Here is a 112,181-nt window from a genome sequence, read left to right on the forward strand (position 1 = left end):
ACGTAGCGCGTGACGAGATCGCCATTGGCGATGACCATTTGCGTGAGCAGGCTGGCTGCTTTTGCGCCGACCACGATCGGGTCGAAGCGAATCAGCGGCGTGCCCGCAGCGACGGTGTCGCCTTCCTGGACCAACGGCATGAAGCCCTCGCCGCGCAGCAACACGGTGTCGAGCCCGATATGCAGCAGCACCTGCAGACCGTTGTCGCCGGTGATCGTTGTCGCGTGGCACGAGCTATGGAGTTGCGTGACCTTGCCGGCAAGCGGCGATAGCAGTTCATCCGAGGTCGGATCGATCGATATGCCATCGCCGACCATTTTCTGCGCGAAGACCGGATCGGGCACGCTGTCGAGAGGAACCAGTACGCCCGACAGTGGCGCCATCAACTCGATGCGCTGGGGACGCTGAGGAGCTTTCATCGCCAAGACTCCTTGTACATTGACGCTCGCCTGCGGTGGTTCGACTCGAGCCGCGTGAGCGCGACATTGATACGTGCGGTCGGCACCATTGCCGGTTACGCCGCTTACCCACTTGAGCGGCGCACGTTGCAAAAGCTCGGTGACAGAAGCTCGAAAAATCCAACAAGGTCGCGCACGTCGCCCGTATGCGCAAACTGCTGCTTACCCCTCGATGCGATTGTTCTCACCGGAAAGCCTCGGCAGTCTGATTTCGTTTGTGCGTGACCTGTCGGCTTTCAGGATGGTTGCCGCGCTGTTTGCGTATGTCGGCCGCCTCGCGCCAGTGGGCGACCGCACGCACCGTGGTTCCGGAAAAAGGACCCGGAAAGCGCTCTGAAAGAGAGCATATGTTACTGAGCGCAGATTGCAAGACGAGACGATTTCCGAAATGGATCTCCTAAGTTTTCCGAATTTGCGGCGGGACACGGGCGCTGCAATTTATTGATTGGCGTGTGGCGCAGTTTTACTTCGGTGTTTTATACGCTTAGCGAAGCGGCGGCGTCTGCTTCGTCTGCAACCACATTCACCGTGTCGAACTCGATAAGCAATTCCGCGCCCAATGAGGCGCTGACGGATGCAATCGGCATATTGGAACGGTTTTCTTTCCCGAAATACGATTTTTCGAGCGCATCGAGCGCGCGTTGATAATCCGGGGACTGGAAATCCGTCAGTGTCTTTACTTCATAAATGATGTTCTGAATGAGGAAATCGTTTGCAAGGCAGCGCGTTGCGCCGTTGAATCGAACGCGAACGCGGTCTTTCCTGTTGTCGAACATCAGGGCAAGCTCAACGATGCCTGCCTCACGGTCCGTTGAGATGCCCATCAAATACCGATACCGCGTTGGCAGCCCGATGCAAGCGCTGCGGCGCGACTTACGAGATCTTGTAACTTCGTGGAAGACTGTCAACGAAACGCGTCACGCCGCTGATGACGAACGCTTTCCTGCTGGCGCATATGAAAGAGGCTACGCGGTCGTTTCGGCCGTTAGCGGATATCGCCGCCCGCGCATTGTTCAGCCACACCTTCTAGTCTTTTCATCGGACGACTCTTTTTCCAACGTGAGACCACGCCTAAAGTGTCAGGCTTCAATCTGGCATCAGGGTCATCATGCAAATCGATACACCTACGACTTCTGCGTCCCTGCAAGGGAATTCAACGTCCGCAGGTCAATGGCTATCCGTCATCGCCGTTGCGGTAAGCGCGTTCGCGTTCGTCACGGCCGAGTTTTTGCCCGTCGGTCTGTTGCCACAGATCGCACACGACCTCGGCGTGTCGACTGGTGTCGCTGGTCTGATGGTCACCACGCCCGGCGTAATGGCCGCAATACTGGCGCCGACGCTGATCGTCAGCGCGGGCCGCATGGACCGCCGGTACGTTTTCCTGCTCCTCACCGCGGTACTGTTGATCGCGAACGTCGTGTGCGCGATCGCACCGAACCTCGCGATCATGCTGGTAGGACGAGCTCTGCTCGGCGGCGCGCTGGGTGGCTTCTGGACTCTGGCGACGGCGGCGGCTCCTCGACTCGTGCAAGCAAAGGATGCCGCCAAAGCAACCGCGACCATTCTGACCGGCGTGACCTGCGCAACCGTGATCGGCGTGCCGCTCGGGACGTTCATCGCGTCGTTTGCATCGTGGCGGATGGCGTTCGCCGCGACCGCGGGGCTCGTGTCGCTCGCGTTGCTGGCGCAGGCGTTCCTCGTGCCTTCGTTGCCGTCGGCATCGGCGTTGCGGATCGCCGATTTCAAAACGCTGCTTCGCCGGCCGCATACGAGGTTGAGCATGGTGATGGTCGCGCTCGTCTTCGGCGCGCATTTCTCGACCTACACGTACATCGCTCCGCTGCTCGAACACGACTTCTCGTTGAGCGCCATCACGCTGTTGCTGTTCGGATTCGGTCTGATCGGTTTCTTCTCGAATGCGTTGGCGTCGATGGTGATTTCGGACCATCTGAAGAAATCCGTCGCCGCAATGGTTCTGCTGCTATTGGGCGCGATGTCGTCGATGTTGCTGCTCGAGCATTCGCCGATCGGCGAGACTGCGGGGATGCTGCTGTGGGGAATCGCGTTCGGAGCGCTGCCGCTTTGCTTTAGCGTATGGATTCAGCGCAGCACGACGGACCTGCCCGAAGCGGGGTCGGCTATGTTCGTGAGCATCATCCAGGTGGCGATTGCGGCGGGCTCGGCAGTGGGAGGCACTATTGTCGACCGGGCGGGAATTCACGCCGACTTCACGTTGGGACTTGGACTCGCGCTACTCGGTCTCGTCACACTGCAACGGCTTGCCGTGCTGGAGCGACCGGCCGCTGCGTCTTCTCTTGAGTGCGCGTGCGATGCGTCGGTTGACTGACGCAGCGGAACAGATACGGCGCGAGGCTCGCCAGGCGAGCGACGAATCCGTCACCCAGCCGTCTTCACGATTCTGGGTTGAAACGGCGCGTTGAGTTGCACGTCGCCAGCGGCCTCGTTGCGGGCAGCGCTCGTCGACAGATAGCGCAAACAGCACACGCGCAGAAACGACGCGAAATTCAACGGCTCTTCGCCGCGCAATGCGATCAGTTCGTCGTGAAGCTTCACGACGAACTGGGTCGTCGTCACGTCCTCGCGGCTGGCGATTTCCTGGAGCACGTCCCAGAAGAGATTTTCGAGCCTCACGGTGGTCACGACGCCGTGAATGCGTAGCGCGCGCGTACGCGACTCGTAGTGGATCGGATCAGCGTTGACATAGACGTTGCACATACGGTCAGCCTTTCTCGCAAGTGATGACGTCGCAGGACGCGAAGCGCGCGGCGCGGTCGCTCATGCCGTCGTGATCGAGCGTAACACGGCTGCTCGCCCGCGATGCCGCGCTTCGGTCCTGCGCTCCTTCAATGCGCGATGCGCGTGCCGAGCAGCGCAAGGAATTGCGCGATCCAGTTCACGTGCGAAGTCCATGCGGGCGCGGTGACGAAGTTCTCGTCGGTGATCGCGTCGGGCCAGTCGAGCGCCACGTACTCCGCGCCCGCCAGCTTCACCTCGGGCGCGCAGGCCGGATACGCGGAGATGCGCCGGCCTTCGATCACGCCCGCCGCAGCCAGCAGTTGCGCGCCGTGGCAGACCGCGGCGATCGGTTTCTTCGCTTCGGCGAATTGGCGCACCCAGCCGATCACCTTGTCGTTGAGCCGCAGATACTCGGGGGCGCGGCCGCCGGGCACGAGCAGCGCGTCATATTGCGCGGGGTCGACCGATGCGAAATCGGTGTTCAGCGTGAAGTTATGTCCGCGCTTTTCGGTGTAGGTCTGATCGCCTTCGAAGTCGTGGATCGCGGTGCGAATCGCGTCGCCTGCGCGCTTGTCGGGTGCAACGACGTCCACCTTATGACCGACTGCCCCCAGTGCCTGAAACGGCACCATCAGCTCATAGTCTTCGACGAAATCACCGGCGATGATAAGAATGCGCTTCGACATGCTTCGTGTCCTCTCGAATCGGGTTGGGAAAGGCGAGGCGGACGCGCTATCGCGGTATGCGCAAAGCGGCCGTTGACAAGCAATATAGCGATCGACGCAGTGGGCGGGGTAATAAGCGGCTAAATGCCGACCAGGGATTTCACCGAGCTGAACGCACTTCAGCCCTCAGGCGAAAGAAAAAGAGTCGCGCTCGATTCGAGCGCGACTCTTTCGTCATTGGAAAGGTCTGCTCAACCACGCAGATTCGACACACATCGCTGCAGCACCTTGCGCAGCGTATCGACCGGGATTTCCGTGACTCCGTCCAGCATCGACGCTTCGAGCGTGTCGATCGCCGCATCGCATTCCTTCAGTACCCGGCGACCTTCGTCGGTCAGAAACAGATGAATCAGCCGGCCGTGCGTAGGATGTCCAGCGCGTCCGACCCAACCGTTGGCCTCCATGGTCTTGACAACTTCGTTGGCCGACTGCGGCGTGATGAACGAGCGTTCGGCGAGTTTTGCGTTGGTCATCGCGCCGCTGGCGCTGATCACGGAGAGCGCGGTGAATTGAGGCAAGGTCAGCCCGAATTCACCCAGCACATCGATCAAACTGCGTTTGAGCAGGCGGTCCAGTTGGCCGACCACGTAGGAAACGCGGGCTGGTGGGGCACCGGTTTTCGTTGAACCGGCCTGTTTGGCAAGGGGCGTTCGCCGCTTCTCCATTGTCTTGATCATTATCACGTTGCCTTAGGTGTTTCTACCAGGCATATCATATTCTACTTTCAATATCAGGCATCCTGAGACTAGACTCATCGTCAATTCCGGGGGTGCTATGGAAGGGGTTCTGATAAGTGACGCAAAGATCATTGTCGGAAATCTTCTCCTTCCCATGGCCGCTTCGTCGAACGGCGAAGCGTAGCTTGCCACCGGTAATTCAATCAAAGGTCAAGGAGACTTCATGTCAAGTGTTGCTAATCGGTCCAGTGCCGTGGGCTCCAGTACTGCACTAACGTTGGCATTGTGCTTTCTCGTGGCGGTGCTGGAGGGTATCGACCTGCAGTCCACCGGCGTTGCGGCGCCTCGGATGGCGCACGAGTTCGGCTTGTCGGTCGGCCAGTTGGGGCTCGCTTTCAGCGCCGGGATGTTGGGGCTTTTGCCGGGCGCGATGATCGGCGGCAGACTCGCCGACAGAATCGGCCGCAAGCGCGTTCTAATGATCTCGATGGCGGTATTCGGCATCTTCTCGATCGCGACCGCGCAGGTCTGGAGCTTCGAAAGTCTGCTGATTGCTCGCCTGCTGACGGGTATCGGGCTTGGCGGCGCGATGCCGAACCTGATCGCGTTGTCTTCCGAGGCGGTCGATCCGCGTCACCGCAACACGGCGGTCAGCGTCATGTATTGCGGCATGCCGGTCGGCGGCGCGCTTGCGGCATTGATCGCCGTGCTGAGCGCGGGTGCTACTGCGTGGCGCCATATCTTCTACGTGGGCGGAGTCGGACCGCTGATCATCATTCCGCTGCTGATCGCGTTGCTGCCTGAGTCGCGCGAATTCGCCGCCGAGTCGCGGGAATCGACCAAAGCGGACAAACCGCTGCTTTCGACGCGCGCAGTCCTGTTCGGCGAGGGGCGCGCCGCGGCGACGATCGGTATCTGGATCAGCTTCTTCTGCACGCTGATCGTTCTTTACTTCCTGCTGAACTGGTTGCCTTCGTTGACCGTCGGGCGCGGCATGAGTCGTTCGCAGGCTGGGATCGCGCAGATCTTTTTCAACGTCGGCAGCGTGATCGGCGTGCTCGGCATCGGTGTGCTGATGGACCGGTTCAGACAAGGCCTGTCAGTCACGGCAGTCTATGCGTGCATCGTCGGTGCATTGATCGCGCTTTCGCAGGTCGCCAGCATCGAGACGTTATCCGTTGCCGTGCTGTTTGCCGGCATGGGCGTCGTCGGCGCGCAGTCGATGCTGTATGCGCTGTCCGCCGCGAGCTATCCGACCAGTGTGCGAGGTACGGGCGTCGGCGCCGCGGTGGCGGTGGGACGCGTCGGTTCGATCGTCGGCCCCGCTGCCGCAGGGCAATTGCTGTCGATGGGAAAGAGTTCGGCCCTCGTTATCGGCGCGAGCGTGCCGGTGACCATCATCGCGGCGATTACGGCATTGCTCGTCATTCGCTCCAACACCGCGAAACGCTAAGTATTCGTTGATGGACCGAGATGGCCCGGCGCTTTCGCGCCGGGCCATTTTTCATGCGTCATTCGCGATTCGTCATGCGTCGGCCCGCAAGCCGAGCAAGCTGACCGCATTCTCTTTCAGAACGAGCGGCTTCACTTCGGGCTTGATGTCGAGCGTGTCGAAGTCCGCCAGCCAGCGGTCGGGGCGGATCAGCGGGAAGTCGGACGCGAACAGCACCTTGTTGCGCAACAGCGTATTCGCATACTTGACCAGCTCGGGCGAAAAGTACTTCGGCGACCAGCCCGACAGATCGATATACACGTTCGGCTTATGCAGCGCGATCGACAGCGCCTGCTCCTGCCACGGCCAGGACGGATGCGCGATCACGATCTTCATGTCGGGAAAATCGGCGGCGACATCGTCGAGGTAGATCGGCTCCGAATACTTGAGACGCAAGCCGCCGCCGCCGCGCATGCCCGAGCCCATGCCCGAATGTCCGCTGTGAAAAACCGCCGGCAGCCCGTACTCGGCGATCACTTCGTATAGCGGGTACGCCATGCGGTCGTTGGCGAAGAAGCCCTGCATCGTAGGGTGAAACTTGAAACCGCGCACGCCGTGCTCGTCGATGAGCCGCCGTGCTTCTCGCGCGCCGAACTTGCCTTTATGCGGATCGATGCTGGCGAACGCGATCATGATGTCGGAGTTGTTCTGTGCGAACTCCGCGACCTCTTCGTTCGAAATGCGACGGCGCCCGATGTTCGATTCGCAGTCGACGGTAAACATCACGAAGCCGATCTTGCGCTCCCGATAGTGCTCGATCGTTTCGGGAATGGTCGGGCGGCGCCCTTGTTTGAGCACGGTGCCGAAGTACTTGTCGGCGGCTTCGTCGAATTCTTTTGCAAACAGGTCTGGCGGTTGGCAGCACGACACCTCGGCATGCACGTGAGTGTCGATGGCCTTCAGTTGATCGATGTTCAATGGCGTCTCCTATGTGTAATCAAGGCTGATGCGTCAGGCTGCGCGAAGATTGCGCACGCACGTCAACAGCAGGTCTTTCAGCATCTGTGAACCGTGTTCATCGATTTCGCCTAGCATCGATTGCTCGATTCTGTCGGCGGCACCGTCGCACTGAGCCAGCAATGTTTCGCCGGCCCGCGTCAGCGACAGCAGCCCGACGCGACGGTTGAACGGATCGGCGACACGCGTGACCAATCCGTTCGCTTCCATCGATTTGACGACCGCGCTGGCCGCTTGCGGCGTGATCAACGAGCGCTGCGCGAGCTGCGCGTTCGATGAACGCGCGCGCGCCCGCAGCACCGACAGCGCCGTGTATTGCGGCAACGTCAGACCATGCGACGCAAGCGCTTCGGAAAGCTGCCGCGTGAGGATCTTGTCGAGCTGCCCGGCCAGGTAGGTCAGACGCACCGGAGCGGCAGCATGTCTTCGATCGCGCACGCTGCGCCGCGCCGTGGCGCCTGGCGTGATTTCGGACCCTGACGGCTTTCTCTTGATCGTCGGCATAGGCGGTTAGGGGTTTTTACCAAGACCTCTACATTGTACTTTACTTATCAGGTCGCCTGATATTAAATTGCACTCAGGCCGCGAGGGCGGCATTGATACGGAGATGCAGATGAGTTACGAAGGACGCTGGAAAACGGTCAAGGTCGCGGTGGAAGGCGGAATCGCCTGGGTCACGTTCAATCGTCCGGAAAAGCGCAATGCGATGAGCCCGACGCTGAACAAGGAAATGATCGACGTTCTCGAAACGCTCGAACTCGACGCCGAAGCCCAGGTTCTCGTGCTGACGGGCGAAGGCAGCGCGTGGACGGCCGGCATGGACCTGAAGGAATATTTCCGCGAAGTGGACGCGGGTCCGGACGTGCTGCAGGAGCGGATTCGCCGCGACGCGAGCCGCTGGCAATGGCAATTGCTGCGCATGTACTCGAAGCCGACCATCGCGATGGTCAACGGCTGGTGCTTCGGCGGCGGTTTCTCGCCGCTGGTCGCCTGCGATCTGGCGATCGCCGCGGACGAAGCCGTGTTCGGCCTGTCCGAAATCAACTGGGGCATTCCGCCGGGCAACCTCGTGAGCAAGGCGATGGCCGATACTGTCGGGCATCGTGAAGCGCTGTACTACATCATGACGGGCGACACCTTCACGGGTCCGCAAGCCGCGAAGATGGGTCTCGTCAACAAGAGCGTGCCGCTCGCGCAACTGCGTGACGAAACGATCGCGCTCGCGGCGAAACTGCTGAACAAGAACCCGGTCGTGCTGCGCAACGCCAAGCATGGCTTCAAGCGCTCGCGCGAACTCACGTGGGAGCAGAACGAAGACTACCTGTACGCGAAGCTCGACCAGGCGAATTATCGCGATCCGGAAGGCGGCCGCGAACAGGGCCTGAAGCAGTTCCTCGACGACAAGAGCATCAAGCCGGGCTTGCAGAGCTACAAGCGCTAAGCGGCGCACTTCAGCGCTACGACTGAGGAGACGAACATATGCATCAAACGAACCTGTTGATTGGCGGCGCGAAACGTGCCGCGTCGAACGGCAAGACTTTCGAGCGTATCAATCCCGCGACGGGCGCAGTGGCCACCCGCGCCGCGGCGGCCACCGTCGAGGACGCCGATGCGGCCGTCGCCGCCGCGGCGCGCGCGTTCCCGGCATGGGCGGCGCTCACGCCTACTGAGCGCCGCAAACGCCTGCTCGCCGCCGCCGACCGCATGGACGCGCGCACGCCCGAGTTCATCGCGATCGGCGCGGCCGAAACGGGTGCGATGGCCAACTGGTACGGCTTTAACGTGATGCTCGCGGCCAACATGCTGCGCGAAGCCGCGGCGATGACGACGCAGATCGACGGCGCGGTGATTCCTTCGGACGTGCCGGGCAGCCTCGCGATGGCCGTGCGTCAGCCGTGCGGCGTCGTGCTCGGCATGGCGCCGTGGAACGCGCCCGTGATTCTCGCGACGCGTGCACTCGCGATGCCGCTCGCGTGCGGCAATACGGTCGTGCTGAAGGCGTCGGAAGGCTGTCCCGGCGTGCATGCGCTGATCGGCGAAGTGCTGAACGACGCGGGTCTCGGCGAAGGCGTCGTCAACGTGCTCACGCATGCGCCGGAAGATGCGCCCGCGATCGTCGAGCGACTGGTCGCGAATCCCGCCGTGAAGCGCGTGAATTTCACCGGGTCGACGCGAGTCGGCCGCATCGTCGCGGAGCTGTCGGCGCGCCATCTGAAACCCGCGCTGCTCGAACTGGGCGGCAAGGCGCCGGTGCTCGTGCTAGACGACGCGGACCTCGACGCTGCCGTCGAAGGTATCGCGTTCGGCGCGTTCTTCAATCAAGGGCAGATCTGCATGTCGACGGAACGCGTGATCGTCGATCGCAAGGTTGCCGATGCGTTCGTCGAGAAGCTCGTCGCGAAAGCGCGCACGCTGAAGGCAGGCGATCCGACCCAACCGGGCTCGATTCTCGGCACGCTGGAGAGCGAAGCGGCCGCGCGGCGCATTCGGGCGCTCGTCGAAGATGCCCGCGAAAGGGGCGCGAAGCTGCCGCTCGGTTGCGAGGTGAACGGCGCGATCATGCAGCCGGTGATCGTCGAGAACGTTACTCGCGAGATGAAGCTCTATGCCGACGAATCGTTCGGCCCGGTGGTGACGGTGCAGCGCGTGGACGGCGACGAAGAGGCGCTGACGGTCGCCAACGACAGCGAGTATGGATTGTCGGCGGCCGTGTTCAGCCGCGATATCGGACGCGCGATGAACGTCGCGAAACGCATCGAATCGGGCATCTGCCACATCAATGGCCCGACCGTGCACGACGAGGCGCAGATGCCGTTCGGCGGCGTGAAGGCAAGCGGTTATGGGCGCTTCGGCAGCAAGGCGTCGATCCCGGAGTTCACCGAGTTGCGCTGGATCACGGTGCAGACGAGCCCGCGTCACTATCCGATCTAGGCGTCGGCTCACGGCCGCAATGCCCTGCGGATAGGAAAAGCGATACAACCAACATGGGACCAGAGTAAGCGCTAAAGCGCTAACTCTGGTCGACATAGGAGACAGGTTTTGGAATCGGAGCACAGCCACGCAAGCTCTCTGGCGACCGGCTACCGGAGCGTCGCCATCGGAGCGCCTTCCTCGCGGATCGAGAAACGCGGCGACTGCTGGTACCTCGAGTCACTTGAACCTCTGGGCCCGTTTCCGGAGCGTTTTACCGACCGCTTGCTGAGCGGCGCACGCGCGCATCCCGACCGGCTGCTCGTCGCACGACGCGATGCCAATGGCGCGTGGCAAGGCATCACCTATGCGCAAATGCTCGAGCGCGCGCGTGCGATCGGGCAGGCGCTGCTCGACCGCGATCTCAGCGCGGACCGCCCGTTGGTGATCCTGTCGGGCAACAGCGTCGAACATATGCAGCTCGCACTCGGCGCGATGTGGGCGGGTATCGCTTATGCACCGGTGTCGCCGGCCTATTCGCTGATGTCGGGCGATTACGGAAAGCTGCGCCATGTCCTGGAACTGCTCAAACCGGGTCTGGTCTACGCGGACGATATCGGCGCATATACGACGGCGCTCGATGCCGCGCTGGGCAGCGAAGTCGAACGTGTCAGCGCGGCGGCTGCGCCAAACGCGACGCGCTTCGACGCATTGCTCGACACGGTCCCGCGCGACGTCGACGCGGCCAATGCGCGCGTGAATGGCGACACGATTGCGAAGTTCCTGTTCACGTCCGGCTCGACGAACCTGCCGAAAGCCGTGCCGACCACGCATCGCATGCTGGGCGCAAACCAGCAGATGCTGCTTGAAACCTTTCCGCAGTTCGGCATCGAGCCGCCGGTCCTCGTCGACTGGCTGCCGTGGAATCACACGTTCGGCGGCAGCCACAACGTCGGCATCGTGCTGTACAACGGGGGCACCCTCTATATCGACGACGGCAAACCCGTGGCCGGCAAGTTTGACGAGACGCTGCGCAATCTGCGTGAGATCGCGCCGACCATCTACTTCAACGTGCCGAAGGGTTGGGAAGAACTGACCATCGCGCTGGAAAAGGATGCGGTGCTGCGCGAGCGGTTTTTCTCGCGCGTGAAGATGTATTTCTTCGCGGGCGCCGGTCTGTCGCAGGCGGCGTGGGAGCGTCTCGAGCGCGTGACGCTCGAACATTGCGGAGAACGCATCCGCATCATGGCCGGGCTCGGCATGACCGAGACCGCGCCGTCGTGTCTGTTCACGACGGGACCGATATCGTGCGCCGGCTATATCGGCTTGCCGCCGCCGGGGTGCCAGGCCAAGATCGCGCCCGTCGATGGCAAGTTCGAAGCGCGCTTTCGCGGCCCTCACGTGATGAGCGGTTACTGGCGCGCATCGCCGGCGTTGCAAAGCAGCGTGTTCGATGACGAAGGCTACTACCGCACCGGCGACGCCGTGCGTTTCGTCGACCCGCAACGCCCCGAACTGGGCCTGATGTTCGATGGCCGCATCGCGGAAGACTTCAAGCTGGCCTCGGGAACCTTCGTCAGCGTTGGGCCGATGCGCGCGCGCATCATCAGCGAAGGAGCGCCCTACGTTCAGGATGCCGTCATCACGGGGATGAATCGTGACGAAGTCGGCGTGATGATTTTTCCGCGCCTCGACGCGTGTCGCGCATTGGCGGGTTCGCCCGCGGATGCGAGCGCGGAGGAGGTGCTCAACACGGCCGCCGTGCGCAACTTCTTCAGCGAACTCGTCACGCGGCTGAATCGGAATGCGACGGGCAGTGCGTCGTTCATTGCCCGCATGCACCTGCTGAGCGTGCCGCCGTCGCTCGACCTCGGCGAGATCACCGACAAAGGCTCGATCAATCAGCGCGCCGTGCTCCAGCACCGCGCGGCGCTCGTCGAAGCCATGCACGAAGCCGACGCAGCCGACGCGACGGTGATCCATGCGCGCAAAGGCAGCTAGTCCGGGGACGGGAAGAAATGACGTTGACTTATCAGGCACCGCTGCGCGACATGCGCTTCGTAATGGACGAGTGGCTCGATGCCGGGTCGTGGTGGCGAGATGTGCCGGACTGGCAGGATCTCGACTCGCAGACGGCGCAGCAGGTGTTGGAAGAAGCGGCGCGCTTCGTCGAGGAGCGCATCGCACCGCTGAACGCGAGCGCGGATCTTGAAGGATGTCGTTTCGACGCAGGCACGGTCACGATGCCCGCGGGCTTTCGCGAGTCCTACGCGGAGTTCGTCGAAGCGGGTTGGCCGACGCTGTCGCTCGACACCGGGCACGGCGGACAGGGCCTGCCGCAGCTTCTCGACGTCGCACTTCAGGAGATGCTCGCGGGCGCCAATCATGCGTGGCTGATGTCGCCTGGGCTCACGCACGGCGCGACGGCATGCTTGCAGACGCATGGCAGCGAACGCGTGAAAGCGGAATTGCTGCCGAAAGTCGCGAGTGGCGAGTGGCTATCGACGATGTGTCTGACCGAGCCCCAGGCCGGCAGCGATGTCGGCCTGATCCGTTCGCGCGCGGCAGAAGCGCCGGGCACCGACGGATATTTCATCGACGGCAGCAAGATCTTCATCAGCGGCGGCGCGCACGATCTGACGGAGAACATCGTTCATCTGGTGCTCGCCCGTTTGCCCGATGCGCCATCCGGTACCAAAGGGTTGTCGCTGTTCGTCGTGCCGGAATGGCTTGACGACGCCGATGGTGGGCGCTCGCGCAATGGTGTCCATTGCGAAGGCATCGAAAAGAAAATGGGCCTGAAGGGCAGCCCGACTTGCACGATGCGCTTCGAGCGCGCATTCGGCTGGCTCGTCGGTGAGCCGCATCGCGGCCTCGCCTGCCTGTTCGTGATGATGAATGCGGCACGCCTGCAGGTTGCGATGCAAGGCCTCGGGCATGCGCATACCGCATGGCAACGCGCGCATGCTTACGCGCAGGAACGCGCGCAGATGCGCACGGTCAGCGTGCCGCCCGGCGCGAGCGTCGCGGCGGGGCAGGCTGCGCCGATTGCGTTTCATCCGGCCATGCGGCGGATTCTGCTGGAGCTGCGAGCGATCGTCGAAGGCGAGCGCGCGATCGGCTACTGGACCGCGCATTGGCTCGACATCGCCGCGCATCATGCCGATGCGACCGAGCGGGAACGCGCGGCACAGCTCGCATCGCTGCTCACGCCGGTTGCGAAGGCGTTCTTTACGGCCAATGGTTTCGACGCCGCATCGAAGGCGTTGCAGGTGTTCGGCGGCTACGGATACATCCACGAGTACGGCATCGAACAGACGTTGCGCGATAGCCGCGTGTCGATGTTGTACGAAGGCACCAACGAGATTCAGGCGATCGATCTGCTGGTTCGGAAGGTGCTGCCGGACGGGGCGGGGGCCCTCGATGTGCTGCTTCGTCACGTGCGCGCCGAAGCGCGGTTGTGCCAGGAGTCCGATCCGCTGGTTCGTTCCGCGGGCGCGAAGCTCGAAGAGCTCGCGGAGATAGTCGGGAACACGACGCAGGCGATCAAGGCACGCCATGCGCAAGACCCGGAGACGGCCTACCGTGTCGCGGACGACTATCTCGCGATGCTTGGCTGGATGCTGCTGGCGTTCGCGTGGGCGCGCACGCTGCGAATTGCGACGCCGCAATGCGAGGCCGAAGCGTTCTACGTGGAGAAGCGCGACACGGGCCGCTTCTTCTTCGACTACCCGCTCGCGTCCTTCGATTATCGCCGCAGCCTCGTTGAAGCCGGTTGCGAGGCAACGCTGCCCTACGTTTGAGAGTCAGCGGCAGCTCGAGAACTCTGACGATTCGATTCGCCGGCCGACCTCGCAAAGTTTGCCTAAGCTAATGACGTCCATTCAATCATGTACCTGGCGCCGTCACACATGTCGTGCCGCGGCTGCCACGAAAAGGAGAGTGCGATGACTGAAGCTGTCGGAAACGCGGCGAACGCGCGTGTCGCGTGGATTGCCGGAGTGGGCGCGAGCGCCGGGCTAGGGGCCGCGCTCGCGCGCCGTTTTGCTCGCGAGGGTCTGCGCGTCGCGGTGACGGGCCGCTCGCGCGATCGGCTCGATACGATCGTCGACGAAATCCGGCGTGCCGGAGGGCAAGCCGATGCGTTGCCCGGCGACGTGACGAGCGAAAGCGAACTCGCCGCCATTGCGCGTCAGCTCGCCGGCCACGGCACGCTGGAAGTCGCGATTTTCAACGCTGCCGGCGCAACGCGTGGACCGACGCTCGAACTGAGCGCCGAGCAGTTCGAGGCGGCATGGCGTGTAATCACCCTTGGTGGTTTTCTGTTCGCGCGGGCGTCGTTGCCGGCGTTACTCGCAGCGGGACAAGGCTCGCTGCTGTTCACGGGCGCGACCGCGTCGCTGCGCGGGCGGCCGCCGTTCGCCGCATTCGCCGCGGCCAAAGCCGGCTTGCGCTCGCTCACGCAGAGCCTCGCGCGCGAGTTCGGGCCGCGCAATATTCACGTGGCGCACGTGGTGGTGGATGGCGGCATCGACGGCGAACGTCTGCGCACGTCCGCGCCGCAATACGTGGCCGAACGCGGCCCGGACGGCCTGCTGAACCCCGACGACATCGCCGAAGCGTACTGGCACCTGCATCGGCAGGGACGCAGCGCGTGGTCGCAGGAAATCGACCTGCGCCCGTTCAACGAGTCGTTCTAGCGAGGTGAGGCGAGCAACACGCGCCTGATCAATACCGCTCGGCGACGTATTTAAACGGATAGTCTGGTTCCTTATAGCCGTCCGGCTTTTGCCGTTTCGGCAGCGTGACCTTCTTGCGGGCAGGCTGCTTATACGGAATCCTCTGCAGCATGTCGCTGATGATGTTCAGCCGCGCGCGCCGCTTGTCGTTCGAGTTCGCCAGGTACCACGAGGCGAAGTCGGTGTCCGACGCCGCGAGCATCTCATCGCGGGCGCGCGAATAGTCATACCAGCGGCTATAGGATTTCAGGTCCATGTCGGTCAGCTTCCAGAGCTTGCGGCCGTCGTTGATGCGTGCTTCGAGCCGGCGGGTCTGTTCCTCGGGGCTGACCTCCAGCCAGTATTTGAGCAGGATGATCCCGGAATGAACGATCGCCCGCTCGACGAGCGGCACCGCCTTGAAGAAGCCCTGTACGTCATCCTCGGAGCAAAAACCCATCACGCGCTCCACGCCCGCGCGGTTGTACCAGCTACGGTCGAAGATGACGACCTCGCCCGCGGCCGGCAAGTGCGGCACGTAGCGCTGCATGTACATCTGGCTTTTTTCGCGTTCACTCGGCGCCGGAAGCGCGACCACGCGGAACACGCGCGGACTGACGCGCTCGGTCATCGCTTTGATCGTGCCGCCTTTACCCGCGCCGTCACGACCCTCGAAGACGATGCAGATCTTCGCTCCCGTTTGCACGACCCATTCCTGTAGCTTGACGAGCTCGACATGCAGGTCGAACAACGCCTTGCGATACTCCTTGTACGACAGCGACCTGTCTTGCACAGGCTGCCCGTTTTCCGATTTCGTTTTGGCCATTCTTTTCTCCCCAGCGCGGACTGTTCCAGGGTACTGCGCAATGATCCATTCCCAAGGTAGAGCGCGGCGCGCAGCAGGGCCATACGACCTTGGTCCAATATCGTCGGCACAGAGTGCGCTGTATGCTCTGGGCGTTTGTTCGCGCGTGCCCGATCCGACTGTCCTCGCGGTACCTCGTCGATATGCCGGCAAAGCGCGCGGGATAGTTCGACGCCATCGCCACGGGAGGCCTCATGGATGCCGCCGGTCACACGGAACGGGAAAACGTCGGCGATAGAGAGCCGGTCCTCGATGTCGTCGATCGAGTGTGCGAGTTATGTTTCGGCCTCTTCATGGCGCTGACGTTCGTCGGCACCGTCTCGGCCGTCGGCGCGAGTGCGGACGCGGGGCACAAGATGTTCTACACCGCGCTCGGCTGCAATCTTGCGTGGGGTCTCGCGGACGCTGTGATGTACCTCGTGCGTACGCTGGTGTCTCGCGGCAGACGTATGACGGTTGCGCATTCCGTGCGAAGCGAGCCGGATGCGGCCGCAGGAGTTCGGGCGCTTCGCGACGCGATGTCGTCATGGCTCAAGCCGTTGATCGGCGACACGGAGCTGGAGTCGATCCGCAGGCGTGTTGCCGCGCGTCCGGATTTGCCGCAGCGCGCAGTATTCGTGCGCGACGATTTCATCGGCGCCGCGGCTATCTTCGTTCTCGTGGTTGCCGCGACGTTCCCGGTCGCGTTGCCCTTCGTGCTGTTCACGCACGTGCCGACGGCGCTGATCGTCTCCCGCGTATTGACCATCGTGATGTTATTCGGCAGCGGCGTGGCGCTCGGCCATTACGCCGGATTTCGCGGCTGGCACGCCGGCCTTGCGATGGCGGCGGTCGGCGTGCTGCTGACGATGGCGATCATCGCGCTCGGCGGATGATCGGTGAGCTCTGGCTTCGCGTTTCGCTCAGCATCCACATTGCGCTACCTGTAAGACCAAGGTCCGATTCCGCAGCGGTTTCAGCGTGACATCATGTATCTGCAAGCGTTGTAGTCGTCGCTCCGGTTACTTGAGAGCGACGCTTCCAATGCTCGCTACGTGCGGCCGGAAGATCGACGCGCGGCGGTGGCATTGATGGTTCCTTGGGCGGCTATGCCGCATCACGGCAGAGAAAAAAGATCGAGGCTTCCAGACATCACGACTGGCGACTCGGATCGTAACCAGAACGGAGTCGAAAGTGAACAGACGGAACTTTGTGCACACGCTCGCGCTGACATCCATGGCCGCGAGTCTGGCTTTGGCGGGTTGCACGACGACCGGAGGCAGTGGCGAAAGTGCCACTACCGACGCCGCCAAACGGCAGGAGATCGACGCGGCCGTGAACGGTGCGCTGTCGAAGTTGTTCGATACGGTGCAAGGCTCGCACGAGCTCGTATCGAAGGCGCAGGGCGTGCTGGTGTTTCCTTCGGTGAAGAAGGCGGCGTTCATCGTCGGTGGCGAGTACGGTGAAGGCGCATTGCGCGTCGGCGGAGCGACGGTCGGCTATTTCAGTACCGCCGCGGCTTCGTTCGGATTGCAGGCTGGCGCGCAGTCGACCGCCGTGTTCTTCCTGTTCATGACGCAGGCTTCGCTCGACAAATTCCGCAACTCGAAGGGCTGGTCTGCGGGCGCCGATGCGTCGGTTTCGCTGCTGAAAGTCGGGGCGAACGGCGCGATCGATACCTCGTCGGCGACCGCCGAGGTCGTGGCGATGGTCTTGACCAATACAGGTTTGATGGCCGACGTGTCGGTGGCTGGCACCAAGGTTACGCGGCTGAATTTGTAACCGGACGCGGCAAGCAGCGGCATTCAATCGATCGTGATGACGCTGCCACCCGGCGGCGCGTCGCATGCCTTGGCATGGCGACGCGCCGAGCATGGCTTTTGGCGGAGCCACCTCAGCTGGTCTCGCTATCATCCCTCCCGTTGTTCTCATCAAACGCTGCGAGCCAGAAGCGCTCTCGACTCGCGGCGACGCTGCGTCTGATCGGCACTGACGATCCTGTTTATTCAATACCGGTAGAAGAGACGAAATCGAAATCCGGCTTCTCGCCGCGCTGCGTTTAGTCATCTGCCTGGCATAGATTTATTTCGCGGTTGGTAAAAGAGAATGATTCGCAGCAGGAATAGCGGCGATAAAAGGTTGACCTGCGTCAAAAACATATCTCCGGGAAATTAATTAAATTGAAGATGGGCAAACTCGCTGGCTCGGTGATTCGCAATGCATGAAAACTTTACCGTCGAAGTTTCCATTTGAAAGCGCTATCGCGCAGAGCGAGCATTGCGGCTCCAACCAGGCGATGTTCCTGGATTGCTAACTTTTGCGCGCGTGCGAACACGCGACACTGGCAGTGCCTCGCCGAGCAATAATTAACTGCCTAACAAACTCAGTCGCTATTTGCCGGTTGCTGGCGGACAACGCAGAAAAGGATTGAGTAGTTTCCCGAGTAAGCGGCATAAATTACGGTCACCTATCGGTAACTGATTCTGGATGGCCTATACTGACATCCAGCCACCAGACGTGCGAAGTAACGATTGTGAAGTCAATTATGTGGTTCGCAGCCCAACGATAAAGACGTCGCAGTTGTACGGAATCCGTTCGCACTGGACCCGGAGGTGCCAATGATTAATCTGATCGTGCATGGCAGACACCTGGCGATCGGGGTAGCGGGAATCCTCACGGCGCTGTACGCGCAACCGCGCCACATGGGCCAAAGCAGCCCGTCGCAGATCGACAATGCGCGCAACGACGGTCCCCCACTATTCGGGCAAGACCGTTCCAGACAGTCTTCACCCAGGCATCACCGGTTTCAGCGCGCTCGCGGTATCACCGGCGTGTCGAGCCGGCAGAGTACCCGCGATACCCACGCGCCGCCGTACGGGTTGCCGGCATGGCGGCGCTATGTCGCCGCTTGCTCTTGGTGGTTGCGAGGCGCAGGCGATAGCGACACGCGGCGCATGCTCAACGCGAGAGTGCCGCTGTGCGAGACGCTCGAAATGTTGCCGATCCCGATCGTCACGATCGATCAGTGGGACCAGATCATCTTCGCGAATGCGCGGGCGGCGCAACTGTTCGGCTACACGACGGAAGAGCTGATCGGCGCGCCGAGCGCCAGGCTGTTTCCGATCGACGGGTTCAACGACGATCGGTCGGGTCCGGGCAATCGTGGCGCGAAGATGCAACTCGGCGCCACGACCACGCAGAGTCTGATCGCACGGCGGCGTGATGGCGGCGGCTTTCATGCGGAAGCGGAAACCACCCGATGCCGCGTGCACGATCAGGAATTGCGGATCACCGCGATATCGGATTGCAGTGCGTGCGGCGAAGTCGATGGAAATACGAGAGATCTCGCGCACCTCGCGCGCGTTTCTTCATTGGGCGAACTCGCCGGATCGCTCGCGCACGAGTTGAAGCAGCCGCTTACCGCGATCCTCTTCAACGCGCAGGCCGCACGCAAATTCCTGGATTCGGAGACGACCAACGTCGTGGAGCTGCGCGAAGCGCTCGAAGACATCGTGGCCGACAATTGCCGCGCGAACGACGTGCTGCAGAAGATCCGCGCGTTGGTGCGCAAAGGCGATGTCGAGTTGCAGTTGCTGGACGCCGGCAATGTCGTGCGCGACACCGCGATTCTCGTGCATAGCGATGCGTTGACACGCGGCGTGCAGACGAGCTTTGACATCCCGGAGAATCTGGCGCTGATTTGCGGCGACAAGGTTCAGCTTCAGCAGGTGATCCTGAACCTGCTGCTGAATGCGTTCGACGCGGTCAAGGCTTGCCCTGCCGCGGACCGCCTCGTCGAAACGACGGTGCGCGAGGAAGCGGGCGGGATGATACGGATAACGGTAAAAGATCGCGGCCAGGGCCTCGACGTCGACAGCATGGAAAGGATTTTCCGGCCATTTTTCACCACCAAACCGCAGGGGCTCGGGCTCGGTCTGTCGATCAGCCGCACGATCGTCACGGCGCACCGCGGCCGGCTGTGGGCGGAAAACAACGAGGGCAAAGGGGCATCGTTTCACGTCACGCTTCCCGTCGCGACCGATATCCGACAGAGACTCGTGCCCTGATCATCATGAACCAGACCAACACTCGCGTCTTCATCGTCGACGACGACGGCAGCGTGCGCAGCGCGCTCGCCCGCTTGCTGCGCGCCTCCGGCTACCAGGTCGAATGCTTCGACAGTCCCGAGGCCTTTCTCGAACGGGCCGATTTGACGAGCATGCCGGCCTGCCTCGTTCTCGATCTGCAGATGCCGGGCATGACGGGACTCGAAGTGCAGCGCAAGCTCGATCAGCTGCTGCCGATCGTCTTTCTGACCGGCCACGGCGACATCGGCTCGAGCGTCGACGCGATGAAAGGCGGAGCCGTCGACTTTCTGCCCAAACCGGTGCGCGACTCGCTGTTGCTCGCCGCGGTGGATCGCGCGCTCGCGCGCGCATGTGTGGAAAGCAGGCGGCGTCACGAACGCGAGGAAATAGAAGAGCGAATGCGGCATCTGACCCGGCGCGAGCGCGAAGTGATGGAGCTCGTCGTGACCGGCCGTCTGAACAAGCAGGTTGCGAGCGATCTGGGCGCGGCCGAAAAAACGATCAAGATTCATCGGGCCCGCGTGATGGAGAAGATGAAGGCCCGATCGATCGTCGAACTCGTTCATCTGGTGCGAAAGGGCGGCCTTTGTACGGCCGACGAAGAATAATCGCCCAGCTCCCGCGTTGCGCCGCCACTTTCGGCGGCGCTGGCCGACACCGCTAGTGGACCAAAGTCTTATATCTCATCGGGGTTTCAACCAGTACGCTAAGGCATCAGAGGTCCCCTTTCCGGAGCGGCCGCGCGTTCGCGCTGTCATATGGTCAACCCTAACCAATTCGTTGCGGTGGTCGACGATGACGAGTCGGTGTGCCGAGCTATCAAGCGTTTGCTGCATTCCGAAGGTATCAGGGCGGAGACGTTTTGCAGCGGTGACGAGTTCTTGAATGCGCTTGCGGCAATTCCGTCGTATCGGCCTGCCTGCGTGATTCTGGACGTCCAGATGCCGGGAACCAACGGTCTGGAAGTCCAGCGTCAGCTCGCGCAAATGGGCGTGCCGGTGATCATGATTACCGCCTATGAAGATCTCTCCGTCCGCCAGGCCGCGCTCGCGGCCGGCGCGGCCGCATATCTGCGCAAGCCTTTCACCAGCGCGATTCTGTTCAAGGCCGTCGAGGTGGCCATCGGCGGTCCGCCGCCGACACCCTGAACGCGCGCCTTCGCACCGGAAGATATGAGACCAAGGTCCGATTGCCGCCGTTTCTTCGGACCACCAAACTGAACTCAGTCCAAGCGTCGAACCGAACGCCGGCTGCGCCGCGCGTAACGCGGCTGCGTTCAACGATAAAAGCGGGAGCGCAAGTGATGAAATCAATTTCGGTTTGTCTCGCGATTCTTCTCGGTACCGCTGCGATGCAGGTGGGCGCGGCGGACTTCGACGGCAGCAAGCGGCTGATGTGCGCGACGATCGACGCGCACGCCTGCGATCCGGGGATCGCCTGCACGCGCGCGCTACCCGCGGATCTCGGTCTGCCGAAATTCCTGACGCTCGACTTCGACAAACGCGCGGTCGTCGGCCCCGCGCACACGACGCCGATGCTCTCGGTTACCAAAGAGGCGGATCAGATCGTGATGCTTGGCAATGAGATGGGCTTCGGCTGGACGCTGGCCGTCGATTCGACGGACGGCGAGATGACGCTGATGATCGCGAACAGAAACGATGCCTTCGTGCTGTTCGGCAACTGCACGCCTTTGTAATCAGGCGGAGTGCGCGATGAAAACCGTACCCGTGTGTTTGGCCTCGCCGCGGCCGGATTCTCGCGGCCCTCTCCCGTCGCTCGCCGTCGTCGCGGCACTGATGCTGCTCACGCTGCTCGCGTCGTGCAAGAAGGAAGCGCCACCGCCGGTCGCAGCCTTGCCGGAAGTGACGGTGATGACGGTCGTCCAGCAGGACACGCCGGTCGACTTCGAATTCACCGCGCAGACCCAGAGTTCGCGCGAAGTCGAGATCCGCTCGCGAGTGGACGGCTTCCTCGACAAGCGCATGTACACCGAAGGCACGTTGGTCAAGACGGGACAGACGCTGTTCCAGATGGACCGCAAGCCGTTCGAGGCCGCGCTGCAGACCGCGAAAGGGCAACTGGCCCAGCAGCAGGCGCGTCTCGAAGTCGCCAAGGCCAATCTCGCGCGCGTGCAACCATTGGCGGCGCAGAACGCGTTGAGCAAGAAGGATCTCGACGACGCTGTCGGCAACGAGAAGCAAAGCGCCGCGGCGGTGTTCGCCGCGCAGGGCGAAGTCGATACCGCGCAGCTGAACCTCGGCTACACGACGATCAAGTCTCCGCTGAACGGGCTGTCGAGCTTCGCGCGTCAGCAGGATGGCAGCTACGTGACGGCAACCGGCAACAGCAGCTTGCTGACCTATGTGTACCAGCTCGACCCGATGTGGGTGAACTTCAGCATCTCCGAGAACGAGATGCTGAAGTACCGCGACGAAATCGCGGCCGGACGGCTGCGATTTCCGCCGAACAACGATTTCTCCGTGCATCTGATTCTTGCCGATGGCACGCTCTATGCCGAGCAAGGCCAGATCGACTTCGCGAACCCGGCGTTCAACACCGAAACGGGAACCTTCCTCGTGCGCGCGACCTTCGCCAACCCGAAAAACAACTTGCGTCCGGGGCAGTTCGTGAAGGCCCGCGTCGGCGGTGCGATCCGGCCCAACGCGACGCTGGTGCCGCAGCGCGCGGTGTTGCAGGGCGCGAAGAGTCACTTCGTGTGGGTCGTGGGTAACGATGCGAAGGCGCATCAGCGGGTCGTCGAAGTCGGCGAGTGGCAGGGCGACAACTGGTTCGTGTCCGATGGACTGAAGGCGGGCGAGCGCATCGTCGTGGATGGCGCGCTGCGCGTCACCGCGGATTCGCAGCTGAAGATCGTCAAGGAGCTGCCAGCGGCCAAGGACTCGGCGGCGGTGGCGACGGCTGCATCGCAGAGCGGCGCGGCAGCGGCGCCCGCCGCCGAGTGACGGGGCGCCCACATGAATATCTCGCGCTACTGCATCGACCGGCCGATTTTCGCGTCGGTCATCTCGATCGTCATCACGCTCGGCGGCGCGATTGCGATGTTCGCGCTGCCGGTCGCGCAATACCCGGATGTCACGCCGCCGCAGATCACCGTGTCCGCGACTTACCCGGGCGCGAGCGCCGAGGTCGTCGCGAACAACGTCGCCGCGCCGATCGAGCAGCAGGTCAACGGCGCGGACAACATGATCTACATGAACTCGTCCAGTTCGTCGACCGGCAGTTTTACGCTCAACGTGTTCTTCAACATCGGCACGAATCCCGAACTGGCCCAGGTCGACGTGCAGAACCGCGTGAATCTCGCGCTGCCTCAACTGCCGAGCTCGGTGCAGTCGCAGGGCGTTCAGGTCCAGAAGAAGTCGTCGGCGTTCATGATGGTGATCGCGGTCTATTCGCCCACCGACCGCTACGACGCGACCTATATCGCGAACTTCACGAACATCTACGTACTCGACGCGATCAAGCGGATTCCCGGCGCGAACCAGTCGTCCATATTCGGTAATCCAGACTACGCGATGCGAATATGGTTGAAGCCAGACCGAATGGCGCAGCTGGGCGTGACGGCCGCCGACGTGCAGAAGGTCGTCTCGAACCAGAACCAGCAGTTCGCGGTCGGCAGCATCGGACAGTCGCCAACGGGCTCCGCGGTGCAGCAGTCGTTCGCGGTCACGACCACGGGGCGCCTCGCGGAGCCGTCGCAGTTCGACAACATCATCGTGCGCGCGGCGAGCGGCGGCGCGGCGATCGTGCGCCTGAAGGACATCGGCCGCGCCGAGCTGGGCCAGAAGGACTACTCGATTCGCAGCCGCTTCCAGGGCAAGCCGGCCACGGTGCTGGCCGTGTATCAGCAGCCGGGCGCCAATGCGCTCGAAGTGTCGAAGCAGGTGCGCAAGACGCTCGCGGAGCTGAAAAAGTCGTTTCCGGAAGGCATGACCTACGAGATCGCGATGGACACGACCGAGTTCACGCGGGCGTCGATCTCGGACGTGATCCACACGTTCTTCGAAGCGCTGGTGCTCGTCGTGATCGTCGTGTTCGTGTTCCTGCAAAGCCTGCGTGCGACGCTGATTCCGATCGTCGCGGTGCCGGTGTCGATCGTCGGCACCTGCATGTTCATGCTGCTGGTCGGCTTTTCGATCAACATGCTGACCCTGTTCGGCATGGTGCTCGCGATCGGTATCGTCGTCGACGATGCGATCGTGGTGATCGAGAACGTCGAGCGCAACATGACGGTGCACAAGCTGTCGCCGAAAGAAGCCTCGAAAATGGCCATGGACGAAGTCGCCGGGCCGGTGGTGGCGATCGTGCTGGTGCTGTGCGCGGTGTTCGTGCCCGTTGCGTTTCTCGGTGGCATCACCGGGCAGTTGTACAAGCAGTTCGCGATCACGATCGCGATTTCGGTGGTGCTGTCCGGCATCGTCGCGCTGACCTTGTCGCCGGCGCTCGCCGCATTGCTGCTGAAGAGCGCGCACCACGAGAAGAAGGGCTTTTTCCGCTGGTTCGACAATCAGTTCGCCCGCATGACGGCGGGCTATACGCGCGCGGTCAAAGTTGTCATCAAGCGCTGCATCATGGGGCTCGTGTTCTTCGTGGCGTTGATCGCGCTCTCGGTGCTGATGGTGCGCTCGATTCCGTCCGCGTTCCTGCCGCCCGAGGACCAGGGCTATCTGCTCGGCGCGGTCATCATGCCGGATGCCGCGAGCCTCGACCGCACCGGCCAGGTATCGCAACGCATCACCGACTACTTCAAGGAGCGGGAGGGGGTCGGCAGCATCACCACGATCGATGGGTTCAGCCTGCTCGACAGTCAGAACAAGAACAATGCCGGCACATTCTTCGTCGGTCTGAAGAGCTTCGACGAACGCTACACGCGGGACAACATCAGGACGCAGAATGCGCGCGCGCTTCTGCTCGACGCGTATAAGTACTTCTCGAACGTGCAGGAGGGGATCGTGCTGCCGGTCAATCCGCCGTCGATTCCTGGGCTCGGCACGACGGGCGGCACGGAGGTGTGGATCCAGAGCAAGGGTGACGGGAACATCTCACAGCTCGCGGGCGTGGTCGACCAGTTTTTGCAGAGAGCGCGGGCGCGCAAGGAACTGACTCGCGTGACCTCGACGTTCAATGCGTCGTCGCAACAACTGATGGTCAACGTCGATCGCGACAAGTCGGAGACGCTCGGCGTGCCGGTGGAAGACGTCTATAGCGCGATGCAGACGATGTTCGGCTCGCTGTACGTGTCGCAGTTCAACCGCTCGGCCCGGCTGTGGCAGGTGATCCTGCAGGCGGAGCCGTCGTATCGCCTGAAGCCGACCGATCTCGATCAGATCTTCGTGCGCAGCACCAACGGCACGATGGTGCCGATCAAGGCGTTGGCGACCTACCGCTATGTGACGGGCCCCGACCTCGTCACCCGCTTCAATAACTTCCCGGCCGTCAAGGTCACGGCGAATGCCGCGCCGGGCTATAGCTCCGGGCAGGTGATCTCCACGCTCGAAGAGCTCGCCGCGCAGATGCCGGACGGCTACGACGTCGCGTGGAGCGGCGAAGCGTTCGAAGAGCGGCAGTCGGGCGGCACCTCCGGGCTCGTGTTCGTGTTCGGTCTCGTGATGGTGTTCCTGATCCTCGCCGCGCAGTACGAGAAATGGACGCTGCCGTTCGGCGTGCTGATGGCGGTGCCGTTCGCGCTGTTCGGCGCGCTGCTCGCGATCATGCTGCGCGGGCTGTCCAACGACGTCTACTTCCAGATCGGCCTGACGATGCTGGTCGCGCTCGCCGCGAAAAACGCGATCCTGATCTTCGAATTCGCGGTGCTCAACCGCGAGGGCGGCGCATCGGTCCTCGACGCGACGATGACCGCGGCGGAAGAACGGCTGCGCCCGATCGTGATGACCTCGCTCGCGTTCATTCTCGGCTGCGTGCCGCTCGCGATCGCGACCGGCGCGTCGGCCAACAGCCGCCATTCGATCGGCACGGGTGTGATCGGCGGGATGCTGGGCGCGACGGCGATCGCGGTGTTCTTCATTCCGATGTTCTATTACCTGCTCGAATCGATGTCGTCGCGCTCGAAGGGAGGTAAAAAGTCGAAGCCGGACGCGCAGCACAGTGGCGGCGCGGGACGGGAGCCCTCGGCGGTGGCCGGGCCCGGTGCGTCTAGCGAGGCGCCGTCCGCGCCGCGGGAAGGTGAATGACATGCGCGGCACGGCACCGACGCGTCTGCTCGCATCCGTCATGCTGCTCGCGATGAGCGGATGCCTGCTAGGCCCCAATTACCAACGCCCGGCGGTCGACGTGCCGGCCACCTATCGGTTCGCCCAGGGCGAGGCCGCGGGCATCGCCAACGCCGTATGGTGGGAGCAGTTTCAGGACCCGGTGCTCAATCAGCTGATCGCCACCGCGCTGCAGGACAACCGCGACGTGAAGGTCGCGGCCGCTCGGGTCGACGAGTTTCGCGGGATGTTCGTGACCACGCGTTCCGGGCTGTTCCCGCAAGTCTCGGCAGGCGCCGACGCGTCGCGCCAACGCGTCTCGCAGGTCGAAGCCGTAACGGTGCCGAAGGGCGTGAGCCCCGTCTACAACCAGTTCGACGCGACCCTGGCGGTGTCGTGGGAGCTCGATCTGTTCGGCAAGGTGCGCCGCGAAACGGAGGCGGCGCGCGCGAATCTGCTCGCCAGCGAAGAGGGCCGCCGCGCGACGATTCTGACGCTGGTCAGCTCGGTCGCGTCGGCCTATATCAATCTGCGCAGTCTGGACCGGCAGCTCGAGATCGCGAAGGAGACCGTGCAAAGCCGGGCGGAATCGGTGCGCGTGTTCGAGGCGCGTTTCCGCTACGGCGAGGTCTCGCAGATGGAACTCGCGCAAAGCCAGTCGGAGTATCAAGCCGCGCAGGTCACGGTGCCGCAGCTCGAAGCGCAGATCGGCCAGCAGGAAGACGCGTTGTCGGTGTTGATAGGCAGGAATCCCGGCGCGATTCTGCGCGGCCGTGAGCTGTCGCAGATGGGCACGCCGCCGATTCCCGAGGGGCTGCCGTCCGAACTGCTCGAACGCCGTCCGGATCTGCTGGAGGCCGAGCAGACGCTGGTCGCGCAAAACGCGCTGATCGGCGCGGCGCGCGCGCTGTACTTCCCGTCGATTTCGCTGACCGGGCTGTTCGGTTCGGTCAGCGCGCAGTTCTCGAATCTGTTCACCGGACCGGCGCGCGTGTGGTCGTTTGCGGGCAGCGTCACGCAGCCGATCTTCACGGCGGGCAATATCACCGGCCAGGTGCATCAGGCCGAAGCGCGCCAGCAGGAAGCGCTGTACTCGTATGAAAAGGCGATTCAGGTGGCGTTCCAGGAGGTCGAGGACTCGCTGATCTCCGTGCAGAAGACTCATCAGGCACTCGATGCGCAAAACCTCCAGGTCGAAGCGCTGGTCACGTATGCGCGCCTCGCGCGGCAGCGTTACGAAGGCGGCTATACGAGCTATATCGAAGTGCTCGATGCGGAGCGCAGCCTGTTCAACGCGCAACTGAGCTATGCGCAGACTCAAGGCGCGGTGCTGACCTCGTACGTCACGCTCTACAAGGCGACGGGCGGCGGCTGGGTGGCCGAGGCGGAAAAACTGACTGCACCGCCGGTGGCACCGCAAGCGTCGCCGGCGATGGCGCCGGTCTCGCAGAACTCGACCGTGCCGGGTGGAACGTCGGGTGCAGTGGAGGCGAGATGACGGGCAACGAGCTGATCGCGTGCGAAGAGTGCGACCTGCTTCAGCTCGGCGCGCCGCCCGCCGCCGGCAATGCGTTGCGCTGCCAGCGTTGCCGCGCGGAGCTCAGGCGCGGACGCTCGAACGGGCCCGAGTATGCGCTCGCATTCTCGTGCGCGTCGGCGGTGCTGCTGGTGATCTCGAACGCGTTTCCGATCGTCGGTCTGTCGCTGAACGGCAATATCGTACAGACGACGCTCGCGGGGTCGGTGCGCATGCTGTACACCCATGGCGCGTGGCCGCTCGCGTTGCTGGTCGGCCTCACGACGATCGTCACGCCGGTGCTGCAAACCGCGGCGATGCTGTGGCTGCTGGTGCCGCTGCACTTCGGGCGCGCGCCGTGGCGCCCGGTCGAGTTCTTTCGCCTGTTTCAGCTCGCGCGGCCGTGGGGCATGACCGAGGTGCTGATCCTCGGTCTGCTGGTCGCGCTGGTCAAGCTCGCGCATATCGCCAAGGTGGTGCCGGGCACCGCGCTGTGGTCGTTCATCGCGCTGATGCTGCTGCTCGCGGCCGCGGCCGCGACGTTCGATCCTCGCGAGGTGTGGGCGCGCATCACGGCGGCGCGCGGCGCGCAAGCATGGCAATTGCCGCCGATCCGCGTGCGCCGCAACGCCATCACGGCGGCTGCCTACGGGCTCGTGCTGTGCGAAGAATGCGGCCTGCTGCTCAAGCAGCCCGGCGGTGCCGGCAAGCATGTCTGTCCGCGCTGCAAGGCGCCGTTGCACCTGCGCAAGCCCGCGAGCCTGTCACGCACGTGGGCGTATCTGCTGGCCGCGATGGTGCTCTACATTCCGGCCAACGTGCTGCCCGTGATGGACACGAGTTCGCTGTTCGGCTCGCAGAAAGACACGATCCTGAGCGGCGTGGTCTACCTGTGGGTATCGGGCTCGTGGCCGCTCGCGGTGCTCGTATTCATCGCGAGCATCGCCGTGCCGATGCTGAAGATTCTCGGCATCGGCTATCTCGCGTTGTCGACGCAGCTTCGTTGGCAATGGCTGCCCGGGCAGCGCACGCGGATCTATCGGCTGATCGAGCTGATCGGGCGCTGGTCGATGCTCGACATCTACGTGATCACGATGCTGGTCGCGCTGGTGCAGTTCCAGGCGCTGGCGACGATCAAGGCCGGGCCCGCGGCGATCGCGTTCGGCGCGGTCGTCGTGCTGACCCTGCTCGCCGCGATGGCGTTCGATCCGCGCCTGATGTGGGACGCCATGGAGACCGAACGTGTCCACTCCGACTGAAGAGCCCGAGCTGCCCGACGCTGAGCCGGTGCCGCGCTCGCGCTGGCGGATGCAGCTGGTCTGGCTCGTGCCGATCGTCGCGATCCTGATCGGCGGTTGGCTCGCGGTGAAGGCGGTGATGGAGCGCGGCGAGCAGATCAGCATCAGCTTCAAGACCGGCGACGGTCTCGAAGCAGGCAAGACGAAACTCAAGTTCAAGGACGTCGACATCGGCGTGGTCGAAGCGGTATCGCTGACGCCGGACCACAAGCGCGTGGTGGCCAAGGCCGAGGTGACGCGTGACGTGTCGGACCTGCTCGTCGACAACACGCGCTTCTGGGTCGTGCGTCCGCGCATTTCGGGCGGCACGGTGTCGGGGCTCGGCACGCTGCTGTCGGGCTCGTATATCGACGTCGACGTCGGCAATTCGCCGAAAGCGCGCCGCAGTTTCGTCGGCCTGGAGGAACCGCCCGCGATCGCGAGCGACGTGCCGGGGCGCGAGTACACGTTGCACGGAGTCGGGCTCGGCTCGCTCGACGTGGGCACGCCGGTGTTTTTCCGCAGAATCCAGGTGGGCCAGGTCTCGTCGTTCCACCTGGACCCGGACGGCCGTGGCGTCACGGTGAAGGTGTTCGTCAACGCGCCCTACGACCGGTTCGTGAGAACCGACACGCGTTTCTGGCACGCGAGCGGTGTCGACATGTCGTTCGACAGCAATGGCTTGCGCCTCGAAACGCAGTCGATCGTCTCGATCATCATCGGCGGGATCGCGTTCGAATCGCCGCCAGGATCGCAGGTAGAGACGAGCGCCGATAGCGGCACGCGGTTCGAGCTGTACCCCAGGCGCGCCGACGCGATGGAGAAGCACGATCGCATCGTCGATAAGTACGTGGTGAATTTCACAGATTCGGTACGCGGTCTGACGGTCGGCGCGCCAGTCGATTTCCGTGGCGTCGTGATCGGCGAAGTGACGGCGATCTACACGCGCTTTGATCCTAAGACGCGCCAGTTCAGCATTCCGGTCGAGATCAATCTCTATCCGGAGCGGTTCACGTCGCGCTATCAGAACGACGGCGACGGCGGACGGCTAGTCGAGAACCCGCGCGCGCTTGCGAACTTCCTCGTCGAGCGCGGCTTGCGCTTCCAGTTGAGAAGCGGCAATCCGCTGACGGGCCAGCTCTATCTCGCGGTGGATTTTTTCCCCGACGCGCCGAAGGCGTCGATCGACTGGAGCAAGACGCCGCCCGAAATGCCCGCGACTCCGCGCACGCTGCAATCGCTGCAGGACTCGGTCTCGCGACTGCTGACCAAGATCAACAACATACCGTTCGAGGATATCGGCAAAGACGCGCGCTCGACGCTGCGCACCACCAACGCGATGCTCGGGCAGCTCCACACCCAGGTCGTGCCGAAAGCGTTCGACACGCTGCTGTCGGCGCAATCCACGCTCGATTCGGCGAATGCCGCGCTGCAGCCGGACTCGTCGCTGCAGCAGTCGACGGAGGACGCAATGCGTGAACTGACCCGCACCGCGGCGTCGCTACGCACCTTGGCCGACTATCTGGCGCAGCATCCGGAATCGCTCGTGCGCGGCAAGTCGGAGGACAAGAAGCCATGACAGATGCGACCGTCCGCTCATTGCCCCGCTTTTCGGCCCGCCTCACGACCTGCGTGATGCTCGCGCTCGCCGCTGCTCTGCTCGGCGCCTGCAAGTCGCCGGCGACGAACTTCTACACGCTGAGCCCCGACGAATCGCTGAGCAGCACCGGCGCGAGCCGGCCGATCGCGGCCGTGGTCGGACCGGTCACGATTCCCGAGATCGTGGACCGGCCGCAGATCGTCACGCGGATCGGCAACAACGAGGTCGAGGTCAACGAATTCGACCGCTGGGCGCAGCCGCTCGGTGGCGACATCGGCCGGGTGATCGCGGCCGACCTCGGCGCACTGCTGAACTCGCAGCAGATTTCGGTGTTCGATGCGGTACGCGATCCGTCCGTCGTCTGGCGCGTGCGGATCGACGTGATGCGCTTCGAGTCCGTGCCGGGGCGCGACGTCACCGTCGACGTGCTGTGGGCCGTGCGCCCGCCCGGCAAGGTCCGCGCGGTCACCGGCCGCTCGGTCGCTCGCGAGAGCGTGTCCGGTCCCGGCTTCGAGCCGATCATCGCCGCTCATGATCGCGCGCTCGCCTCGGTGAGCCGCGATATCGCCGCCGCAGTGCAGGCGAACCCAGTTCAATGACGCGTCGCGCCGCGTCACATCGACGCGCACGGCGCCCGACCCCGGGTGCCGCGTCGGGTCGCGCGCATAATAAGACCTTGGTCCGATTGCCACCGGTCAGGGCCAACTCCACGATTCAATCGATGCACGGCGCGTGCGTCCGCAGCGATCGTGACGCGCACCTTTCAGGAGTCTTCCGATGGACGCTGAAACGCTGTTGTCACAAAGCCAGGACATTGCCTCGAAAATCACCCGCGTGCTGCAAAAGCGCACGCAAATCGCCCAGCAGCATCTGAACCAACGGGTCACCGAAACGCTGGGCCTCGATCACGATGGCGCGCCGACTGCAAGCGCGATGCCCGCGCCATTCGATCCGCTCAGCGCATGGCAATACACGGTGGATGCCGCGCAGCGTTCGCTGCTGTTCTGGGACACGCTGTACCGGCGCGGCAACGAATTCGTCGAACGCAGCGTCAGCGGTCCGACGCCGGTGCTGCATTTCGAGTACGACATGCTGCTCGACGGGCGCACGTTCGAGCGGCCGGTCAACTATGCGCTGCTGCAACTTCGTCCGCTCGAAGGCGTGGGCGTCGACGTGCGCAAGCGCCCGTATCTGATCATCGATCCGCGCGCGGGGCACGGCCCCGGCATCGGCGGCTTCAAGGACGATTCGCAGGCGGGCATCGCGCTGCGCGCGGGCTATCCCGTCTACTTCGTGGTGTTCTTTCGCGACCCCGAACCCGGTCAAACTCTGCTCGACGTGTGCAACGCCGAGCAGCGCTTCGTGCGCAAGGTGCGCGCGCTGCATCCCGACAGTCCGAAGCCCGCGATCATCGGCAATTGCCAGGGCGGCTGGGCGGCGATGATGCTCGCCAGCTCCGACCCCGAGGAGACCGGCCCCATCGTCATCAACGGTGCGCCGATGTCGTACTGGAGCGCGGCCTGGAGCGAAGGCGAGGGCGACAACCCGATGCGCTACTCGGGCGGCATGCTGGGCGGCGCGTGGCTCGCGTCGTACGCGGCGGATCTCGGCAACGGCAAGTTCGACGGCGCGTATCTGGTGCAGAACTTCGAGAACCTGAACCCGGCCAACACGTTCTGGGACAAGTACTACCACCTGTACTCGAACGTCGATACCGAACCGCCGCGCTTTCTGGAATTCGAGCGCTGGTGGGGCAGCTACTACCTGATGAATCGCGAGGAGATCGAATGGATCACGCGCAACCTGTTCGTCGGCAACAAGCTGTGGTCGGGCGGTGTGACGAACAGCAGCGGCCAGGCGTTCGATCTGCGTGAAATCCGCTCGCCGATCGTCCTGTTCGCGTCGATGGGCGACAACATCACGCCGCCTCAACAGGCGTTCAACTGGGTCGCGGACCTGTACGGCAGCACCGAGGAGATCAAGGCGCGCGGCCAGGTGATCGTCGGTCTGACGCACCAGAACATTGGGCATCTGGGCATTTTCGTGTCCGGCAAAGTCGCGAAGAAAGAGCACAAGCAGATCGTCTCCGTGCTAGAGACCATCGAAACGTTTCCGCCGGGACTCTACGGCATGACCATCAACGAGACCCGCAATGCGGCCGGAGAGATCGAGTACGAAGTGGAATTTCATGAGCGGCGGCTCGAAGAGATTGCCGCGCGCTACAACCGCTTCGGCCGCATCGACGAAAAGCCGTTCGAAGCGGTCGCCGCGGTGTCCGATGTGAATCAGCGCATGTACGAACTGTTCGCGCAGCCGTTCGTGCAGGCGATGTCGAACGAAACGAGCGCCCGCATGCTGCGCCAGTTCCATCCGCTGCGCTGGCAGCGCTGGGCCGTTTCCGCGATGAACCCGTGGCTCGGCTGGCTGCCGGCGGCGGCGCAGTCGGTGCGTGAGAATCGTCAGCGGACCGGCGCGGATAACCCATGGAGCAAGCTCGAACGCAACGGCTCGCAAATGATCAGCGCGTCGCTCGACTATTACCGCGCGATGCGCGACGCGGCGACCGAGGCCGGCTTCTTCAGCGTGTATGCGAATCTGTATGCGACGTACCTGAGCAAGCCGGCCGCCGATGGCGCGCCCGCGCAGGCCGGCGCGATCGATCCGCGCGAGCTGCCGTTCGTACGCACCGCGTTGGAGGCGATCGGCGACGGCGGCTACACGGAGGCGCTCGCGCGCGCGGCCTTCCTGTTGTCGCGAAGGGGCGAGTCGTTGCCGCTCGCGCGCTACGAGCTGCGCAAGGAGATCGCCGAAAGCTACGCGGAGTATCTGCCGGACATCAGCAGCGATCACTGGCGGCGCATCCGGGGCGAGCAGGAAATCATCGTCAGCCTCGAACCGGACAAGGCGATTGCGACGCTGCCGAAGCTGCTTTCCCATAGCGAGGACCGGGAGCGCTTTCTGCAACTGCTCGACAAGCTGGCGAGTGACGAGCGCGTGCTGAACGGCTCGCCCGACGCCGCGCAAAAGGACGCGTTCGAACGCATCCGCGCGGTGCTGGGTTCGCGGGTGAACCGCAAGCGCGACGCCCGTTTGCCTGACCCCACGCGCATGTGAGCGAGCGGCGCGATGCGCAGCCGGACGCAAGCGTGACGCAACGGTAAGCACGGTGCCCGTAAGCCGGGCGCATCGCGCGTCGCGAATCTAACGCGTTGTACACACGAGGAATAAGCCGATGGAAAAGCACGCGAAGTATCAGCGCCTGATCGAGTTCTGCCAGACGCTGCCGGCGATGCCGACAGCGGTCGCGCACCCGTGCGACCAGAGTTCGCTGCAGGGCGCGGTCGAAGCGGCGAGCATGGGCCTGATCGAGCCGGTTCTGGTCGGGCCGCGCGTCCGTATCGAAGCGATCGCCGCCGAGCACGGCATCGACATCTCGGACTTCACGATCGTCGATGCACCGCATAGCCATGCCGCTGCCGCCGCAGCCGTGCAACTGGTGCGCGAAGGCAAGGCCGAGGCCATGATGAAGGGCAGCCTGCACACGGACGAGCTGATGGCCGAGGTGATTCGCCGTGACACCGGCCTGCGCACCGAGCGGCGCATCAGCCATTGCTTCGTGATGGACGTGCCCGCGTACGAGAACGCGCTGATCATCACCGACGCCGCGATCAACATCGCGCCGACGCTCGAAGAGAAGGTCGATATCCTGCAGAACGCGATCGATCTCGGCCACGCGCTGAAATTTGAAGAAGTCCGCGTGGCGATCCTGTCCGCGACCGAGAGCGTCAATCCGAAGATTCCATCGACGGTGGAGGCGGCGGCGCTATGCAAGATGGTGGACCGCGGGCAGATCACCGGCGGTCTCGTCGACGGTCCGCTTGCACTCGACAACGCGATCAGCCTCGAAGCCATGCGCATCAAGAACATTGAATCGCGGGTGGCGGGACGCGCCAATGTACTGGTGGTGCCGGACCTCGAAGCGGGCAACATGCTGGCGAAAAGCCTGTCGTTTTTGGCCGGCGCTGACGCGGCGGGCATCGTGCTAGGCGCGCGCGTCCCGATCATTCTGACGAGCCGCGCGGATTCGCTGTCGACGCGTCTCGCGTCGTGCGCGGTCGCCGCACTGGTGGCGAAGGCAAGGCGCGAGGCCGCCAAGGTGGTCGGGTGATGCCATGTCGGATGTGATCCTCGTATTGAACGCAGGCTCGTCGAGCCTCAAGTTCCGGGCCTTCGACGCGCAACATGCGCAACTCGAGCTGATTCTGCGCGGCCAGATCGAAGCGCTTTACACGAACCCGCGTTTTCGCGCGACCGATCGCGACGGCAATGTCAGCTCGCACGATTGGGGCGACGGCCATCGCCTCGGCCATCAGGGCGCGATCGAATATCTGGGCGGCTTCTTGCGCGAGCACGGCAGCGGCAATCAACTGAAGGCGGTCGGGCATCGTGTCGTGCATGGCGGACAGCGCTTTGTCGGCCCCGTCCTCGTGACCCCCGAGGTCATCGACCAGCTGGACAGCCTTAGCCCGCTCGCGCCGCTGCATCAGCCGCATAACCTCGCGCCGATCCGCATCCTTGCGCAACTGCGTCCCGACCTTCCACAGGTCGCGTGCTTCGACACCACGTTTCATCGCACGCAGACCGAGACCGCGCAGGCCTATGCGCTGCCCCCGTCGATTACCGACCACGGCGTGCGGCGCTACGGCTTTCACGGGCTTTCGTACGAATACATCGCGAGCGTGCTGCCGGAGATCGCACCGGACGCGGCGGCGGGGCGCACCGTGGTCGCGCATCTGGGCAACGGCGCGAGCATGTGCGGGATGGTCGCGGGCAAGAGCGTGGCCAGCACGATGGGCTTCACGGCGGTGGAAGGCCTGCCGATGGGCACGCGGTGCGGCAGCCTCGACCCCGGCGTGATTCTCTATCTGCTCGACGAGCTGAAAATGGATTCGCAGGCGATCGCGGACCTGCTTTACAAGGGCTCGGGGCTGCTCGGCCTGTCGGGCATCGGGGGCGACATGCGCGTGCTGCTCGACAGCGACGACCCGCGCGCGCGCTTTGCGATCGACGTCTACACCTACCGCATCGCGCGCGAACTCGGCAGTCTCGCCGCGGCGATGCAAGGTATCGACGCGCTGGTGCTGACGGCCGGCATCGGCGAGCACGCGGTCGAGATTCGCGAGCGCATCGTGCGCGACGCCGCGTGGCTCGGCGCCGAACTCGACGACGCGGCGAATCGGGCGAACGGGTCGCTGATCACTACACCTTCGAGCAAGCTGGCGGTGTGGGTCGTGCCCACCAACGAGGAACTGATGATTGCCCGTCATACGCGCGCGATCGCCCCATAGAGGAGTTTCACCATGTCTGTCGAGCAACCGCGTTTGATTCTCGAAGGAGCGAAGGCCCTCGTGACCGGCGTCGCCAACGAGCATTCGATTGCCTATGGATGCGCGAAGGCGTTTCGCGACCTCGGCGCGAGCGTCGCGCTCACCTATGCGAACGACAAGGCGCGCCCTTATGTGGAACCGATCGCCAAAGCGCTCGATGCCGAGATCTTCATGCCGCTCGACGTAACGGGCGAGAACGAAATGGAGGCCGTATTCGAGCGGATCGAGAAAACATGGGGGGAGCTCGACATTCTCGTTCACGCCGTTGCATGGGCGCCCAAAGCGGATCTGCAGGGCGGCTTGCTGCAATCGTCGCGCGAGGGCTTCCTGAGTGCGATCGACATCTCCTGCCATTCGTTCGTGCGGATGGCGCGCCTCGCCGCGCCGCTGATGAAAGACGGCGGCACCATGCTGACGATGAGCTACTACGGCGCGAACAAGGTGGTGCCGAACTACAACCTGATGGGCCCGGTCAAAGCGGCGCTCGAAGCCTGCGCGCGCTATCTGGCGTTCGAGCTCGGACCGAGAGGTATCCGCGTGCACGCGATTTCTCCCGGACCGCTGCAGACTCGCGCTGCTTCGGGCCTGAAGGATTTCGAGCTGCTGCTCAACGAAGCGGTGCAGCGCGCGCCGCTCGGCGAACTGGTCGACATCATGGACGTCGGCTATACCTGTGCGTTTCTGGCCACGCCGTATGCGCGGCGCGTGTCCGGTTCCACCTTGTATATCGACGGCGGATTGAACATCGTTGCTTAGGGTCTGGAGGAGTAAGCATCATGGCTGAACTGTTTCTTGGAAACGTCGAGGAAAGCGTCTCCGACGAAGAGATCGGCGAGTTCCTGATTCGCTACGGATTCCCGCGCTTCAGCTCGATCCAGCGGGTGCCCGGCACGGGTTCGCGTCCGGGTGCGGTGGTCGTCTTCGACGACGTGCCCACGGACGGGCTGCGCATATTGCAAAGCCGCGTGCATAACCTGTTCTGGAAGAACCACACGATCGTCGCGCAGTTGCTGCCGGAGCGCGACGAGTCGTAACGGGCGACGGGAGCCGGAGATGGGTCTGTTGTCGTGGCTGACGAAGCGCAGCGCTGCCCAGGAGAGCGACGATCAGCAGGCGAACGAAATCGTCGAGCGGATCGTCGGGCTCTGTCCGTCGTTGCGGCTCGCGCGCAACTATGCGTCGCGCCTGCGTCCCGCCGCGCAACACACGCTCGCCTATCTGGACCGGCTCGCCGATGAGGTGCCGCCCGCGCGCGAAGCGAGCGCGGCGGCGTGGGCGACCGACCCGTACATCCACGCCTTTTTCGCCACACCCGACGACGTCTGCCCGGTCTTCAACCGCTCCCACGAGCTGAATCAGTTCTTCAACGACCATCCCGTTGCGGATCCGGTATTCGCGGTGCTCGGCATGGCCTTCGACGAGCGGCGCGTTTTCGGCGTCGGCCAGCAAGGCGAGACGACTCAGACCGACCTCGCGCAGACGACCCTCAACTTCAGCGATCACCAGGTGCGCGTATGCGGCGAGTCCGAAGCCGCGTTGCGGCGTGAAATCGTGTTGCGGATCGTCGATCAGCTCGTGCTCGAGGGCCTAGCCAAGATCGAGGCCGAGACCTCGCGGCAGGACGAATTGCAACGCGAAAAGGCGCTGCTGAAAACGCGTCTGACGATTCTCGAACGGCAAGGGGCGGGCGTGCGCTCGTTGCTGGGCAGCGACGCGTCGTCGAACTACGCGGAGGTGGCGAAGCTGCAGGCACAGATCGAAGAGAACGATCAGGCGCTGGCTGAGTTGGGCCTGAAGACCGAGGCGCTGGAGCGGCATCTCGACGTGATGTGCGGCGTACTGCGGGCGCCGGATGCGCATTTCTACGTGCGCAAGAGCAAATACCGGCTCGACCGGATGAACGTCGTCGTGGAAGACGGCGATACGCGGCCCGCGCACGAAATCGAGTTTCGCCTTGCGCATCTACCGGCAAGCCCCAATGCGATGCGGGTGTTCTCGACGGTGCGTTTCCGACGCGCTGATTTTTCGCCGCCCCTCAGCGACCTCGCGCAAGCGCACCGCCTGATCTGACGCGAGCGATGCCCGCTATTTGCCGGCGACCGGCTCCACGGCGATGGCCACGGCCTCGGTATAGACCGCCTGCATCTGGTCGCCTTTCTTGATCCGCTTCAGTTGTTCAGGGTCCTGCACGACCAGATCCACCATGTTTCCTTGCGGGCCTTTCAGCGTGACCACGCCGCTCTGGCGATCGACCGCGATCACGTTAGCCATGATCGTGACCTGGCGTGAGGCGGAGCCGCCGGGTTTCGCGCCCGCCGGTGCGCGATCGAGCGTCTGCGTTTCGTTCGCCGTCAGCGGGGCGTTGCCTTTTTTCAGCATGAGGGTCAGCGCCTGCGAATACTCGGCCTTGACCACGTCGCCGACCTTGATCTGATCGAAATTGCGCGCTTCCTCGCCGACCACGACCTGCACGACCTTGCCCTTCGGGTCCTTGAGCAGGACGGTGCGCGTTTCCGGCTCGATGCCGACGACCGTCGAAGTGGTTTTGACCGTGCCCGACACGGTGACTCTGCCGGGCTCGCTCTTGACCGTGACCGGTGTCTCCGTCTGAGCGAACCCCGTATTCGCGACGCACACGAGCGCCGCCGCGATGATCAATTTGCGGTTAATCATTCTGTTCCCCTTGTGTGGTCAATTGACGGTGTAACCCCGGCCCGACATGCATGCGGCGAAAGCGCGATTGAACGTGTCCATCGCGCCCTGCGTTTGCGCCTGCGAATTTGCCGCGGCCGCGCGCCGGTTCTGCCGCGCGCGCGATCCGCCGACCATCGTGCCGGTCGCGGCGCCGATCGCCGCGCCCTTGCCGGCATCGCCCGCAATCGCGCCGATGATCGCGCCGCCGGCCGCGCCGCGCGCGGCGCCCTGCACGCGCTCGCCGCCTCCCACCGCGGGGCCGGAAGGCGGAGGCGGGGCGTTGGCGACCTGGGTCGGATCGATGCCGGTGTTGTTCTTTGCCCACCCATAGCAGGCCCCTTCGTCCTGCTGTTGTTGCTGCGGGCTTTGCCCTCTGGCCGGATACGCTATCGGCCTCGATTGCGCGATGCCTTCCAGCGATAGCGACGCCGTCAACGCGGCAATCAAGGCATATTTCGTCGATTTGTTCACGACAGCTCCTTGCGTGGGCACACGCGGGTGCGAGTCGCCGGCTGCCTGTTGGTTCAGGCGTGAGGGCGCAACCGGCACCCGTGAATGGGAATTCTGATGGGACCGGTTGCCGCGCGATGGATGCGCAGCAATGGCAGGTTCGCTTTCATCATGCTGTCGCGGGCCTGTCGCGCGCAATCGGACCAAGGTCGTATTTGCAAGATCGCTTGTGATTTCCAAACTGTATTCATGCAACAGGTGCAGGTCGTTTCCATTGCTTCGGAGAACTGTCTGTCAAAGATTATGGCCGTGGACTGCCGCGTAGCGATGCAGCCCGAGGCCGCTGACGAAGCGCAAGGGGAAGCATCGATGGACCGCGATTCGCGTGCGCATGCACGCACCATCCCGTTTGCAACGGCGCTCGACGACGAGCCGGGGCGCGCGCGACGCGTCAGCCATGTGCTGGGCGCCGCGCTTCTGGCGTGCTGCGGCGCGTTTTCCACTACGGTGTCGCTGGCGCAGGCGCCGGCCGCGAACGCCCCCGCGAACGCGGTCAACGCGCCCATTCCCGCGGCGACGCTCGACAAGCTCGTCGGGCCGATCGCGCTGTATCCGGACGACCTGATCGCGATCATCCTGCCTGCGTCCACCTATCCGGTGGAAATCGTGCAGGCGGACCGGTTTCTCGACCAGTACAAGAACAACAAGTCGCTGAAACTCAATGACGCGTGGCACGATCCGGTGAAGGCGCTGCTGAATTACCCCGACATCGTCAAGAACATGAGCACCGATCTCGACTGGACGATCGATCTCGGCGAAGCCGTCGTCGCCGATCAGGGCTCGGTGCTCGAAGCGATTCAGCGCTTCCGGCGGCAAACGCAATCGGCGGGGCATCTGAAATCCGACGACAAGCAGGTCGTGGTCGTCGAGAAGGAAGTGATCAAGATCCAGCCGGCCGATCCGCAGGTGATCTACGTGCCGCAGTACAACCCGCAGACCGTCGTGGTGGCCAGTGCACCCGTGACCTACGCGTATGCGCCCACGCCATATCCGGCCTACTACTATCCGTACGCGCCCGGCGCCGCGCTCGCGACGGGGCTGATCTGGGGGGCGGCGATTACCGCCGCCTGGAACGGCGGGCACTATGAAACGCATTACGGGGGCGGCGGCAACAACAACATCAACATCAACCGCGAAAGAAACGTCGATCGCGGCGATAGAACTGTTAACCGGGGCGACAGGAACGTCGAGCGCGGCAATATCAACAGCGGCAATGTCAACACCGGCGACATCAACCGCGGCGGTGGTCGCGGGCAGGGAGGCGGTACCTCCGCGTGGACCCCGGACAAGAAGCCGGGCCAGGTCAGCGGTATCTCGGATCGCTCGGCGCGCACCCAGCGGGTCGGCGATCCGCCGTCGCGCGGCGGCGGCGCGGGCGGTGGATTGGCAGGCGGCAACCGCGGTGGAGCGGGCGGCGTTGCCGGTGCGAACTTTGCCGGCGGCGGTGCCGGTGCCGGCGGCGGTGCCGGAGCCAACTTCTCCGGTGGCGGCGCTGGCGCGCAAGGGCGGCCGCAGCCGTCCCAGCGTCCGACCGCGTCGACGGGCGCACGCGGCGGCGATGCGTTCAGCGGCTACGGCTCGGCGCGCGACGCGCAAGCCAATAGCGCGCGCGGCGCGGCGAGCCGCCAGTCGGCGGCGCGTGGCGGCGGAGGCGGATACGCCGGTGGCGGTGGATTCGGCGGCGGTGGCGGCGGCGGATTTTCGGGCGGCGGGCGTGGTGGTGGCGGATTCTCGCCGCGGGCCGGTGGTGGCGGCCGCGGCGGCGGACGGCGATAAGGAGCAGCCATGAGCGGGCAGAGCATCACCGGAAAGCGCGCACGCGACGTTTCGCGGCGACGCGTGGCCTCATCGCGGCGGCTGTGCGCGATGGTGCTCGCGCTGTCGGTTCCGTTCGCGGCGTTCGCCGCAGGGCAGCGCACTTTCGCCACCCCGGAAGACGCAGTCGCCGCGCTGTCCAGCGCACTGAAGACCGACGACGAAGCGTCGCTCGTCGCGATCTTCGGCGAAACGCACAAGAGCCTCGTGGTCTCGCCGGATCAGGCGGAGAACGAGGCGAACTGGGCCAAGGCGAGCAAGGAGCTCGACGCCTATCACGTGCTCGACGACAGGGGACCGAACCGGCGGATTCTGCTGGTCGGCGACGAGGCGTGGCCGATGCCGATACCCATCGTCAAGGAGGGCGGCAGCTGGCGCTTCGCGACCGAAGAGGGCGAAGAAGAACTGATCAATCGACGGATCGGCTCCAACGAACTCGAAGCGATCAGGGTGCTGGAGGCTTATCTCGACGCGCAGCGCCAATATGCGTCGCGCGACCGGAACCACGACGGCCTGCACGAATACGCGCAGAAGCTGGCCAGCACGCCGGGCAAGCAGGACGGTCTCTACTGGCATACCGACGAAAACAGCGACGAAGAGGAGAGTCCGTTCGGCCCGCTCGTCGCGGCCAGCTCCGAATACCTGAAAGGCCACGCGGCGGGCGATCCTTACCGGGGCTACCAGTTCCACATCCTGACGCGGCAGGGCAAGAACGCGCCGGGCGGCGCGTTCAGCTACGTGATCAACGGCCACATGATCGCGGGGTTCGCGATGGTCGCTTATCCGGCGCAGTACGGCAAGAGCGGCGTGATGACCTTCGTGGTCAGCAACAATGGCGTGATCTACCAGAAGGACCGTGGCCCGCATGCGCCGCCGGTGACCGAATTCAACCCGGATCACACGTGGCAGCGCGTCAAGGGTTCGCTCTGATCCGCTCAGGGTCGGCGGTGGCCATGCCGGCGCCGCGCACCCGTGCTTCCGTCGGCTCCGCTTCCGTACTCGAGGCGCTACGTTGAACCACCCACCCAGCGTCACCGGCCTCGCGTCAGCCACGCCACCCGCGCGCGGGTGGCGCTCCGCGTTTCCTCCCGCGCAATGGCTGCGAAGCTATCAGCCGCGCTGGCTCGCGAAAGACGCGGTCGCCGGCGTGACGCTCGCGGCTTATGGCATTCCGGTATCGCTCGCGTATGCGTCGCTCGCCGGCTTGCCGCCGCAATACGGCATCTACGGCTATCTGGTCGGCGGCCTTTGTTACGCGCTGTTCGGTTCGTCGCGCCAGCTCGCGGTCGGCCCGACCTCGGCGATCTCGATGCTGGTCGGCGTGACGGTCGCGACGATGGCCGACGGCGATCCGGCGCGCTGGGCGTCGATCGCGGCGCTCACGTCGGTGCTGATCGCGTGCATGTGCGTGATCGGCTGGCTCCTGCGCCTGAGTTCGCTCGTCAGCTTCATCAGCGAGACGATCCTGCTCGGCTTCAAGGCGGGCGCCGCGCTGACGATCGCGATGACCCAGTTGCCGAAGCTGTTCGGCGTAAAAGGCGGCGGCGAATTTTTCTTCGAACGGATCGCCGTGCTGTGGGGGCAGCTTCCGCTGACCAACGTCAGCGTGTTCGCCTTCGGCCTCGTTTGCATCGCGTTGCTGCTGCTCGGCGAGAAGTTTCTGCCGGGGCGTCCGGTGGCGCTCGCCGTGGTCGCTGCGTCGATCGTCGCGTTGTCCGTCACGTCGCTGGGCAGCCGCGGCTTTACGCTGGTTGGCGCGCTCCCTCAGGGCTTGCCTGAATTCCGTCTGCCGGGGCTGCGGATCAGCGATGTCGACGGCATCATCCCGCTCTCGTTTGCGTGCCTGTTGCTCGCCTATGTCGAGAGCGTTTCGGCCGCGCGCGCGCTCGCGCAGGCACATGGCGACGAGATCGACGCCCGCCAGGAATTGCTCGGTCTCGGCGCGGCCAATCTGGCGGCGGGATTGTTCCAGGCGTTTCCGGTCGCGGGCGGGCTGTCGCAATCGTCGGTGAACGACAAGGCCGGCGCGAAAAGCCCGCTGGCGCTGGTCTTCGCGTCGCTGGCGATCGGCTTCTGTCTGATGTTCCTCACCGGACTGCTCGCGAATCTGCCCAACGTCGTGCTGGCGGCGATCGTGCTCGTGGCCGTGAAAGGCCTCGTCGATGTCCGCGAATTGCGTCATATGTGGCGCGTGAGCCGCTTCGAATTCGCGATTTCGATGGTGGCGTTCGCGGCGGTGCTGCTGTTGGGCATCCTGAAGGGCGTGATCGTCGCGGTGCTGGTGTCGATGCTGCTGATCATCCGCCGCGCCGCGCATCCGCATGTCGCGATGCTCGGCCGTATTCCAGGCACGCGCTATTTCTCCGATCTCGAACGTCATGCCGAGAACGAGACGATTGCGCATGTGCTGGCGGTGCGGGTCGAGGCGTCGCTGCTCTACTTCAACGTCGAACACGTGCGCGAGACGATCTGGCGCATGATCCGCGCCGCGCCCGAGCCGGTGCGGCTCGTGATCTGCGATCTGTCGGCGTCACCGGTCGTCGATCTGGCGGGCGCGCGCATGCTCAAGGCGATGCACGTCGCGCTGCAGGCGGCGGGCACGGAGATGAAGATCGTCGGCGCTCACGCGGACGTGCGCGACTTGTTGCGCGCGGAGGGGCTCGAGGTTCGTGTCGGCCACATCAGCCGGCGCGGCTCGGTGGCCGACCTCGTCGACGCATTCCAGCAAAACGGCGATTTCGCGGACGAAGCGGGTCGCGGATGATTTCGAGGAGAAAACCAAATGTCACGTCAATTGCTTCCCGGCGCGTGCGCGCTCGCACACGACGCCGTCCACAGCCTCACGATCACACAGTGGCTGACGGCGGCGGCGCTGCTCGCCAGCCCCGTCTTGTGCCATGCAGCGAACCTGAACTTTCTGAAGGACACGCCCGTCACCTACATGCACGAAGCCGACCGTAAAGCGCTCAACGATGCGGCGCAAAAGGCGCTCGATACGAAAAAGGATGGCGAATCGTACGAGTGGAGCAATGCCGGCACCGGCAATTCCGTTTCGATCAAGGGCACGGTGACGCCGCAGGATACGACGAAGGACGGCGATCGAACCTGCCGGACCGCGACGCTGACCGCGATTGCGAAAGGACAGACGCAAACCTGGACGCCGATCGTCTGCAAGACCGGCGATGGGCCGTGGAAGGTACTCAAGAGATAAGCACCTGCGCGTCGCTCGATACGAACCATTTGCGCTGTTGATGCATAATTTGCCCAGCGTTTCGCGGCTCATGCACAAGGCAGACACATGGAACACTCTTACGCTAACGACGATACCGGCAATCTGATCCTGCTCGAACACGTCAACCTGAAAATCCCCAACCAGATTCTCGCGACCGCCTTCTACGTCACCGGCCTCGGGCTCACGCGCGATCCGTTCGTGATGACCGGGGTCGAGAATATGTGGATCAACATCGGCCGCTCGCAGATTCACTTGCCGCACGGGGCGGCGCAACGTTTGCGCGGCAGTGTCGGACTCGTGGTGGGCGAGCTCGACGCGCTGGTGAAGCGTTTGCGTTCGGTCGAGCCGCTGCTCGCCGGCACCGGGTTCGGCTGGACGGAGCGCGCGGGCAGTGTCGAAGTGACGTGTCCATGGGGCAACCGCTACGAGTGCCTCGATCCCGTCAATCGATCCGCGTCGGCTCCGTGGTCGCAAATCGATCTGGGCATCGCGTTCGTGAAGATGGATGTGCCGGTCGGCAGCGCGTTGCCTATCGCGCGCTTTTACCGCGATATGTTCGATGCGCCCGTCGACATCGAAGAGAAGCATGGCTTGCACCGCGCGATCATCGACATCGGCACGCATCAGCAACTGCTGTATGCGGAAACGACCGGGCCCGTTCCTGAATACGACGGACACCACATCGCCATTTACACGGCGGCTTTTTCGGAGCCGTTCAGAAGGCTCGCCGAAAAAGGCCTCGTATATGGAGAGGAGCCGCATCAATACCGGTTTGCCGACCTCGTCGATCTGGCGTCCGGAGAGCGTTGCTTCAGGCTCGAGCACGAAGTGCGCAGCCTGCATCACCCGCTTTACGCGCGACCTTTGGTAAACCGCAATCCCGAACAGACCAACCGGAACTATCTGCAAGGGGCCGATTGGCGCGACGGGCGGTTCTGATCAGCTCCATGAGCGGTCTATTCAGTGGAAAAACTCATGAGCGTGTTCGACGAAGAGAAGATCGACTGCCACTGCCACGTGTTCGATCCGACGCGCTTTCCGTACCGGGACGACACCGCTTACCGGCCAGCGCAGCAGGAGGTCGGCACCGCCGCGCAGTTCGTGCGCGTAATGGATGCGTATGGCGTGCGCCACGCGCTGCTGGTCGGCCCGACGAGCGGCTATCGCACCGACAACCGCTGCCTGCTCGATGCGCTCGAAACATACGACGCACGTTTGCGCGGTATTGCGGTGGTCGATAACGACATCGGCCGCGGCGAGCTCGCCGCGTTACGGCTGGCAGGGGTGGTCGGCGTCGCGTTCAATCCGGCGATGGAGGGCATCGACCTGGTGCTCGAAGCGGGCGCGCTATTCGGCATGCTGGCCGACCTCGGCATGGTCGCGCAGATCCAGGCCGCGGGCGACCAGATGACGGCGCTCGGCCCCTGGCTCGCGCGGCAGCCGGCCGCGATCGTCGTCGATCACTGCGGGCGCATGTTCGAGACGGTCGTGCCCGACGCGAAACTGCGGCGGCAGATCCAGTGGGAAACGCCACGCCGGCTGTTCGGTTTCGACGCTTAGTCCGCTCGCCGCAACGTAGGTGAAAACGATGACCAGCGCGACAGTGACTGGCGACAACGGTGCGCGTCAATCGCTTGCTACTCCTTAACGCTTTATTCTAGAAAATCCACAACACATCGCCTACCCTTAATCGAGCCGGTTTGCCGCGGACCTGTGCATCACTTCTCCCCTCTGCGAAGCCGACCCGTCCTGACAAAGCTAAACAACGATTCGAAGCCGTACGCTTTCGTTGTCTGCGAGGGTTGCGCCATCGTGTTCTTTCACGCTGTCGTCCGCGTGGATCCATGTCGCGCTCCTGCGCTGCAATTCATAGGGATATAAAAAGCTAGGAGACGCTCATGCCATTCAACCGTATTCAGGGAATTGTCGGCCTGCCACTGCTCGCCATCGCGTTCGGCTTGCCCGCGGCTCATGCCGCCGACGAAGTACAGAACAGCACGACCACCACCGCCGCGCCGGTGCCCTCGACGCTTCAGCCCGTCACCCAGGATCAGCTCGATCGCGCCGGCAGCATGACGGCGGTCTGGCTGCATTCGAACGGCTCGTATGCGCAGACCCGCTATTACCCGGGCTCGCAGATCAACAGGACGAACGTCGCGAAGCTCAAACCGGTGTTCATCTTCCAGACGGCCGTCAACGAATCGATGGAAACGGCGCCGATCGTGAAGGACGGCGTAATGTTCCTGACCACGTCGTTCAATCACGTGTACGCGATCGATGCGAAGACGGGCAAGGAGTATTGGCATTACAAGCACAAGATGGGTCCGGTCACGACGTTCTGTTGCGGGCCCAACAACCGTGGCGTCGCGATTTCGGGTGACCGGCTCTATATGGGCACGCTCGACTCCAAGCTCGTCGCGCTCGACGCCAAAACCGGCAACGTGCTGTGGCAAACCCAGATCGCCGATCCCGACCAGGGCTACTCGGAAACGATGGCGCCGGCGGTCGTCGACGGCAAGGTGCTGATTGGCACGAACGGCGGCGAGTACGGCATTCGCGGCTTCGTGAAGGCGTACGACGCGAATTCCGGACAGTTGCTGTGGACTTTCTACACGATTCCCGAAACCGGCCAGGAAGGCGTGTGGGCAACCAAGGACGCGACCGGCCGCGACGAGAAGCGCGACATAGACGCAGAGAAGAAGCAGCTGGCCGACAAGGGCGGCGACTTCTACAAGACGCTCGGCGGCGGCGTGTGGATGACGCCGGCGATCGACCGGAAAACGAACACGGTGTACTTCATGGTCGGCAATCCGTCGCCGGACCTGTACGGTGCGATCCGGCCGGGAGACAACCTCTATACGGACTCGCTCGTCGCGATCGATCTCGACACCGGCAAGTACAAATGGCATTACCAGTATGTGCCGCACGACGTGTGGGACCTCGACGCGGTGAGCCCGCCGGTGCTGATCGACGTGCGCGACAACGACGGCAAGATGATCCCCGGCATCGTGCATGCGGGCAAGACCGGTCACGTGTACGTGCATGATCGTGCGACCGGCCGTCTGATCCGCTTCTCGCAGGCGATGATTCCGCAGGAAAACATGTGGACCCTGCCGACCGCGTCCGGCGCGCGCATGTTGCCGGGCGCAAACGGCGGCGTCGAGTGGTCGCCGATCGCGTTCGATCCGCAGACGCGTCTTGTCTACGCGGCCAACTTGCATCAGCCGATGACGTACCAGGTCGAGGACGCCGCCTATCCGGGCGGCAGCAAGCTGTGGCTCGGCGGCGCGTTCAAGGTGATCCCGTCCGAGGCGCAATGGGGCAAGCTGTCGGCCGTCAACGTCGACACCGGCAAGATCGCGTGGGACTACAAGACCGACCAGCCGCTGATCGGCGGCGTACTCGCGACGGCGGGCGGCCTCGTGTTCAACGGCGAGGGCAACGGCCTGTTCCGCGCGTTCGATGCCGCGAACGGCAAGAAGCTGTGGGAGTTCCAGTGCGGCGCGGGCGTCAACGCACCGGCCGTGTCGTACACGCTCGACGGCAAGCAATACGTGGCGGTCGCGGCGGGCGGCAATACGCAGCTCGACTACAAGCGCGGCAATAGCGTCATCGTGTTCGCGGTGCCATGAGGGGGCCGGCGCCGCGGGGAGCGCCGGGTGGGGCGCGCGCCGCATCGGTGGCGCTGCTGTGCGGCGGATTGATCGCCGCATGGCTGCCGTCGGGCGCGCGCGCCGACGCCGAGGCGGGCAAGGCGAAAGCGCAGGTGTGCGTGGCTTGTCACGGGCCGATGGGCAATTCGACTAATCCGGACTATCCGATTCTGGCCGGCCAAACCGCGCGCTATATATATCTGGAACTGAAGGACTTCAAGCAGGGACGGCGCAGCGATCCGCGCATGTCGCCGATGGCGGCGAACCTGTCGGCCGAGGACATGCAGGACCTCGCCGACTACTTCGCCGCGCAGAAGCCCATATCGGTGCCGTTCAAATCGGATGGCGCCAGCATAGAAGCGGGCAGCAGGAAGGCCGCCGAGGTGTTGTGCACGATGTGCCACCTGGGCGGCTTTTCCGGGCAGAACGAGATTCCGCGCGTCGCGGGCCAGCATTATCAGTACATCGTCAAGCAGTTGCAGGACTTCCGCTCGCACACGCGCACCAACGATGCAGGCAACATGACGAGCGTGACGCGTAATCTGACCGACGACGACATCCATCATCTGGCCGCCTATATCAACAATCTGCAGTAGCACCGGGGGAGACACCATGACTGATATCTTCAATCGGCCGCTGGCGGCCGCCGTTCTGCTCGCCGCCGCGTCCGGCGCTTGCATGCCGGCGCTCGCGCAGGACCAGGGGGAAATCAACCGCCAACTGCTCGCGGCCGCGAAGGACGACGATCAGCAGTCGGTCGTCGCGGCGCTGCAGCGCGGCGCGTCGGTCGATGCGATGAACCGGATCGGCGATACCGCGCTCGTCACCGCGTGCAAGAAGGGCGATACGGCGATGGCGCGCACGCTGATCGAACGCGGCGCGAACGTGCAGCACGCGAACGCCCCCGGCGATACGCCGCTGATGGCCGCCGCCTACGGCGGCTTCGACGAGATCGTCGCGCTGCTGCTCGCGCATGGCGCCGATCCGCTCGCGACCGATCGCGTCGGCAAGACCGCGATGGAATACGCGGCGGGCGAGGGGCAAACGAAGGTCGTGGGTCAATTGCTCGATGCCGGCGTCGACGTGAACCGGACCTACAAGAACGATCTGACCGCGCTGATGTGGGCGGCCGGCTACGATCGCGCGGAGACCGCCCAGCTGTTGCTCGCGCGTGGCGCGAACCAGTCGTTGAAGGACAACCGGGGGATGACGGCGAAAGATATCGCGGTGCAGACGAAGTCGGCGCGGGTCGCGGGGTTGTTGTCGGCGAGTTAGCGGCTGGAATCACGCGCGCAATGCCGGCCGCGCTTGCGCCAGGATCGCCGGCAATGCCTCGAACGAATCGATCAGCGCGTCGCAGCGCGGCATGTCGGCGCCGCTCGCGCTGCCATAGCCGTAGCTGACGATAAAGACCGGCAGACCGGCCGCGCGCGCCGCCGCGACATCGACCGATGAATCGCCGACCAGCACGCAACGTTCGGGCTCGACGTCGAGCAGCCGGCACGCGTGCCAAAGCGGTTCGGGCGACGGCTTCATGTTCGCGACGGTGTCGCCCGCGACCAGCCCGTCCAGATGAGCGGCGAGCCCCGTTTTGTCGAGCAGCGCCGCCGCCAGCGCCTGCGGCTTGTTGGTCACGCACGCGCAGCGGTACCCGTGCTGCCGCAACGCGTGCAGCCCGGCCATCACGCCGGGATAAACCCGGCCCAGCTCCGCGTTGGTCACCGCGTAGTGCCGCTCGAATATGTGCTGCGCATGCTCCAGTTCGACTTGCTGACCGAGGCCCGCCGCGTTCAGCGAGCGTTGCACGAGCTTGCGCACGCCGTTGCCGATGAAGCCGGTCACCATGTCGTACGGCAGCGGCGTGGCGCCGAAGTCCTTCAGCATTCGTCCGGCGGCCGCGACGATGTCCGGCGCGGTGTCGACCATCGTGCCGTCCAGATCGATCAGGACGGCGTGGTAGCCGCGGTTCATCGCCATGACGCGCTCGCGCTCGCGTTCGCCTGGTCCGCGTTCAGTGCGCCGCGCGCGGCCGAATCGGGACGCCGCGTGGCGTCTTCATGCCAGCGGCGCAGTGTCGCCAGATCCACCCAGCGATGCCATTCGCCGCGCACCATCGGAACGATCGGCGCATGCGGATCGCCGAGATGAGGCAGCACGGCCAGCGCGCCATCGAAGTCCTCGTGCGCGGTAAAAGTGCTCGGCGTGACGACGACCGGCACGCGCGCGGCGCGCGCCGCCAGCAGACCATTGCGCGAGTCCTCGAAGGCGAGGCAGGCCGCGGGCTGCAAGCCGAGCTGGTCGAGCACGTGTCGGTAGACGTCGGGGGCGGGTTTTTTGGCGGGCGTGGTGCCGGCGTCGCCAATGGCCGCGAAGCGATGGCGCCAGGTGCCGCCGAAATGCGCGTGCAATAGCGCGTCGAGGTTGGCGGGCGTCGTGGTCGTCGCGATCGCCACGCGCAGGCCGGCCTCGTTCGCCTCGTCGATCAGACGCGCGATGCCGGGGCGCAGCGGCAGGCCGCGCTCGCGCATGCGCTCGGTGTAGTGGCGCGTCTTCAGTGCGTGCAGCGCGTCGACGGCCTCTCCCGCTAGCGGGCCAGCGGCTTCCTCGCACTCGACCGTGCGCCAGTAATGCAGCAGACGCTCCTTGCCGCCCGCCACTTTCAGCAGGCCAGAATAGAGCGCTTCGTCCCAGAACCAGTCGAGGCCGGCTTCGGCAAACGCGGCGTTGAATGCTTGCAGATGAGCGGTCTCGGTGTCGGCGAGCGTGCCGTCGACGTCGAAGATAAGGGCTTGCATCGTGCGGTCCTCGCGAGGGTGGGGTGCCGTTCAGACACGCACCACGATAGCCGAGCCATCCGCCGATTCAAATTCAGAGATTCTTTCGCCGTCGATAAGCGTTGCATTGTGTGCCGGCAAGCACGCCGCAACATGCGCGCAGCAACAGGTCATTTGCCCAACTGCGGATCGGTCACGAAGCCCAGCTTCGTCAACCCGCCGCTTTGCGCCGCCGACATCACGATCGCGACCCGCTCGTACGGCACCTTGCGATCCGCGCGCAAATGCAGCTCCGGCTGCGGCGTCGCGACGGCGGCCTGGGCGATGCGCGCGCGCAGGCCGTCGTCGGTCACGGGCTGACCGTCCCACAGAACCGTGCCGTCCGCTTGCACCGCGACATCCACATGCGCGGGCTTGACCGCTTCCGGCTGGCTGCTCGCATGCGGCAGATCGATCCTGACCGCGTGCTGCAGCGCCGGAATGGTGACGAGAAAAATGATCAGCAGGACCAGCATTACATCGACGAGCGGCGTCATGTTGATCTCGTTCATCAGACCTTGATCGTCGTCGTCGGAGAAAGGGCTCATTGCCATTCGAGGTCTCCGTCGCGGGTTGCGTTCGTCGCGTTGGTGCCGCGCGGCACCACGCGCATCTGCGGCCCGGCGCTCGACGGCAATTGGGCACCGGTCACGAAGTACGCATGCAAGCCGTGCGCGAAACGCTTCAGGCGCGCGACGATCGAGCGGTTCGCGCGCGTCAGGCCGTTGTAGCCGAGCACGGCCGGTATCGCGACGAAGAGCCCGAACGCGGTCATGATCAGCGACTCGCCGACCGGGCCGGCAACATGATCGATCGACGTCTGACCGGTCTCGCCGATCACGATCAGCGCATGGTAGATGCCCCATACGGTGCCGAACAGCCCGACGAAAGGCGCGGTGCTGCCGATCGAAGCAAGGATCGCGAGGCCGCTTTGCAGACGTGCGATCGTTTCGTCCATCGTGTCCTGCAGACGCCGTGTGATCCAGTCCGACACGTCTATGCGGTCGTGCAACTGCTGCTGCGTCTGCCGATGATGCGTCGCCGCTTCATGGCCCGCCAGCGCGAGCGCGAGCAGCGGGTTGTCGTGCGCGTGCGAATCCGGATAGCCGAGCGCGTGCAGCCCGTCGTCGAAGCGGTCCGCGCTCCAGAAGCGCGCGTCGCTCTGGCTGGTCACGCGCCTGAGGCGGACCACCTGCCACAGCTTCACGATGATCACCGTCCACGACAGCACCGACATGATCACGAGCACGCACAGAATGCCGCGCGTGACGAAATCACCCGAATCCCATACGTTTGCGAGTCCGTAATGTTGCATGGCGAGTTCCTTCGGTTGGTGTCGGTGGTCTGTCTGGCGGTTCGGTTACGCCGGGTCGGTCACTCGGTCAGTCCGAATACGAACGACTGCGAGTACGCGGCGCGCACCGGCGTGCCGTTTTCGGTGTACGGCTGGCAGGCGCCCGCATGCACGGCCGCGAGCGCCGCGTCGTCGAGCCGGGTGGAGCCGCTGCCGGTTTGCAGCTGCGCCGTTTCGATATGCCCAGTCAGCCCGACGACGAAGCGCACGATCGCCGTGCCATGGTCGCCGCGTCGCTTCGCGACATCGGGATAGTCGGGCTTCGGAATCGAGCAGTCGACATGCGACACGTTGCGCGGCTCGGTCGACGCGGGCGCCGCCGGATGAGCGGCGGGAGCGGATGCGGTCGACGGCGCGGCGGCCGTTGGCGTGGTGGGCACGGCGGCCTGCGGTGCCGCCGATGGCGCGGCGGTTTGCGTGACGGGCTGCGTGGTGCTTTCGCGTGTCGGAGACGGTGCCGGCACAGGCTTTTCCACACTGCGCGGCACCTGCGCGCGCGGCTGCGGCGCTGGTTTGGCGTGCACGGCGGGATGCATGACGGGCGGCGTGGGCGCCGGGGGGACGACAGCGGCGGGCGGGGGCGGCGCGGGTTGTGAAACAACCGGAGCGGGAGGCTCGGGGCTCAGCAGCAACGCGGTGATCGTGCGTGGCTCGACCGGACGCTCGACGATCGGCTTGCGTGCGCTCAACGCGATGACGAGCAGCAGCAGATGCGCGACGATCACGGCGCCCAGCACGATCGCCGCGCGACGGTAGCCGGCCGCGAGATTCGCAGAGCTTGCTGGGTGCACCACGGCAACTTGCAGCATCATCGTCACCTCCGCGGTCATTGTCCTCCGCGGACCCCGCTTTTCAAACCCGCGACGGCCGGCGCGAAGCAATTCGGGAAAATCTCCCGCCGATCCGCGTTGTCAAACAATCACCCGGTGGGCTACCTTGAAACGATGACGCGAACCATCGCGGCGCTGCCATATCAACCCGGAGTACAACGATGCTGGAGACACGGATTTCCCCCCGACCGCCACGCCGTTCCCTCGCGCTGGCTTGCGCGCTCGTGCTGGCCGCGAGCGCCGCGCATGCCGCGGCCGCGCCGCTCGCCTACGTGACGAGCGAGAAGGCCGGCGTCGGCGTGATCGATCTCGACCAGATGACGCTTGCGCAGACCTTTCCGGTCGGCGCGGACGGCCCGCGCGGGCTGAGCCTGAACGCCGACGGCACGCGTCTGTTGGTCGCCAACAAGAACACCAACGATCTCGCGGTGATCGACACCGCTACCGGCAAGGTCGTCAAGCGCGTGAAGATCGGCAAAAACCCTGAATATGTGCGGGTGCGCAACGGCTACGCGTACGTGACCTACGAGCCCGGCGAGGACGGCGGGCCGCCGGGAGCCAAACCGGAAGGCAAACCCGATGCGAAAGGGGACAACAAGCCCGAAGCGAACGCGGGCGGCAAACCCGGCGCGGACGACGACGACGCGAACAAGCCGCCCGCTGAAATCGCGATCATCGATATGAAGAACTGGCAGGTGATCCGCTCGGTCACGAGCGGCCACGAAACCGAAGGCATCGAATTCTCGCGCGACGGTCAGATGATGCTGGTCACCAACGAAGGCGACGATACGGTGTCGATCTATCACGCACGAACCGGCGCGCCGATCAGAACCGTGAAGCTCGCGGCGGGCGGCCGGCCGCGCGGCATCCGGTTGTCGCCCGATGGCAAGCACTATGTGGTCACGCTGGAGTCGCTCAGCAAGCTCGTCGTGATCGACGCGCACACATTCGAGGTAGTCAAGACGGTCGATACGAAGCTTGGTCCCTATGGCGTCGCGTTCGGACCGAACGGTGAGCGGCTTTTCGTGGCCGCCGCGCGCGACAAGGTCGTGCAGGTGTTCGACGGCCACACCTTCGAACATGTCGCCGATGTGCCGGTCGGCCAGCGCTGCTGGCATTTCAGCTTCACGCCGGACGGCTCGAAGCTGATGGTCGCGTGTGGGCGCTCCGACGCGGTGTACGTGCTCGACGCGAAGAGCTATCAGCCCCTCAAGCAGATCGGTGAACTGCCGCTCGCGTGGGGCATCGTCACGTATCCGCATAGCGATGGGTCGATCGAATCGCATTGAGTGACATGCTGGCGAAGAGGCTGTTGCAGATTTTTCGGGGTCTGTTGGCTTTGCTGAGTCGGTGTTAACTTTTTCCCGTCTTGTACCGCTGTACGAGAAGAAGCACAAAAAGGCCGCCTGACAAGGGCGGCCTTTTTTATATGTGCTCGAGCATGCTCAATAGCTCGGGGATGCAAGTCTCCGTCTAGCCTAATCCCGATTTCGCACCAGCAGAAATATGCAACAGAAATGAGTTATCCGAAACCAATAGCGTCAATTCTTGTAAAAGCGGGCTTATCCCGAATTAAAACCGTTGACCGCGGTCCGTTTCGATGGTTAATTCTCGTAGCAACGCTAGAGAACTCATGAGGAATACAGTGGATCAACAGATGCAGCAAAGCAGTGGGACGAATGTCGAGGAAGAATGCGGAGTTTGCAGCATTATCTTTTCTATTTATTCCAAGTTCCCGCCGATGCCGTCCGCCCAGGCCTTGAACATGGAAACCGGAGAGTTCTTTCGTTTGAGAGAGTTCGTAAGTTGAAAACCGGTTATGCCATGGCCGAAGCACTGGGCGTTGCATGGGCGTGCAATTGTCGCGAACGATCAAAGAAGCGTTTCGATGAACAGTTCACGCTTCGGGACCCGAACGGGCGCGCGCTTTCCGATACTCTCTATACGGTCCGATTTCCCTCGGGCGAGTTGAAGCATGGGGTTACCGATCACGCGGGACGTACACAGCGGCACAAGACAGACGGCGCGCAAGCGGTGCGAATCTATCTTGGACATCGCCAGTCAGCGTAACAATTTGTCTATCAAGGTAACTCATAAAACGGGGTAAAAATGACTTATCCGCTGCACGAATGCGTGACCAATACAAACGCTAATTCAAACGTGAATGTCTATGTGACACGCTACTGCAAGCCATGGAAGTTATCGGCCGGAGGCATTGAATTTCTGAAGGGCTGGGAGAAATTCAGTGCGGTCATATATGACAAGGATGGAAGCGGAAAAGGCAATGCGACTATCGGTTATGGACACCTTGTTCATATGGGGCCGATATCAGGACCAATATCTGAGAAGCCATTTTTGCATGGGATTGCGGAGGCCGATGCCGATAAAATGCTCCGCGCTGATGTCGAAAAGGCTGAACGCATTGTCAATAGCGCGATCAAGGTCCCTTTGCACCAGTACGAGTACGACGCCCTGGTGTGTTTTATATACAATCTACAAGGTCATGGCGCCAACCTCCTCGATTTCGTGAACACTGGTGATTATGACAAGGTTGGCGACAAGATGAGAACTTACAGCCATGACCATCAGGGTCGCTTAGTTAAGGGCTTGCTCAGGCGTCGTCACCGTGAGGCAGAAATGTTCGAGGCAGGGATCTATGACTCATCACACTAAACTTATCGCGGCGATTGCATTCTGGCCGATCTTCTCGATAGCGGCCACCGTTTATTCGGGGGAGTTCGACTACAGGCAGATCCAATCATCGGCGACCTATTTCTCCGGCCACTCGGAAAAGGAAATTGATCGTTTGTGCAAGAGCGGAGAGCACGCGACGAATGATGATCTAGCTCAATGCCAACACCGGGAATTTGAGCGTGCAAAGGTGCGGCTGGATGAGAAGCTTAAAGTTGTTACGGCGCGATTTGAGCAGGGCGATAATTTTTTAAAAACCTATGATGAGAAACCATTGGCGATGCCATATTTCATTTCGGCGCAAGTTTCGTGGGCGAAGTTTCGTGACAGTCAATGTTATGCAGAAACATATATGATGGGCGAGGCGGCAGAGCGCGATATATATTTTTGGGGATGTATGACTGACATTACGCAAACGCGCGCAAACGAGTTAGCTAAATTGCTGAAGGATTGGAGTGTTCACTAAAAAAGCAGTTCCGTTTCGGCGAAGCTATTTGAAATGGGAATCGGTGATGCGCGACACTAGTATGTTTTTTCTGCTTTTCATTATGTCGCAGGCGACCTGGTTGCTTTATAGCGAAGACGACTGGTCCGCGCCGCTTTGCCGGCATTGCGCTCGTGCAGAACCGTCAAGCGACCGCAAGACCGAAGCCACCCCTTCGCACCACGCCAGTCACCACTACTTCCACCCATATCTCATCCCCACCCAAAACCCCCTCGGCGCCCCCGGCCCGACGAACTGCTCGTTGACCGGACTCGCGCCGTTAAACGTATTCCCCGGCCCGGTAAAGAAGTTCGCCCCCAGCGCGCCGAAGCTCGCATAGCGCTTATCGAGCAGGTTCGACACCGATGCGAACACCTGCAACTGTTTCGTCACCTGATACGAGGTGTCCATATCGATCAGCAGATAGCCCGAGATCTTGCCGTTCACATCCTGGTTGTTTTCGTCGCCATGCGCGTAGATGCTGCCGCGCCACGTGAGGTTCGTGCCGATTCGCCATTTCGAGGTGGCCGCGTAATCGAGCCGCAGTTTGACGGTCGTCGCCGGAATGCTCGGGATGTGGTCGCCCGGATGCACGGTGATGTTGCCGTTCGCGTCGGCGCTCGAATTGCTGCGGCTGCTTTCGACCCATGTCGACTGATAGGTCGCGTTGACGTAGCTATAGCTGCCGGTCACGGTGAGCGGTCCGTATTTCGTCTGCCCGGCCAGTTCGACCCCTTGCCGGCGCGTGCGCCCGACGTTCTGAAAGAAGCCCTGCGAACTGCCCGCGCCGTTGCTGCTGATGAACTGGATGTCGTTGTCGAGCGTCGTGCTGTAAGCGGCGGCGCTCCATGTCGTGTTGCCGCCGATCCTGCCGCGCGCCCCGACTTCATAGGTCTTCGAAATGACCGGCTGCAACGGCGGATCGGAGACGAAGTCGTTCGGCAGAGAACATGGCGCGTTCGGATCGGCGCAGGCCAGCTCGATCGCGGTCGGCGAGCGCATGCCCTCGTTGTAGGTCGCATAGGCGGTGAAGGCCGGCGTCGGATTCCAGTTGATGCCGACCGCCGGATTGAAGCGCGAGAACGTATGGTGGCCGTTGAGCTGCGGCTGCGTGCCGGATTCGTCGCCGATCGTCGCATCGGCCCAGTTGTAGCGGCCCGACAGCGTCAGCGACCACTGCGGCGTCAGCGACAGCGTGTCCGTCAGGTAGATGCCGTAGTTCGTGTTGTGCGTGTTCGCGTTGGTCTGCGGTTCGAAATTGCCGATGCCGACCGTCGCGCGCGAATCGGTGAACATCGCGTCTTGCGACGCCTGCGTGAAGTGCGAATTGGCGGCATCGACGGCCATGCCCGCGATGAACTGGTTCTTCATGCCGCCGAGTTTGCCGAGCAGCGTCAGTTGCAAGCTCGCGCCGTAGCTGTCGGTCGTCACGGTCGATTGCAGGTTGGTCGCCTGCAACGTATCGACAGCGCCGTCGTCCCCGATCTCGCCGAAGTTCTCGTTGACGTTACTGCTGGTGTTGGCATTGCGAAAGTGCCGGTAGTACGCGTTGCCGCTCAGCTCGACGTTGTCGTTGAAGTAATGATCGCCCGACAGCGTCAGGTAGCCGACGCTATTCTGATTCCGGTCGGGATACGTATACGGTTGCTTCGGGTTGTTGAGGAACGAGCGCGGAAGGGTTTGCACGCCGTGCAGATCGTTGTCCGCGCCACCGGCCGACAACGACAGCGTGGTGTCGGCGTCGGTATAGCGCAGCTTGCCGAACGCCTGACGGATGCGGCTTTCGTTCTGCTCGGCCCAGCCGTTATCGTTCGCGGCGTTGGCGGTGAAGTAGTAGTCGAGGTTCTGGCCGATCGTGCCGCCCTGTTCGATCTGCGCGGCCTTACGTCCCCACGAGCCGCCCTGTATTTCGGCTTCGCCGACCGGATTGTCCTTGCCGTTTTTCGTCGTGATCGCTAGCGCGCCGCCGAGCGTGTTGAAGCCGAAGGTCGGATTGGAGCCGGGGATCAGCTGCATCGTGTCGATCGCCTGTTGCGGTATCAGGTCCCAGTTCACGACGTCGCCGAACGGCTCGTTCACCCGCACGCCGTCGACGAATACCGACAAGCCCTGCGGCGTGCCCAGCAGCGGCGATGCGGTGAAGCCGCGATAGAACAGGTTCATCTGATACGGATTGCCCTGCGCGTCGGAGATCGTGACGCTAGGCAGATTCGCCGCGAGGAAATCGGTGAGCGTCTGGCGTCCCTGCCGTTGAATATCGGCCGCGTGTACGGTCTGCACGTTGGCCGGCACCTGCGTAAGCGGCGTGCCGATGCCGAGCAATGGCGTGGTGCCCACGACGACGATCGGCGCGAGGGTCGTGGTGGGTGTCGTGTTGTTGGCGTTGTCGTCGGGCGCCTTGGAAGGGGCAGCGGAAGACGCCGAAGCCGGCGCCGACGCCGCGACCGGCGGCTCGGCTTGCGCTTGCGCCCATACACTCGTGGACAAACCGGCGAGCGCTCCGCCGACGCAGAACGTGATGCCGGCGCGCCGCTGAAGCCGGCGTTTGCGGCGTGCTTGAGATCGCATGCTCATCGTTGTTGTCTCCTGCCGGCTTGTTATGCGCGCGTGTCGCGCGTTGTTCGACGTTGGTGTAAAGCTTCGCATACGCGTCTGTAAGCCGCGCGGGAGCTTTTCCCGATCTGCCGGGGAAGCGTTCCCAAACTCGCGCGAAACCCGCTGCGCGTGCCGTCGCTGAGTAGAATGCAAGCGTCATGTCAAGCGAACCGATCCATTCCTCCTCTGCTGGCCGCCCGCCGCCATCGTCACCGATATGGCGCGACCTCGGCTGGGTCGTCGCCGTGACCGCGCTAGCTGCGGCGCTCGGCGCCGCCTTCGATCTGAGCGAGAAGATCTACCGCTTCACGCGCGGCATGGAGCGCTTCCAGCTCGACGAGTTGCCCGGCACGCTGTTCGTGCTGTCGTTCGCGCTCGCGTGGTTCGCGTGGCGACGCTATGGCGATGCGCGCCGCGAAGCGCGCCACCGCCGCATGCTCGAGGAACAGGCCGAACAGCTGCTCGCGGACAACCGGCGCCTCGCCAGTCAGGCGCTGCAGGCACAGGAACTCGAGCGCCGCCATATGGCGCGCGAGCTGCACGACGAGCTGGGTCAATATCTGAACGCGATGTCGCTCGACGCGGCGCGCATCCGCGATCTATCGGGCGAGCGCGAGCCGGAGATTCATCGCATCGCGCTCGGGCTGATACAGAGCGCGACGCACGTGTACCGCGAGATCGGCGGCATGATCCGCCGCCTGCGGCCGATTGGTCTCGACGAATTCGGCTTGCCGACCGCACTCGAACATTGCGTCGACGGCTGGCGCGAGCGTTTGCCCGACGCGTCGTTCTCGGTGACGATCGAAGGGGACTTCAGCGGCCTCAGTGATGCGTTGACGATCACGCTATACCGGCTCGTGCAGGAAGGACTCACGAACGTGTCGAAGTTCGCGCGCCGCTCGCGCGTCGAACTGTTCCTGGTGCGTGCGCCGCGCGAAGACAACGGCACGCAGATCGACGAGATCGTCGTCACGATGGCCGACGACGGCCCCGGCACCGATCTGACGAAGCCGCGCAGCGGGCTTGGGTTGATCGGCATGCGCGAGCGCGTCGAGGCGCTCGGCGGCGAGTTTCACGTCGCGAGCGAGCCGCAGCGCGGTTTTCTGTTATGCGCGCGCGTATCCGCTCAAGCGGGACTGGCCGAGCCCGTGAACTGAAGCCCGAGGCGGCTTGCCATCTGCGCGAGCTGCACGCCGTTGTCGGCGCCGAACTTCTGCCGGATCACCGATTGATGGTTGGCCACCGTCTTCTGACTCAAGCCGAGCTTTTCGGCGATGCTCGGCAGCGTATAGCCCTGCACGAGCAGCCGCAGCACCTCGAACTCGCGCGCGGACAACTGACGCCCCGGCGGCCCTTCGTTGAATGCGGTGCGCAGCGCGAGCGCCTGCGAGATGTCCCGGCTCAGATAGCCGGCGCGGCGCGCAATCGAGCGCACCGCTTCGACCAGCACATCGGGCGCGCTCGCCTTGGTCACGTAGCCGAGCGCGCCTGCGTCGAGCGCGCGCCGCACGAAAATCGATTCCTCGTGCACGCTGAAGATCAGCACGCGCGCATCCGGCTCGCGCGCGAGCATGCGCCGCATCGCTTCGATGCCGCTCGCGCCCGGCAGCGACACGTCCATCACGACCACATCGGGCCGCAGCGCGCAAAAACGCTGGTAGGCCTGCGCTGCGTCGGCCGCTTCGCCGCACACCTCGACGTCGTCGTTCAGTTCGAGCAGACGCCGGTAGCCTTCGCGCACGACCGCATGATCGTCGACGAGCAGAACGGAGATGGTGTCGGCACTCATGATTGGGCTCCGGGTGATGCTCGGTTGTCGCCGGCGGCGTCGGGCTCGCAGGAAGCCGCCGCGAGCTTGCGCGAGTTGGCGTCGTTGCGGAACAGGATCGGCTGTTCGCGGGCGGCTGCTGTCGCCGCGGATTCCGACGCCGCCTGCCGCACGATCTTGACCACGTTCTCGTGAAACGGCGATTTGTCGCAGACAGGGTCGGCGTTGGCCGCGTCGCCGGTCAGCAGGAATGCCTGGCAGCGGCAGCCGCCGAGGTCGTGTTCCTTTTCGTCGCAGCTGCGGCACGGCTCTTTCATCCACTGCAAACCGCGAAAGCGATTGAACGCGTCGCTCTCGTACCAGATCTCGCGCAACGGCATGTCCTTCACGTTCGGCAGCGTCAGGCCGGGCAGGCCGCGCGCCGCGTGACACGGTAGCGCGGCGCCGTCGGGCGCGACGCCGAGGAACACCGCGCCCCAGCCGTTCATGCAGCGCTTCGGGCGCCGCTCGAAGTAGTCGGGCACGACGAAGAAGATCTTGCAGCGCTCGCCATGAGTCTGGCGATAGCGCGCGACCACCGCTTCGGCTTCTTCGAGCTGCTCGCGCGTCGGCATCAGTTGCGCCTGGTTCTCGCGCGCCCAGCCGTAGTACTGCGTGTTCGCCAGCTCCAGATATTCGGCGCCGAGAGCCAACGCCATCTCGATGATCTTGTCGACGTGCGGCAGGTTGTAGCGATGCAGCACGCAGTTCATCACCATCGGAAAGCCGTGCCGTTTGAGCGCGGCGGCGACACGCTGCTTCAGCTCGAACGTGCGCGTGCTGCTGAGGAAGTCATTCAGCTGCTGCGTCGAGTCCTGGAACGACAACTGGATGTGATCGAGCCCGGCCGCCTTCAGATCGCCGAGGCGCTGATCGGTGAGACCGACGCCCGACGTGATCAGGTTCGTGTAGAAGCCGAGCCTGTGCGCTTCTTCGACCAACACTTCGACGTCGTCGCGCACCAGCGGCTCGCCACCGGAAAAGCCGAGCTGCACCGCGCCGAGCGCGCGCGCCTCGCGCAGCACGTCGAGCCATTGGCCGGTGGTCAGTTCGCGGTTGTGATCGGTGTAGTCGAGCGGGTTGTAGCAGAACGCGCAATGCAGCGGACAGCGATAGGTCAGCTCCGCGAGCAGCCACAGCGGCGGCGGTACCGCGGCGGCCGCGCTGCTTTGCGGTTGCGCGCCGGGTTGAGAACCGGGTTGAGAAAGATCGGTCATCGCGCTACTCCAGCCAGCCGCGCCCATGCGCGTCGGCGATGAAAGCCCGCACCTCGTTGCCGATGCCGGTCGCGTTGAACGCCTGTTCGAGCTCGGCGATCAGCGTATCGATGTCGCGTGTGCCGTCGCAGCGCTTGAGGATTTCTCCGGCGCTTTGGTTGAGTTTCACCATGCCCTCCGGATACAGCAGCACGTGCGCGTTCTGCGCGGGCTCCCATTGCAGGCGGAATGGCTTCGCGATCGCGAGCGGCGTGGCGGGGTCGGCGCGTGTGGTGTCGTTCATTGCGGAAACGCCTTCTCGATCGAGTCGAGCATGGTCCACAGAATGTCGAGCTTGAACTGCAGGATTTCGAGCGCCCGTTCCTGCTGATCGCGTCGCGTGAAATGGGCGAGCGTGACTTCGAGTCCGTGCTGCACGTCGCGCTGCGCTAGGGAAATGCGCGAACGGAAGTACGCGAGACCCTCGGGCTCGATCCACGGATAGTGCTCGGGCCAGCTCGCGAGCCGGTCGCGATGCACCTGCGGCGCGAACATCTCGGTCAGCGACGAGCACACCGCTTCCTGCCACGGCGCACGGCGCGCGAAATTCACATAGGCATCGACGGCGAAGCGCACGCCCGGCGTCACGTGTTCGAGCGACCACAATTCGTCGCGAGTGAGACCGACCGCATCGGCGAGACGCGCCCAGGTTTCGATGCCGCCTTCCGCGCCTTCGTAGCCGTCGTGATCGAGAATACGCAGCACCCAGCGGCGGCGCGTCGCGCGGTCCGGACAGTTCGACAGCACGGCCGCATCCTTGAGCGGAATGTTGATCTGATAGTAGAAGCGGTTCGCGACCCAGCCGCGAATCTGCTCGCGCGAGCAGCCGCCGCTATTCATCTTCACGTTGAACGGATGGTGGATGTGATAGGCGGTGCCCTTCGCGCGCAATTGCGCTTCGAATTCCTCACGGCTCCAGGCGGGTCGGTCGACGACCTGGGTTCCCGCTGCGCTTGCGTCGCGTGTCGGTGTCGTGTCCTGAATGTCTTTCGCGTTCATGCCGTCCGTCTCCGTTTTATCGTCGTTCACAGCCGCGCCTGGCTACCTCATCTCTCCGCACTCTTTACTGCGCACTTCAAAGCTCGAAGCTCATTCCGTCGTACGCGACCTCGATTCCATGCTCGCCTAGCATGCGCCGCTCGGGGCCGTCTTCGATCAGGATCGGATTCGTGTTGTTGATATGGATCAGCACTTTGCGCTTCGCGTCGAGCGAATCGAGCGTTTCGATCATGCCGCCCGCGCCGCTCTGCGGCAGATGGCCCATATCCGCCGAGGTCTTCTTCGACAGGCCGAGGCGGATCATTTCGTCGCCGGTCCACAGCGTGCCGTCGACGAGCAGCAGATCGGCCTCGCGCATCGCCGCGAGCACGTGCGGCTCGATCGCGCCGAGCCCCGGCGCGTAGAACACGCGCTGGCCCGATTGCAGGTTCGTCAGCACGAGCCCGATGTTGTCGCCGCGCTCGGGCGCTTCGCGATGCGGCGAGTACGGCGGCGCCTTGCTCGATAGCGGCAGCGCGTCGATGCGGATGCCGGGCAGCGCGTCGACGGCGAGCGGCGCGCCGTCTAGCGCGATCCGGCGATGCTCGACACCGCAGTAGTGCGACAGGATCGGCGCGACCGGAAAGCCTGAGCGCAGGTCTTGCCAGACCGCATCGGTCGCGTACAGCGGCAGCGGCGTGTCGCGTTCGCGCAGCATCAGCAGGCCGGTCACGTGATCGATCTGCGCGTCGATCACGAGCACCGCGGCAATGCCGCTGTCGCGCGCGCGCCGCGCTGGCTGAAGCTCGGGATGCGCGGCGATCTGCGCGAGCAGATCGGGCGACGCATTGACGAGCAGCCAGTCCTCGCCGTTCGCGCTGACCGCGATCGACGACTGCGTGCGGCGCGTCGCCTTCACCGTGCCGCGACGCACGCCGTCGCAATTGCGGCAATTGCAGTTCCACTGCGGAAAACCGCCGCCCGCCGACGAGCCGAGTACCTTGATCTTCATGCCGCGTGACGCATGCTGCTGCGCTCCTTGTCGATGGTGGGAATGAACATCTCGGCGAGCACCTGCGCGACTCGTGCATGCAGCGCGGGGTCGCTCGCCAGATGGCCGGCCGCGCTCACAGACTCGACGCGTACCGACGGCACCGCGCGCGACAGCCGCCGCAGATTGCCGTGCGGACACACCGGGTCGCGCGCGCCATGCACGGCGGCGATCGGCACGCCGGCCGCCGCCGCGCGGCGCGCGAGCGACAGCAAACGCGTTTCGCCGAGCCAGCAGCGATGCGCGAGGTAGTGCGCCTGAATCCGGTATTTGCCGATCAGCTTGCGGGCGTGGGGTTGGGAATCGTGTGCGTTTCGCAGGACCCCACGTCGTTGCGCCGCGGCGCCTCGCGGCGATGCACTCGCCAGCACCGCGTTTTCGTAACCGCGCCAGGCCAGCGCGAGCGAACGTTGACGCGCTTCGTTCGCGCCGTATTGCAAGCCGGAGCCGCATCGCGCGGCCAGCGTTGCGGGCTCGTCGCAGCGAGCAGCGTCACGCAGTCGCGACCACGCACGCGGCGCGCGCTTGCGCGACGCGACGAACAAACCGCGAACTTCGCGCGCGGAAGTCAGGAACAGGCCGCGCAGCACGACGCCCGTGACCGACTGCGGACACTGTCCCGCATACGCGAGCGCGAGCGCCGCGCCCCACGATCCGCCGAGCACGCCCCAGCGCGCGAAACCGAGCCGCACGCGAATCGCTTCGAGATCGGCGATCAGATAGTCGGTGCGGTTGTGGCGCACGCTGCCGTGCGGCGTCGACGCACCGGTGCCGCGCTGGTCGATCAGCACGACGCGAAATCGCCGCAAATCGAAGAGCCGCAGCACACCGGGCTGACTGCCGCTGCCGGGGCCGCCGTGCAGCACCGCGACCGGCACGCCGTCGCGCGCGCCGGCGAGCGCGTACCACACCCGATGACCATCGCGCGTGCGCAGCGTATGGCCTTCGAGCGCGGCGGCTGCCTGCGTCGGGCGCGACGAGCTTCGCATCGTCATGGCAGCATCCTCGCGAGCAGGTTGTCGCGATCGATCCACTGATGCTTGAACGCGCCCGCCACGTGCAGCACGATCAGCGCGATCAGCGCATAGCCGATCGCATGATGAAGGCCGAAGAACAGGTCGCGCAGATGCGCGTCGTCCCAGCCCCACTTCGGCAGCAGGATGCCCCAGAAGCGCGTGCCGTAGCGATTGAACGACGAGCCGAGATACCCGGCGAGCGGCATCGCCACCATACAGACGTATAAAAGACCCTGCGTAGTGCGCGCGGCGGCGCGTTGCCACGGTGGCATCGGCGGCAGGGCAGGCCGGTGAAGGACTGCCCGCGCGACGATGCGCAAAAGCACCAGCAGGAAAACCGTCAGTCCGAGCGACTTGTGCAGATTGATCAGCGTCGCTTTGACAGGCAACCCCTTCGGCAATCCGACCATATAGAGGCCGAGCGCGAGCAGGCCGATGATGCCGAGCGCGATCAGCCAGTGCAGCGCGATCAGCAGCGCGGCATAGCGCGGGCCGCCGGCGCGGGCAGTTGCGTTGACGTTGATATCAGGCTTCGCGTTTCGTGAATCCGCTGTCGTCATGCGCTGTCTCCATGCAACATCGTGGCGGGACGTTTCTTTTTTCTCGACCACCGTTTCGGTCCTGGCTGACATAGCCGCCTCAGCCGGCGATCAGGATTTCGCCGCGGCCGTCGACCGCGAGGTCGCCCGTAAAACGAACCGGCAGACGGTCCGCGCGCCACTGCGAAAACGGCGCGATTTCGGCCGCGAGGCTGCGTATGAGCAATGACCAGAATACGTCGAAACCGTGCCCGCCGCCGGTGAACGTCGGGGGCGGCAAACCCTCGGGTCGTTGCGCGAGCAGCAGCGTGCCGCGCCTCATCGCATACGCATAGTGTGCGCCCAGTTGCCCCGCCACGCCGACGGTCCCCGCCACCAGCCGCGACGCCGCGAAGTCGCCCGCGTTGCCGCCGACGAGCACGAGGCCGCGGCGCATCCGGTCGGCGAGCCGCGCGCCCGCGTTGCCGTGAATCGTCAGCGTGCCGCCGCTCATGCCTTCCATGTCGCCCGTCACCGCGCCGGCGGCGAAGTCGCCGCTGTCGCCGCGCACCGTCACGCGTCCGCCGCGCATTTCGCAACCGGTGAAGTGCCCCGCGTCGCCGTCGATTTCAAGCAAGCCACCGCTCATCCTGAAGCCGCTGTAGTCGCCGACCGGGCCGCGCGCGACGAGCCGCCCCCCGTCCATCTGCGCACCGAGCCGGTCGAGCCACCGAGCGGCGCCGTCGATCAGCAGCGTGGCCATGTCGTCGCCGGATGCGGGCGCGTCATCGCGCACAACCTCGAATACGTCGCCGACCACGCAGCGCTCGTTGCCGGCCGGCAGCACGATGCGCTCGATCTCGGCCTCGCTCATGCTGACCAGTGCCGCCGGTGACAGCGCGGCCGCATCGACGCGAAAGCCGGGCGGTGTCTTCACGCGCAACGTGGTCGTGCTCATGCGCGTCCCCCGTCGAGTCCCGCCGCCAGCTCGTGCAGATGAAAGTGGTACGGCCCGAGCTTCCCGCCGTAGTTGCCCGCCGAAATGCGCAGCACGCCGGCCGCGCGTCCGAGTCCGGTCGCCGCGCCGATACCGGCCGTCATCGCCGCGCCGACGTCGGCGTCGGTCAGACCGTCGATCACGATCTCCAGCACGCAGCCCACGTCCGCGCTCAACTCGCTGCGCGATGCGAGGCCGATCAGGCTCGGACAGAACGCGTCGTTGGTCGACGCAGTCGCGCCCGCGTACTTCGAGCCGATCTTCGAGCCCGACCGCACGATGCCGCCGGGAAACGGCATGATCACGTTCGGCAGCCGGCGCATCGCTTCGACCGCGGCTTCGGCGGCGGCGAGCGCCGCGCCTTGGTCGCGCGCGAGCAGCAGCAGGTTGCCGCCGCCGACGGCCTTGACCGTCGCCGCCGTGTCTTCGCAGACGAACTCGCCGTCCATCACCGGCACGCGCCAGTAACGCGTGGGGCCGTTCCCTGTGTCGATCATCTTGGCGACCTGCCAGCCGTCGCCGAAAAAGCGCAGCCCGCTGCCGAGCGGCGCTGGGTCCGACAGCGGCGCGCGGCTCGTGGCCGGATCGATGCCGCTGTAGACGGCCGTGCTCGGGCAGGTGAGCACGCATTGGCCGACACGCCGCCCGATCTGCTTCGCCAGTTCCTTCGTCGACACCGCGAACAGCAGCACCGCGACACCGGGCCGGCCGTCGGGCGTCGCGTCGGGCGCGAGCGTGCGCTCGATGCCCGCCTCGCAGCCGCAGCCGATCACCGAGGTCGCGAAGCCCGACAGCGAGTTCGCCGCGTGCATCGCCCACGTCGGCGTGTGCGCGGTGATCACGAGCCGGGTCGCTTTCATCGGGAAGGCTTCGGCGAAGGTTGCGTCGATCGCGGTGCCGTTGATTTCGAGCGGGGCGGGAGCGTTCATCGTGGCCGCGTCAGGTTAGACATTCGACGGGCAACAGCCGCCCGCCGCGGCAGCAGCGGCAGGCTTCGTCGTCGCTGATCGTGGCGTGCGCGAAGTTGCTCGCGAGATTAGCGTCGCTATACGCGCGCAGCGTTTTCTCGATACCGCGATCGAACTCCGGCGCGACGAAATGGATGCCGCCCGTCGGCGTCGCGACCAGCGTGCCGTCGCGCGCGACCAGTTCGCCGTCCTTGAACACATACGCGGGCGACGTGAACATCCGCTCGCGGTCCGGCTCGTCGCGATAAACCGCGATGTCCGCCGCCGCGCCCGCGCCGAGATGGCCACGATCGCGCAGACCGAGCAACCGCGCGGGACCGGCGCGCGTGATGATCGCGATCTCGTACAGCGAGAATTCGCGCTTGAGTTCCGGCAGCGCGCTGGCAACCTGCGCTTCGGGATGCAGCTTCGCCAGCTGCTCATCGCGAAACGCTTTATCCATCAGCAGGCGGATCAGATGCGGATAGCTCGTGAACGGGCCGCCGTTCGGATGATCGGTGGTCATCGCGACGCGCCACGGGTCGTCGACGAGCAGAAAGATTTCGAGCCCGATGATCCATTGCAGCGCGTTCACATAGCTCTGTTCGCGATAGCGGAACGGCAGCACGCCGCAGCCCGCGTCGCACTCGATATCGCCGACTACCCACTTGTGCGGCCGCGCGAGCGGCGCGTTGCGGAACTGCATCATCGTGTCACCGGAGGCCGTGACGGTCTGTCCGAAGATGATCTGGCCGACGTCGATCGACACGTTCGGCCGCGCGTTCACCGCCTCGGCAATCTGCAGCGCGCCCGACGAAAACTTGCGCGAGCCCGCGGTGCCGTAGCTGTGAAACTGGATATGCGTCAGATGGATCGGCAGGCCGTCGGCGGCGTCCATCGTCGCGATCGTCGATGCGAGGTTGCCGGGCACGCCGAGGTTGCTCGTATGCACGTGCAGCGGATGCGGTACGCGCAGCTCGGTCAGCGCGCGCGTCAACGTGCGCAGCACGTCGCGCGGCGTGATGCCGTAGTGCGCGTGCGGTTCGTCGACGTCGAGCGAGCGCTGGTTGAACTTGAACGCGGAGATGCCGCCGGGGTTGACTACCTTGACGCCGAGCGCCTTGCTCGCGTTGATCGTCCAGCCGACGTAGTCGCGCAGACGTTCGAAGTCGTCGCGTGCGGCGAGCATTTGCAGGAACAGTTCGTCGTTGCCGAGCATCACGTACGCGCCGTGATCGATGATCGGCGTGTCGCCCATTTCGAGGTGCGTGTGGCGCGCGTTCGACGGCATCATCGCTGGTTCGAACGCGGCCGTGTAGCCCATTTCGGCGTAGCGGTAGCCGGTCGCTAGCGTGCCCGGCGTGCAGACGCCGCACGAAGGCAGACGCAGATAGCGGCCGTTGTCGTCGCGCGCGGCTTCGTAGGCGGCCTCGCGAGGCGCGTCGGCGCGATGGTCCTCGGGCAGCAACAAACGCGACAGATTGGTTTTGCCGCCGCCAATATGCGAATGCAGATCGATGCCGCCCGCCATCACGATCATGCCGGTCGCGTCGTATTCGCGATCGACGGGGGTGGTGGAGGGAACATCGACGATGCGGCCGTCGCGGAACGTGAGATCGCGGCGTTCGCCGTTGACGTTGTTGATCGGGTCGAACAGCGTGCCGCCCTTGAGCCGAACGAGAGTCATGGCCGATCCTCGCGCGGATTCGATCGTTCGCTCAGTCGTTCGTGCAACTGCGCGGCAATCGACGCCACAGATTCCAGCGCAGCACCACGCGCCGCAGTGAGCGGCATCACGACCGTACCGTCGACGCGAAACAGATGCCCGCCGCTATCGATGCCCGGAGTCGCGACCGGCACGAACACCGTGTTCGCGCCGCGTGCCTTGGCGGCATTCGCGAGCGCAGGGTGACCGAGCACGATCAGCGGCATCGTGGGATCGAGCGACGCGGGCCATGCATGCGGCTCGAAGCCTGCGATCCACAGCAGCGCATCGACTTCGCGTTCGGCGAGCAGCCGCGCGGTCCGATAGCGATACGGATCGTGATCGAGCGGCGCGGCGCCGGTGACGCGCGCCGGCATCGACACGCGCGTGCGCAGCGGCAAGCCTGACAGCCACGTGACGGTCTGGTTGACCGTCAGCGCGCCATCGTCACCGCCGAGCGCGACACATGCCGCGCGCGTCGTGCGATTCACGGCCTTGACGATCCGGTTTAGCGCTTCGATCAGCAGCGCCGCGTGCGGCGCGGGCAGCGCGGCCGGTTCGTAGACGACCACTGCGTAGCGCGCGCTGGCGATGCGTGCGTGCAGTGACGCGAGCGCGGTTGCCACGTTGGCGTGGCTGCCATCGCCGTGACTTAGCGCGGCCGCGTCGCGTCCTTCCGCGAGCGCCGACCACAGCGCGAGGGTGTCATACGGCTCGGCGTCCGGCAGCAGCGAGTCGATACGCGTTTGCGCCAAACCGGCCGCCGCCGGGTCCGGTTGGCAGCCGACGAAGACCAGCTCGCGCGCGAGTTCGGTGCCCACCAGCGCGCGCGTGAAGAAGCGCGGGTAGCGCAGCGACGGCTGACAGCCGAAGAACACCAGCAGATCGGCGCGCGCGCGCACTTCGGAGAGCGTCGTGAAGAACGCGCCGCGATCCTGCAACGCGAGCGTCGCGGGCGTCAGCGCATCGCCGTGCAGATGATCGAGGATCGCACCACAGGCGGCGGCGAGCGGATACAACGCGCGGGTGCCGGCGACATGGGTCGCGAGGCCGCCGAACAGCGGGCGGCGCGCGTTCGCGAGCAACTGCGCGGCGCTCGCCAGCGCGGTATCCATGTCCACTTCGCTGCCGTCGACCACGCATCTGCATTGCGCATCCGTCCCGCCGTACTGCGCTAGCGCGTGAGCGAGCCGCGAGCATTCGGTGTCGGGCACTTCGAGCGTGCCGTCGTCGTGGGAAGCGGCGACCAGGTCGTCGCACAGCAAAGGGCAGAACGGACAGATCCAGTCGCGTGTGAGCGTCGCGGCGCGGGTTGCGCTCGGGCCAGGGGTCGATGGATCGGTGGCGGGACTATGCATGGGCCAGGTTTAGCAAGCTCCATGCCGATCTTTCTACGAATCGTCAGCGGGCGAGCACCGCGCTGAAGCGGGCCGCGCTTACGGTCATGCTGCTTTGCATTCAGCGATCAACCTGCGCGAGGTACCGGCGACGAGCGTGCCCGATCGTGCGTCGGCGCGCGGGTTCAAAGGCCCGCTGCGCCATACAAAATGTGTGCCGTTCTGGAGCAGAGTGTCACACGCAAACTGTCCGGCTTGTGTTGCGTTTACAGACAGCGCTGTCAGAACGCGTGGCATGGAAATTGTATGGAAGGCCTACGCCGAATCGGAAGGCGCGCAGTCGATCTGCCGATCGTGCAGCGCGGACGCCACCAGCCAGGCGCTTGCGCCGGTGGCGGCCGCGGCGGCCAGATCGGCGCGATTGCGGATGCCGCCCGCGCCGATCAGCGTCGTGTGAGCGGCGGCTTGCGCGCGCAGGCGCTCGAATGTCGCGAGATCGGGGCCGGCGTAGCTGCCGACCTGGTCGAGCGTCATCGCGATCACGCGCGACGGCCACCATGCCGACGAGCGATCGAGCGCGGTCGCGGCGAGCAGTTCGCCGGCGCGATGATCGAGCGACAGGATCGGCGCGAGGCCGGCGCGCTGCGCCGCGTGCACGGCACGGATTTCGCGAAGCGTCTCCGAGCCGAAGACCGGCACGAGGGTCGCAGGGATTGAATTGGCAGTAGGGCTGTCGAGTTGATCAACAGCAGCGTCGATGCGCTCGAACAGCGCGCGCATCGATGCGTAGTCCGCGAAACCCGCGTCGAGCCACAGTTCGATGCCGGGCAGCGCGGCACGCAACGCGGCAAGCGTCGAAGCATGCGCGCCGCGCTGCAGGATGGCGCCGAGATCGGCGATATAGAGCGTGCGCGCGCCGCTGGCTTCGAGTAGCGCGCGGGCGGTAGCAAGTGGGTCGCTCGTCGCGACGAGGCGGGACCGGATGGGCCGATAGGCGCTCCGCTCGCCGCGTACCGCGCGGACGACCTGACCGTCGAGCAGATCGAGAACAGGTATCACCTGCATAGAGGGGCGCTTTCCTTTGACCAAGATCTTTGTTTATGAGTATCTCACCGGCGGCGGCATCGACCCCGAACTCGCCGGCGCAGGCAGTCTCGCCGATTTGAGCGCGCTGATCGTCGAAGGACGCGTGATGCGCGACGCACTGGTCGCCGCCTTGCGTGAACTGGACGGCGTGCACGTCACGTTCGCGACCTCGCGCTTCGAAACACCAGCGGCGGGCGACGCTCATTGTATGGCCGCACCCGGCGAATCGATGACGGCGTTCGTCGCGCGCGTGGCGCGCGAGCACGACTACGCGTGGGTGGTCGCGCCGGAATGCGACGACCTGCTGCTGCGCTTTCACGATGCGGTCGGCACCGCCCGTTGGCTTGGCTGCGCGAAGGAAGCGATCCGCGTCGCGTCGAGCAAGAGCGCGACCGCGGCGTGTCTTGCCGCGCATGGCATTGCGACGACGCCGGCGCTCGAACCCGGCGACCCGGCCACGCAGCACGGCGGCCGCTGGGTCGTGAAACCGGACGACGGCGCGGGCGGCCTCGACACGATCGTCTACGAACGCCTCGCCGATGCCTGCGCCGAGTACGAAGCGCGCGCGGCGGCCGGGCGCAATCCGGTGCTGCAAGCGTGGGTCGATGGCGAGCCGTTGAGCCTGTCGCTGATCTGCCGCGGCGACGCGACCAAGCTGCTCAGCATCAACCGTCAGCAGATCGGGCTGAGCGGCGGCGACGCGCCGGGCGAGGTGGCGCGGATCGTCGAGTTCGACGGCGTGCTGGTCGATCAGATCGACCAGCACAGCGACATGGGCCGCGCGCTCGACACGCTCGCGCATCGCGTCGCGCGGGCGATCCCGGGTTTGCGCGGCTTCGTCGGCATCGATGTCGTATGGCATCCGCAGCGAGGGCCGGTCGTGATCGAAGTGAATCCGCGTTTGACGGTCGCTTATGCGGGGCTGTCGGCGGTGCGCGGCAGCGGCCTGACGCGCGCGCTGCTGGCCGCGCATGGCGTGCGACTCGAGCGCTGCGGTGCGCCGCGCGCCAATCCGCTCACATTCGAGGTGCGTCCTTGAGCCCCGCCCGTTCGAACTCGGCGGTGCGGTTCGGCTGGGACGTCGGCGGTGCGCACGTGAAGGTGTCACTCATCGACGGCAGCGATGCCGTGCACGACGTCGTGCAATGGCCGTGTCCGCTGTGGCAGGGTCTCGACCATCTGCACCGCACGATCGACCTCGTCTTCGAGCGCTGGCCGCAGGCGCGCACGGGCGCCGCGCGGCATGCGGTGACGATGACCGGCGAGATGGTCGACCTGTTCGCGGATCGCGCCGAAGGCGTGCGCGCGATCGTGGCCGCGCTCGCGCAGCGGCTCGGTTCATCACTGCGTTTCTACGCCGGCGACGCCGGCTGGCTCGCCGCCGACGACTGCGCGGCCGGCTGGCGCCAGATCGCGTCGGCGAACTGGCTCGCGACCGCGAGCTGGGTCGCTACCCGCATGCCGAACGCGCTGCTGATCGACATCGGCAGCACCACCACCGACATCATTCCGATCGTCGACGGCCGGGTCGTCGCGCGTGGCGCGACCGATGCGGGCCGGCTCGCGAGCGGCGAACTCGTGTATCACGGCGTCGTGCGCACGCCGTTGTGCGGCGTCGCGCATCGGATCGAATTCGGCGGCGCCACGCTGAACGTGATGAACGAATGGTTTGCGACCACCGCCGACGTCTACCGGCTGACGGGCGAACTGGACCCGCTGCACGACGTGCAGCCGAGCGCCGACCAGGGGCCGAAGACGCCGGCGGCGAGCCGCGCGCGGCTCGCGCGCATGATCGGGCACGACGCGCACGACGCGTCGGACCTCGAATGGCTGCACTTTGCGCGGCGCTGGCGCGCGCTGCAGGTGCGCGAAATCGGCGCGAACCTGATGCGCGTGGTCGCCGCGCAGCCGGCGCTCGCGGCCGCGCCGCTGGTGGGCGCGGGCTGCGGCCGCTTCCTCGTCGCCGCCTTGGCGCGCGACGAAGCGCGCGGCTATATCGACTTCGGCGCGTTGGCGGGCGTGCCCGATGCCAGCGCGGCGTGGGGGGCGACCTGCGCGCCGAGCGTGGCGGTCGCGCTGCTCGCGGCGCGCGAACCGGGAGCGCAGCGGCGAAGCGCGCGTGGCGTCGCCGCGCGCGGCATGAGTTGACCGGTGCGGCGCCGCCCGAAGACGCGGCGCCAGCGCACGAGTAGCGCAAAGAGGGACAGTCGGGACGATTGGGCGAGCGGGACAAGTTCGGTGATGAACGAGGTTGCGAATCGACGCGACCCGGCCGGGCACTCAACTGGACGCGAGGACAACAGTCATGTGGGTGGTCAAGATCGGAGGCAGCCTCAGTCACGACCCGGCACTGCGCCACTGGCTCAGCGAGCTATGCGAAGTCGGCGGCGGACGCGTGGTGATCGTGCCCGGCGGCGGCGATTTCGCGGACAAGGTGCGGCAGTATCAGGGCGAGTGGAACTTCGACGATCTGGCCGCGCACAACATGTGTCTGCTCGCGATGACGCAATATGCGCTGCTGATGCAAGGTGTGTCGCCCGAACTGGTGATCGCGTCGAGCGAGGCGAAGATTCGCCGCACGTTGCGCGACGGCCACGTCGCCGTGTGGGTGCCGACCGCGCTGATGCGCGACACGCCCGACGCGATGAGCAACTGGGATACGACCTCCGACAGCCTTGCCGCCTGGCTATCGACGATGCTCAACGCGGAGCGGCTGATCGTCGTCAAATCCTGTCCGATCGCCGCCGACGATCCGCTCGAAATGCTGGCCGCGTCGGGGGTGGTCGACCGCAAGTTCGTCGACTACGTGACGGATGCGAACTATGTGGTCGAACTGCTCGACAAGAGCAACGTCGCGCTGATGCGCGACCGTTTGCTGAATATTCCGGTGATGTGAGGGATGGCTAAACCTTAGAGCCGCGTCGCGCTCGTCGAGCCCGGCAGCGGTGCGCCGCCATCGACGCGGATTTCGCCAGCCGGCCGGTGCAACGCGCTTGCCCATTGCGCGACGCGCTCGGGATCGAGCCGCGAGCGGCGCCCGTCGGCGCACAGCGCGGTGCGAAAACCGGCCACGTCGGGCGCCAGCGCGCGGATCTGCGGCAACTGCGCCCAGCCGAGCGCACCGGCGATGCCGACCATTGCGCCGCGCTGACGCGCGAGCCGCAACCAGCGCGCGAGCGAGTCGACATCGACGTGATCGAACAGCGTGCCGCCGTCCTTGCTCGCGGTATCGAACATCAGGCCGGCAAAGCCGAGCGCCGCGGTGTGGCTGACGAGGTCGTCGTCCATGCCGCCGTCGCATAGCAGCACCGGCACGACGGTGGCCGGCAGATTCGCGAGCTGCTCGATGCAGCGCCGCGCGGCAGGTCCCGGCGCGACCCCGACCTTCACATAGTCGACGCCGGCGTCGCTAACGTCGATCACGCGCGTGGCGATCTCGTCGAACGCGTCGGCCGGCACGTCGCCGATCGTCGCGCTGATCGGCTTGACCGGATAGCGCGCCCGCAGCTGTCGCGCGATGTTGGTAATGGCGCCGATCGACAGGCCGCCGAGCGCGCCGTCGTTCGGTTCTTTCAGGTCGATCAGCTCGGCGCCGGCGCGTGCGGCGTCGAATGCTTCCTCATCCGAGCGGACGCTCGCAAGCAATGCGGTCATCAGGGTTCTCCCGGCAAACGGGTTCAGTGATGGGCGGACGTGGCGGCGTGATTGGCCGCCCCTTCCAGATTCGCGCGGTAGCGCGCGACCGCGGCGACGAGCCAGCCCCATGCGGTGCGCTCGTTGTCGCCGGCGGTTTTGTCGATCGCGATCTGCAGATACGCCATTTCGCGATCGACCTTATCGGCCGGCAGCATGAAAAGCCGGCTTACCAGAATCGCGCCTTCCACGACCGCCGACTGCGCGCGATTGAAGCCCGCGAACGGCGCGTGGTTTTCGCGGTGCACGCATTTCATCACCAGTACCGGGCGCTCTTTGTCGTCTTGCAGTTCGTCGAGTTCGAGTTCGGCGTGGGCCAGCGATTCGGCCAGCCGCACGCTCGCGACACGACTTGCGGCCACGGTCGGCCAATCGGTCGCGTAGTGCGTGACGCAGCCCGCGAAGATGCGCACGTCGGTGGTGAAATTGAGCACGGCCGAGCGCGTCGCGACGATGTTGTCGAGCGTAACCGACGGTCGGAAAGGCGAAAGGATGATGCGCTCACCCTCGTAGCGCGCGCCCATCGGCGCGATATGAGGACGGCCATCGCACGCTGCCGTGGTGACGATCGTTTCGTGGATCATGGTTGGGAACGCTTGTCCCGACAGCGCCGGAAGGCCGGCCGTCAGCAGAGGTCAAACACAAACGGGAACCGCAAAGGGGCCGCGGCGTGCGGCCCGGTTGCGGGCTTAACGCGTAGCGACATACATCACGATTTCAAAACCGAGGCGTACGTCGGTGTAGCTCGGAGTCGTCCATTGCATACGTGCTTCCTCCTTCGGTTGAAACTGCGGTTCGAACTGCTCTGAGCCGCCGGCCCGGCGAAATTTCATGCCAGATGTCGACAGCAGCCGGCATCACGCAATCTCCATGCCCGTGCGTGTGCCGGCTGGCCAGGCGGGCGCGGATTCGAGCGCTAATACAGCGCTCGGCGAATTGCGCCACGCCCTGGCGCTTGCGCGGGTTGCCAGACGCAACCGTCCGCGCGTTGTGGCGGAAACGAAGCAAAGTGTTCCACGCGATTCGCTATTCCGATTGCGCTGTCACGCCGTGCCCCTCCCCCACACTAAGCGATTCTGCTCCCATTGCCGTTTCATGGCGTGAAAAAGAAACTAACGATGTGATAGCGATAATCGATCCATTAAGTCTGCCAAATAAAATCGTGAATTCCCCTTGGGCGTGTCCATGCCTACAGTGCAACTCAAGCGCTTCGTTCTTCCGGCAGTGCGCTTGCCACCTTCGAGGACACGTCATGAACGATTTCAGTCAACCGCCGATCCAGCCCGGACATCAAGCGCGCGATCCGCACAATCCGCGCGAGCGGTACGCGGCGGGCGTGATGAAATACCGCGAGATGGGTTACTGGCAACCGGACTACGAACCGAAAGAGACCGACGTGATCGCGCTCTTTCGCATCACGCCGCAACCCGGTGTCGAACCAGAGGAAGCGGCGGCCGCGGTGGCCGGCGAATCCTCGACCGCGACGTGGACGGTGGTGTGGACCGACCGCCTGACCGCCTGCGACATGTATCGCGCGAAGGCGTACCGCGTCGAACCGGTGCCGGTGTCGCGCGCCGACGAGCCGCAGTACTTCGCGTACATCGCGTATGAACTCGATCTGTTCGAAGAGGGCTCCGTCGCGAACCTGACCGCGTCGATCATCGGCAACGTGTTCGGCTTCAAGCCGCTGAAGGCGTTGCGGCTCGAAGACATGCGCATTCCCGTCGCTTATCTGAAGACCTTCCAGGGGCCGCCGACCGGCATCGTCGTCGAGCGTGAACGGCTCGACAAGTATGGACGGCCGCTGCTCGGCGCCACGGTCAAGCCGAAGCTCGGTCTGTCGGGCAAGAACTATGGGCGGGTGGTGTACGAGGGCCTGCGCGGCGGCCTCGATTTTCTGAAGGACGACGAGAACATCAACTCGCAGGCGTTCATGCATTGGCGCGACCGCTTCCTGTTCGCGATGGAAGCGGTGAACCGCGCGCAGGCCGAAACCGGCGAGGTCAAAGGGCACTACCTGAACGTGACGGCCGGCACGATGGAGGACATGTACGAGCGCGCCGAATTCGCGAAGGAGCTCGGCTCGTGCATCGTGATGATCGATCTGGTGATCGGCTGGACCGCGATCCAGTCGATGTCGCGCTGGGCCCGCAAGCACGACATGATTCTGCACCTGCATCGCGCGGGGCACAGCACGTACACGCGGCAACGCAATCACGGCATCTCGTTTCGCGTGATCGCCAAATGGCTGCGCATGGCGGGCGTCGATCATGCGCATGCGGGCACGGCGGTCGGCAAGCTCGAAGGCGATCCGCTGTCGGTGCAGGGCTACTACAACGTGTGCCGCGACGCGCACAACGCGGTCGACCTGTCGCGCGGCCTATTCTTCGAGCAACCGTGGGCCGGCTTGCGCAAGGTAATGCCGGTCGCCTCGGGGGGGATTCACGCGGGGCAGATGCATCAACTGCTCGACCTGTTCGGCGACGACGCGATCCTGCAGTTCGGCGGCGGCACGATCGGCCATCCGGCCGGCATCCAGGCCGGCGCGACCGCGAATCGCGTCGCGCTCGAAGCGATGGTCAAGGCGCGCAACGAGGGCCGCGACATTCTGCGCGAAGGGCCCGACGTGCTCGAAGCCGCCGCGCGCTGGTGCACGCCGCTCAAGCAGGCGCTCGATACGTGGCGCGACGTGACTTTCAACTACGCGTCGACCGACACGCCCGATTTCGCCGCCACACCGACCGCGGCCTAAGAGAGCCGAGCGTTACTCGCCAGCGCTTCACGAGCGCATCCGCAACGCGGTGCCACGGCACCGCGCGGGGCGCCGTTGACACCGTTCTGAACGCGACATCCATCAACGAGGTTCGTCATGCGTATTACCCAAGGAACGTTTTCTTTTCTGCCCGAGCTGACCGACGAGGAAATCGGCCTGCAGATCGACTATGCGCTGCGCCAGGGCTGGGCCTGTTCGGTCGAATTCACCGACGACCCGCACCCGCGCAACACGTACTGGGAAATGTGGGGTCTGCCGATGTTCGACCTGCACGACGCGGCAGGCGTCTTGCAGGAGGTCCGGGCCTGTCGCGAGGCGCGGCCGCAGCACTACATCAAGGTCAACGCCTTCGATTCGGAGCGCACCTTCGAGACGATGCGCCTGTCGTTCATCGTCAACCGGCCGGATGCGGAGCCGGGCTTCCGTCTGTCGCGTCAGGATGCGCAGGGGCGCATGCAGCGCTACAGCACGACGGGCTATGCGACCGACCGGCCGGCGGGCGAGCGCTACGGAGCGACGGGCTGAGCCGCTGACCGGGCACGAGGGTGCAAGCCAGGCACACGACAACCCGCAGCAAGGAGGAGCAATGACTGACGCCGCCATCGTGGACGCATTGCCCGCGTTCACCGCGCACAGCGACGACGCCACCCCCCACATCGACCTCGCGGCGCTGTACCGCGACTCGGGCATCGGCGACGTGCTCGGCGAACTCGAACGCGATCTGGTCGGGCTCGCACCCGTGAAGACGCGCATTCGCGAAGTCGCCGCGCATCTGCTGGTCGAACGCGCACGGGCTTCGCTCGGTCTCGCGGGCGGCGCGCCGACCTTGCATATGTGCTTCTCCGGCAATCCCGGCACCGGCAAGACGACGGTCGCGCTGCGCATGGCCGAGGTGCTGCACCGGCTCGGCTACATTCGCCGCAATCATCTGGTGTCGGTGACGCGCGACGATCTGGTCGGCCAGTACATCGGCCATACCGCGCCGAAAACGCGCGACGTGCTGAAGCGCGCGATGGGCGGCGTGCTGTTCATCGACGAAGCGTATTACCTGTATCGCCCGGAGAACGAGCGCGATTACGGGCAGGAAGCGATCGAAATCCTGCTGCAGACGATGGAAAACCAGCGCAGCGACCTGGTCGTGATTCTGGCCGGCTACGCGTCGCGGATGGAAGTGTTCTTCGAGAGCAATCCGGGTTTCCGCTCGCGCATCGCGCATCACATCACGTTTCCCGATTACGAGGAAACCGAACTGCTCGAGATCGCCGAGCGGATGCTCGACACCATGCACTACCGCTTCGATGCCGCGTCGCGTTGCGCGTTCGCCGACTATCTGGCGCGCCGCATCCGTCAACCGAATTTTGCCAACGCGCGCTCGGTGCGCAATGCGCTCGACCGCGCGCGGCTGCGCCAGGCGAACCGCCTGTTCGCGAGCGCGTTGCAGGGTGGCGAGCCGATCGACGCCGCCACGCTGACGCTGATCGACGCCGCCGACGTGCGCGCGAGCCGCGTATTCGACGAGCCCATGCAGCCGTCCTCGCCACCGCCTTCCACCGCGCGCGCCGTCACGGTGCCGCCGGGCTGAATCACGGCACCATCGAAGGAGAACGCCATGCAGGACGGACGCACGACACTTTCGAAGTTCCTGATCGACACGCTCGATCGCCCGCCGTGTACGGAAAGCACGCGGGACACGGCGGGACTCTCCGCGCTGCTCATCGACGTCGCGGCCGCCATCAAATCGATCTCGGCGATGCTGACCAAGGGCGCGTTAGGCGGCAACTACGGTTCCGCGCAAACGCTCAACACGCACGGCGAGGAGCAGAAGAAGCTCGACGTCTCCACCAACGAGATTTTCGTTCAGCAATGCGAGTGGGACGGCTTGCTGGCCGCGATGGTGTCGGAGGAAATGGAGCACGTGTACCCGATTCCGCCCGAGTATCCGCGTGGCGAGTATCTGCTGGCGTTCGATCCGCTCGACGGCTCGTCGAATATCGACATCAACGGCGTGGTCGGCTCGATCTTTTCGGTACTGCGCACCCGCGATCCGGCGGAGGATGCCAGCAGCGAAGCCGCGTTCCTGCGGCCGGGCTGCGAACAGGTGGCGGCCGGCTACGCCGTGTATGGACCCTCGACGATGCTGGTGCTGTCGGTCGGCAACGGCACGCACGGCTTCACGCTGGAGCGCGACATCGGCAACTTCGTGCTCACGCATTCGAACATCCGGATTCCGGAAGAAACCGGCGAGTTCGCGATCAACGCATCGAACGAGCGCTTCTGGGAGCCGCCCGTGCGCCGCTACGTGCAGGAGTGCAAGGACGGCCGCAGCGGCTGCCGCGCGCGCGACTTCAACATGCGCTGGATCGCGTCGATGGTCGCGGAAGTGCATCGCATCCTGATGCGCGGCGGCGTGTTCATGTATCCGCGCGACTCGAAAACGCCGGCCATGGAAGGGCGCCTGCGTCTGCTCTACGAGGCGAACCCGATGAGCTTTCTGGTCGAGCAGGCGGGCGGTCTCGCGATTACCGGCCGCGAGCGCATTCTCGAGCTCGCGCCGCGCGCGCTGCATGGCCGCGTGCCGGTGATCCTCGGCTCGAAGAACGAGGTCGAGCGCATTGCGCGCTATCACGGCGAATACGACCGCGGCGAGGACAAGCCGTTCTCGTCGCCGCTGTTCGGCACGCGCTCGCTGTTCCTGCCGGATTTCACGGCGTGATCAGCGGCTCACGAGACGAAGAACCAGTCATCCGGAGACAAACGTATGTCAGTCAAACATCCGATCATCGCGGTGACCGGCTCGAGCGGCGCGGGCACCACCACCGTCATGAAGAGTTTCATGCATATCTTCAGACGCGAGCACATCAATGCGCAGATCGTCGAAGGCGACGCGTTCCATCGCTACGACCGCAACGGCATGCGCGCGGCGATGCAGGAGCGCGAACGCGACGGCGTGCCGAATTTCAGTCACTTCGGGCCGGAAGCAAACTTGCTCGAAGAACTCGAAACCCTGTTCACGCGCTACGGCGAAAACGGCGGCGGGCAGTTTCGTCGCTACGTGCACGACGCGGCCGAAGCGCAGTTGTACAAGCAGGACAGCGGCACCTTCACGCCGTGGGAGGACGTCGCGGCCAATAGCGACCTGATGTTCTACGAAGGGCTGCATGGCGCGGCGGTGACCGACAAGGTCAACATCGCGCGGCATGCGGATCTGCTGATCGGTGTCGTGCCGATCATCAATCTCGAATGGATCCAGAAGCTGCACCGCGACCAGACGATGCGCGGCTACACGCACGAAGCGGTGGTCGACACGATCCTGCGCCGTATGCCCGACTACGTGAACTACATCTGCCCGCAGTTCTCGCGCACGCATGTGAACTTCCAGCGCGTGCCGACCGTGGACACGTCGAATCCGTTTACCGCCCGCGAGATTCCGCAGCCGGACGAGAGTTTCGTGGTGATCCGCTTCGCGCGGCCGAAGGGCATCGACTTCCAGTATCTGCTGACGATGCTGCACGACTCGTTCATGTCGCGCCCGAACGTGATCGTCGTGCCGGGCGGCAAGATGGGGCTCGCGATGCAACTGATCTTCACGCCGATGATCCTGCAACTGATCGACCGGCGCTCGCGCGCTTGAGCACAACGCTGCCCCTGCCGACGTTCGTTTCGCAAGGAGAATTTCGATGAGCGCAGTCGCGCAACCGCTTGACGCACCCGCCGCGCGCCCGATGGCCGACGCGCTGCGCATGCTCGCAATCGACGCGGTGGAAGCCGCGAAGTCGGGACACCCCGGCATGCCGCTCGGCATGGCCGAGATCGCGGTCGCGTTGTGGGACCGGCATCTGAAGCACAACCCGCGCAATCCCGCGTGGCCAGACCGCGATCGGTTCGTGTTGTCGAACGGACATGGTTCGATGCTGCTGTATGGACTGCTGCATCTGACCGGCTATGACCTGCCGATCGACGAATTGAAGCGCTTTCGCCAGTTGCACGGCAAAACCCCGGGGCATCCCGAGGTGGGCGTCACACCCGGCGTCGAGACGACTACCGGGCCGCTCGGCCAGGGGCTCGCGAACGGCGTCGGCATGGCGCTCGCCGAGGCGTTGCTCGCACGCGAGTTCAACCGGCCCGGGCACGGAATCGTCGATCACCGCACCTACGTGTTCGCCGGCGACGGCTGCCTGATGGAGGGTATCTCCCACGAAGCGGCGTCGCTCGCGGGCACGCTGAAGCTCGATAAGCTGACGGTGCTGTACGACGACAACGGCATCTCGATCGACGGCCACGTCGCGCAATGGTTCGCCGACGACACGCCCGCGCGCTTCGCGTCCTACGGCTGGCATGTGGTGCGCGAGGTGGACGGCCACGACGTCGATGCGGTCGATCGCGCGTTGCTCGCGGCGCGCGCGACCGGCCGGCCGACGCTGATCTGCTGCCGCACGGTGATCGGCCAGGGTGCGCCGTCGAAGGCCGGCACGCGCGACGTGCACGGCGCGCCGCTCGGCCCCGACGAGGTGGAACGCACACGCCGCGCGCTCGGCTGGCCGCATCCGCCGTTCGAGATTCCGGACGAGATTCGCGCGAACTTCGACGCGAGCGCGCGCGGTGCCGCCGCGGAAGCCGAGTGGCGCGCGCGTTTCGATGCGTATCGCCAGCACTATCCGGTGGAGGCCGCCGAATTCGAGCGGCGTGTGCAGGGCCGCTTGCCCGCGCATTGGCACGACACGGTTCGCGCGCTGCTGCGCGATGCGGATTGCGCGGCGGAATCGATCGCGACGCGCAAGGCTTCGCAAAAGGCGATCGGCGCACTCGCGCGCAGCCTGCCGGAGTTGCTGGGCGGCTCCGCCGACCTGACCGGTTCCAACCTGACGGACTGGCCGGGCTCGGTCGACGTGCGCAGCGATGAAAACGGCTTACGCGGCGGCAACTACGTGCACTACGGCGTGCGCGAGTTCGGCATGAGCGCGGTGATGAACGGCATCGCGCTGCATCGCGGCTATCTGCCGTTCGGCGGCACCTTCCTGACCTTCTCCGACTACGCGCGCAACGCGTTGCGCATGGCCGCGCTGATGAAGACGCGCTCGATCTTCGTGTTCACGCACGACTCGATCGGCCTCGGTGAAGACGGGCCCACGCATCAGGCGGTCGAACACGCGGCGAGCCTCCGGCTGATTCCGGGGCTCGACGTCTGGCGTCCGTGCGATAGCGTCGAGACCGCGCAGGCGTGGGCCAGCGCGGTGGAGCGGGAAGGACCGTCGTGTCTGTTGCTGAGCCGGCAAAACCTGCGTTTCGTCACGCGCTCCGCCGTGCAGATCGCCGCGATTGCGCGGGGCGGCTATGTGTTGCGCGACTGGCTCGATGACGGAGGGCAAGAGCAACCGGCGCGTGTCGTGCTGATCGCCACCGGCTCGGAAGTGTCGCTCGCGCTCGACGCGATCGCGCCGCTCGCGACCGCCGGCATCGCCGCGCGCGTCGTATCGATGCCATCGACCACCGCGTTCGACCGGCAACCGCGCGCCTGGCGCGACGCCGTGCTGCCGCCGGGCGTGCCGCGTGTCGCAATCGAGGCGGGCGTGCGCGCGTTCTGGCGGCAATACGTCGGGCTCGACGGCGGCGTGGTCGGCATCGATACGTTCGGCGAATCGGCCCCGGCCGCCGCGTTGTTCGAGCATTTCGGGCTGAACGCGCAGGCGGTGATCGACGCAGCGCGGCGCGTCGCGGATCGCGCGCGTTGAGCACGCCGCTCGACAAGATTTCATTTCATATCGAGGAGCACGCAATGGCCTTCATCACCCTGCGGCAACTGCTGGATCACGCGGCCGAACACGACTACGGCGTGCCCGCGTTCAACGTCAACAACATGGAGCAGATTCACGCGATCATGCGCGCGGCCGAGGCCACCGATAGCCCGGTGATCCTGCAGGCGTCGGCCGGGGCGCGCAAGTATGCGGGCGAGCCGTACCTGCGCCATCTGGTGCTCGCCGCGCTCGAAGCGCACCCGGACATTCCGCTCGTGCTGCATCAGGATCACGGCGCGAGCCCCGCGGTGTGCCAGCAGGCGATCCGCTCGGGCTTCACGTCGGTGATGATGGACGGCTCGCTGTTGCCCGACCAGAAAACGCCCGCCGCGTACGATTACAACGTCGACGTGAGCCGGCGCGTGGTGGACGCCGCGCATGCGGTCGGCGTGTCGGTGGAGGGCGAGCTGGGCTGTCTCGGCTCGCTCGAAACCGGCACGGCAGGCGAGGAGGATGGCGTCGGCGCAGCAGGCAAGCTGACGCGCGAGCACCTGCTGACCGACCCCGACGAAGCGCGGCGCTTCGTCGACGCGACCGGCGTCGATGCGCTCGCGATCGCAATCGGCACTTCGCACGGCGCGTACAAGTTCAGCCGCGAGCCGACTGGCGACATCCTCGCGATCGACCGGATCGCCGATATCCATGCGCGCATTCCCGACACGCATCTGGTGATGCACGGTTCGTCGTCGGTGCCGCAGGAATGGCTCGCGGTGATCCGCGAATACGGCGGCGAGATTCCGACCACCTACGGCGTGCCCGTCGACGAAATCCGCCGCGGCATCGCGCACGGCGTGCGCAAGGTCAATATCGACACCGACATCCGTCTCGCGATGAGCGGCGCGATGCGCAAATCGCTCGCCAATGCGCGCTCCGAGTTCGATCCGCGCGCGGCCCTGAAGGCGGCCACCGCCGCGGCTAGCGCGATCTGCATCGAGCGTTTCGAAGCGTTCGGTTGCGCGGGGCAGGCGGCGCGCATCAAGCCGCTGCCGCTCGACACGATGGCGAGCCGCTATCACTGACGCCACTGGTACGGAGAACGCAATGCGCGAATTCCTGATTGCTCCGTCGCTGCTGTCGGCGGATTTTGCCCGCCTCGCCGACGAGATTCGCGACGTAACGGCGGCCGGCGCGGACTGGATTCATCTGGACGTGATGGACAACCACTATGTGCCGAACCTGACCGTAGGGCCACTCGTGTGCTCGGCGATCCGGCCGTACACGTCGCTGCCGTTCGACGTGCACCTGATGACCACGCCGGTCGATCCGCTGGTGTCGGCGTTTGCCGAGGCGGGCGCGAACCTGATCAGTTTTCATCCGGAGGCGACGCTGCACGTGCATCGGACCATCGAGCTGATCCGCTCGCACGGCGCACGCGCGGGGCTCGCGCTGAATCCGGCGACGCCGCTCACGGTGCTCGATCATGTGCTGGAGATGCTCGACGTCGTGCTGGTGATGTCGGTGAATCCGGGCTTCGGCGGCCAGGCGTTCATTGCCGAGACGCTCGATAAGCTGCGGCGGCTGCGCGAGCGCGTCGACACGACGATGCAGCGCACCGGGCGGCCGTTGCTGATCGAAGTGGACGGCGGCGTGAAGGCGTCGAACATCGCGCGTGTCGCCACGGCGGGTGCCGATGTGTTCGTCGCGGGATCGGCCGTGTTCGGCGCGAGCGATCGCGCGCAGGCGATTCGCGGCATGCGCGGCGAACTGGCTACCGTCGACGAACCCGCGGCCGTAGCGGCCATGCAGTGACGGCGCGGCGGGTTCAGCGCTTCTTCATCGTCTCGCCCGGCCCGCACCAGACGCTGAGATCTTCTTCAGGCCGGTCGACCGCGCAGCCCCAGTCGAGCGGCTGGTCCTGATCGAAGCGCTTGCCGAGCCGCCACGCGATTTCCGCGCGCGCAAGCTGCACGCCCATGTAGAACGCGTGGCCGCCGTCGGTTTCGAGGTTCAGCTGCGGGTACAGCGCGAACGGATCGTCGCCGCGTCGATGGCCGTCGCGGTTGTACACGTGAATGCCGTCGGCGCTGATCTGCACGCGGAAATTCGGATCACGCACGGCGCGCGCGAATTCGTCGATTTCTTCGGCGCTGTACAGAAAAGGCCGTTTCGCGTGGACCGTCGCGAGTTCGCTGCTGATGCCCTTCGGCAGCACTTGCGCATCGCGCGCGGCATGCATCACGCGGCGCGCGACATCGGCTTCGCGCAGCGCGCGCCGCGCATGCAGACTCACCGAAGTCGTCAGCACCGCGCCAACGCGCAATTCGGCCGCCATGCCGAGCAGCACCGCATTGATGCCGCTCGTGTCGGCCTCGGTCAACTCGGTCACGTTGCCGATGCCCATCATGATCGCGATGTCGGGATAGCGCTCGCGCAAGCGCACATAGCGCGCAATCGACGTGGCCAGCCCGAACGGAATCGGATCGAGAATCGGATCGGCGAGAAACGCGCGGCCGCGCGCGGTTAGCGCGTCGATCGCGGCGTCGAGCGAGGCGGCGTCAGCGGGTTCGCGCGCGACGAGGATCGGCGTCGACGGCACTTCGTCGGCGATCCATAGCGTGTCGACGTTCACGCTCATCAGATAGTCGGCGCCCGCGCGGCCGCCGCGCAGCAGTTCGTCGTTGCGCATCGAATCGACGCTGACGCGATAGCCTTCGGCCTTCAGGCGCCGTACTGCGTCTTCGAGATGCGGAAACGGCGTGTCCGGCAGACAGCCGATGTCGATCACGTCCGCGCCCTGGGCCGCATATTCGCGCGCCCTTGCGGCGATGCCGTCGAGGTCGAGCCGCGGCGCATCGACGATCTCCGCGAAAATCTCCGTGTCGTAGCGGCTCAGGTCTAACGGCTTCGCCTTGTGGCCGAAAAACTGCGGCAGGTCCTTGACCTCCTCGGGACCGCGCTCGAACGGCACGCCGAAGTGCGCGCTCAGCGCGTCGAGATCGCCGCGGCAGCGGCCCGGCACGATCACGCGCTGCGCGGCGAGCGGGGTGGGCAAGCGGCGCTGGATCATGTCGGCGGTCATCAACGCGGCGACCTGCAGGCCGATTTCGCGCACCTCCCAACTGAACGGCGCCGGCGCCATGCCGTCGAGCACGCGCCGCAGGCTCGGTTCGGCAAGCCGGCCGGTCAGGAAGAGGATGTGGTCCATGCGAGATCGAGGGTCGCGAGGCGTTGGGCGAGCGCCGCTTCGAGTTCGTCGAGCGAGCGCGCGAGCGTCGTGTATTCGAAGCGTGCCAGACGCTCGACGTTGTCGAGTTCGATCGCCCGTGGCCGCAGTTCGACCCATTCGTCCGGGCTATGCGTGATCACGCTCGGTTCGGTGTCGCATGCAAAGACGATGCCGGGGATGCATTGTTTGCCGGCCTGCGCGTACATGTTGGTCGGCAGAGTATCGGAGATGCCGTAAGCGCATTTGGCGACCGTGCTGCTGGTGGCTGGCGCGATCACGACCGTGTGATAGACGCCGTGATACAGCATGCCGACCGGTACGCCGCTCGCGCTGTTGTCGCGCAGCACCCGGAACTGTTCGCGCAGCTTGTCGAGCGGCCAGCCATAGAGCGGCAGCACTTCCTCGGCCGCCGCGGACAAAAACAGATCGACGCGCGGCAAGCGCCGCGCGAGCGCGATCGATTCTTCGAGCATGTGACCGGAGCCGGTCACGCACCACGCGAAGCGTGCATCCGGCTTGAAGTCGGCGAGATCGCGGGCGGCCTTCGGCGCTGACTCGTTAGGGGACGGCTGGGTCATGCGTCGAGATCGAGCGGCATACCGTCCGGCGGCGAGCCTTCGTGCGACAGCCGGATGTGCAGCCGGCGCATCTTGCGGTACAGCGTGTTGCGGCTGATGCCGAGCGCCTTCGCGACGTTGCTGACGTTCCAGCGATGCTCGTCGAGCAGCGACAGCACCGTCTCGCGCTCGTTCAGCTGGATCGCGTTCAGCGAAGAAATGTCCGCTTCGTCGGCGAGATGCCCGTCCATGTCCGCGTTCGCGAGGCGCAGCGCGGTCGGCAGGTCGACCGCCGAGGTGCGTTGCGTGACCTCGGGCGGCAGATGCTCGCAACGGATCGGCTCGCCGTCGGACAGCGCAATCGCCATCTGCAACACGTGACGCAGCTGACGGATGTTGCCGGGCCACGCATAAGTGAGCAGCGCGTGTTCGGCTTCCGCCGTCAGCTCGGGCGGATCGTCGGTTTCGTTGGCGAGCAGATGATGAATCAGCGGCAGCTTGTCGACGCGCTCGCGCAGCGCCGGCAGATTCAGCTCGACGCCTTTGAGCCGGTAGTACAGGTCCTCGCGGAACTGGCCGCTCTGCACGAGTTCGAGCAGATTGCGGTGGCTCGCGCTGATCAGCTGGAAATTGACCTTGACGGTGGTCTCGGCGCCGAGCGGCGTGACCTCGTGTTCCTCGATCACGCGCAGCAGGCGCGCCTGCAGCACGAGCGGCATGTCGCCGATCTCGTCGAGAAACAGCGTGCCGCCGTTGGCCTGCACGATCTTGCCCCGCCGTCCTTCGCGCTGCGCGCCGGTAAACGCACCGGCGCGATAGCCGAACAGCTCACTCTCGATCAGGTTCTCCGGCAGCGACGCGCAGTTCACCGGCACGAACGGACCGTCGGCGTGCGGGCTGATGCTATGCAGCGCCTGCGCGAAGACTTCCTTGCCGGTGCCGGTCTGGCCGCGCAGCACGATCGGAATCTTGCGCTGGATGACGCGCGCGGCGAGTTGGATCTGCGAGGCCATGCGCGGGTCGCCGAATTCGAGGTGCGCGATCTCGTCGAGCTTCGGTACCGGCGCGTGCTTGTCGTGTTTCTCGTGTTTCTCGGGGGCGCTGCTGCGGATCGCGGAGTCGGTGACGATCACGCGCGTCACGCGCCCGGTGCCGTTCTGCGGCGTCTGCGCAACGAGGAAAAAGCGGTTCGTCGCATTCGCGCTGTAGACGGTGACCGGATGGAACGAGCCGCGAATGCTGCGCGCGATCATGTCTTCGAGCGACGCGTTGAACGCTTCCTCGATACGCCGGCCGCGCAGCTCGCTCAGCGAGCGGAAGCCGAGCTGGAACAGCGCGCTGCGATTCGCGGCGAGCACGGTGCTGTCGTCGCCGACCGCGAGCTTGCCGCCGTGCAGCGTGCCGACGAATTCCGGGCGGCTGTGGAAATGGATCATGTTGGCGTGCCGGTAGCGCGCATCGAGCAGACGGTTTTCGATCATCTGCCGCGACATGCCGACCAGCACCAGCGAGTGCTGCTGCAGCAGCTTCGAGCGGCTCGTGACGTCGAGCACGCCGGCGATCTCGCCGCCGTCGTCGAAGATCGGCGCGGCCGAGCACGTGAGCGACGTATAGCGCGGATAGAAATGCTCGTGCTGACAGACGGCGATGCAGTCGCGCTCCGCGAGACAGGTGCCCATGCCGTTGGTGCCGGCTTCGCGTTCGCTCCACAGCGCGCCGACGCGAAAGCCGTCGGCGGCGACCGCCTCGGCGAACGGCACGGACGACACCTGATGCACGATCACGCCGCCCGAATCGACCAGCACGACCGCGAGCTCGGGATCGGCGAGCTGCTGATAGAGCGTCGTCATCTCGAGCTTCGAACACGCGATCAGATCGCCGAGCGCCTCACGGCGCGCGCTGAGTTCGTATTCGGTGAGCACCGGCGGCGGCACGAAACGCGCGGGGTCCAGCTGGAATTCGTTGATGCAGCGCGTCCACGACTGAGCTACGGGTTCGCTTGTCGGGCGCGTGGTCAACTGGTGGTTGACCACGTTCAGAACTTCCCGGACGTGCGTACTGCTGTCAGCGAGCAACGACATGGGATTTGTCTCCGTTGCGACATTTCGGAAGCGTGACGGCTTTGCACGCTGCGAATGCCGCTTTATCAAGCCTGTCTGCCCTTGGTGCGGCGGATTCTCGGTCCGTCTGCTCCCTCGCGACCGGCCCTGCTACGAGGCGGATATTTAAAACTGTACGCTCGATGCAAGATCGGTTCAACAGAAAGTGACTGTGGGTTTACCTCACCGTGCCCGGAATTTGCTTTTCTCGATGCGCGATGCGTTATACCGTTTTGCAGGTTGCATGCCTGTCGCAGCTTCGACACAGAGTGTGCCGCGCGTCGCGCAGTTCCACTGTTCTACTGTTGCATCGTTCGCTGTTCATCACAGGCTGTTTAATCTTGGGCCGCGCCGCGGCGGAGACCATCATGGATCGTATCGATACTGTTCGCCTTGCCGCATTTTCCAGCCTCGACGCCAATCCCGGCTCGCAAGCCGGCGCGTTGCCCGAGCGCCTCGACATCGTGTTCATCGAGAACTTCATCGGCCAGACGGTCATCGGTATCGACAGCAGCGAGTTGCATGTTGCGCAACCGGTGCGCGTGAATCTGGCGATCGGCGTGCCCGCGATCCGCGCGTGCGCGACGGACCGGATCGAAGATACGGTCAACTATGCGGCCGTGCGCGAGGCGCTGCTCGAGCTATTCGCGTCGCATCGCGTGCGTCTGCTGGAGGCGCTTGCGGAGACGATCGCGCAACTGCTGATCGCCGACTTCGGCGCGCACTGGGTGCGCGTGTCGCTCGCGAAGCCGGCCAAGTTCGCCGACCTCGCGGCCGTCGGCGTGCAGATCGAGCGGCGTCGCGGCGATGGCCCGGCGGCCGCCGTGGGGCTCCCGTGTTACGCGTCGCTCGGCAACGGACTGGTGCCGAATTGACGGAGAGAGCGGGCGCGCCGGACGCCCGGCGCGTCTCGAACCGTCGTCATTTCGCCACGGTCGACGTTTTCTGCGGACCGAGTCCGCACGCCTGGTACGCGCTCGTTTGCAGCGCGCGGAATTTCCTGGTTTGAGCCTTGGCATGATCGACGCGGAATTCCGCGCCGCCTTCGCCGCCGAGCGTCGCGTACTTCGAGAAGGTCGACTGGTCGACGAATTCGTCGTACGGCAACGACGCGGCCATCTTGTCGATCACGCACGAGCACTTGTAGACGTTTGCGAAATCGTGGCCGTTATCGTCCATGCAGCTGAGCACGTATTCGACGCGGCCCTCGGTCGGATAGTTATAGCCGCTCGCCCACGCGAGCGGCGCGGCGAGCATGAGCGAGGTAAAGGCGAGAAGCGCGCGACATCTATTAGTCATTGAATGCCTCTGCGAGAGCATTGAACCCGCTTCGCGAACCGCTGCGCGAGGGCCCTGCCTTGCGGCCGCGAGGCGACGGGATGCGCGAGGAGGCGGGGCCGCGAACGGCGCCGCGTCTCCTGCGCTGCCATGCACCGTCAGTTCGGCGCGAACGGATGCGCGACGGTGCCCTTCTTCGATACTACTTCAGCCGCGCTCGGCTCGCCGCTGACCGCGCGCTTGATGGCCTCGCGCGTCGCCTGATAGTTGAACTGCTGGATCTTCTTGTCGTCCTCCGCCTGCCAGTGGATGAAGACGCCGACGCAGAGGAACAGATCGTCGGCTTCTTCCTGCGGGATCGTGCCGTCCTCGACGCTGTCGGCCACTGCTAGCGCGACCGCGTGCTGCGCCGGGCCGAACATCTGCACGGCCTGCTTGGCGCCTTTGATCGTCACCTTGTTGAACAGGATCGTATTGGGCTTCGTGATGAGATTCGGTGCGACGACGGCGAGCAGCGACGTGAAGCCGTCCTTGTTGTTGGTGAGCGCGTTGCAGAACGCGGTTTCCGCAGCCGAACCTCGCGGTCCGATCAGCAAGTCGATATGCGCGACCTCGTTGCCGTCGCCGACTAGCGACTCACCGATCATGACGCGGTTGATCTTGGCCATTCTGTTCCTCCAATGAGTAGGTATGGACCTGCTGACGAGGCGCCGCCCGCGATCGTGTCCAGATCAGCATCGCGAGAGCGGTGCGGGATTGCACGGCGGTACTAACTAACAGGTTCCGTGCCAGTTCTGGCACCCGGCATGCTGACGCGCCCGTTTGGGGCGTGTTCAGTGCAGACGATTCAGGGTTAACCGCGCCATTCGACGCAGCGCGCAACGAACAGCGTGGCCACCGCGAGGTCCGCGCTGGTGCCGGGATTGATCGCGCGGGCCTTCAATTCGGCATCCCAAGCATCGAGCTGCGGATCGCTTGCCGTGCGGCGCGCGGCGGGTCGCGTTTGACGCCAGCGCGCGTGCTGTTCGCGTGCCACGAGCGTGACACTCTGCGCCAGCGCGAGGCCGTGCTTGCGCACAATGTGAGAGTCGGGCCAGCCGGCCAGGAACGCCAGGAACACATTGAGCATCGCGATTTCACCGGGATCGACGGGCGCGGGTTCGGGCGCTGGCGTCGAGGCTTCGAAGCAGGCGGTGAGGCCGGTCTCGAACAGGTCCGCGAAACCGTTCGCGTACTGCCGCGCGATGCTGTCGCGCTCGCTGGCGAGCCGCATCGCGTCGCGCAGGCCGATCGTCGGCGCTGCGTGGACCGATTGCTCGGGCGCGTCGCCGAGGCCGCCGGGGTTGGCGAGCGCGATCGCGCGATAGGCGAGCCGCGCGTCTTCGACGTCGAGCCGGCTCAGCACGTCGCCGACGGCGGCGCGCCACGCTGGCGCCGTCAGCGGCCGTTCGCCGGTCTCGTCGAGAGCCGCGGCGAGCGGCGCGACGAGCAGCACGATGCCGAGATTCGTATTGCAGCCGACGGCCGCGCGCGTGCGTGTGACCGCGTCGAGAATGCGCTGTCCGACACGGGCGCCGGGCGCGAATAGCGCGTCGAGCGATGCGTCCGCGCTGGCGAGGAACTGCGCCGCGTTCATGCCGTGGCCGGGGCTTTGGGTGCTGACGTTGCCGGGTTTCGGCGTGGTGACGTCGAGCGCGCAGGCTGCGAGGAAGGCTGCGCGCGCATGCTCGAAGGGGACGGTCATGACGCTCAAGCCCGGCGCTGCGGAGACGGCTCAGGCAACCCGGCGCTGGCGGCTTGCTCGGCTAGCTCGTCCGCGCGCCGCTGCGCTGCGAGCTTGCGATCGAGCAGATCGTCGACCAGCGCCGCGGCGACATCGAGCGGCACGACCGACTGCAAACCCCGCCACGCGGCCACGCCGTTCACTTCGAGCACGAACGGCAGCGCGGCGTCGTCGGGATTCGGGATCAGGTCCACGCCCGCGTAGTCGAGCCCGAGCGCGGCGGTGGCGCGCACGGCGGTCTGCGCGAGCGGGACCGTCAGCTCGGCGGCCTCGCAGCGCGCGCCTTGCGCGACGTTGTGAATCCAGTCCTTGCCGCCGCTGCGCCGCATCGCCGCGACCGCCTTGCCGCCGATCACGAGCACGCGCCAGTCGAAACCGGGCCGGGCTCCGGCAACGAAGCGCTGCAGATAAGCGACCTGCCGATAACGCGCGAGCGACGGCAACGGCGCAAGCAGCCCGCCGCGCGCGCCGAGCCGTTTGAGCCCGTGGCCTTGCGAGCCGAACAGCGGCTTGAGCACGACCTGGCGGCCGGCGGCCGCTTCGCGCATCAGTACGCGTTGCGCGAACGCGGCGGACTCGCCGGCCCAGGTGGCCGGTGTCGGCACGCCCGCGCGATGCAGCAGGAAGCTCGTCATCGACTTGTCGACGCTGCGCTCGATCGCGCGGGCGTCGTTGTAGACCGGCACGCCCGACTCGCGCAGCGCGTGCAGGATGCCGAGCCGCAGCGTTACCTGCTCGAAGGTGCCGCCGGCGATGCCGCGCACGAACACCGCATCCGGCAGCGTGCGGCCGAAGCCCGGGATCACGAGGCCGTGCGGCAACCATGTGGTGTCGATGCGGCAATCCGCGAGATCGACGCAACGCGCTTCGGCGCCGCGCGCGCGGAACGCTTTTTTCAGCCGGCCGGTGTGCCAGCCGGTTTCGTCGCTCATGATCGCGATGCGCAGGCCCGTTGCGATCATCATCGCGCGACGGGCTCGCCGCCCCACTGTTTGCGCAGCAGGCCGCCGTCGAGCCGGCCGCCATGATAGGTCGCGCCGCTTTCGAGGCTGCTGACCCACACCTCGGCGGGCGCGAACAGCGCTGGGTCGATCTGATAGAAGTCGAAGTTGACTGCCGTGAAGACGTCCGCGAACGGCCGGCCGTAGTCGCGCGAATTGGCGGAGGGCAGGGTGTCGGCGAGGCGTCGCGCGATCTCGTCGTGCTGGACGGTCAGATGCACGCGGCCGCCGTACAGGATCGCGTCGTTGGTGCGGCCCATCGCCTGAATGCCGTCGGGCGCGGGCGGCGGCAGCGGCGCCGAGCCCGTGCCGGCGACGATTTCATCGAGCGGCACGCCGAGCACGTGCACCTTGTGCAGCGCCACTTCGACGACGCGGGCCACCACCTGTACCGTTCCCGCGACAGAGTGTGTCGGCGTGACGATCAGCGTCAGATATTCCGGCGCGAGGCCGCAGTCGTGCAGCACCTTGTCGATCACCACCTGCGGCGGCAGCCGGTCCACTTCGAGCACCAGCGCGCCGCGTTCGTGGCGGTCGCGATAGCCGAGCTCGTCGAATAGCGGCTCCTTGACCGCGAGCGCGCGCGCGGGCCCCGAGCCTAGCGAAAAGAACTTCTTGCCGCCGGTCTGCTCCTTGGTCGCCGACAGGCTCCAGCCCGCGTACTGGCTGCCGAGGCAGGCGAGCACCGGCGCCGAGGTGCTGACCTCGAGCATCGTCGGCCACAGCGGCGCGGCGTCGAAGTTCGCGCGTACCGCGACGCGGCCGAGTCCGCCCATGCAGATGCGCGCGATCAGCACGCCGGCGTCGAGGCTGCCGCGTGCGTCGACGCCGGCGTCGGCGATCACGGTGCCGGCGGGCGTGCGCGTGAGCGCGACGCCGAGATGTGCCGCCTGATCGAGGAGCCGTGCGACGAGGCGCTCTGAAAGCGCATTCACGCTCGGCGGCGCGGCGGGCGGGGAAGTCTCAGTGGGCGTGGAGGCAGGCATGGTCGGGTTCATCGCAGGTTTCGATTCGTTGGACGACGCGTTCGTGCTGCGCATCGAGCGCGGTGCGCACCGCGTCCACCGACGCCGCTCGCACGAGCAGCGTGCAGACCGGCTGCCCGACGTCGATGCGGGTGCCCGGCATCGGCACGTCGCGGCATTGCGGATCGCGCAGGCAGGCGTCGGAGAACGCCGGGGAGACGTTGAACGGCCGCTGCGCGAACAGCACCCGCTGGCCGGCGCGCCAGCGCGGCGCGCGGGCGAGCGCGAGGCTCGCGGCCGATGGCGCGCGGCCGTGGCGGCAGGCGTCGAGGTGGCAGGCGAGCAGGCCGGCTGGCCACGCATCGGGCGACGCGGTTTCGTAGAGCGCCATCGTCGACGAAGGTCGCGGGTTGATTTCGAGCACGTCGAACGAGGCGCCGTCCGACAAAAAATCGCAGCTATTGATGCCGACGAGGCCGGTGCTTGCGCAGAGCGCGTCGAGCGCTTGCTGCACGCGCGCGACGAACGCTGGCGGCAAGTCGATCGGTCCGATCGAGCCCGCATGCACGAAGCGCAGATCGCCGATCGCGCAGGTGAGTTGCTCGGCGAAACCGATCAGATGCGCGCGGCCGTGCGAGCCGATGAACAGCGCCGACAGCGAGCGGCCTTGGCCAAGGCGCTGGAAGTAGCCGTGCGCGGAAGCGCTCGTCAAGTCGAGAGAGTCGGCGGGCTGGATGTGCGTGCCGCCACAGCCATCCGCCTGCTTGAACAGCCAGCCCTCGGCCGTCGCGGGCCGCTCGAACGACACAGCCGGATGCCCGATGCGCAACGCGTCTAGTAGCGCGAAGAAACGCCGGGGCTCGCGGACGGCCGCGACCGCGTCGGCATCGTTGCCGAGAAAGCGCGGCAAGCCGGGTTCCCGGCACAGCTCAGGCATCAAAGCTTCGAGCCCGCTGCCGCAGATCCATCCAAGCAGACCCGGCAACCGCGCGACCCGCGCCAGCGCGTCGACGAGCCGCGCCCGGTCGATCCCGAGCGCGCCATCACTGCGGCCGATGTCGAACCACAGTTCGGCGGCCTCGCGCGTGTCGCAGTCGCCGAAGATATCGAGCGCGGCGACATGCAGGCCGGCGCGCGCGGCGGACTGCGCGAGCAGGCGCGCGGACTGTCCGACGACCGCGACGATGGGCGCATGCATGAGCGGCCGGTGCGGCTTCATGGCGGCCGCTCTCAGCCGAGACCGGCCGCGACCGCGCGGGCCTCGTCGTAGGCTTCCGGGAAGCCCAGGTAGACCGGCTTGCCGCCCGTGCGCATGCGCATGAACAGGCGATGCTCGACCTGATACTTGACGTTGCCGATCGCCAGCGCGCCGATGCCGACCGCGCCCGCGTTCGGCACACCGTCGATCGGCTTGCCGTCGTTCATCACGTTCACGCCGGCGATGCCTTCCGGCGGCACCGCGTTGACGTCGGCGGCGACGAGCAGGCGCTTTGCATGCTCGAGGTCGTCGCGGCCGACCACCTGCACGCCCGCGACCGCGGTGGCGAGCACGATTTCCGCGTCGGCGAGCGCGCCGCGCAGCTCGTCGGGCGTCGTGGTGCCGATGCCGCTGGTGACGATGCCGAAGCGCTCGTTCAGTTCGGCCGACGCGCCGAGCGCGCGACTGCGGTCGGTGTGGCTCGCGATCGTCACGTCGGCGCCGCGCGACGCGGCGATCGCCGCCGCGATGCGTCCGACCGCGCCGGCACCGCCGAGAATCAGCACGCGCTTGCCGCCCAGTTCCACGCCGTGCTGCTTGCCCAGATGCCGCTCGACCAGCGCGACGAGCGCAGCCGCGGTCGTGTACGAACCGCTCGGATCGGCGAATACGGAGACTTCGAACGGCGGGACCATCGCCTTGCGTGCGGTGTCGAGCATGTCGACGGCCTGCATCACGTCGCGTCCGCCGATGAAGATGCCGGTGCGCGACACCCCTTTCGGGCCGCGCGAGAAGATCGCGTCCTGCGTGAGGTTCGCGACCATGCCGGCTTCGACGTTGCAATACGGCACGATGACCTGGTAGCCGGCGTCGGCGGCCATGTTGACGTCGAACGGACTCATCTGCGGCGTGGCCGTGAACATGTGCAGGATGTAGGGCCTTTCAATGGTTTCTGACATGGCAGGGGCTCGTTTTAGTGGCAGTCTCGGGAAGGCGCAGGGCAAGGCCGCGCCGCGCGTGGCAGCGCATTGGATGAGCGGCGGCCGGAGCGGCGACCTGAGCGCGGCCGCGCATCATGCGGCGTCGATGTGCGGCGCGCGCGCCTCGGCGCCGCTGATCGCCGCGCCGCTATTGCGGCCCGCGACGACGCTGCATTCGATATGCGGCAGCGCGCTCGCGACGGCGCGCGCGGTCGCGAGTGCGCGCTCGGCCTCGCGCGCACTCGCGAGCACCGCGAAGCCCGTCGGGCCCCATGAGGTCTGGCCGATGCCGGCGGTGCGCTCGGCGGCGACCGCGCGCAGCACGCGCTCGACGTCGGGACTCGCGAACACGCCGCCTTGCGCGCTCGCGAAGTATTCGCCGATGGTCTGCTGTAGTTCGGTGAGGCCGTGCGCGAACGGCGCGAAGTTGTGTTCGGCGGCGCCGGGCAGGATCTGCATCAGCACCAGGTGGCACAGATGCGCGGCGAGCCGCTGCGGAAACGGCGCGAGCGATGCGAGCGCGCTGCGTTCCTCGGCGCCGTGCAAGCCCTCGCGGCTGTTGTCGCTGACGAGCAGCACGCGCCACGGCTGCGGAAACGGCTGGCGCGACAGCAGCGGCGGCATGCTCTGGCGCAGATCGCCGGGCGGGCCGCCATCGAGCAGCAGGCCGCCGCACTCGAAGCCGAGTATGCCGATGCCGGAGCGCGCGCCGCGCCCGAGCAGGCTGGCGATCTCGGCGCTCGTCGCCGGCTGGCCGATGAGGCGCGTGAACGCGGCACCGACCGCGAGCGCCAGTTGTGTGCCTGAGCCGAGGCCGGTATGGGCGCGCGGCGCCTCAAGCACGTCGATCGCGAGGCTCGCCGGTCCGTAGGCAGCCTGCAGCCGCGCGAGACTCAGCGCAATTCGCGCGCGCTCGGCCTCGCTCGCCACACCGCCGATCTGCTCGCGTTCGGCGAGCCGCGCCTGAATCCGCGTGCCGTGCGTATCGATGACGAGCCCCAGGCTGCCGAACGCGCGCCCGAGCGACGCGTTCGGATCGAGAAAGCCCAGATGCAGCCGCGCGGGCGCATCGATCGTGATGGGGGCGCGTGGCGGCAGGCGGCGGAGCTGAAGCGGCATCTCGTATGTCCTCAGGGGTCCTTGCGGGTGCGCGAAACCGGGTTCGCCCGCGGGGTGTGCGCGACGCGTCGTGTCGCGTCGCGGGTTCCAGCGACAGTGCGCCCGGCGACGTCAAGCGAAAGCCGTACCAGGCGCGCGCAACGGCCGCCGCAGCGGATTCGGCCCACCGGAATCTCTAAACCGGCGCGCCGCGCGCCGCCCGGTTCCGCCGCTGCATGGACGCTGTGTGACGCCGAAGGCGCACTGTGTCACGCGCTGTTTCATGCGGCGGCAGGCGCGCGGGTCAACTGCCTTGCGCGGGTTTCGGCGCGTCGTACTTGATGTAGCGGAAGCGCTGATCGTCGGCCGGCGTGCCTTCCAGCGGGCCTTCCTCGAGGCCGGGCTGCCAGTGGACCACCGATTCGATCTTGGTTGCGAGCGCGAAGTCCTTGTCGGTGATGCCCTTGGCGGTGTGCGTTTTCAGCTTCACGATCACGAACGCATACGAGACCGTCAGATCGGGGTGATGCCACGCGGCTTCCGCGAGGTGCCCGACGGCGTTGACCACCATCAGCGTTCCCTTCCAGCCCTCGGTGCGGTATTTGCGCCGCAGCCAGCCATCTTCCAGATACCAGTGCTGCAACGGACCGACGAGGCGTTGCTGGATCTCTTCGTCGGTATAGACGTGCTCGGTGTTTGCCATGGCGGTTAGCTCCTCGAATGCGCGAATCGTTCGCCGAACGAAGCTTCGATGCAGGTGACAGGCCCGCGCTGCGGCGCGTGATTCGCAAAGGACACGATTCGTATCACGCAAGTGACACAGTATGTGCCGCATCGCGTGACGCAACCCCTTCAGCTTACCGCCGTGCAAGCATCGGCGTGCAACGCCCGAGTGCCGCGACAGGTCGCGCGTGCCGGGTCGGCGGGCCGGCGCACGCAAGAGCCGCAATATTGCCGCTATTCCGGCATGGAATATGCGTTGGCCGTTCATGCGTCGCGAAGCCTGACATCGAATCGGGATAGCGCGTTAATCGTTACCTGCAATCGAGAAGGCGCGCACGATGCGATGAGGTAGCGTGGGTCATTCGTGAGTTGAACAGCAGGACAATTCTGGAGGAGACATGAACTTACGCACTGTAGTTCTTGGGCTCGCGATCCTCGCATCCGCAGCCTTTAGCTCTCTGGCTGCGCAGGCCGATTCGCAGCTCGACGGATTGATGAAAAACCCGGCCAACTGGGCGGCCCAGGCGGGCGATTATGCAAATCACCGCTACAGCCCGCTCAAACAGATCAACGAGAACAACGTCGGCAAATTGCAGGTCGCATGGACCATGTCGACCGGCGTGCTACGCGGCCATGAAGGCGCGCCGCTCGTGATCGGCGACACGATGTATATCCACTCCCCGTTTCCGAACAAAGTCATTGCAGTCAACCTGAAGGATCAGACGTTCCTCTGGCAGTATCAGCCGAAGCAGGATGAACAGGTCGTCTCCGTGATGTGCTGCGACACCGTCAACCGCGGTCTCGCATACGGCGACGGCAAGATCTTCCTGCAGCAGGCCGACACCAAGCTCGTCGCGCTGAACGCGAAGACGGGCGAGGTCGTGTGGACCGCGCAGAACGGCAATCCGAAAGCCGGTGAAACCAACACCAACGCGCCGCACGTATTCGGCGACAAGGTGCTGACCGGCATTTCGGGCGGCGAGTTCGGCGTGCGCGGGCGTCTGATCGCGTACGACATCAAGACCGGCAAACCGGTCTGGACTGCGTACAGCACGGGTCCCGACAACGAAATGCTGCTCGACCCGCAAAAGACGATGACGTACTCGAACGGCCAGATGGTGCCGGTGGGCGCGGATTCGTCGGTGAAGTCCTGGAAGGGCGATCAGTGGAAGCTCGGCGGCGGCACCACGTGGGGCTGGTATGCGTGGGACCCGAAACTCAACCTTGTTTACTACGGTACTGGCAATCCGGGCACATGGAACCCGACGCAACGTCCGGGTGACAACAAATGGTCGATGTCGATCTTCGCGCGCGACCTGAATACCGGCACGGCCAAATGGGTCTACCAGATGACGCCCCACGACGAATGGGACTATGACGGCGTCAACGAAATGATCCTGTCCGACCTGACGATCAACGGCAAGAAGGTGCCCGCGATCGTGCACTTCGACCGTAACGGCTTCGGCTACACGCTGAACCGCGAAACCGGACAGCTGCTGGTCGCGCAGAAGTACGACCCGGCGGTGAACTGGGCCGATCGCGTCGATCTGCAAAGCGGCCTGCCGATTCGCAACGCCGCGTACTCGACGCAGGCGGCCGGGTCCGACCACAACGTGAAGGGCATCTGCCCGGCGGCACTCGGTTCGAAGGACCAGCAACCGGCGGCGTTCGATCCGAAGACGAGCTTGTTCCTCGTGCCGACCAACCACGTCTGTATGGACTACGAGCCGTTCGATGTCGACTACGTGTCGGGACAGCCGTATGTCGGCGCCACGCTGTCGATGTATCCGGGCCCGAACGAGGGCAACGCGATGGGCAACTTCATCGCGTGGGATGCGAGCAAGGGCAAGATCATCTACTCGAAGCCTGAGAAGTTCTCGGTGTGGTCGGGTGTGCTGGCGACGGGCGGCGGCATCGCGTTCTACGGCACGCTGGAAGGCTACCTGAAGGCGGTTCGCATCTCGGACGGCAAGGAACTATGGCGCTTCAAGACGCCGTCGGGGATCATCGGCAACGTCTTCACGTATGAGTATCAGGGCAAGCAGTACGTCGGCGTGTACTCGGGCATCGGCGGCTGGGCCGGCATCGGCATGGCGGCGGGTCTCGAGAAGCCGACCGAAGGCTTGGGCGCGGTCGGCGGCTACAAGGATCTCGCGAAGTACACCGCGCTCGGCGGCACGCTGTTCGTGTTCGCTATTCCTAACGAAAAGAGCTGAACGAACGGCTGAAATGAAAGGCTGAACCAGTGGGGCGGCTTGAACAGGCACGGCCGCCCCGTCAGCCTCGCGCAAAGCATTGAATTACCCCCAAATCGCGCCCGTTGGTGGATGCGTCGCTGAAACGCATCGGGGCGCGGCTTTTTCCCAGATGGAGACATGTGCATGAAAGGCAGATCTATCCTGTTGCTCACCGCGTTGCCCGTAGCGCTCGTCATGCTGCCCGTCGGATACGCGCAGAACAATCCTTCGATTGCGCAGGTCGCGTACAAGGTAGTCGACGGTAACAAGGTCGACAGTAATACGCTGCAGGGCTGGAAGACGTGGCGCGCGCTCGCTTGCGAACGCTGTCACGGCGCGCAGCAGCAGGGCATGGTCGGGCCGTCGCTGATCGACGCGTTCAAGACGCTGGACAAGAACGAATTTCATCGCACCGTGTTCGGCGGCCGGGTGGATAAGGGTATGCCCGATTTCAGCACGAGCCAGATGATGCAAAAGAACTGGGAAAATCTCTATGCGTATCTGAAAGGACGCTCCGATGGGCAGATCAAGCCGGGCGATCTGCATGCCATCGACTCGAATTAACGGCCGCGCCGTCATTCTTCCGGAGGCTCACGATGCGTGATAAGAGAAGCATGTCCGTGCATGTCAGCGTGATCGCGGCCGCGTTGTGTGGGGCGGCGCTCGCGAGCGCCGCGGTCCGGGCGGATGGCCCCGCGCTGCCGAACAACGACGGCGCGGACGGCGTGCTCAGGGTATGCGCGGACCCGAACAACATGCCGTTGTCGAACGACAAGGGCGAGGGCTATGAGAACCGCATCGCGGCCCAGATGGCGAGCGACTTCGGCTACAAGCTCGAATACACGTACTTTCCGCAGCGCATGGGCTTCGTGCGCCACACGTTGCGCGAGAAGGCGGTGGGCAGCGAGCGCTATCGCTGCGACCTGATCATCGGCGTGCCGAAGGGCTATGACATGACGTCGACGACGCAGCCGTATCTGCGCTCGACCTACGCGATGGTGCTGCCGAACCGCCCCGAATTCGCAAGCATCAAGACGCCCGACGACCTGCTGAAACTGCCGCCCGATCAGCTGCACAAGCTGCGTTTCGGAATCTTTTCGCAAACCCCGGCGGTGGACTGGCTGCTCGGCCACAACCTGATCGACCAGGCGGTGTCGTATCAGGTGCAAAGCGGCGATCCGGGCGTGTACCCTGGCCAGATGATCGAACACGATCTGCACGAGGGCAACGTCGACGTGGTGTTCCTGTGGGGGCCGATCGCCGGTTACTTCGCCAAGCGCGCCGGTGATTCGGTCAGGCTGGTGCCGTTCCCGCCGGGACCCGGCATCCGCTTCGACTACACGATCTCGATGGGCGTGCGCTACGGCGAGAAGGACTGGAAGGACAAGGTGGATCAATGGATCGGCGCGAATCACGACAAGATCGACAGCATCCTCGCGACCTACCAGGTGCCGATGCTCAAACCGGTCGACGCGCCGGCGGGCAAACCCGGCGACGCATCGCAATGACGCGCGCGCGCGGCGCCTGGCTGCGAGCGGCACGCGCCGCGCTGATGGGGACGCTGTGCGTGCTGTGCCTCGCGCCGGCCGCAAGCCGTGCGGCAAGCCCGGCGAGCGCCGCGTCGGCGGCGGGCGGCGACGACATCACGCCGGCGGAGCGGCTGATTTTTCTGACCGATCATTTGCACGGCGTCGCCGCGCAGACCGAGCTCGACTACGCGCTGATCGATTCGGAGCAGCCCTCGCGCAGCACCGATGTCGTCAAGGTGCTGGTGGTCAGCGAGAACAACGCGAAGGGCGACGCACAGGTGACCGACCACACCGGCAGCGTGAACTTGCCGATCGGCGGACTGCAGTGCAATCCGGCGATCATTTATTTCCTCGAACGCGACATCGCGGAGATGCAGGGTCTCACCGGCGGGCAGCGCCGCTATTTCCAGCAGCGTCTGCGTCTCGCGCTCGCCGCGGGGCCGCAGATCGAGAGCGTGCCGGGCGAGCTCGGCGGCAAGCCGGTCAGCGTGCGGCGCATCGTCGTGCAGCCTTATCTGAACGATCCGAACGCGGCGCGCTTCGCGCAATACACGGGCAAGCGCTACACCTTCCTGCTCGCCGACGGCGTGCCGGGCCAGGTCCTGCAGATTCGCACCGACGTGCCGGGCCCCAACAACGACTTCGCGCATCCGGCGCATTCGGAGTCGTTGAGTTTTCAATCCGCGCTGAACAAGTTGCCATCGGGCAAGGTGCCGGCGAAGCCGTCGAATGCGCCGCGGGCGAGCCGTTGAGTTTCCGATGCAGAACGCGAGCTTCGCGACGAACCGGGTCAAGCTGAATTTCGTTCGCACGCTGACCCTGCGGCAGTTGCAGATCTTCGTCGTCGCGAGCCGCTATACGAGTTTCGCGCGCGCGGCCGAGGAGCTGCATCTGACGCAGCCGGCAGTGTCGATGCAGATTCATCAGCTCGAAGAGGCGGTCGGCCTGCGGCTGTTCGAGCGCGTCGCGCGCAAGCTCACGCTGACCGAAGCGGGCGAGGTGCTGACCCACCACGCGAGCCGCATTCTCGGCGAAATCAAGGACACCGAAGACGCGATGATGTCGCTGAAGCAGGCCGACAGCGGCTCGATCAACGTCGGCATCGTCAGCTCGGCGACCTACTTCGCGCCGAAACTGCTGGCGATGTACTCGCATCTATACCCGAAGGTCGACGTGCATTTCTCGGTCGGCAATCGCGACGCGCTGCTGCGCATGTTGCAGGACAACGCGATCGATCTCGCGATCATGGGCCGCCCGCCGCCCGAGCTCGATACGACGGCCGAGCCGCTCGCGAGCCATCCCCAGGTGGTGATCGCGCCGGTGCATCATCCGCTGTGCGGCGCGCGCCGCTTCGATCTGCACGAGTTGCGCAACGACACCTTCCTGCTGCGCGAGCCGGGCTCGGGTACGCGCATGGCCGCCGAGGCGATGTTTCGGCAGCATCTGTTCACTCCCGCGAAAACCGTCACGCTCGGCAGCAACGAGACGATCAAGCAGGCGGTGATGGCCGGCATGGGCGTGAGCCTGATCTCGCTGCATACGCTGCAGCTGGAGTTGCGCACCGGCGAGATCGCGCTGCTCGACGTGCACGGCACGCCGATCGTACGGACGTGGCAGATCGTGCATCTGCGCACCAAGCAGCTTTCGCCGACCAGCGTGATGTTCCGGCAGTTCCTGCTCGAACATGCGGCGGTGCATCTGGAGCAGGAATATGCGCAGTTTGCAGGGGTGTTCGCGAAACGGCCGGTCGGGGCGGAGCGTTAGCGCGATGCGTGAGTTGCGTGCATGGCGTTCGTTTCACCAGGCCGCGTTCGTGCGTTGCGCGGCTGTGCTGTGCGTGGGCTTTGCCGGCTTCTTCGTGATCGGCGTCGTGCCGGCGCGCGCCGAGCCGGTGACGATCGCCGTGCTGAACTGCGGCCTGATCGACGATAACGCCGCCTACAACGATGCCGATACCAACCGCGTGCAAGCGGCGCGCATCGAGATGGTCAGCAATGCGGTGCGCGCGCAGCTCGATGCGAGCCAGCGTTATCGCGTGGCTGACAACGGCCGCGCGTCCGAGCTGATCGCGCGGCTCGGTGCGGCGCAGGACCTGACCACCTGCGACGGTTGCGCCCGCCAGGTCGGGCGTGCGCTGGGCGTCGAGCAGGTGGGCGTCTGCTGGGTGCAGAAAGTCAGCAACCTGATTCTCAATCTGAACCTCCGGGTCGAAGACGTCGCGAGCGGCAGGACGCTGTTCCAGCGCTCGGTCGACATACGCGGCAACACGGATCTGTCGTGGCGGCGCGGCGCGAGCGCGCTCGTCGGCTTGCTGATGAACGATGCGTGATAGGCCGCATCGATGGCACAGTCTGTACCCGGCTGTCGTGACAGGCTGCCAACCTTTCGCATTCGATTTAACTCTTGCGTCCCACGCGCGCGATCGGCATAAACCGTGCTTGAACGGAAGGCTGGCGAGTCTTGAAGCGCGTCGACGTTCGGGCGTCGCGCAAATAAACGCCAGCGACCACGGAAGGGGATCGCAGCGATGGTTTCTGGCGAGCAGCTTCAGGACTGGCGTTCTCACGCCGAGCAGATCGAAAACGAAGTGGCGCGAGTCGTCGTCGGTCAGCAGCAAACGCTGAGGCTCATCAACGTCGCGCTGTTCGCACGCGGCCACGTGCTGCTCGAAGGCGGCGTCGGGGTGGGCAAGACGACCGTGTTGCGGGCGTTCGCGCGCGTGGTGGGCGGCGATTTCGAGCGCGTCGAAGGCACGATCGATCTGATGCCGGGCGACCTCGTCTATCACACCTATGTCGACGCCGACGGCAAGCCGCGCATCGAGCCGGGCCCGCTGCTGCGCCACGGCGAGCAGCTGACCACCTTCTTTTTCAACGAGATCAATCGCGCGCGCCCGCAGGTGCAATCGCTGCTGCTGCGCGCGATGGCCGAGCGTTCCGTGTGGGCGTTCGGCCGCGAGCATCGCTTTCCGCACATGACCGTGTACGCCGACCGCAACAAGGTCGAGAAGGAAGAGACCTTCGAGCTCGCGTCGGCGGCGCGCGACCGCTTCCTGTTCGAGCTGAACATGCCGACGCCGACCGACGAGGAGGCGCGGCGCAGCCTCGTGTTCGACACGAGGTTCCATGACGTCGACGGCCTGCTCGCGCAACTGACACCGTCGATCGTGCCGTGGGAACAGTTGAACCGGATCGGCGCGGCGATCCAGCAGGGCGTGCAGGCGAGCGAGACGATCGAGCGCTATGTGCACGACATCTGGCAGGCGACGGAAACGCCGGCGCGCTTCGGCATCGCGCTCGATGGCGTCGACATGGAGCAGCTGATTCTCGCCGGCGCGAGTCCGCGCGGCATGAGCGCGCTGTTGCGCGCGGCGCGCGTGGTCGCGTGGCTCGCCGGACGCACGCATCTGCTTCCGGAGGACATCCACGAAGTGCTGCTGCCGGCGCTGGGTCATCGCGTGTTCTTCACGCCGATCTACGAGCTGCGCCGCCAGGAGCTGGCCGAGGCGCTGATCGCGCGGATCGTCGCGAACATCGCCGTGCCTCGCTGAACGCCGGCGCGCCTACACGATGAACGGCACCGCTGAATTCCACTATCGTCTGCCGATGCGCGCGGCCGGTGCGCGGCCCGGCTCGCATCCGGGCTCGAGCTTCGGCTCGGGCCAGCAGTTCGCGATGCACGGCCGGCTGTTCGACTATCCGGACCCGCGCCGGCTCGATCTGCGCGCGAGCTTGCGCGCGGCGCGCGACGAGTGGCTCGTGCGCGTGCATTTGCAGCGCGTCGCGGTGTCGGTGTTCGTGATCGTCGACGTGTCGGCGTCGATGCAATTCGGCACCCATAAGACCAAGCTGCAGGTCGTCGCTGATTTCGTCGAAGCGCTCGGCCATAGCGCGTTCCGGGTCGGCGACCGGCTCGGCATGCTGGCCTTCGATAGCGGCGAACGCGACGATCTGTTCATGCCGGCGCGCACGGGACGGGGCACCGGTTCGCTGCTCGCGAGCATGCTGCGCGAAGGCCTGAGTGATACGGCTTCTCGTCAGGCGAATGATCAGGCTGAACGTCAAGCCGATCGTCACGCTGAACGCGGAGCCGTCGAAGGATTGCGGCGTTGCGCGATCCGTATCGCCGGACGCCAGGCGCTCGTGTTCGTGGTGTCCGATTTCCACTGGCCGCTCGCGCGACTGTCGCCGGTGCTCGACATGCTGGTGCATGCGTGCGTGGTGCCGATGGTCGTATGGGACGCGGCCGAGACCACGCCGCCGCAGCACGCGTCGCTGCTGGCCGTCAACGATGCGGAGTCCGGCGAGGAGCGTCGCGTGTGGCTATCGCGCGGCGTGCGCGAGCGCTGGCGCGAAGGCGTCGCGCGCCGTCGCGACGAACTTGCCGCGGTGTTCGGCGCGCGCGGCATCCGGCCGTTCTTTGTCGAAGGCGCGTTCGATCCGGAAGCGATGTCGCGCTACTTTCTGGAGCTGACGGTATGAGCGCGCGCGGGCTGCGCGGTGGCTGCGCGCGTCGGGCGGCGCTGCGCGTGCTGATCGCGTCGCTATGCGGCGGCGCCGCTTGCGCGACGGCCAGCGCCGCCGAGGTGGCCGCGCACGTTCAGGAGCCGCGCGCGTTCGGCTATGTGCTTGGCGATGTGCTGACGCAGCGCGTGCTGCTGGAGGCCGACGGTCGCGACATCGGCGCGGTCACGCCGCCTTCGGTCGGACGCACGGGCGTGTGGCTCGAACGCCGGCCCGTGACGCTCGAAACCGATGCGAACGGCCGCAAGTGGATGGTGATCGGCTATCAGGTCGTCAATGCGCCGCAGACGCTCACGCAGATCACGTTGCCCGCGTTGACGCTGACGTCCGCGGCGGGCACGCGGCTGCAGGTCGCCGAATGGCCGGCGAGCATCGGCCCGCTGACGCCGCAAACCGTGTTCGCTGCGGGGGACTTGCAGCCGCTGCGGCCCGACCGGCAGGCGCCGATGCTGGCCACGTCCGGCTGGCGCCGGCAGATCGCGTGGGCGCTCGGCCTGCTGCTCGCGACGCTGCTCGTGTGGGCGAGCTGGTGGTGGGCGCGCAACCGGCGCGAGGCGGCGCGGCTGCCGTTCGCGCGGGCGTGGCGGCAGATGCAACGGCTGCCGGAGACGCCCGCTGCTTCATCGAACGATGCGTGGGTCTGCCTGCATCGCGCGCTGAACGAAACCGCCGGCCAGGTCGTGCATGCGGCTTCGCTATCCGCGTTGCTCGCGCGTGCGCCGTATCTGCAACCGCTGCGCGCGCAGCTCGAACGTTTCTATCTGGCCTCGGCCGAGCGCTTTTTCACGCCGGCGCCGCACGCCGTCGAGAGTGCCGGCGAGCTTTCGCTGCACGCGCTGTGCCGTGCGCTGTATCGGGCGGAGAGGCGCCATCAGCGATGACCATGAGCCTCGATTTCGCCCTTCCGTGGATGCTGGTGCTGCTGCCGCTCGCCGCTCTGCCGCTGCTGCGGCGGCGCAGCGACACGCTGGTGTTTTCGAACGTCGCATGGCTGCCCGCTGACGACCTCGGGCGCATGGCGGGCTGGCTCGTCCGCGGTGGCGCGGCGCTGGCGATCGCGGCGATCGTCGTCGGGCTGGCTGGGCCGGGGCGCTCGCAGTTGCAGGTGCTGCGCACCGGCAGCGGCGCACAGATCCTGATCCTGATGGACCGCAGCCAGAGCATGGACGAGCCGATGGGCAGCAAGGGCGTCGAGGCGCCGCGCGGCGACTCCAAGAACCACGTGGCGCGCGAGGCGCTGACGCGCTTCGTCGAGCAGCGGCCGAACGACCGCCTCGCGTTCATGATGTTCGGCACCAACCCCGTGCTGGCGATGCCGTTCACCTACAACCATCGCGTGATCGAGGCCGCGGTCGCGGCCACGGCGATCGGCCGCGGCATGCCGGACACCGAGCTCGATCGCGGCATGCTCGCGGCGATCGCGCAGTTCGATGGGCGCTTGTCGTCGGGCCGCCGCGCGATCGTGCTCGTCTCCGACGGCGGCGCGTTGCTCGACGAAACGATGCAACGGCGCATCGAGGAGGGACTGCGACGCAACCGGATCGCGCTGTACTTCATCTACCTGCGCAGCAGCGTCTTCAGTCCCGATCTGAACGCGGCGCAGCCGGCCAGCGGAAGCTCGGCCGAAGCGCAGCTGCATCGCTTCTTTCTGACTTTGAAGACGCCTTACAGGCTGTTTCAGGCCGAAGACCCGAAGGCGATGATGGCGGCGATCGCGGAGATCAACCGGCAGCAGAACGCAACGACGACGTTCGTCGAGCGTCTGCCTCGCCAGGATCTGAGTCCGTACTGTTTCGCGCTCGCGCTGTTCTGTGCGGCGCTGCTGGTGCTGTTGCACCGGTTGCAGGTGAGGAGCTGGGCATGAAGCGCACGCTGATCCACACGCTGTTCGGCACCGTGGCGATCTGTTGCGCCGCGTGGGCCGCGTATGGCTTCGTTCGTCTGCAGCACGCGGAGCGCGTCAATCAGGCCATTGTCGCGACGAACGCCGCCGCGCGTGACCAGCAAGCCGGCGGCGATGCGCGCGAGGTTCAGTTGGCCCGTGCGATAGCGCTGTCGAAAGCGGGCTCCTACGACGCGGCGGCGCGGCTCTATAACGGTCTGCTCCCCGAGGGCAGCCCGCCTGACGAAGTCGGCCGCGCGGCGCTGTTCGATCTCGGCAACCTGTACCTGCGCGAAGGCAGCGGTGACGACGCGCAGACGGTCAGGTCTCTGGCGATGATCGGCGAGGCCAAGGCGCGCTACCGGCTCGCGCTGCGCGCGGCGCCCGACGATTGGGACGCGCGCTACAACCTCGAGCGCGCGCTGTGGCTCGCGCCGGAAACGCCGTCCGCGCTCGCCGGGCCCGACGTGAAAGAGCAGCACAACGTCACAGTGCGCGACGCGCGCAGCCAGGACCTGCCATGAGCGGCGTTCAGCGCGAGCGTGGCTTCGCAAAATGGCGTCACGCGTTGACGCCGCTCGCGCTCGTCGCTTTGATCGCGGCGGTCGCGATGCCGGACGTCACGTTGCCGCGCCACACGTTTAACTACATCGTCACGTTCGACATCACGCAAAGCATGGATGTCGAGGACGTGGTGCTCGACGGCGCCCCGGTCAGCCGGCTCAAGTTTGCGCAGGCCGCGATGCGCGATGCGCTCGAGCGTTTGCCGTGCGGCTCGAAGGTCGGCTGGAGCGTGTTCACCGGGCAGCGGGTGTTGCTGCTGATGGCGCCGGTCGAAGTCTGCGGCAACTACGACGCGCTGCTGGTGTCGCTCGACGGCATCGACGGGCGCATGCGCTGGACCAACTGGAGCCGCATTGCCGAAGGCGGTGTGTATTCGGCCGTGCGCGTCGCGAAGGACGTCGGCGGCGGCGCGGCCATCGCGTTCGTCACCGATGGGCAGGAGGCGCCGCCGCTGTTGGCGTCGCGCCCGCTGATGGAAGGCATCAATGCGGCGCGGATCAGCGGCTGGCTGATCGGCGTCGGCGGCGACCAGCCAGCGGCCATTCCGAAGACCGATGCCGACGGCAACCGGATCGGCGTCTGGCAGGCCGACGACGTGATCCAGGCGTCGCCTACGCCCGGCTCCGGGGTGGCGGCGCAATCGCACGAGGAGTTGTCCGAATTGCGCGGTGAGTACCTCGCTTCGCTGGCTCGGCAGACGGGCCTCGACTACCGGCGTCTGCTGAACGTGACGTCGTTCGGCGATGCGCTGGTCGAAGCGCGCTTCGCCCGCCGCGAACCCGTGCCGACCGATCTGCGCTGGTGTCCCGCGCTGCTCGCGTTGCTGCTGCTCGTCGCGCGCTTCATGCCCGACGCCGTTCTCGCATGGTCGCGCGCGTGGCGAAAGCGCATTCAAACAATCGTTTTGCATATCGCGCCGGCATTCAATGGCCGGTCGACACGCGCCGACTGACTACCGCGAGTGCGACCGTTGACGCTGCAACGGTTGAAGATGCGGGTATCCGATCTGACCACCTAGTTGCTCGCCAAACCTCGCAAGAGTTGCCGGGATTGTTCGACTCGGGACGCTTGCGCCAGAAGCTTTTGCCGGTCTTCGCCACACGCGCGAGATAGCTCACACATTGACCTACCGGTACGCAAATCACTGACTACAATGTCTGAATGCAAGCGACGCTGCCAGGCGCGCGGTTCGAGTGACGCGCCGTGTCATGTGAGGTTTCAATTCCTTCATGGAGGCATGCCGATGACGTGCCAAAACGAGAGGATTGTCGGAGTGGTACTCGTCTTGATGAGCGGCTACGCGTTTGCGGGAGGCCCCTTCGGCGATGTGCCGCAAGCGATGATGGTCGCCAATATCGTCGCGTCGCCCGTCGAAGTCGTGCCGCCCATTCCCGAGCCACGGCGCTACTTCGAGCAGCAGCGGCAGCAGCGTTATGCGATGGAGTATCAAGGGGATCGGGGCAAGCCGTTCTACGCGCAAATGGAGAATTACTATAGCGTGGACCTTGCGCGCGATGTCCAGCTCGGCACCGCGAAAGCCCCGGTGTCGTCCGGACCGGCGTTCGCACCGTTGTCGGAACCGGGCGCAAATGCTGCCGCGCAGAGTGCTTCGAATTCTCTGCGTATGGGTCCATCTACCGCGCCGCAAATATCCATCGTTCAGATGAACGGTTCAGTGTTGTCGATTGGCCAGTCACCGCAGCGACGCTTGTCCTTGACGGTCGACAACTGGGTGTTCTCCGGCACCGCGCGCGTCGCGATACTGCATTCTCACGATACGGGCGCGACGCTGATCGTCAAACGCCGTTACTGAGTGATGTCGCGCGGGTTCCCGGGCCGCGCACGTCACGTCGACGAAAAGCGCTCGCGATACACCTGCGGCGCCACGCGCAGCTGGCGCACGAAGCTGCAGCGCATCGTTTCCTCGCTGCCGAATCCACATCGCGCCGCGATCCGTTTGATCGACCAGGATGTCTCGCTGAGCAAGCGTTGTGCCGCTTCGATGCGTAGCTGCTCGACCGCGCGCGCGGGCGTGCGGCCCGTCTGCGCCTTGTAGTGGCGCATGAAGCTGCGCTCGCTCATATGCAGCCGTTGCGCGAGCGCGGGCACTGACAGGTCGGCTGCGAGATGCGACGTCATCCATGCATGCAATTCGCCGAAACGGTCGTCGGCATGTTGCAGCGACAGCGCCGCGCTGAATTGCGACTGCCCACCCGGCCGCTTCAGAAACACGACGAGCTCGCGTGCGACCTCGAGCGCCAACGCGCGGCCGTGATCTTCTTCGAGCATCGCTAGCGCGAGGTCGATGCCGGCGGTGACGCCCGCCGATGTCCAGATATCGCCATCGCGAATGAAAATCGGATCGGCTTCGACTTGCAGTTGCGGATAGGCCTGCGCGAGTTCGTCGCAACGCGCCCAATGCGTGGCGACGCGCCGGCCGTCGAGCAAGCCCGCCTCGGCGAGCAGGAACGCGCCCGAGCAGACCGACGCGACGCGTCTGCAATGCGGCGCGTGGCGCTGCGTCCAGCGGATCAGGCGTTGATCGGCCGATGCCTGGCGAACGCCCCGGCCGCCCGCAACGATCAGCGTATCGGGCGGCGTCTTCACCGAGCGCAGTGATGCGGCAAGCACCATGAGTCCCGACGACGATATGACGGGCCCGGCTGAGGCAGCCACGACGCGGGGTGCGTAGAGCTTGCCGAGCCCGCGCTGCGCGACGAGCTCATTGGCGGACGCAAATACCTGCAGCGGACCGCTCACGTCGAGCAGTTGCATGTTCGGGAAGGCGAGCAGCACGATAGAGCGGAGAGCGCTGGACATGTGAGCGAATGGGTGGCAGAAATCAAGGGGACAATCGAAGTTTTGCCAAACACTACGCGCATAGAATCGATCCGTCCAGCTGGACGAAATGGCAGATGGCGTAGTTCGGCTTCTCCTTCAATGCGACCCCTGCGTCGTGAAGATCGGCGCGGACCCCGTTGTCACCGGCTACGTTGACCGCGTTGCGGGGTCGTTGAGTGCGACGACACACACGCTGTCCATATCGGGGCGCGGCAAGTGCGAGGACGTGGCGGACTGCGCCGTGCAGTTCGATTCGTTCCAATTCGCGAACATGGCTACCGCCGACATAGCGCCAACTGTCACCGGAAGATGCGGCAGCGATTCTCGCTGACTCTACGGAAGGCATAAACGCGAAACTGGCGGCTATGGATGCTTCATGGACGCAACACTAACCAGTTTCGATCCCTGACGATAAAGGCGGCTCAGTGCCGCCTTTTTTTGTCCCGCGCCAGCAGGAATATGCAATAGAAATCGAGATAACTGACACCATCGTAAAT

108 protein-coding genes and 1 pseudogene are annotated in these 112,181 nt (G+C 65.3%); 65 read left to right on the plus strand and 44 right to left on the minus strand.

Annotated features, from left to right (window positions below; translation table 11 throughout):
- Positions 1-419: PTS glucose transporter subunit IIA (locus ACLFKU_RS16320; RefSeq protein WP_410849745.1), on the minus strand; the 419-nt coding region annotated here is incomplete at its 3' end.
- A gap of 515 nt (positions 420-934) precedes the next feature.
- Complete coding sequence (locus tag ACLFKU_RS16325; RefSeq protein WP_410849746.1) at positions 935-1,282, minus strand: hypothetical protein; 348 nt, start codon at positions 1,280-1,282, stop codon at positions 935-937.
- Between the two features lie 284 nt (positions 1,283-1,566).
- On the opposite strand from ACLFKU_RS16325, the gene ACLFKU_RS16330 reads away from it, so the two are divergent.
- The gene (locus ACLFKU_RS16330) at positions 1,567-2,805 is read left to right on the plus strand and encodes an MFS transporter (RefSeq protein WP_410849747.1); all 1,239 of its coding nucleotides are present in this window, start codon (positions 1,567-1,569) and stop codon (positions 2,803-2,805) included.
- 50 nt (positions 2,806-2,855) lie between these two features.
- Here the strand turns inward: ACLFKU_RS16330 and ACLFKU_RS16335 are convergent, their stop codons facing one another.
- The 3 genes from ACLFKU_RS16335 to ACLFKU_RS16345 all read right to left on the minus strand — a co-directional run bounded on the left by ACLFKU_RS16335 (position 2,856) and on the right by ACLFKU_RS16345 (position 4,617).
- Positions 2,856-3,194 carry a ribbon-helix-helix domain-containing protein gene (locus ACLFKU_RS16335; protein WP_368582015.1) on the minus strand — a complete coding sequence of 113 codons (339 nt, stop codon included), beginning with the start codon at positions 3,192-3,194 and terminating at the stop codon, positions 2,856-2,858.
- Between the two features lie 128 nt (positions 3,195-3,322).
- Entirely contained in the window at positions 3,323-3,901 is a 579-nt protein-coding gene (locus tag ACLFKU_RS16340; RefSeq protein WP_018437407.1) for a DJ-1/PfpI family protein, read from the minus strand.
- 230 nt (positions 3,902-4,131) lie between these two features.
- On the minus strand, positions 4,132-4,617 hold the full coding sequence (locus ACLFKU_RS16345; RefSeq protein WP_368582014.1) for a MarR family winged helix-turn-helix transcriptional regulator: 486 nt from the start codon (positions 4,615-4,617) through the stop codon (positions 4,132-4,134).
- A 223-nt stretch (positions 4,618-4,840) separates the two neighbouring features.
- On the opposite strand from ACLFKU_RS16345, the gene mhpT reads away from it, so the two are divergent.
- Complete coding sequence (mhpT, locus tag ACLFKU_RS16350; RefSeq protein WP_368582013.1) at positions 4,841-6,070, plus strand: 3-(3-hydroxy-phenyl)propionate transporter MhpT; 1,230 nt, start codon at positions 4,841-4,843, stop codon at positions 6,068-6,070.
- A 72-nt stretch (positions 6,071-6,142) separates the two neighbouring features.
- Here the strand turns inward: mhpT and ACLFKU_RS16355 are convergent, their stop codons facing one another.
- The gene (locus ACLFKU_RS16355; RefSeq protein WP_410849748.1) at positions 6,143-7,027 is read right to left on the minus strand and encodes an amidohydrolase family protein; all 885 of its coding nucleotides are present in this window, start codon (positions 7,025-7,027) and stop codon (positions 6,143-6,145) included.
- A gap of 33 nt (positions 7,028-7,060) precedes the next feature.
- Positions 7,061-7,504 carry a MarR family winged helix-turn-helix transcriptional regulator gene (locus tag ACLFKU_RS16360; RefSeq protein WP_410849749.1) on the minus strand — a complete coding sequence of 148 codons (444 nt, stop codon included), beginning with the start codon at positions 7,502-7,504 and terminating at the stop codon, positions 7,061-7,063.
- Between the two features lie 175 nt (positions 7,505-7,679).
- Between ACLFKU_RS16360 and ACLFKU_RS16365 the strand changes: the two genes are divergently transcribed.
- The 5 genes from ACLFKU_RS16365 (at position 7,680) to ACLFKU_RS16385 (ending at position 14,676) form a co-directional block, all read left to right on the plus strand.
- Entirely contained in the window at positions 7,680-8,507 is an 828-nt protein-coding gene (locus ACLFKU_RS16365) for a p-hydroxycinnamoyl CoA hydratase/lyase (RefSeq protein ID WP_368582010.1), read from the plus strand.
- Between the two features lie 38 nt (positions 8,508-8,545).
- Positions 8,546-9,997 (plus strand): aldehyde dehydrogenase, encoded by a 1,452-nt coding sequence (locus ACLFKU_RS16370; RefSeq protein WP_410849750.1) that lies wholly within the window; start codon positions 8,546-8,548, stop codon positions 9,995-9,997.
- 108 nt (positions 9,998-10,105) lie between these two features.
- Entirely contained in the window at positions 10,106-11,977 is a 1,872-nt protein-coding gene (locus ACLFKU_RS16375; RefSeq protein WP_410849751.1) for a feruloyl-CoA synthase, read from the plus strand.
- Positions 11,978-11,994: 17 nt separating this feature from the next.
- Positions 11,995-13,779, plus strand: a complete 1,785-nt coding sequence (locus tag ACLFKU_RS16380) for an acyl-CoA dehydrogenase family protein (protein ID WP_410849752.1) — start codon at positions 11,995-11,997, stop codon at positions 13,777-13,779.
- Between the two features lie 144 nt (positions 13,780-13,923).
- A complete protein-coding gene (locus tag ACLFKU_RS16385; protein ID WP_410849753.1) occupies positions 13,924-14,676 on the plus strand; it encodes an SDR family NAD(P)-dependent oxidoreductase in 753 nt (250 codons plus the stop codon).
- Positions 14,677-14,704: 28 nt separating this feature from the next.
- On the opposite strand, the gene ppk2 is transcribed toward ACLFKU_RS16385, so the two are convergent.
- Positions 14,705-15,520: a polyphosphate kinase 2 gene (ppk2, locus tag ACLFKU_RS16390; protein WP_368582005.1), complete on the minus strand. Its 816-nt coding sequence runs from the start codon at positions 15,518-15,520 to the stop codon at positions 14,705-14,707.
- 233 nt (positions 15,521-15,753) lie between these two features.
- Between ppk2 and ACLFKU_RS16395 the strand changes: the two genes are divergently transcribed.
- From ACLFKU_RS16395 to ACLFKU_RS16480, 18 genes are all read left to right on the plus strand, one after another.
- Positions 15,754-16,434 carry a hypothetical protein gene (locus ACLFKU_RS16395; RefSeq protein ID WP_368582004.1) on the plus strand — a complete coding sequence of 227 codons (681 nt, stop codon included), beginning with the start codon at positions 15,754-15,756 and terminating at the stop codon, positions 16,432-16,434.
- 298 nt (positions 16,435-16,732) lie between these two features.
- Positions 16,733-17,320, plus strand: a complete 588-nt coding sequence (locus ACLFKU_RS16400; RefSeq protein ID WP_410842446.1) for a YSC84-related protein — start codon at positions 16,733-16,735, stop codon at positions 17,318-17,320.
- Positions 17,321-18,156: 836 nt separating this feature from the next.
- Entirely contained in the window at positions 18,157-19,605 is a 1,449-nt protein-coding gene (locus ACLFKU_RS16405) for an ATP-binding protein (RefSeq protein WP_410849754.1), read from the plus strand.
- A 5-nt stretch (positions 19,606-19,610) separates the two neighbouring features.
- Complete coding sequence (locus ACLFKU_RS16410; protein WP_176120520.1) at positions 19,611-20,234, plus strand: response regulator transcription factor; 624 nt, start codon at positions 19,611-19,613, stop codon at positions 20,232-20,234.
- 150 nt (positions 20,235-20,384) lie between these two features.
- Positions 20,385-20,774, plus strand: a complete 390-nt coding sequence (locus ACLFKU_RS16415; RefSeq protein ID WP_018437393.1) for a response regulator transcription factor — start codon at positions 20,385-20,387, stop codon at positions 20,772-20,774.
- A 155-nt stretch (positions 20,775-20,929) separates the two neighbouring features.
- Positions 20,930-21,322 carry a hypothetical protein gene (locus tag ACLFKU_RS16420; protein ID WP_410849755.1) on the plus strand — a complete coding sequence of 131 codons (393 nt, stop codon included), beginning with the start codon at positions 20,930-20,932 and terminating at the stop codon, positions 21,320-21,322.
- A 16-nt stretch (positions 21,323-21,338) separates the two neighbouring features.
- Positions 21,339-22,589: an efflux RND transporter periplasmic adaptor subunit gene (locus ACLFKU_RS16425; RefSeq protein WP_410849756.1), complete on the plus strand. Its 1,251-nt coding sequence runs from the start codon at positions 21,339-21,341 to the stop codon at positions 22,587-22,589.
- A gap of 12 nt (positions 22,590-22,601) precedes the next feature.
- On the plus strand, positions 22,602-25,835 hold the full coding sequence (locus ACLFKU_RS16430; RefSeq protein ID WP_368581999.1) for an efflux RND transporter permease subunit: 3,234 nt from the start codon (positions 22,602-22,604) through the stop codon (positions 25,833-25,835).
- Position 25,836: 1 nt separating this feature from the next.
- A complete protein-coding gene (locus ACLFKU_RS16435) occupies positions 25,837-27,351 on the plus strand; it encodes an efflux transporter outer membrane subunit (protein WP_410849757.1) in 1,515 nt (504 codons plus the stop codon).
- Complete coding sequence (locus tag ACLFKU_RS16440; protein ID WP_368581997.1) at positions 27,348-28,628, plus strand: paraquat-inducible protein A; 1,281 nt, start codon at positions 27,348-27,350, stop codon at positions 28,626-28,628. The genes ACLFKU_RS16435 and ACLFKU_RS16440 overlap by 4 nt, the downstream gene beginning before the upstream one ends.
- Positions 28,612-30,225 carry an intermembrane transport protein PqiB gene (locus ACLFKU_RS16445; RefSeq protein ID WP_410849758.1) on the plus strand — a complete coding sequence of 538 codons (1,614 nt, stop codon included), beginning with the start codon at positions 28,612-28,614 and terminating at the stop codon, positions 30,223-30,225. The genes ACLFKU_RS16440 and ACLFKU_RS16445 overlap by 17 nt, the downstream gene beginning before the upstream one ends.
- On the plus strand, positions 30,222-30,845 hold the full coding sequence (locus tag ACLFKU_RS16450; RefSeq protein ID WP_410849759.1) for a membrane integrity-associated transporter subunit PqiC: 624 nt from the start codon (positions 30,222-30,224) through the stop codon (positions 30,843-30,845). The genes ACLFKU_RS16445 and ACLFKU_RS16450 overlap by 4 nt, the downstream gene beginning before the upstream one ends.
- Before the next feature lie 178 nt (positions 30,846-31,023).
- Positions 31,024-33,360, plus strand: coding sequence for a DUF3141 domain-containing protein (locus ACLFKU_RS16455; protein ID WP_410849760.1), 2,337 nt, complete (start codon positions 31,024-31,026; stop codon positions 33,358-33,360).
- A gap of 118 nt (positions 33,361-33,478) precedes the next feature.
- Complete coding sequence (locus tag ACLFKU_RS16460; RefSeq protein WP_368581993.1) at positions 33,479-34,414, plus strand: phosphate acetyltransferase; 936 nt, start codon at positions 33,479-33,481, stop codon at positions 34,412-34,414.
- A gap of 4 nt (positions 34,415-34,418) precedes the next feature.
- Positions 34,419-35,594 (plus strand): acetate/propionate family kinase, encoded by a 1,176-nt coding sequence (locus ACLFKU_RS16465; protein ID WP_410849761.1) that lies wholly within the window; start codon positions 34,419-34,421, stop codon positions 35,592-35,594.
- A 12-nt stretch (positions 35,595-35,606) separates the two neighbouring features.
- On the plus strand, positions 35,607-36,389 hold the full coding sequence (gene fabI, locus ACLFKU_RS16470; protein ID WP_368581991.1) for an enoyl-ACP reductase FabI: 783 nt from the start codon (positions 35,607-35,609) through the stop codon (positions 36,387-36,389).
- Positions 36,390-36,409: 20 nt separating this feature from the next.
- Complete coding sequence (locus ACLFKU_RS16475) at positions 36,410-36,667, plus strand: RNA-binding protein (RefSeq protein ID WP_176107432.1); 258 nt, start codon at positions 36,410-36,412, stop codon at positions 36,665-36,667.
- A 19-nt stretch (positions 36,668-36,686) separates the two neighbouring features.
- On the plus strand, positions 36,687-37,703 hold the full coding sequence (locus tag ACLFKU_RS16480) for a hypothetical protein (protein WP_368581990.1): 1,017 nt from the start codon (positions 36,687-36,689) through the stop codon (positions 37,701-37,703).
- Between the two features lie 15 nt (positions 37,704-37,718).
- On the opposite strand, the gene ACLFKU_RS16485 is transcribed toward ACLFKU_RS16480, so the two are convergent.
- Positions 37,719-38,306 (minus strand): hypothetical protein, encoded by a 588-nt coding sequence (locus ACLFKU_RS16485; RefSeq protein WP_410849762.1) that lies wholly within the window; start codon positions 38,304-38,306, stop codon positions 37,719-37,721.
- 18 nt (positions 38,307-38,324) lie between these two features.
- Positions 38,325-38,798: a glycine zipper family protein gene (locus ACLFKU_RS16490; RefSeq protein WP_368581988.1), complete on the minus strand. Its 474-nt coding sequence runs from the start codon at positions 38,796-38,798 to the stop codon at positions 38,325-38,327.
- A 282-nt stretch (positions 38,799-39,080) separates the two neighbouring features.
- Here ACLFKU_RS16490 and ACLFKU_RS16495 point away from each other — a divergent pair, with 282 nt between their 5' ends.
- The 9 genes from ACLFKU_RS16495 to ACLFKU_RS16535 all read left to right on the plus strand — a co-directional run bounded on the left by ACLFKU_RS16495 (position 39,081) and on the right by ACLFKU_RS16535 (position 48,812).
- Positions 39,081-40,613 carry a DUF3300 domain-containing protein gene (locus ACLFKU_RS16495; protein WP_410849863.1) on the plus strand — a complete coding sequence of 511 codons (1,533 nt, stop codon included), beginning with the start codon at positions 39,081-39,083 and terminating at the stop codon, positions 40,611-40,613.
- 9 nt (positions 40,614-40,622) lie between these two features.
- Complete coding sequence (locus ACLFKU_RS16500; RefSeq protein WP_368581986.1) at positions 40,623-41,582, plus strand: DUF2950 domain-containing protein; 960 nt, start codon at positions 40,623-40,625, stop codon at positions 41,580-41,582.
- 82 nt (positions 41,583-41,664) lie between these two features.
- Positions 41,665-43,416: a SulP family inorganic anion transporter gene (locus tag ACLFKU_RS16505; RefSeq protein ID WP_368581985.1), complete on the plus strand. Its 1,752-nt coding sequence runs from the start codon at positions 41,665-41,667 to the stop codon at positions 43,414-43,416.
- Positions 43,417-43,434: 18 nt separating this feature from the next.
- Positions 43,435-43,863 carry an RT0821/Lpp0805 family surface protein gene (locus tag ACLFKU_RS16510; RefSeq protein WP_368581984.1) on the plus strand — a complete coding sequence of 143 codons (429 nt, stop codon included), beginning with the start codon at positions 43,435-43,437 and terminating at the stop codon, positions 43,861-43,863.
- An 87-nt stretch (positions 43,864-43,950) separates the two neighbouring features.
- Positions 43,951-44,823 (plus strand): VOC family protein, encoded by an 873-nt coding sequence (locus tag ACLFKU_RS16515; RefSeq protein WP_410849763.1) that lies wholly within the window; start codon positions 43,951-43,953, stop codon positions 44,821-44,823.
- A 36-nt stretch (positions 44,824-44,859) separates the two neighbouring features.
- Positions 44,860-45,444, plus strand: coding sequence for an amidohydrolase family protein (locus ACLFKU_RS16520; protein WP_410849764.1), 585 nt, complete (start codon positions 44,860-44,862; stop codon positions 45,442-45,444).
- A gap of 338 nt (positions 45,445-45,782) precedes the next feature.
- A complete protein-coding gene (locus tag ACLFKU_RS16525; RefSeq protein WP_410849765.1) occupies positions 45,783-47,516 on the plus strand; it encodes a pyrroloquinoline quinone-dependent dehydrogenase in 1,734 nt (577 codons plus the stop codon).
- Positions 47,513-48,133 (plus strand): c-type cytochrome, encoded by a 621-nt coding sequence (locus ACLFKU_RS16530; RefSeq protein WP_410849766.1) that lies wholly within the window; start codon positions 47,513-47,515, stop codon positions 48,131-48,133. Before ACLFKU_RS16525 ends, ACLFKU_RS16530 begins: the two co-directional genes overlap by 4 nt.
- Positions 48,134-48,149: 16 nt before the next feature.
- Positions 48,150-48,812, plus strand: a complete 663-nt coding sequence (locus ACLFKU_RS16535; protein ID WP_410849767.1) for an ankyrin repeat domain-containing protein — start codon at positions 48,150-48,152, stop codon at positions 48,810-48,812.
- Positions 48,813-48,821: 9 nt separating this feature from the next.
- Here ACLFKU_RS16535 and gph read toward each other — a convergent pair whose 3' ends face one another.
- From gph to ACLFKU_RS16560, 5 genes are all read right to left on the minus strand, one after another.
- Entirely contained in the window at positions 48,822-49,514 is a 693-nt protein-coding gene (gph, locus tag ACLFKU_RS16540; protein WP_410849768.1) for a phosphoglycolate phosphatase, read from the minus strand.
- Entirely contained in the window at positions 49,505-50,332 is an 828-nt protein-coding gene (locus ACLFKU_RS16545) for an HAD family hydrolase (RefSeq protein WP_410849769.1), read from the minus strand. The genes gph and ACLFKU_RS16545 overlap by 10 nt, the downstream gene beginning before the upstream one ends.
- Positions 50,333-50,481: 149 nt before the next feature.
- Positions 50,482-50,904: an ExbD/TolR family protein gene (locus ACLFKU_RS16550; protein WP_410849770.1), complete on the minus strand. Its 423-nt coding sequence runs from the start codon at positions 50,902-50,904 to the stop codon at positions 50,482-50,484.
- Positions 50,895-51,665, minus strand: a complete 771-nt coding sequence (locus tag ACLFKU_RS16555; protein WP_368581976.1) for a MotA/TolQ/ExbB proton channel family protein — start codon at positions 51,663-51,665, stop codon at positions 50,895-50,897. The genes ACLFKU_RS16550 and ACLFKU_RS16555 overlap by 10 nt, the downstream gene beginning before the upstream one ends.
- A 59-nt stretch (positions 51,666-51,724) precedes the next feature.
- Positions 51,725-52,516, minus strand: a complete 792-nt coding sequence (locus ACLFKU_RS16560) for an energy transducer TonB (RefSeq protein ID WP_410849771.1) — start codon at positions 52,514-52,516, stop codon at positions 51,725-51,727.
- A 179-nt stretch (positions 52,517-52,695) separates the two neighbouring features.
- Here ACLFKU_RS16560 and ACLFKU_RS16565 point away from each other — a divergent pair, with 179 nt between their 5' ends.
- The 4 genes and pseudogenes from ACLFKU_RS16565 to ACLFKU_RS16580 all read left to right on the plus strand — a co-directional run bounded on the left by ACLFKU_RS16565 (position 52,696) and on the right by ACLFKU_RS16580 (position 55,691).
- Positions 52,696-53,823, plus strand: a complete 1,128-nt coding sequence (locus ACLFKU_RS16565; protein WP_410849772.1) for a beta-propeller fold lactonase family protein — start codon at positions 52,696-52,698, stop codon at positions 53,821-53,823.
- A 356-nt stretch (positions 53,824-54,179) separates the two neighbouring features.
- Positions 54,180-54,604 (plus strand): annotated as a pseudogene (locus tag ACLFKU_RS16570) (hypothetical protein).
- A 39-nt stretch (positions 54,605-54,643) separates the two neighbouring features.
- On the plus strand, positions 54,644-55,207 hold the full coding sequence (locus tag ACLFKU_RS16575; protein WP_410849773.1) for a lysozyme: 564 nt from the start codon (positions 54,644-54,646) through the stop codon (positions 55,205-55,207).
- Entirely contained in the window at positions 55,191-55,691 is a 501-nt protein-coding gene (locus ACLFKU_RS16580) for a lysozyme inhibitor LprI family protein (protein WP_368581971.1), read from the plus strand. The genes ACLFKU_RS16575 and ACLFKU_RS16580 overlap by 17 nt, the downstream gene beginning before the upstream one ends.
- A 213-nt stretch (positions 55,692-55,904) precedes the next feature.
- On the opposite strand, the gene ACLFKU_RS16585 is transcribed toward ACLFKU_RS16580, so the two are convergent.
- Positions 55,905-58,283 (minus strand): TonB-dependent receptor, encoded by a 2,379-nt coding sequence (locus ACLFKU_RS16585; protein ID WP_410849774.1) that lies wholly within the window; start codon positions 58,281-58,283, stop codon positions 55,905-55,907.
- 179 nt (positions 58,284-58,462) lie between these two features.
- Between ACLFKU_RS16585 and ACLFKU_RS16590 the strand changes: the two genes are divergently transcribed.
- Positions 58,463-59,461 (plus strand): histidine kinase, encoded by a 999-nt coding sequence (locus ACLFKU_RS16590; protein WP_410849775.1) that lies wholly within the window; start codon positions 58,463-58,465, stop codon positions 59,459-59,461.
- On the opposite strand, the gene ACLFKU_RS16595 is transcribed toward ACLFKU_RS16590, so the two are convergent.
- The 12 genes from ACLFKU_RS16595 to ACLFKU_RS16650 form a co-directional block, all read right to left on the minus strand.
- Positions 59,431-60,093 (minus strand): response regulator, encoded by a 663-nt coding sequence (locus ACLFKU_RS16595; RefSeq protein ID WP_410849776.1) that lies wholly within the window; start codon positions 60,091-60,093, stop codon positions 59,431-59,433. The two genes, ACLFKU_RS16590 and ACLFKU_RS16595, sit on opposite strands and share 31 nt — an antisense overlap.
- Positions 60,090-61,328: a pyrroloquinoline quinone biosynthesis protein PqqE gene (gene pqqE / locus ACLFKU_RS16600; RefSeq protein WP_410849777.1), complete on the minus strand. Its 1,239-nt coding sequence runs from the start codon at positions 61,326-61,328 to the stop codon at positions 60,090-60,092. Before pqqE ends, ACLFKU_RS16595 begins: the two co-directional genes overlap by 4 nt.
- Before the next feature lie 4 nt (positions 61,329-61,332).
- Positions 61,333-61,611, minus strand: a complete 279-nt coding sequence (gene pqqD / locus ACLFKU_RS16605; protein WP_368581967.1) for a pyrroloquinoline quinone biosynthesis peptide chaperone PqqD — start codon at positions 61,609-61,611, stop codon at positions 61,333-61,335.
- Complete coding sequence (gene pqqC / locus ACLFKU_RS16610; RefSeq protein WP_368582216.1) at positions 61,608-62,366, minus strand: pyrroloquinoline-quinone synthase PqqC; 759 nt, start codon at positions 62,364-62,366, stop codon at positions 61,608-61,610. The genes pqqD and pqqC overlap by 4 nt, the downstream gene beginning before the upstream one ends.
- A gap of 76 nt (positions 62,367-62,442) precedes the next feature.
- Complete coding sequence (gene pqqB / locus ACLFKU_RS16615; RefSeq protein WP_410849778.1) at positions 62,443-63,357, minus strand: pyrroloquinoline quinone biosynthesis protein PqqB; 915 nt, start codon at positions 63,355-63,357, stop codon at positions 62,443-62,445.
- Positions 63,354-64,391, minus strand: coding sequence for an alpha/beta fold hydrolase (locus ACLFKU_RS16620; protein WP_410849779.1), 1,038 nt, complete (start codon positions 64,389-64,391; stop codon positions 63,354-63,356). The genes pqqB and ACLFKU_RS16620 overlap by 4 nt, the downstream gene beginning before the upstream one ends.
- Entirely contained in the window at positions 64,388-64,972 is a 585-nt protein-coding gene (locus tag ACLFKU_RS16625) for a cytochrome b (protein WP_368586099.1), read from the minus strand. The genes ACLFKU_RS16620 and ACLFKU_RS16625 overlap by 4 nt, the downstream gene beginning before the upstream one ends.
- Before the next feature lie 79 nt (positions 64,973-65,051).
- Positions 65,052-65,888 (minus strand): formylmethanofuran dehydrogenase subunit C, encoded by an 837-nt coding sequence (locus tag ACLFKU_RS16630; RefSeq protein ID WP_410849780.1) that lies wholly within the window; start codon positions 65,886-65,888, stop codon positions 65,052-65,054.
- A complete protein-coding gene (gene fhcD, locus ACLFKU_RS16635) occupies positions 65,885-66,856 on the minus strand; it encodes a formylmethanofuran--tetrahydromethanopterin N-formyltransferase (protein WP_410849781.1) in 972 nt (323 codons plus the stop codon). The genes ACLFKU_RS16630 and fhcD overlap by 4 nt, the downstream gene beginning before the upstream one ends.
- Before the next feature lie 10 nt (positions 66,857-66,866).
- Positions 66,867-68,561: a formylmethanofuran dehydrogenase subunit A gene (locus ACLFKU_RS16640; RefSeq protein ID WP_410849782.1), complete on the minus strand. Its 1,695-nt coding sequence runs from the start codon at positions 68,559-68,561 to the stop codon at positions 66,867-66,869.
- Positions 68,558-69,937: a formylmethanofuran dehydrogenase gene (locus ACLFKU_RS16645; RefSeq protein WP_410849783.1), complete on the minus strand. Its 1,380-nt coding sequence runs from the start codon at positions 69,935-69,937 to the stop codon at positions 68,558-68,560. The genes ACLFKU_RS16640 and ACLFKU_RS16645 overlap by 4 nt, the downstream gene beginning before the upstream one ends.
- A gap of 294 nt (positions 69,938-70,231) precedes the next feature.
- Entirely contained in the window at positions 70,232-70,981 is a 750-nt protein-coding gene (locus ACLFKU_RS16650) for a HisA/HisF-related TIM barrel protein (protein ID WP_410849784.1), read from the minus strand.
- Between the two features lie 16 nt (positions 70,982-70,997).
- On the opposite strand from ACLFKU_RS16650, the gene ACLFKU_RS16655 reads away from it, so the two are divergent.
- The 3 genes from ACLFKU_RS16655 to ACLFKU_RS16665 all read left to right on the plus strand — a co-directional run bounded on the left by ACLFKU_RS16655 (position 70,998) and on the right by ACLFKU_RS16665 (position 73,898).
- A complete protein-coding gene (locus ACLFKU_RS16655) occupies positions 70,998-72,041 on the plus strand; it encodes an ATP-grasp domain-containing protein (RefSeq protein WP_368624041.1) in 1,044 nt (347 codons plus the stop codon).
- Positions 72,038-73,150 (plus strand): hydantoinase/oxoprolinase family protein, encoded by a 1,113-nt coding sequence (locus ACLFKU_RS16660; protein ID WP_410849785.1) that lies wholly within the window; start codon positions 72,038-72,040, stop codon positions 73,148-73,150. Before ACLFKU_RS16655 ends, ACLFKU_RS16660 begins: the two co-directional genes overlap by 4 nt.
- Positions 73,151-73,307: 157 nt before the next feature.
- Entirely contained in the window at positions 73,308-73,898 is a 591-nt protein-coding gene (locus ACLFKU_RS16665) for an aspartate kinase (protein ID WP_176107471.1), read from the plus strand.
- Positions 73,899-73,912: 14 nt separating this feature from the next.
- Here ACLFKU_RS16665 and ACLFKU_RS16670 read toward each other — a convergent pair whose 3' ends face one another.
- From ACLFKU_RS16670 to pqqA, 3 genes are all read right to left on the minus strand, one after another.
- Positions 73,913-74,656: a (5-formylfuran-3-yl)methyl phosphate synthase gene (locus ACLFKU_RS16670; protein WP_410849786.1), complete on the minus strand. Its 744-nt coding sequence runs from the start codon at positions 74,654-74,656 to the stop codon at positions 73,913-73,915.
- A gap of 23 nt (positions 74,657-74,679) precedes the next feature.
- Complete coding sequence (locus ACLFKU_RS16675) at positions 74,680-75,279, minus strand: DUF447 domain-containing protein (RefSeq protein ID WP_368586108.1); 600 nt, start codon at positions 75,277-75,279, stop codon at positions 74,680-74,682.
- A 105-nt stretch (positions 75,280-75,384) separates the two neighbouring features.
- On the minus strand, positions 75,385-75,528 hold the full coding sequence (pqqA, locus tag ACLFKU_RS16680) for a pyrroloquinoline quinone precursor peptide PqqA (protein ID WP_410849787.1): 144 nt from the start codon (positions 75,526-75,528) through the stop codon (positions 75,385-75,387).
- Between the two features lie 419 nt (positions 75,529-75,947).
- Between pqqA and ACLFKU_RS16685 the strand changes: the two genes are divergently transcribed.
- From ACLFKU_RS16685 to rpe, 8 genes are all read left to right on the plus strand, one after another.
- Positions 75,948-77,447 (plus strand): form I ribulose bisphosphate carboxylase large subunit, encoded by a 1,500-nt coding sequence (locus ACLFKU_RS16685; protein WP_410849788.1) that lies wholly within the window; start codon positions 75,948-75,950, stop codon positions 77,445-77,447.
- A gap of 117 nt (positions 77,448-77,564) precedes the next feature.
- On the plus strand, positions 77,565-77,993 hold the full coding sequence (locus tag ACLFKU_RS16690) for a ribulose bisphosphate carboxylase small subunit (RefSeq protein WP_410849789.1): 429 nt from the start codon (positions 77,565-77,567) through the stop codon (positions 77,991-77,993).
- 61 nt (positions 77,994-78,054) lie between these two features.
- Positions 78,055-79,050 carry a CbbX protein gene (cbbX, locus tag ACLFKU_RS16695; RefSeq protein WP_410849790.1) on the plus strand — a complete coding sequence of 332 codons (996 nt, stop codon included), beginning with the start codon at positions 78,055-78,057 and terminating at the stop codon, positions 79,048-79,050.
- Positions 79,051-79,077: 27 nt separating this feature from the next.
- Positions 79,078-80,181 (plus strand): class 1 fructose-bisphosphatase, encoded by a 1,104-nt coding sequence (locus ACLFKU_RS16700; RefSeq protein WP_368586113.1) that lies wholly within the window; start codon positions 79,078-79,080, stop codon positions 80,179-80,181.
- Positions 80,182-80,226: 45 nt separating this feature from the next.
- Entirely contained in the window at positions 80,227-81,099 is an 873-nt protein-coding gene (locus ACLFKU_RS16705; RefSeq protein WP_368586114.1) for a phosphoribulokinase, read from the plus strand.
- 46 nt (positions 81,100-81,145) lie between these two features.
- Complete coding sequence (tkt, locus tag ACLFKU_RS16710; protein WP_410849791.1) at positions 81,146-83,197, plus strand: transketolase; 2,052 nt, start codon at positions 81,146-81,148, stop codon at positions 83,195-83,197.
- Positions 83,198-83,241: 44 nt separating this feature from the next.
- Entirely contained in the window at positions 83,242-84,279 is a 1,038-nt protein-coding gene (fba, locus tag ACLFKU_RS16715; RefSeq protein ID WP_410849792.1) for a class II fructose-bisphosphate aldolase, read from the plus strand.
- Positions 84,280-84,301: 22 nt separating this feature from the next.
- Complete coding sequence (rpe, locus tag ACLFKU_RS16720) at positions 84,302-85,009, plus strand: ribulose-phosphate 3-epimerase (protein ID WP_410849793.1); 708 nt, start codon at positions 84,302-84,304, stop codon at positions 85,007-85,009.
- A gap of 13 nt (positions 85,010-85,022) precedes the next feature.
- Here rpe and ACLFKU_RS16725 read toward each other — a convergent pair whose 3' ends face one another.
- The 3 genes from ACLFKU_RS16725 to ACLFKU_RS16735 are packed head-to-tail and all read right to left on the minus strand — an operon-like array spanning position 85,023 to position 89,064.
- Positions 85,023-86,405, minus strand: a complete 1,383-nt coding sequence (locus ACLFKU_RS16725) for a DUF6513 domain-containing protein (protein WP_410849794.1) — start codon at positions 86,403-86,405, stop codon at positions 85,023-85,025.
- Entirely contained in the window at positions 86,384-87,004 is a 621-nt protein-coding gene (locus tag ACLFKU_RS16730; protein ID WP_410849795.1) for a flavoprotein, read from the minus strand. Before ACLFKU_RS16730 ends, ACLFKU_RS16725 begins: the two co-directional genes overlap by 22 nt.
- Entirely contained in the window at positions 87,001-89,064 is a 2,064-nt protein-coding gene (locus ACLFKU_RS16735) for a sigma-54-dependent Fis family transcriptional regulator (RefSeq protein WP_368586120.1), read from the minus strand. Before ACLFKU_RS16735 ends, ACLFKU_RS16730 begins: the two co-directional genes overlap by 4 nt.
- 386 nt (positions 89,065-89,450) lie before the next feature.
- Between ACLFKU_RS16735 and ACLFKU_RS16740 the strand changes: the two genes are divergently transcribed.
- Entirely contained in the window at positions 89,451-89,957 is a 507-nt protein-coding gene (locus tag ACLFKU_RS16740) for a dihydroneopterin aldolase (protein WP_410849796.1), read from the plus strand.
- Positions 89,958-90,003: 46 nt separating this feature from the next.
- Here the strand turns inward: ACLFKU_RS16740 and ACLFKU_RS16745 are convergent, their stop codons facing one another.
- From ACLFKU_RS16745 to ACLFKU_RS16785, 9 genes are all read right to left on the minus strand, one after another.
- Positions 90,004-90,381, minus strand: coding sequence for a hypothetical protein (locus ACLFKU_RS16745; protein WP_368586122.1), 378 nt, complete (start codon positions 90,379-90,381; stop codon positions 90,004-90,006).
- A 137-nt stretch (positions 90,382-90,518) separates the two neighbouring features.
- Positions 90,519-91,028, minus strand: a complete 510-nt coding sequence (fae, locus tag ACLFKU_RS16750; protein WP_176107508.1) for a formaldehyde-activating enzyme — start codon at positions 91,026-91,028, stop codon at positions 90,519-90,521.
- Between the two features lie 185 nt (positions 91,029-91,213).
- Positions 91,214-92,104, minus strand: a complete 891-nt coding sequence (locus tag ACLFKU_RS16755) for a triphosphoribosyl-dephospho-CoA synthase (RefSeq protein ID WP_410849797.1) — start codon at positions 92,102-92,104, stop codon at positions 91,214-91,216.
- A gap of 5 nt (positions 92,105-92,109) precedes the next feature.
- Positions 92,110-93,108, minus strand: coding sequence for a RimK family alpha-L-glutamate ligase (locus tag ACLFKU_RS16760; protein ID WP_410849798.1), 999 nt, complete (start codon positions 93,106-93,108; stop codon positions 92,110-92,112).
- Positions 93,105-94,142: a methenyltetrahydromethanopterin cyclohydrolase gene (gene mch, locus ACLFKU_RS16765; protein WP_368586124.1), complete on the minus strand. Its 1,038-nt coding sequence runs from the start codon at positions 94,140-94,142 to the stop codon at positions 93,105-93,107. Before mch ends, ACLFKU_RS16760 begins: the two co-directional genes overlap by 4 nt.
- Complete coding sequence (locus tag ACLFKU_RS16770) at positions 94,108-95,328, minus strand: ATP-grasp domain-containing protein (RefSeq protein ID WP_410849799.1); 1,221 nt, start codon at positions 95,326-95,328, stop codon at positions 94,108-94,110. Before ACLFKU_RS16770 ends, mch begins: the two co-directional genes overlap by 35 nt.
- Positions 95,329-95,339: 11 nt before the next feature.
- Positions 95,340-96,266, minus strand: coding sequence for an NAD(P)-dependent methylenetetrahydromethanopterin dehydrogenase (locus tag ACLFKU_RS16775; RefSeq protein WP_368586126.1), 927 nt, complete (start codon positions 96,264-96,266; stop codon positions 95,340-95,342).
- A gap of 114 nt (positions 96,267-96,380) precedes the next feature.
- A complete protein-coding gene (locus tag ACLFKU_RS16780; RefSeq protein ID WP_368586127.1) occupies positions 96,381-97,406 on the minus strand; it encodes a beta-ribofuranosylaminobenzene 5'-phosphate synthase family protein in 1,026 nt (341 codons plus the stop codon).
- A gap of 283 nt (positions 97,407-97,689) precedes the next feature.
- Entirely contained in the window at positions 97,690-98,088 is a 399-nt protein-coding gene (locus ACLFKU_RS16785) for a 4a-hydroxytetrahydrobiopterin dehydratase (RefSeq protein WP_018437330.1), read from the minus strand.
- Between the two features lie 418 nt (positions 98,089-98,506).
- Between ACLFKU_RS16785 and ACLFKU_RS16790 the strand changes: the two genes are divergently transcribed.
- From ACLFKU_RS16790 to ACLFKU_RS16850, 13 genes are all read left to right on the plus strand, one after another.
- On the plus strand, positions 98,507-100,324 hold the full coding sequence (locus tag ACLFKU_RS16790; protein ID WP_368586128.1) for a methanol/ethanol family PQQ-dependent dehydrogenase: 1,818 nt from the start codon (positions 98,507-98,509) through the stop codon (positions 100,322-100,324).
- A gap of 165 nt (positions 100,325-100,489) precedes the next feature.
- On the plus strand, positions 100,490-100,909 hold the full coding sequence (locus ACLFKU_RS16795) for a c-type cytochrome (RefSeq protein ID WP_176120582.1): 420 nt from the start codon (positions 100,490-100,492) through the stop codon (positions 100,907-100,909).
- Positions 100,910-100,941: 32 nt separating this feature from the next.
- On the plus strand, positions 100,942-101,853 hold the full coding sequence (locus tag ACLFKU_RS16800; RefSeq protein WP_410849800.1) for a substrate-binding domain-containing protein: 912 nt from the start codon (positions 100,942-100,944) through the stop codon (positions 101,851-101,853).
- Positions 101,850-102,626 carry a hypothetical protein gene (locus tag ACLFKU_RS16805; RefSeq protein WP_368586130.1) on the plus strand — a complete coding sequence of 259 codons (777 nt, stop codon included), beginning with the start codon at positions 101,850-101,852 and terminating at the stop codon, positions 102,624-102,626. The genes ACLFKU_RS16800 and ACLFKU_RS16805 overlap by 4 nt, the downstream gene beginning before the upstream one ends.
- A gap of 7 nt (positions 102,627-102,633) precedes the next feature.
- Positions 102,634-103,638 (plus strand): LysR family transcriptional regulator, encoded by a 1,005-nt coding sequence (locus ACLFKU_RS16810; RefSeq protein WP_410849801.1) that lies wholly within the window; start codon positions 102,634-102,636, stop codon positions 103,636-103,638.
- Between the two features lie 4 nt (positions 103,639-103,642).
- The gene (locus ACLFKU_RS16815; protein WP_368586132.1) at positions 103,643-104,203 is read left to right on the plus strand and encodes a DUF3280 domain-containing protein; all 561 of its coding nucleotides are present in this window, start codon (positions 103,643-103,645) and stop codon (positions 104,201-104,203) included.
- A 198-nt stretch (positions 104,204-104,401) separates the two neighbouring features.
- Positions 104,402-105,424 carry an AAA family ATPase gene (locus ACLFKU_RS16820; protein ID WP_410849802.1) on the plus strand — a complete coding sequence of 341 codons (1,023 nt, stop codon included), beginning with the start codon at positions 104,402-104,404 and terminating at the stop codon, positions 105,422-105,424.
- 19 nt (positions 105,425-105,443) lie between these two features.
- Positions 105,444-106,355, plus strand: a complete 912-nt coding sequence (locus ACLFKU_RS16825) for a DUF58 domain-containing protein (RefSeq protein WP_410849803.1) — start codon at positions 105,444-105,446, stop codon at positions 106,353-106,355.
- Positions 106,352-107,278 carry a calcium incorporation protein MxaA gene (locus ACLFKU_RS16830; protein WP_410849804.1) on the plus strand — a complete coding sequence of 309 codons (927 nt, stop codon included), beginning with the start codon at positions 106,352-106,354 and terminating at the stop codon, positions 107,276-107,278. The genes ACLFKU_RS16825 and ACLFKU_RS16830 overlap by 4 nt, the downstream gene beginning before the upstream one ends.
- Positions 107,275-108,261, plus strand: coding sequence for a vWA domain-containing protein (locus tag ACLFKU_RS16835; RefSeq protein WP_368586136.1), 987 nt, complete (start codon positions 107,275-107,277; stop codon positions 108,259-108,261). Before ACLFKU_RS16830 ends, ACLFKU_RS16835 begins: the two co-directional genes overlap by 4 nt.
- A complete protein-coding gene (locus ACLFKU_RS16840; RefSeq protein WP_368586137.1) occupies positions 108,258-108,803 on the plus strand; it encodes a tetratricopeptide repeat protein in 546 nt (181 codons plus the stop codon). The genes ACLFKU_RS16835 and ACLFKU_RS16840 overlap by 4 nt, the downstream gene beginning before the upstream one ends.
- On the plus strand, positions 108,800-109,795 hold the full coding sequence (locus ACLFKU_RS16845) for an MxaL protein (RefSeq protein WP_368586138.1): 996 nt from the start codon (positions 108,800-108,802) through the stop codon (positions 109,793-109,795). Before ACLFKU_RS16840 ends, ACLFKU_RS16845 begins: the two co-directional genes overlap by 4 nt.
- Positions 109,796-110,116: 321 nt before the next feature.
- Positions 110,117-110,656, plus strand: coding sequence for a hypothetical protein (locus ACLFKU_RS16850; protein WP_410849805.1), 540 nt, complete (start codon positions 110,117-110,119; stop codon positions 110,654-110,656).
- A 32-nt stretch (positions 110,657-110,688) separates the two neighbouring features.
- On the opposite strand, the gene ACLFKU_RS16855 is transcribed toward ACLFKU_RS16850, so the two are convergent.
- Positions 110,689-111,663 (minus strand): GlxA family transcriptional regulator, encoded by a 975-nt coding sequence (locus tag ACLFKU_RS16855; protein ID WP_368586140.1) that lies wholly within the window; start codon positions 111,661-111,663, stop codon positions 110,689-110,691.
- Between the two features lie 79 nt (positions 111,664-111,742).
- On the opposite strand from ACLFKU_RS16855, the gene ACLFKU_RS16860 reads away from it, so the two are divergent.
- The gene (locus ACLFKU_RS16860) at positions 111,743-112,015 is read left to right on the plus strand and encodes a phage baseplate assembly protein (protein WP_410849864.1); all 273 of its coding nucleotides are present in this window, start codon (positions 111,743-111,745) and stop codon (positions 112,013-112,015) included.
- Positions 112,016-112,181 lie beyond the last annotated feature (166 nt).

Source organism: Paraburkholderia sp. EG304, assembly GCF_046543485.1.
Classification (GTDB): Bacteria; Pseudomonadota; Gammaproteobacteria; order Burkholderiales; family Burkholderiaceae; genus Paraburkholderia; species Paraburkholderia youngii.

Bases quoted from the DNA above. Each gene is read 5' to 3' on its own strand.
- ACLFKU_RS16525 (WP_410849765.1), top strand. From the start codon at position 45,783: ATGCCATTCAACCGTATTCAGGGAATTGTCGGCCTGCCACTGCTCGCC.
- fae (WP_176107508.1), bottom strand. From the start codon at position 91,028: ATGGCCAAGATCAACCGCGTCATGATCGGTGAGTCGCTAGTCGGCGAC.
- ACLFKU_RS16440 (WP_368581997.1), top strand. From the start codon at position 27,348: ATGACGGGCAACGAGCTGATCGCGTGCGAAGAGTGCGACCTGCTTCAG.
- ACLFKU_RS16575 (WP_410849773.1), top strand. From the start codon at position 54,644: ATGACTTATCCGCTGCACGAATGCGTGACCAATACAAACGCTAATTCA.
- ACLFKU_RS16395 (WP_368582004.1), top strand. From the start codon at position 15,754: ATGGATGCCGCCGGTCACACGGAACGGGAAAACGTCGGCGATAGAGAG.
- ACLFKU_RS16485 (WP_410849762.1), bottom strand. From the start codon at position 38,306: ATGATTAACCGCAAATTGATCATCGCGGCGGCGCTCGTGTGCGTCGCG.
- ACLFKU_RS16595 (WP_410849776.1), bottom strand. From the start codon at position 60,093: ATGAGTGCCGACACCATCTCCGTTCTGCTCGTCGACGATCATGCGGTC.
- ACLFKU_RS16745 (WP_368586122.1), bottom strand. From the start codon at position 90,381: ATGACTAATAGATGTCGCGCGCTTCTCGCCTTTACCTCGCTCATGCTC.
- ACLFKU_RS16630 (WP_410849780.1), bottom strand. From the start codon at position 65,888: ATGAGCACGACCACGTTGCGCGTGAAGACACCGCCCGGCTTTCGCGTC.
- ACLFKU_RS16820 (WP_410849802.1), top strand. From the start codon at position 104,402: ATGGTTTCTGGCGAGCAGCTTCAGGACTGGCGTTCTCACGCCGAGCAG.
- ACLFKU_RS16500 (WP_368581986.1), top strand. From the start codon at position 40,623: ATGAGCGGGCAGAGCATCACCGGAAAGCGCGCACGCGACGTTTCGCGG.
- fhcD (WP_410849781.1), bottom strand. From the start codon at position 66,856: ATGAACGCTCCCGCCCCGCTCGAAATCAACGGCACCGCGATCGACGCA.
- ACLFKU_RS16685 (WP_410849788.1), top strand. From the start codon at position 75,948: ATGAACGATTTCAGTCAACCGCCGATCCAGCCCGGACATCAAGCGCGC.
- ACLFKU_RS16380 (WP_410849752.1), top strand. From the start codon at position 11,995: ATGACGTTGACTTATCAGGCACCGCTGCGCGACATGCGCTTCGTAATG.
- ACLFKU_RS16325 (WP_410849746.1), bottom strand. From the start codon at position 1,282: ATGGGCATCTCAACGGACCGTGAGGCAGGCATCGTTGAGCTTGCCCTG.
- ACLFKU_RS16810 (WP_410849801.1), top strand. From the start codon at position 102,634: ATGCAGAACGCGAGCTTCGCGACGAACCGGGTCAAGCTGAATTTCGTT.
- ACLFKU_RS16565 (WP_410849772.1), top strand. From the start codon at position 52,696: ATGCTGGAGACACGGATTTCCCCCCGACCGCCACGCCGTTCCCTCGCG.
- ACLFKU_RS16845 (WP_368586138.1), top strand. From the start codon at position 108,800: ATGAGCGGCGTTCAGCGCGAGCGTGGCTTCGCAAAATGGCGTCACGCG.
- ACLFKU_RS16420 (WP_410849755.1), top strand. From the start codon at position 20,930: ATGAAATCAATTTCGGTTTGTCTCGCGATTCTTCTCGGTACCGCTGCG.
- pqqB (WP_410849778.1), bottom strand. From the start codon at position 63,357: ATGAAGATCAAGGTACTCGGCTCGTCGGCGGGCGGCGGTTTTCCGCAG.
- ACLFKU_RS16405 (WP_410849754.1), top strand. From the start codon at position 18,157: ATGATTAATCTGATCGTGCATGGCAGACACCTGGCGATCGGGGTAGCG.
- pqqD (WP_368581967.1), bottom strand. From the start codon at position 61,611: ATGAACGACACCACACGCGCCGACCCCGCCACGCCGCTCGCGATCGCG.
- ACLFKU_RS16815 (WP_368586132.1), top strand. From the start codon at position 103,643: ATGCGTGAGTTGCGTGCATGGCGTTCGTTTCACCAGGCCGCGTTCGTG.
- ACLFKU_RS16430 (WP_368581999.1), top strand. From the start codon at position 22,602: ATGAATATCTCGCGCTACTGCATCGACCGGCCGATTTTCGCGTCGGTC.
- tkt (WP_410849791.1), top strand. From the start codon at position 81,146: ATGAGCGCAGTCGCGCAACCGCTTGACGCACCCGCCGCGCGCCCGATG.
- ACLFKU_RS16530 (WP_410849766.1), top strand. From the start codon at position 47,513: ATGAGGGGGCCGGCGCCGCGGGGAGCGCCGGGTGGGGCGCGCGCCGCA.
- ACLFKU_RS16480 (WP_368581990.1), top strand. From the start codon at position 36,687: ATGGGTCTGTTGTCGTGGCTGACGAAGCGCAGCGCTGCCCAGGAGAGC.
- ACLFKU_RS16545 (WP_410849769.1), bottom strand. From the start codon at position 50,332: ATGCAAGCCCTTATCTTCGACGTCGACGGCACGCTCGCCGACACCGAG.
- ACLFKU_RS16455 (WP_410849760.1), top strand. From the start codon at position 31,024: ATGGACGCTGAAACGCTGTTGTCACAAAGCCAGGACATTGCCTCGAAA.
- ACLFKU_RS16825 (WP_410849803.1), top strand. From the start codon at position 105,444: ATGAACGGCACCGCTGAATTCCACTATCGTCTGCCGATGCGCGCGGCC.
- ACLFKU_RS16665 (WP_176107471.1), top strand. From the start codon at position 73,308: ATGTGGGTGGTCAAGATCGGAGGCAGCCTCAGTCACGACCCGGCACTG.
- ACLFKU_RS16330 (WP_410849747.1), top strand. From the start codon at position 1,567: ATGCAAATCGATACACCTACGACTTCTGCGTCCCTGCAAGGGAATTCA.
- ACLFKU_RS16475 (WP_176107432.1), top strand. From the start codon at position 36,410: ATGGCTGAACTGTTTCTTGGAAACGTCGAGGAAAGCGTCTCCGACGAA.
- ACLFKU_RS16805 (WP_368586130.1), top strand. From the start codon at position 101,850: ATGACGCGCGCGCGCGGCGCCTGGCTGCGAGCGGCACGCGCCGCGCTG.
- ACLFKU_RS16460 (WP_368581993.1), top strand. From the start codon at position 33,479: ATGGAAAAGCACGCGAAGTATCAGCGCCTGATCGAGTTCTGCCAGACG.
- ACLFKU_RS16535 (WP_410849767.1), top strand. From the start codon at position 48,150: ATGACTGATATCTTCAATCGGCCGCTGGCGGCCGCCGTTCTGCTCGCC.
- ACLFKU_RS16730 (WP_410849795.1), bottom strand. From the start codon at position 87,004: ATGACCCAGCCGTCCCCTAACGAGTCAGCGCCGAAGGCCGCCCGCGAT.
- ACLFKU_RS16585 (WP_410849774.1), bottom strand. From the start codon at position 58,283: ATGAGCATGCGATCTCAAGCACGCCGCAAACGCCGGCTTCAGCGGCGC.
- ACLFKU_RS16690 (WP_410849789.1), top strand. From the start codon at position 77,565: ATGCGTATTACCCAAGGAACGTTTTCTTTTCTGCCCGAGCTGACCGAC.
- ACLFKU_RS16840 (WP_368586137.1), top strand. From the start codon at position 108,258: ATGAAGCGCACGCTGATCCACACGCTGTTCGGCACCGTGGCGATCTGT.
- ACLFKU_RS16450 (WP_410849759.1), top strand. From the start codon at position 30,222: ATGACAGATGCGACCGTCCGCTCATTGCCCCGCTTTTCGGCCCGCCTC.
- ACLFKU_RS16465 (WP_410849761.1), top strand. From the start codon at position 34,419: ATGTCGGATGTGATCCTCGTATTGAACGCAGGCTCGTCGAGCCTCAAG.
- ACLFKU_RS16700 (WP_368586113.1), top strand. From the start codon at position 79,078: ATGCAGGACGGACGCACGACACTTTCGAAGTTCCTGATCGACACGCTC.
- ACLFKU_RS16725 (WP_410849794.1), bottom strand. From the start codon at position 86,405: ATGGACCACATCCTCTTCCTGACCGGCCGGCTTGCCGAACCGAGCCTG.
- gph (WP_410849768.1), bottom strand. From the start codon at position 49,514: ATGGCGATGAACCGCGGCTACCACGCCGTCCTGATCGATCTGGACGGC.
- ACLFKU_RS16650 (WP_410849784.1), bottom strand. From the start codon at position 70,981: ATGCAGGTGATACCTGTTCTCGATCTGCTCGACGGTCAGGTCGTCCGC.
- ACLFKU_RS16760 (WP_410849798.1), bottom strand. From the start codon at position 93,108: ATGATGATCGCAACGGGCCTGCGCATCGCGATCATGAGCGACGAAACC.
- ACLFKU_RS16735 (WP_368586120.1), bottom strand. From the start codon at position 89,064: ATGTCGTTGCTCGCTGACAGCAGTACGCACGTCCGGGAAGTTCTGAAC.
- ACLFKU_RS16410 (WP_176120520.1), top strand. From the start codon at position 19,611: ATGAACCAGACCAACACTCGCGTCTTCATCGTCGACGACGACGGCAGC.
- ACLFKU_RS16785 (WP_018437330.1), bottom strand. From the start codon at position 98,088: ATGGCAAACACCGAGCACGTCTATACCGACGAAGAGATCCAGCAACGC.
- rpe (WP_410849793.1), top strand. From the start codon at position 84,302: ATGCGCGAATTCCTGATTGCTCCGTCGCTGCTGTCGGCGGATTTTGCC.
- ACLFKU_RS16770 (WP_410849799.1), bottom strand. From the start codon at position 95,328: ATGAAGCCGCACCGGCCGCTCATGCATGCGCCCATCGTCGCGGTCGTC.
- ACLFKU_RS16335 (WP_368582015.1), bottom strand. From the start codon at position 3,194: ATGTGCAACGTCTATGTCAACGCTGATCCGATCCACTACGAGTCGCGT.
- ACLFKU_RS16670 (WP_410849786.1), bottom strand. From the start codon at position 74,656: ATGACCGCATTGCTTGCGAGCGTCCGCTCGGATGAGGAAGCATTCGAC.
- ACLFKU_RS16370 (WP_410849750.1), top strand. From the start codon at position 8,546: ATGCATCAAACGAACCTGTTGATTGGCGGCGCGAAACGTGCCGCGTCG.
- cbbX (WP_410849790.1), top strand. From the start codon at position 78,055: ATGACTGACGCCGCCATCGTGGACGCATTGCCCGCGTTCACCGCGCAC.
- ACLFKU_RS16645 (WP_410849783.1), bottom strand. From the start codon at position 69,937: ATGCATAGTCCCGCCACCGATCCATCGACCCCTGGCCCGAGCGCAACC.
- ACLFKU_RS16800 (WP_410849800.1), top strand. From the start codon at position 100,942: ATGCGTGATAAGAGAAGCATGTCCGTGCATGTCAGCGTGATCGCGGCC.
- ACLFKU_RS16775 (WP_368586126.1), bottom strand. From the start codon at position 96,266: ATGTCAGAAACCATTGAAAGGCCCTACATCCTGCACATGTTCACGGCC.
- ACLFKU_RS16495 (WP_410849863.1), top strand. From the start codon at position 39,081: ATGGCCGTGGACTGCCGCGTAGCGATGCAGCCCGAGGCCGCTGACGAA.
- ACLFKU_RS16550 (WP_410849770.1), bottom strand. From the start codon at position 50,904: ATGGCAATGAGCCCTTTCTCCGACGACGACGATCAAGGTCTGATGAAC.
- ppk2 (WP_368582005.1), bottom strand. From the start codon at position 15,520: ATGGCCAAAACGAAATCGGAAAACGGGCAGCCTGTGCAAGACAGGTCG.
- ACLFKU_RS16520 (WP_410849764.1), top strand. From the start codon at position 44,860: ATGAGCGTGTTCGACGAAGAGAAGATCGACTGCCACTGCCACGTGTTC.
- ACLFKU_RS16560 (WP_410849771.1), bottom strand. From the start codon at position 52,516: ATGATGCTGCAAGTTGCCGTGGTGCACCCAGCAAGCTCTGCGAATCTC.
- pqqC (WP_368582216.1), bottom strand. From the start codon at position 62,366: ATGAACGCGAAAGACATTCAGGACACGACACCGACACGCGACGCAAGC.
- ACLFKU_RS16855 (WP_368586140.1), bottom strand. From the start codon at position 111,663: ATGTCCAGCGCTCTCCGCTCTATCGTGCTGCTCGCCTTCCCGAACATG.
- ACLFKU_RS16555 (WP_368581976.1), bottom strand. From the start codon at position 51,665: ATGCAACATTACGGACTCGCAAACGTATGGGATTCGGGTGATTTCGTC.
- ACLFKU_RS16755 (WP_410849797.1), bottom strand. From the start codon at position 92,104: ATGACCGTCCCCTTCGAGCATGCGCGCGCAGCCTTCCTCGCAGCCTGC.
- ACLFKU_RS16580 (WP_368581971.1), top strand. From the start codon at position 55,191: ATGACTCATCACACTAAACTTATCGCGGCGATTGCATTCTGGCCGATC.
- fabI (WP_368581991.1), top strand. From the start codon at position 35,607: ATGTCTGTCGAGCAACCGCGTTTGATTCTCGAAGGAGCGAAGGCCCTC.
- pqqE (WP_410849777.1), bottom strand. From the start codon at position 61,328: ATGACCGATCTTTCTCAACCCGGTTCTCAACCCGGCGCGCAACCGCAA.
- mch (WP_368586124.1), bottom strand. From the start codon at position 94,142: ATGAACCCGACCATGCCTGCCTCCACGCCCACTGAGACTTCCCCGCCC.
- ACLFKU_RS16640 (WP_410849782.1), bottom strand. From the start codon at position 68,561: ATGACTCTCGTTCGGCTCAAGGGCGGCACGCTGTTCGACCCGATCAAC.
- ACLFKU_RS16705 (WP_368586114.1), top strand. From the start codon at position 80,227: ATGTCAGTCAAACATCCGATCATCGCGGTGACCGGCTCGAGCGGCGCG.
- ACLFKU_RS16340 (WP_018437407.1), bottom strand. From the start codon at position 3,901: ATGTCGAAGCGCATTCTTATCATCGCCGGTGATTTCGTCGAAGACTAT.
- ACLFKU_RS16620 (WP_410849779.1), bottom strand. From the start codon at position 64,391: ATGACGATGCGAAGCTCGTCGCGCCCGACGCAGGCAGCCGCCGCGCTC.
- ACLFKU_RS16675 (WP_368586108.1), bottom strand. From the start codon at position 75,279: ATGATCCACGAAACGATCGTCACCACGGCAGCGTGCGATGGCCGTCCT.
- ACLFKU_RS16790 (WP_368586128.1), top strand. From the start codon at position 98,507: ATGAACTTACGCACTGTAGTTCTTGGGCTCGCGATCCTCGCATCCGCA.
- mhpT (WP_368582013.1), top strand. From the start codon at position 4,841: ATGTCAAGTGTTGCTAATCGGTCCAGTGCCGTGGGCTCCAGTACTGCA.
- ACLFKU_RS16515 (WP_410849763.1), top strand. From the start codon at position 43,951: ATGGAACACTCTTACGCTAACGACGATACCGGCAATCTGATCCTGCTC.
- ACLFKU_RS16830 (WP_410849804.1), top strand. From the start codon at position 106,352: ATGAGCGCGCGCGGGCTGCGCGGTGGCTGCGCGCGTCGGGCGGCGCTG.
- ACLFKU_RS16795 (WP_176120582.1), top strand. From the start codon at position 100,490: ATGAAAGGCAGATCTATCCTGTTGCTCACCGCGTTGCCCGTAGCGCTC.
- ACLFKU_RS16625 (WP_368586099.1), bottom strand. From the start codon at position 64,972: ATGACGACAGCGGATTCACGAAACGCGAAGCCTGATATCAACGTCAAC.
- ACLFKU_RS16345 (WP_368582014.1), bottom strand. From the start codon at position 4,617: ATGATCAAGACAATGGAGAAGCGGCGAACGCCCCTTGCCAAACAGGCC.
- ACLFKU_RS16780 (WP_368586127.1), bottom strand. From the start codon at position 97,406: ATGCCGCTTCAGCTCCGCCGCCTGCCGCCACGCGCCCCCATCACGATC.
- ACLFKU_RS16425 (WP_410849756.1), top strand. From the start codon at position 21,339: ATGAAAACCGTACCCGTGTGTTTGGCCTCGCCGCGGCCGGATTCTCGC.
- ACLFKU_RS16740 (WP_410849796.1), top strand. From the start codon at position 89,451: ATGGATCGTATCGATACTGTTCGCCTTGCCGCATTTTCCAGCCTCGAC.
- ACLFKU_RS16590 (WP_410849775.1), top strand. From the start codon at position 58,463: ATGTCAAGCGAACCGATCCATTCCTCCTCTGCTGGCCGCCCGCCGCCA.
- fba (WP_410849792.1), top strand. From the start codon at position 83,242: ATGGCCTTCATCACCCTGCGGCAACTGCTGGATCACGCGGCCGAACAC.
- pqqA (WP_410849787.1), bottom strand. From the start codon at position 75,528: ATGAAATTTCGCCGGGCCGGCGGCTCAGAGCAGTTCGAACCGCAGTTT.
- ACLFKU_RS16365 (WP_368582010.1), top strand. From the start codon at position 7,680: ATGAGTTACGAAGGACGCTGGAAAACGGTCAAGGTCGCGGTGGAAGGC.
- ACLFKU_RS16385 (WP_410849753.1), top strand. From the start codon at position 13,924: ATGACTGAAGCTGTCGGAAACGCGGCGAACGCGCGTGTCGCGTGGATT.
- ACLFKU_RS16415 (WP_018437393.1), top strand. From the start codon at position 20,385: ATGGTCAACCCTAACCAATTCGTTGCGGTGGTCGACGATGACGAGTCG.
- ACLFKU_RS16835 (WP_368586136.1), top strand. From the start codon at position 107,275: ATGACCATGAGCCTCGATTTCGCCCTTCCGTGGATGCTGGTGCTGCTG.
- ACLFKU_RS16435 (WP_410849757.1), top strand. From the start codon at position 25,837: ATGCGCGGCACGGCACCGACGCGTCTGCTCGCATCCGTCATGCTGCTC.
- ACLFKU_RS16510 (WP_368581984.1), top strand. From the start codon at position 43,435: ATGTCACGTCAATTGCTTCCCGGCGCGTGCGCGCTCGCACACGACGCC.